Here is a 115,091-nt window from a genome sequence, read left to right as displayed (position 1 = left end):
CAGAGTCGGTTCATTTTCCGGCTAACCTGCGGATCAGCGGTCGCAGACCCCGAGGCAGCTTCGCGAATCCCGCGCGTGTCAAGCGGAAGAAAAGATATTCGCCCAGCACGGACATCATCGTTCGATTGAGCGGCGCTGTGTTCATCGAGGTCTTTGGAAAGACGTCATACTCCGAGGGCTGTCCGAATCCGAGGAACATCGACGTTCGTTCGTTGACTTCCGAAATAAATTCCGTGTTCACGATGATGGGCTCGGACTTCTGTATTTCACTGTCAACCTGGAAGAACACGCTTTTCCTGACGAAGTTCCTGTCGGTTACGGGTCTCGCTCGATGAATGCCGTAGGTGTTGTAAATGACGAGCGATCCGCGCGGCATCTTGAAGCTCTTGACGTCCGACGCGAGGTTATCAGCGATGAACTCATCCGTGTAGTCGCTATACGCCTTTTCTCCGGACCAGAGATGCGAGCCCTCGATGTACTGGAACTCGCCGTCGTCGACATCGGAGACATAGAAGATAAAGATGATTCCGGGAATATGAGCGAAGGCTTTGTCGGTCTTGTTGTCGGTATGCCACTGCATGTGGTGCCCGCCGTACGTTTCGTAGTATCTCAGCGCCTTGAGTCTGAACTTGTCGCCCAGATATCCTTCGCAGACCCTGAAAACAAATGATGAGGTCGCGAAGTCGTAGAAGGTCTTCGACACGGCGAGCAGGTTCGTCAGATAGTATTGCTTCTCCCAGAATACACCGGCGACCTTGTTGACGTTCAGGCCCAGCTTCGTTGCAGTCGAATCCTGTTCTATGCGTTCGATGGCCGCTGGTGCAAGGGCGGAAGGAAACGCAAAGTATCCTTTTTGATTCAGCTCTGCGACTACCTGTTCGGGATTGACAGAAAGGAATTCGCGAGTGAAGAGCGCCTTCTCCGTCTGGCTCCACGATAAGCCAGCTCGAACGGAAATGTCAGGCGACGAGTGCTCGATCGCCTCTTCATTGAGACCTGGTTCTGCGGCGTCGAAAGGCAAGCTTGCCATTTGATTCTCCGGTCGTAAGTCGCGTGTCAAGCCGACACGGCACGCGGTGGATCGTCAACAGGCCATACTAGTCGCGCACAGCTCATTGACCGATGCAAGGCGGATGTCGGCAAGGAATTGGCCGAGACAGGGCGAGGTGTGAGCGCTCTCCCGACACATCGACCCGATTCGGCCAACCTCATGGCATATTCCGTCAACTCCGTCATCGGCCAGACGTGCGCTCCTATGCTTCGTGCACGTGCGAAGGTGGTTCACGGGTCGACATGTGCCGCGAGCAGCCAATTTCCGCAGGATCGCGTCGGGCGTGAAACCACCGGGGAGAGGCATGGACGTGACGAAGATCGAATGCGTGCTTGCGATGCTCGACAGAGCCTGAGCGATGCCACCACCTTTGGCCGCCTCGCGCCGTGCCCTCTTCGCGATGTCCTCGCGTCTGTTCGAAATGTTGCCATTCGGCGTCGGCAGATCGGAAGGACGCGACAGGGATCGATATCGGCGAGCTGCGCTTACGATCGCGTGCAACGTCTGCAGTTCCGGCCTGGCGTTCATTGTCCTGATTGCATCCGTCTCGTGGACGCTGCCGTATCTGGGCCAACAACGTTTCGGCGTATGGATGACGTTCTCGAGTCTCGCCGCAACGCTCGCCATGCTCGACTTCGGCATAGGCAATGCGCTTCTCAATCTCGTTGCAGGGGCGCGAGCGAATGAAGATGCTCGGCGCATTCGTGAGCTGATCACACATGGGGTATGGCTGCTCGGCACTGTCGGCGCGATTTGCGGAATCTGTTTGTACGCTGCGCTCCACATATTCGACTTGCGCCTCGTCTTCGGCCATAGCCCTGACGCCGCTGATGAAACGCTGGTGGCCGCGACGCTCTTTCTCGTTCTAACCTGCCTGAACATTCCTCTCGGTGGAGTGAAGCGTGTATGTCATGGCCTTCAAAGAGGCTGGGAACAGCATATCGTCAGCTCGATCGGTTATCTGATATCGCTGCCGCTCTTGTATTGGTGTTGTCTGCGTCAAGCATCAATTCCGTGGCTCTTGTTCGTCACCTATGGCATTCAGATCTGCATGTCGTCGTGTCTCGTTGTGCGATTGAATCGACAAGGATTGCTCGGCTTGATTTCGGGTGGGGTGCACTCGACGATGTGGACTGATTCGAAGAAGATCCTCAGCATGGGATCGTTGTTTTTCGGACTGCAGGTCGGCGTCATGTGCGCAAGCGGCTTCGACGCGCTCATCGTCGCAAAGTTATTGGGCGTGACGGAAGTCGCGAAGCTCGCCGTCGCACAGCGTCTGTTCCAGTTCCTTACTGTCGGGATCTCGATGCTGACGGTGCCGCTGTGGGGCCTCTATGCCGATGCGAAGGCGAGGGGCGACACGAATTTCCTGTCGATGACGTTAAAGCTGTCGATGCTCGGCACCGGTGCTATCGCCATCGTGACCAGCGGATCGATATTCGCCGCCTCCTCGTGGCTTCTGAGCAAGTGGGTCGGCAACCACCTTAGTATTCCCGTCGCGCTGCTCTGCGCGGTTGCGGTCATGTCGGTAGTCGATGCGTTCGGCAATGCGTTCGGCATCTTTCTAAACGGCGTCGGCGAGCTGAAATCACAACTGGTCGCGGTGTGTGTGAGTTGTGCGCTCGCCTTGTCGCTCAAATTCTGGCTCGTGTCCACATTCCATGAAGTCGCCTGGGTGGTGTGGTCGACGGTGATCGCAAGCCTGGTGTCTGACTACTGCGTGTACCTGTTCCTGTTCAGAAAGCGCATATTCGCGCATCTGAGCGTGTTCGACGACAAAGGTGCGACTTCCGCATAAGCGAACGACCGGCAGGAAAGCGCAGTAACGTCTTCAACCACGATGCCGTTCGCGCCAATGTCTTGCCACATTCGGTCAAGCAAGCCGGCGCAGCGGCGGGCTGGCTACATTCAAGGCTGTCGGAGCGGGTGGAGTATTGGATCGGCTATACGAGCATTCTTTTCTGACGATTGCCGGAGCGCTACAGATGACTAAGGACTTCGCAGACGACGTTGCCTTGCCACGTGGCGATAGCGCGGAAACGGTCACGGAATCGTATATACGGTTTCTGAAGCGCAACTATAAGGTTATCGTCGGGACGACCGTAATCGTTGGCAGCGTCGCGTGCGAGTACGCGATCCTCGCAACGCCGATCTATCAAACAAGCATATTGCTGCAGGTTCAGGAGCCTCCCGAATCGTCGGGCAGAAGCTCGCTCGAAGATGTGTCGTCACTGTTCGCGGTGAAGCCTCGCGCTGCAGCCGAAGTCCAGAAGATCACGTCGCGCAGCGTGCTGGAATCAGCTATCGCACCGATGCATTTGGACATCTCGCTCACTCCGCGTCGCGATATCTGGACTCGCGCGCAATCGAAGTTAGGCGCGGCGTGGCGCAGAATCACCGGCGAGGCCGAGGTAGGCGGCGTTCAACCGGGTTCGGCTTCGATTGCAGAAGTGCCCGAAAGCCTGCGCAAGAAGGCACTGGAAGTAGTGTCGGAAGGCAACGGACACTATCGTCTTTTAACCCCCGACGGAGAGACTTTTCGGGGCAACGTATCGACATTGGAAAACTTCGAGACGAAGCGCGGTGCGATCGCGTTGAAGATCGATGCGCTTCCCGGAGGTGCCGGTCAGGTTTTCGATCTTCGGCGGTTATCGCGATCGGCAGTGGTCGAAAAGCTTCAGGAAAGACTGAGCGTCACGGAGCGAGGGAAAGAATCGAATATCGTTAGCGCATCCCTGGAAGGCACCGATCCGGTTTTCATTCGAAACATACTTCATGCAATCGGCACGACCTATGTCGCGAGTGAAGAGGCGAGAAGAAGCGCCGACGCACAGAAATCGATGGAGGCGTTGAGCACGGAACTGCCGATACTGAAGGGTCAGATAGAGAAATCGGAGGACCGGTTCAGCCGGTTCAAGAACGAGACGGGCTCAGTCAATCTTAGCGAGCAAGCGAACGTCGTCATCAGACAGCTGGCCGACGTGCAGGCCAAGATGACGGATCTCCAAGTGCAACGGCAGGAACTTCTGCGAAGGTTCACGAAAGACGACAGCACGGTGCTTGCGGTGGATCGGCAAATCACTACACTGAGCGCGCGTGCCACGCAATTGGAAGCCGAAGCGCGAATGTTGCCGGAACTCGAGCAACAGGCGCTTCGGCTTTCACGCGATATCAGCGTCAACAATCAACTCTACGCAGGCTTGCTGGCGAACATGCAGCAGTTACGCTTCATCAAGGCCGGCCGGGTAAATGAAGTACGACTGATCGACGACGCCACGCTTCCTGAAGATCCGATAAAGCCACGGCGATTGCTCATTGTTGTGCTCGGAATTGTTGGCGGCGCTTTTCTGGGAATTCTGCTCGCGCTCGCGAGAAAAGCATGGTCGGGCAAAATCGACGGTCCCGATGATATCGAGCGGCGCACGGGTTTGCCTGTGTTTGTGAGTGGCGCGTTCGGAAACGTAGCAGCGGCCGCATCGTATCGCCAAGGTATCGACGTTGCTCGTGCAGGCGCGAATACCACATCCAGAGCGCCGTCGATCGAGAGCCTGCGTCGATTTTCTGCCATCTTCGAGCATAAGATGCTCGAGTCCGGTTCTCGCATTGCGGTTTTTAGCGGGGTCAATGCGTGGACGGGAACATCATTCGTAGCGGAGCAAGTCGCGGCTCAACTTGCTCAGAGCGGCGCGCGCGTGCTCTTGATCGATGCCGACGCGCGCGCGGGACGCTTATCCAAGAGGCGAAACGCCGGATCTGCGCCCGGGCTATCGGATGTTATCTCCGGACGCAGCACGTTCGACGAGGTCGTTCGAATCGGCTCCGCGGGTGACTTCGACTTATTGCCGAGCGGAGTGCGAACGGACGGAGTACCTTCCAGCCTTTCGAGGGATACACTACGAAAATCGCTGACGTCGGTTGGCGAGCGTTACCAGTTCGTCATCCTTGACGCTGCGCCGGTGCTCAGCGCGGCCGAGACGCTCGTCATGGCGCGGCAGGCGGGTTGTGTGTTCATTGTCGCGCGAGCGAATTTATCGAGAATCGCCGATCTGACAGCTTGCGTCGACGCGTTCGAATCGATCGGCGTTCGGGTAACCGGGGCCGTGCTTAATACCCTGGGCCGCAGAAAACATAACGCGCTGACAGCCGCCCCCGTCGTCGGCGCCGAGTCGTCTTCGACGGCCGGCAACTCGCGCGCTTCGCCGAGCGCCTTCGGCGGCGCTTCACTGACCACGCAACGCGAGGCGATTCGCGACGGCATCGCGCCTCGTCCATCGGGACTTCACGAGACATGAACGATCTGCAAATGTGTAGCGTCGGCCGGGCCGCCGCAGCCCGCGGGTGTCATGACGGATCCCGTCGCGCTGTAGCGGTTTTTGCGCTGGCCTCGGTGGTCTCCGTGGCGTCGACTTCGACGCGCGCCGCCGATCTTACCAGCGCCCAATGGACCGCCTTGCAGAAAAACGCACAGTCGATCGTCGATATGGAATCACCGGCATCGGCATTGCCTTTCACGATAAGCACTGCGCTCATAGGAACCGGGCGTCGACCTATTGTATTTGCTCATTACTTCACTCCATTTCCTCTCTCTATCGATAACCTTCCGGCACGTTCCGATTACTATTGCACGGAGTATCTGAATCGCTCCGGTGAAGGAAGCAAATACGCGAGCGTTGGCGGCTATCTGCGCGACCGGCCCTTACCCTTGGCCCGTTACACCACTAACGTCTACAAGCAGCGCGCCCTGGCCGTGGAGATACTGCGCGCGAGAAAGATTGACATAGACGGCTTCGGCGTAGACCTTCTGCAAATAAACAGCGGCTCGCTATGGGACGACGTGATGCGGGTCTATTCCGTTGCACAGCATGTCGCGCCCGACTTCAAGATTCTGGCCGAACCGGATATGGCGGCGCTCGATGGTGTCAGTGTGTCGGATATGGTCGCGGCCATACGTGTCATTGCAGGACAGAAGAACGCGTATCGAATGGCCGACGGAAGCCTTGCAATTGCGCCGTTCTACGCGGAGAACGTCAGCCAGAATTTCTGGTCGGATGTGATTCGCGGAGCTGCGGCTGCAGGCGTGAACGTCACGTTGATTCCCATTCTCCTCGATCCCGCCAAATCCGCCGACTTTCGCACAATCACGAATTCCTTTTCGTTCTGGGGCGTTCGAACGGTGCCGGAATCGACCGATAAAGGCGGTTGGGAAGATCAGGCGCTTACAAATCTCGAATCGTTCGGTGCAGATATCATGACGCCCGTCGCGCCTCAGGATTCACGGCCAAAAGACTCGGTGTTCTGGGAAGCGCAGAATTCCGCACTCTTTCGGGCGCAGTGGTCTCAGGTGACGTCGCGAGATCCAGCCTACGTGCAGCTCGTCACCTGGAACGACTACTCGGAATCGACTCACGTCTCGCCCTCTGTCGGTACGCAGTATGCCTTCTATGATCTCGCGGCTTACTACATCGAATGGGCCAAGACCGGAAATCCGCCGCCGATCGTTCGGGATAGCATTCTCTACTTTCATCGCAGGCAGATCTTTACGCCGGGCCGGTCTTCGACGCCGGAGACCGCGATGGTCGAAGAAGGCGTGGGCTCAGTCGTCAACGACATCGAAATGGTCGCCTTCCTGACCGCGCCCGCTGTCTTGCGGATAACCTCCGGCGGAACGGACCACACGTCGAATGGCGTGGCGGGCTTGAACGTATTCCGTGTTCCGGCGGTCTCCGGCGTACCGAGCTTCGCCATTATCCGCAATGGAGCCACAGTCGCACAGGTAACGTCGACCACATCGATCGTCTCGGTAGGCGCGGCGCAGGACCCGTTATACATCGGCGGAGGATCGGCGCGCTCGCCCGTAAGTCTGGTATGCAGCCAGTAGCGCGCTCAACAAACGACATGGCGGCCACATGAAAAGCCCGGCGAACGTGGTTTCATATCTTGCATTGGGTATCTTCCTGTTCGCGGCCGAGTTCTATACCCTGGGGATGAGTCCCGGGCATAGCCCGCTGATGCTCGTGTCTCACGTTCTCTTGCTTGGCGTGGTCCTCTTTCACCTCGGCATGCACTTGTTCGACAGCAAGCCGTCGTTTGCGGACGCATCTGTCGTGGTGTTCGAGATAACTTTCCTGATACTCGCACCGGCTCTTCAGTTGGCGCATGACGCGCAAGTGCTCGTGAATACGATGCCCTTCGACGACACTTCGGCGCTGCATGCGAATCTCATATTTATCGTTTTCATTGTCACTTACCTTGGCGCGCGACATCTTCTTCCGCGCACGATTCAAGCGTCGACGGCCCGCGCTTCGGAACCATTGACGATCCGTTATGCGGCGCTTATTCCGGCCCTGGCGATCTGCGTCGTGGCTGCGATGAGCGCATTCAATTTTGCCAGCCAACTGCAGGCCGGCGATCTGGATGGAATCGACGTCACCCCTTTGGACATGATTCGCGCGAAGGTGCTTTTCTTTCTAATCGTGCCCGTGTTCATTCTTATCGTGTTGCATCGTCCTCGTCGAATCGGACTGGTGTGGATTGCGCTCGCGCTTTTCGCGTTCGTCTTGCTACTCATTTGCCAGAATCCGCTGACGGAAAAGCGAAACGCACTCGGTCCCATCTATCTGACGCTGCTCGCATTGGCGTTTCAGCGCCACCTCAAGAGTCCATCCCGAGTGTTCTGGGCAATCTTTGTTTTGAGCGGACTGTTCTTTCCCTTTTCCGAGCTGTTCACGAACAGCAGAATCGATAAGTGGCCGCTTTCTTGGGCCACGATAGAGAGCTTCTTCGAGGAGCACTTCGCATCCACGACCTATGACGCGTGGGCCAATACGGAAGCCATTGTGGAAATGGTGAGTCGGGAAGGAATCAATGCGGGCAGGCAGCTCGCGGGCTCGCTGTTGTTTTTCGTTCCACACACTGTCTGGCCCGACAAGCCTCTGGCGACCGCGATTCTGGTGGGCGAATATCTGCAGCGAAATTACAGCATGTGGTTTCTAAACCTTTCCGCGCCGTTGCCTGCCGAAGGCTATTTCGATTTTTCGTGGGCGGGCGTCGTAGCTTATGGTTTCTTGCTGGGTCATTTCTCGCGCCGCGCAGACGCGTTGGTCGAATCGCCGATACCGCTTCGGCGAGCGCTGGGATGCTATCTGTCGTTCTACGTTGTGTTCGTACTGCGCGGGTCATTGATGGTCGCGGTCGCTTACGTGGTGCCCGTTCTCGTCACGTTTCAACTCGTGTCCGTGCTCCTCACATCGCGAGAGAACAGATGCGCCGAGCCGCGCACGGCGAGGCCGCTCTATAGCGGCATGGCACGTCGAAAGTAACCTCTCGCCGGTTTAGAGAACGGTGAGTGCTTCAGGCGGGGACGCCGCTCATGTTCTGCTCTTGCCCAATCCAGATCTGACTGTCGGGAAACCAGAACTCTCTGGATTTTGGCGGCGCAGCCAATGTCACTGGCAAGTCAGGATTGAATATTTTTGACCAGGCCGACAGATAGGACGGCATCTTCACAAGATGGCCGCAGTTCGAAAGCAGCAGACTCGATACCAGCGCTTCTCGTCCGATCTCCAGCCCGGGATGACCGCTGAAGTGCACTGGCTTATCGCCGTTGGATAACAGTTTCGCGGGCGCGACATTGATCGGACGCTCGAACGGCCACGCGCTGAAGAATTCGATGAAAGCCGGCTCGTCGCTGGAAACAAATATGTTGGTCAATTGCGGGTTGAGCATGAGCGTCTTATCGACAAGCCGGCAGAAATCGACCCACGGAAGCGTCACCGCTTCAAATTTCTTGTCAGTGCCTCTGAAGTGCACGCCCAACGTGGAGGCGCTGATCCCGAGTCTTGCGCAAGTCGATTCGACTTCTTCGCGGATGTGCGCCGCGGGCCGGTAATACGAGCGGAACAGATCGCTCGCGCTTCGCAGACGAAGCGCTGCGTCATACCGTTGCCGGAAACCCAGTTGAACCGGATCGCGCACGGTGGATGTCCGAACCTTATGCGACGTGGCGTGCCCGTTCTCCGGCCGGACGCTTTCGAAGAGCGCCGAAAACCAGTCGATCGTTCCTTTCACATCGCCGTACAGGCCGCCTCGGGCCGAAATTCGCGGAGTCAGGCGGTTCTCTTCACAGTGCATAAGGATGAAGAGAACCATTTGCATGATCGCGAAGAAGCCGCAGTTTTCCCTGATCTCGATCGAAAACACACCGTGATTCTGCCGCTGCCGTGCAAACAACATCGCGCGGCTGGGCGCGGCAAGCGAGTACTTGAATGTTTCACTACGACGGAGTTTCCTCAATTGATCCACCACCATGCGAAACATGTTCGATTCCTGTTGATTATGTTCGCGTGAATACCAGCGTCACGCGTCGACGTACCCGGTGCGCTGTGCGTTCTTCGTGAAGTCGGCATAAGTGGCCGCGATGCCTTCTCTGAGCGAGATCGTGGGCGTCCAGCCCAAAGCGGATAGCCTGGATACATCCAGCAATTTCCTCGGCGTGCCATCCGGTTTCGAGCTATCGAATTCCAGTGAGCCCTGAAAGCCTACGACGTCGCAGACGAGGCGGGCGAGGTCCGCGATTGCTATGTCGCGTCCACATCCGATATTGAACATGCCCTCGGCGTTATGGCTGTCGAGCAACGCGAAAACCGCCGACGCCAGATCGTCGACGTGCAGGAATTCCCGTTTCGGCGAGCCCGATCCCCAGACCGAGATCGATTGGAGTCCGTTCAGCTTCGCTTCGTGTGCCTTTCGGATCAGCGCGGCCAGAACGTGCCCGTTCTGCAGATCATAGTTATCGTTCGGACCGTACAAGTTCGTAGGCATCACCGAGATATACCGCATCCCATGCTGGCGGTTATATGCCTCACACAGCTTGAGCCCCGCAATCTTGGCGATTGCATATGCCTCGTTGGTCTGCTCGAAGGCGCTCGTCAGCAGATATTCTTCCTTGATGGGTTGAGGGCAATACTTCGGGTAGATGCACGACGAACCGAAGAAGACCAGCTCGGGCGTGCGCTTCTTGAAGGCCGCGTGGATCACATTCGTTTCGATGACGAGATTCTCATAGAGAAACGAGGCCGGTTGAGTGGAGTTGGCGTGTATGCCGCCGACCTTCGCAGCGGCGAGCAGCACGACATCGATGCGCTCGTGCGCAAAGAAATCGGCCACAGCGCGCTGATCGAGCAAGTCGAGTTCCTGTCTGGAACGGGTAACCAAATGGTGATAGCCGCGACTGGCGAGATGCCGGAGAAGGGCCGAGCCGACCATGCCCTTATGCCCGGCAATAAATATCCGAGAGCCTTTATTCATGTTGGTGCTCAATCGTCCATTGATGTGCGTTGATCGGAACGTGAGGCCCGATGTGCGATTGCCAGATTAGCGAGGCATTCGGTCAATCATCAGCTTGTGGCGGACGTTGGCAAGGTATTGTCGCGACCGGGCTTTCTCGTCATCGATGACGCGGCCGCCATCTATGCGCCATGGACGGCTCATTACTCGCGAGACCCGCCTCAGCCAACGTCATGGCAGATTCGGCCACCCCGCCTGGCGCGGCTTTCCCCAATCCTATGCTGCGTGAACGCATGCAGGCCGTTACGGGATCGATTCGTCCTTGAACGGACCGGCTCAGACGAGCCATCGAGCATCGATCTTGACACCAGGAGAGGGACCTGATGATTCCAGTAAACGAACCCCTGCTCGAGGGAAACGAGAGGACATACCTGAACGAATGCATCGAAAGCGGCTGGATCTCGTCGGACGGCGTATTCGTCGAGCGCTTCGAACGCGCAATGGCTGCATATGTAGGCCGCAAGCATGCGATCGCCGTCGCAAACGGAAGCGCGGCGCTCGACGTCGCCGCCGCTGCACTGAGTTTCGAGCCGGACGATGAAGTCATCATCCCCACGCACACGATCATCTCCTGTGCATCGGCGATCGTTCGAACCGGCGCGCGACTGCGGCTCGTCGATTCGAATGCGGATACATGGAACATGGACGTAGCGAAAATCGAAGCGGCCATCACGAGCCGCACGCGCGCGATCATGGCCGTACATACCTTCGGCTTGCCGGTCGACATGAAGCCGGTGCTGGACGTCGCGAAGAAGTACGGCCTGGCTGTGATCGAAGACGCGGCGCAGGCTATCGGGCTCACCTATGAAGGAAAGCAATGCGGCAGCTTCGGCGATATCTCCTGCTTCAGCTTCTACGCGAACAAGCACATCACGACGGGCGAAGGCGGCATGATTCTCTGCGACGACGATGCACTGGCGGCGCGCGCAAGGAGTTTGCGAAATCTTTGCTTCAAGCCCGAGAGGCGGTTCGTGCATGAGGAGCTAGGCTGGAATTATCGTATGAGCAGTCTTCAGGCTGCGGTCGGGCTTGCGCAGTTCGAGAAGCTCGATGAACGCATAGCGAGAAAGCGCACACTGGGGCGGCGTTACGAAGCGCTTTTGCATGATGTAAGGGGCCTGGAACTTGCTCCTGTTGCGTGTTCCTATGCCGAGAACATCTATTGGGTGTTCGGCGTGGTGCTGGATGATCGCCTGCCCATCGGCGCGGACGAAGCACGCGCAATACTCGCCGATGCCGGCGTTAGCGCGCGGCCATTCTTCTGGCCCATGCACGAGCAGCCTGTATTTCGCAAGCAAGGGTTATTCGAGGGCGAAAGTTATCCGGTCGCCGAGCGCATGAGCCGGCGCGGTTTCTATTTGCCGAGCGGACTTGCACTAACCGAAGCGCAGCAGGATCAAGCGGTGGCCGCGGTCCGGAACATGATGGCTGAGTATGTCTAGAAACTCCGCAAGCCATGCTCGCGGACATTGCCTGCTTCATATGACCGTCATCAGTCACATCGATGATGGGTCGTAACACCACGGAGTGCAGCCATGGAGAATGCAATGCGTTCGACCGACTCGATGTCGATGGCCAACGCGCTAGCGCCGCATATGCAGTCTTGCCGTCGCATTGTGCCGGTCATACTCGCGGGAGGATCGGGCACGCGCCTCTGGCCGATGTCGCGCGAGCAGTTTCCGAAGCAACTGATTGGCGTGGTCGGACGTGACTCGCTGCTTCAGGCTACGGTGTTACGAATGGACGGATTCTCCGGCGACTTCGACGTCGATATGCATCCGATCATCGTGTGTGGCGAAGAGCATCGTTTCACGACCGAGGAACAAGTGCGGTTATGCGGCGTCGATGCGCGGATCATTGTCGAGCCCGCGCGTCGTGATACTGCGCCCGCACTGACGCTCGCGGCGCTTGCGGCCATCGAAAGAAACGAAGACGCGATTCTCGTCGCGATGCCTTCCGATCATTCGATCGCCGATCTTGGCGCGCTGCATGAAGCGATATCGATCGCCGCGGACTACGCCGATAGCGGAATGATCGTGACGTTAGGGGTTCCGCCGACGCGTCCCGATACCGGCTTCGGCTATATTCGTCTCGGCGAAGCGCTGGAGAAGGGTGCTCATCTTATCGACCGCTTCGTAGAAAAGCCTGCCGCCGAACTCGCCGCGCAATACCTCGCTGCACAAACATACTGGTGGAACAGCGGCATCTTTGTCGTTCGCGCGAGCGTGTGGCTCGATGCCCTGGCGCATCTCAATGCCGATATGCATGCGACATGCACGGCGGCACTGAAAGACGGCAAAGCCGATGGCCATTTCTTTCGTCCGTGTCCGAATCAGTTCGGCCGTGTGCCTTCCGATTCGATCGATTACGCGGTGATGGAGCATATCGGCGACGCTGGCTCGCCTTGCAACGGCGTAGTCGTGCCGCTGTCGGCGGGATGGTCAGACCTGGGATCGTGGGACGCAGTATGGGAGGCCATGGAAAAGGACGGCTTGGGCAATGTCGGAAGCGGCCGCGTGGTCTTCGAAGGCGCGACGTCGAGCTACGCGCGCTCCGATGGCGGACGGCTCGTCGCGTGCGTCGGCACGTCGAACGTCGTTGTCGTCGATACCGACGATGCCGTGCTGGTCGCCGATCGCTCGCACGCGCAGGACATCAAGCGCCTTGTCGCGCGCATCCGCGAACAGCATGCGCCCGAGGCCGAAACGCATCGCAAGGTTCGTCGTCCGTGGGGCTTTTACGATTCGATCGAACATGGCGAGCGTTTCCAGGTCAAGCGCATCGTCGTGGCGCCTGGCGCACGACTTTCGCTCCAGATGCACCATCATCGTGCGGAGCATTGGGTCGTCGTGCGCGGCACCGCGCTCGTCACGCGCGGGGACGATCAGTTTCTGTTGTCGGAAAATGAATCGACCTACATTCCGCTCGGCGTCCGGCATAGGCTGGAAAATCCGGGCAAGGTGCAGCTCGAGATCATCGAAGTTCAATCGGGTTCGTATCTCGGCGAAGACGATATCGTGCGGCTGGATGACTGCTATGGCCGTATCTGATGTTATCGACAAAGCTCACGAAGGCGGGGCATGACATGCGCGATATTCAAGGATTGCTGGCAAGGCTCTTCGATGTCGCGATGGTCGTCGGAGGGGCCACCGTTGCATCGCGGATCAGGTTCGACAACATCGCCGAACCGGGCTATTACGTGCCGTTCGTGGCCTTTGCTGCGGCGTTTTCGCTCGTATTGTTCCCGGGCTTCGGCGTATACGAGTCGTGGCGCGGGCGCAGCAAGCTCGTGCTGACGAGCCGCGTGTCGCTCTCATGGCTCGTGGTGCAGGCGTGCGTCCTCGTGCTGATGTTCTCGCTGCATCGGCTCGATGATGTCTCGCGCCTCTGGTTCGCGTACTGGACTGCGATCTCGGGCGCGCTGATGATCGTGGGCCGTCTCGTCACGCATGCGGTGCTCGCGCGCATGCGTCACGCCGGGATGAACTTTCATGACGTGGCGGTCGTCGGTTGCGGGCGGCATTGCGAGTCGATCATGAAAAGAATCGAGCGCGCGAGCCACTCGGGTTTTCGTACGGTCGCGGTATTCAACGCATCGCCCGAATTGCCGATAACTTCAACAGTGCCGGTCTTCGAAGATTTTGACACCTTCGTGCGCCACGCTCGCGAGCAGCATGTGCATGAAGTCTGGCTTGCATTGCCGCTATCGCAGGAGAAAGCCATTCTGCGGTTCGTGAATGAGTTTCGCGACGATCTCGTCAACGTGCGATTCATTCCCGACGTGCGCAGCCTGGCCCTCTTCGAAAGCGGGGTGAGCGATTTGCTCGGGGTGGCGGCGATCAATCTCGTCGCTTCGCCGCTTTCGCAAAGAGCGCTATTGCAGAAGGATGTTTTCGACCGGCTGTTCGCGCTCGCGGCGCTCATCGCGGTCGCGCCGCTTCTGATCGTTATCGCAATCGCGGTCAAGCTTAGTTCGCCCGGGCCCGTATTCTTCAGACAGCGGCGCAAGGGCGCGGACGGACGCGAATTCACCATCTACAAGTTCAGGTCGATGCGCCTGCATATCGAACAGTCCGGCATGCTGAAACAGGCTACGCGCAATGATCCGCGCGTGACGCGTGTCGGTGCGTTTCTCCGGCGCACGAGTCTCGACGAGCTGCCGCAATTCTTCAACGTCCTGCTCGGCGACATGTCGGTCGTGGGACCGCGTCCACATGCGCTCGAACATGACGATCTCTACCAGAAAGTCGTTCAAGGATATATCCATCGTTACCGCATCAAACCGGGCATCACCGGATGGGCGCAGGTCAATGGCTTTCGTGGGGAAACGGACCGGATCGAAAAGATGGAGGCGCGCGTGGCCCATGATTTGTACTATTTGGGAAATTGGACTTTCGCACTCGATATGCGGATCATTGCCGCGACGGTGTTCAAGGGTCTGCGCGGGGCCAACGCTTACTGAAGCGTAAGCATCGCGCCCGGCGTGCGCGATGCAGGCATCATCTCTTTCTCGCGACGAAGGTCGCCGACAGATCGGCGGCGCTAAGTTCGCCGCCCATCCATCTCACGCTGTCGAGCACTTCGAAGCCGCTGAGATCCAGCATCAACTCGACTTCAGGCTTGAACATATAACGCATGACGTGCGTCTCGAGAACGGTTTCGACGCATTGCGTCTTTCCGTCCGTCATCATGATGGTGTAGTTGACGGTGACGGTATTCTCATGAGGACGCATCAGCGGTTCGGCGATGCGGATTACCGCCGTTTCATCGCTCGTGGCGCGCTTGATGCGAACCTTGGGCGGGTCGGCCAGCACGGCGGGACCGTACCAGCAATCGAACAGAAAGAGTCCTGAGCGCGGCAGATGAGTCGCTGCGGTGTGGCACATCGCCATGAAATCGGCGTTCGTCGTCTGATAGCTTGCGACATGAAACAGCGAGACGACCGCGTCATATAGCTCTTCGGTGCGGACGCTTCGCGCATCGCCCTGCTGAAACTTCAGTCTCTTCGCCACCGTGCCCGGCAGTGAAGTCCGTCTCGCATCGGCGCGTGCGAGCATGTCGAAACTCATGTCGATGCCGGAAACCGAAAAGCCGGTGGCCGCAAGCTCCGCCGCGTGGCGTCCTGTCCCGCAACCGAGATCCATAAGATGGCCGCTGACTATTCCATATCGACCGAGCAGGTCGGTGACGAACGCGGCCTCCGCCTTGTAGTTCTTCTCGTGATAGAAAAGATCATAGTATTGCGAGTATCGCGTGCTGAAACTCATGTGAGCCACTCCGAATTAGAGTTGGTGCCCAACGCATGTCCGCGCAATGGCGCATTCGTCCAGGTGACCGAAGCGCCGCTCGATAACAAGTCTCACTTGACGTTCCGGTTCAAGACAGAGCGTAGCCTTCGAACGAATCGCGACTTCATGCGTGACGGAATTCGGCAAGATGTTGGCCGGGCCGCCTGTGCAGGCCGCGAGGCCGGTTTTGACAAGGCGATGACGGAAATAGAAGTTATGTTTCGGAGATCATCGAGTATTCGATCCCGGAGATGAAGGTGATCCGAATAGGTCATTCCGCAGCACAGTCTTTTGTTTAGGCGCCGCGAAACGACATAGTTCGAACTCCGTATTAAGCGCCTTTCCATAACTTTCATGCACTTATTTTCAAACAGCCGAAGAGATCGAACAGTCGTGTTGTTATCGCGGCCGAACGCGCCGATCTCGGCCAAAACCATGCTTTTCGCCGCCATGGCGGAAAGAACGGATGCAATAGGAAACTACGCTCCCGAAATAGTACGGAATCGACGGCATTGGTACGGCTTGCGATCCGCAGACCTGCAACCGAAACATAGGAAGATAACGCCATGTCGAACGTTACAGCCTTCGGCGATGCAGAGTCGAGCGGTCTCTATCATGCAGCGGAAGAGAGAAGCACAAAGCTCATAGGAATCATGTTGTATGACGGATTTTCTCTTCTGGGCGCTGGAACGCTTGCCGAGGCGCTTCATATCGCCAACGAGTTGCAATCCGCTATCCTGAGCAATGGCGTGACCTATAGCGTTCGTCTCGTCTCCGCCCGCGGTGGCGCGATAGCTTGTTCATCGTCGGTCTGTGTGTGGACCGAGCGCTTGGGTGGCCAGCGCTTTCAGGGCTTCGACGCGCTATACATTGCAGGCGGCGCTGGCGTGACGCGCGCAGCTGCGGATGAAAGTCTCCTCGAGTCATTGAGGATCGCGTGTTCGCAAAGCGGCGCGGTCGGTTCGCTCGGCAATGGCGACGCGCTGCTCGCCGCCGCGGGCGTCGCCCGGCGCGACTGGGCTTCGATGGGACGCGGCGTATGGGGCGGCGGAACATTGAAAAGCACGACGTCGACCGAACGCGGCGATGCGCTCGTCAACTCGCTGGCGCTGGTGAAGCGCGATCTCGGCTATGACATCGCAACGGCTTTGGCAGACCGGCTGGCCTCGTCCAACGATCAGCATCTGCCAATCATGCTGAGTACCATCGGCACGACGACGCTCGCAGAGAAAGCGCAGGAATCCGCGCGCTGGCTGGAGCGCAATTGCGGCCGTCCCATCTCCGTCGGCGACGCGGCTCGCACCGTTGCGATGAGCGAGCGCAACTTTCTGCGGCTGTTCAAGCGTGAGATCGGTCTGACGCCTTCGCAATATCTTTTGCGTGCGCGCCTCGATTTGAGTTGCGAATTGCTTATTAAGAGCGACTTGCCGATCGACAAGATTGCGCGCCGGACCGGTTTGACCAATGGTGAAAGATTTTCGAAGGTATTCAGAAAGCAATTTCTGATGTCGCCAACGGAATACCGGTCTCGAAAGAAGAGCGGTGACGCAGTGTGATCGCACGTTTCGCGCTTCACAGGCGCAGCCGGAATGACTTCCTCCAACTCGATAGCGCAGGCATATCCACGTCGGGCGGAAAGCGCATCCTAACCATGGCAATGTCCCCCTAATCTGCCAACAGCACTTTCACGCCCTCGGCGGCTTCGTGTCGCAGGGCGTCGAGATCGAGGCCCGGGATCACGCCGTCATCCACGACCACGCGGCCGTTCACGATGTTGTAGCGAACGCGCGCCGGCTCGCCCGATGCCACGGGCGCCACGGCGAGATCGTGATAGCCATAGAAGCGCGGATCGTCGATGTCATAGAGAACGAGGTCCGCCGCCTTGCCGACTTCGAGCGTGCCTACTGCATCGAGACCGAGCACGCTTGCGCCGCCCGCGCTGCCCCAGTGAATCGTCTCCTCGATCGTCGTCGCCGATGCGCCCTGCGCCGCGCGATGCACGAGCCACGCGAAATGCGCCTCGTTGATCATGCTGCCCGATTCGTTCGACGCGACGCCATCGACCCCGAGCGATAACGGCACGCCTGCCGCGGACATTTGCGGTGCGGGGGCGATGCCGCTGCCAAGCCGCGCGTTGCTCACCGGGCAATGCGAGCAGCCGCTGCCGGTCTCCGCGAGCATCGCGATCTCGCTCGCTTCGAGATGCACGAGATGCGCGAACCACACATCGGGTCCGAGCCATTCGTGATCGGCGACGAATTCGACCGGCAACTTGTCGAAGCGCTCGCGGCAGAAATCGACATAACGTTGCGTCTCCGAAAGATGCGTGTGCATGCGCAAGCCCATGCCGCGTGCCGCGCGTGCGATCTCAGGCAGAAGATCGGGCGGCAGAGAGAAGGTCGGCGTCGTCGGCGCAACGACGACGCGGCGCATCGATGTCGCGCGGGCATCGTGATAGCGCGCCTTCAGGCGTTCGATATCGGCAAGCATCTGATCGAGCGTCTCGGGCTTTAACGCGACCTTCGAGAAGCCCGGATGATCGCCTGCCGCCTGCAACGCGCCGCCACGGCACAACACGAAGCGCAGGCCGAACGACGCCGCTTCGTCGAAGAGCAGATCGCCTGTTTCCGTGGTGCCTTCGGCGTGATAGAGATAGTGATGATCCGCGCACGTCGTCGCGCCCGACAAAAGTAGTTCGGCCATGCCGAGGCGTGCAGCGACACGCGCGAGGTCCGGCGTGAAGCGCGCGAGTCGCGGATACGGCACCGCGGCGAGCCATTCCTGCAGATCTGCGTTGATGCCTGAAGGCACCGCTTTCAGCAGGTTCTGGAACAGGTGATGATGCGTGTTCACCCAGCCTGGATAGGCGACGCACGAGCGCGCATCGATGACGCGTTCGTCGTCGCGCGCGTCGAGATTCGGCGCGATGGCGCGGATGACGCCATCGCGGATGCGAATATCGACGTTGCCGAGCCGTGCGGCGTCGCCACACAATCCGCTCATCACCGCGACGGGATGTTTGATTAGTAATGCTTCGTTTGAGATGTTCATGAACGCTTGTCCTTTCAACACGTTTTACTCGCGCACCATGCTGGGCGCAGGTACGACGTCTTCCTCATGTGCGCCGTTGAGCACGGCGTTCAGCACGACCGACACGAGACACGCGAGCACGACGCCGCTGTGCACGAAGGGCTGCGTCCAGTCGGGCATCTGCTTGAACACTTGCGGCGCCATCACCGGGATGAGCGCGGTCGCGATCGTGAAGCCGACGATCAGCACGTTGTAGCGGTTGCGCTCGAAGTCCACTTTGGAGAGCGTCTGCACCCCCGCCGCGACCACGACGCCGAACATCGCGATGCCCGCGCCGCCGAGCGCAGCGGCAGGCGTCGATGCGACGACCGCGCCGATCTTGGGCACCAGCGCGACGACGCACATCAGCACGCCGCTCACCGCCACGACCCATCGGCTGCGCACGCCTGTCAGGATCACGAGTCCCACGTTCTCCATGAATGCGATGAACGGGAACGCAGCGAACATTCCGGCTATCGCGCTCGCGAGACCATTCGCGCGCATGCCGCGCACCGCGTCTTCCTCGCTGATGTTCTTGTCGACGATATCGCCGATCGCGACGAAGAGACCCATCGATTCGATCATCTGCACGACCATTACGACGATCATCGTCAGAACGGGCACCACGGAGAACACGGGCATGCCGAAGTGAAACGGCAACGGCATCGTGAACCACGGCGCGTTGGCGACGTTGGCGAAGTCGCCCATGCCGAGCGAGCAGGCAAGCACGCTGCCCGCGACAAGTCCGATCAGCACCGACAGATTGCGCAGGAACGCATTGGCAAAGCGGTTGACGGCGAGAATCACGAGCGCGACGAACAACGCGACGCAAAGGAACGGCAACGCGCCGAAGTGCCGCGCGTTCTCACCGCCGCCCGCCCATTGATACGCGACCGGAAAGAGCTGCAGTCCGATCACGGTGACGATGCAGCCGGTCACGACAGGCGGAAAGAAACGCCGCAAACGTCCGACGAGCGGCGCGGCGAACATCGTGAACACGCCCGCGCCGATCACCGCGCCGCACACGCCCGCGAAGCCGACGCCGGGGCTCAGGCCGATCGCGATGACCGGTCCCACGCTGCTGAACGCGACGCCTTGCAGAATAGGCAGACGCACGCCGAACTTCCATACGCCGACGGTTTGCAGCACCGTCGAGATGCCCGAGCAGAAAAGCGCCGTGCTGATGAGCACGGTGGTGTCAGCGGGCGACATCTTCAATGCGGATGCGACGATCAACGGCACGGCAATCGCGCCGATGTAAGCGACGAGCATATGTTGCAGGCCGAGCGTGATCATCTGCCGCTTGGGCAGGATGCGATCGACGGGATGTTGGTCGGTGTTCATCAACGTGTCTCCTGATTATCGTTATCGGCGGCTGCGTTCGTCAGGCCGCGACAGGCACCGCAAGGCAGGCATGAAAGCGCTCGGTCAGCGCGGCGCGGTCGAGTTCGCGTCCGATGAACACGATTCGGCTCGAACGCGGCTCATAGCCCCACGCCTGCGCCGCGCGCAATTCGATGATGTCGTGCACGCCTTGCAGCACGTAGCGATACGGCTGTCCTTTCACGGCGAAGATACCCTTCATGCGAAAGAGGTTCGTCGCATCCGATGCGCGCAGTTCGGCGAGCCACGCTTGCAGCGCGTCGAGTTCGATATCGGCATCGACTTCGATGCCTACCGAGCTCACGCTTTCGTCGTGATGATGATCGTCGTGGTGGTCATCGTGATCGTCGTCCGCTTCGACGAGCTGCTGCGCGAACTCGTTCGCGCCCACGCCGAGAATCGTGTGCAGGTCGATCTGCGCAAAACTCGATTCGACGATTTCAGCCGTTGCATTGAGCCCGCGCAGCCGCTCTTTCAATGAAGCGATGTCCTGCGCCGTCACCAGATCGACCTTGTTGACGACGATGCGGTCCGCGCACACGATCTGATCGACCGCCTGGTTGTCGCGGCCGTCGAGCACGAGATCGTCCAGATGCGCGGCGATATGCTTTGCATCGACCATCGTCACGACGGCATCGAGGGTCACGCGTTGCGCAATCGGATCGTCGATGAAGAAGGTCTGCGCGACAGGATACGGATCGGCGAGCCCGCTCGTCTCGACGATGATGTGATCGAGCCGCTCGGGCCGCTCCACCAGCATCCTCACGATGCGCACGAGGTCTTCGCGCACTGCGCCGACGCAGCATACGCATCCGTTCGTCATCTCGTAGATCTCTTCGGTCGATTCGAGCACGAGCCCGCCGTCTATGCCGACTTCGCCGAACTCGTTCTCGATCACCGCGATCTTGTGTCCATGCTTTTCGCGGAGGATGTAGTTGAGCAGCGTGGTTTTGCCCGCGCCGAGAAAGCCGGTCAGCACCGTGACCGGAATCTTCTGGAACGCGTTATGAGTCGTATGGATGTGAGTCATTGCTTGTCTCCTTTGAGTCAGTCAGCTTTATGTTCTTTCCAGCGTCGAACCACGTTGCAATCGAGGCCGAAGAGATCCAGCACGCGGCCGAGCGTGTGATCGATCATCTCGTCGAGCGAAGCAGGGCGCGCGTAGAACGCGGGCACCGGCGGCGCGACGATGCCGCCCATTTCGGTGACGGCGATCATGTTGCGCAGATGGGCCAGCGTGTACGGCGTTTCGCGTGCCAGCAGCACGAGCGGGCGTCGCTCCTTGAGCGTGACGTCGGCGGCGCGCGAGATGAGGCTCGATGAAAGTCCGCCGGCGATTTCGGCGAGCGTCTTCATCGAGCACGGCGCGACGATCATGCCGAGCGTGCTGAACGAACCGCTCGAAATGGCGGCGGCCATGTCATCGCATCGATAGGTGAAGCTCGCGAGCGCGTTGACATCGGCGAGCTTGTGTTCGGTCTCTTGCTGCATCGTCAGAAGCGCGCTGCGCGAGATCGTCACATGCGTTTCGATGTCGAGTTCGCGCAGCAATTCCAGAAGGCGCACGCCGTACGTGAAGCCCGATGCGCCGCTGATACCGACCGCGATGCGCCGCGTGCTCATCGTGCGGCTCCTTTCAGAATGGCGGCTGCACGTTGCATCGCATCTTCGCCGATGCGCGCACGTATGCCGTCGAATTGCGAGCCGCGCGTCGCGTCGATGCCCATGCGCGATGTGGTGCCTTCGACGGACGACGAAGGATCGAGCGGGCTGCCCGGCAATCCGCCGACGATGAACACATCGTCATGCGGTTGCGCATGTGCCGCGATCGCCCAGAGCACTTGCGAGTCGTCGGTTATGTCGATATCGCCATCGACGGCGACGACATGCTTGAGATACGGATCCCAGCCCAGCAACGCGAGCATGATCTGACGCGCTTCGCCATCGCGCGTCTGGTTCAGCGCCACATAGCAATGAAAATGCGTGCCGGAGTTCGGGTAATGCAGCGCAGTGACCGCTGGAAAACGCGCCTTCAGCTTCTCGCTCATTTCCGCTTCGCGCGGCAGACGAGCGAGCGTGAGATGCTCGGCATACGGACCACCGACGACATCGACGAGCCATGCATCGCGGCGGCGCATCATCGTATCGACGCGCATAACGTTGTTGGTCGAACGGTCCGACGAATAGCCGGTGAACTCGCCGAACGGACCTTCATCGGCGCGCGCATCGGGATCGATCGTGCCTTCGAGCACGAACTCCGCGGCCGCCGGCACGCCAATGCCATAACGCGGCGTGCGTACCAGTTCGAGCGGTGCGCCGAACAGTCCGCCGGCGATGGCGCGCTCGTCTGTGCCGAACGGCACGCGCGATGCCGCCGCGAGCATGAACATCGGATGCGCGCCGATGACCATCGCAACCTTGAGCGTGTCGCCGCGCGCCTTCGCCGTCTGCAACATGCGCCACAGATGACCGCGCGAATGCAGGCTCGTTGCGAGCGCGTTCCTCGCATGAAGCATCGAACGGTGATAGCTCATGTTCGCGATGCCGGTCACCGGATCTTCGGCGACGATTACCGCGTTCGTGATGTACGCGCCGCGATCGGTGGCGAAGTGGCGAATCATCGGCACATGCGCGAGATCGACCGCGTCGGCTTCGACGACTTCATCGAGCACGGGACCGCGCGCGACATACAGCGGCGCGATCGGTGCATTCGCGCGTTGCTGATAGGCGTCGAAGAGGCCGCGCGCATCGACATCGAACAGACGGGCGATACGCTCGCGCGATGCGAAGAAGTTGGTCGCCAAAGGCGTTGCGATACCTTCGACGTGCTCGCATACGAGCATCGGATGCTGCCCGCGCGCGGCAAGCGCGGCGACGATCGCGGTGACGTCCTGATCGGCGGACAACTGTTGCGTGAGCGTCAGCACATCGTGGGGATATTGCTCGCGATAGGCGTGCGCAAAGCAATGAAAGTCCTGCGTGGCGCGAAAGAGGTTATCGGCCATCGTGAGCTCCGTCGAGAGAAAGAAGGGCGCGTGAGCGACCGCGCCCGCATGACATCAGGCCGTCTGCGCGACTTCGTCGTTCTTTACATACGTGGCCTTCAATCGTTTCTCCGCTTCGGCAAGGTCCTTCGGCGGTTTGGTCGGCTCGATGCCCACCAGTCGCGCGATGTTATTGCCCATGTAGTCTTCGAGACCGTCCTCATCGAGGTCCATGCCTTGCGGCGCGGGACCGCACAGCATCTCCAGTTCGCGCAGCCACATGCCCGGCTCGTTCGGCGGCGAATCGGTGCCGAACACGATCTTGTTGCGCGGCAACTCGCGTGCGAACTCGACGATGCGCGACTGATAGCACCAGCCCGATTCGCAATACACGTTGGGCGTATCCATCGCCATCCAGAAGGCTTCGAACGAGTAATTGCCGCCCGTCTGGATCCCGAAGTGACCGATGATGAAATTCACCATCGGGAATTCGCGGATGATCGGATAGAACTGCGTGGGAATCGTGTACGGTCCATCGCCTGTGTGAATCAGCACGACGACGCCCAACTCGGCGCATTTCTTCATCGCAGGGCGCAGCCAGTCGAGCGCGCGATCCGGCCGATAGCCATGCATGTTCGCGTGCAGCTTGAGCATCTTGAAGCCGTATTCCTTGACGTGAAATTCGAGTTCCGCCGCGCCGTTTTCCGGACCCCAGCGCGGGTTATACGTGAAGTTGCCGATGAAACGATCGGGATACTTCTGCGTCAGCTCCGCGATATACGACATGTAATCGCGAATGCCTTCGCGCCCGCGCCGGTTGCCGTCGCGATAGCCGGTGTTTCCCGGCGGCGGCTGGATGAAACCCATGTCGATGCGGCGCGGCTTGCCGTTGATGATGTACGGACCGTCCATCATCTTGAGAAGGCGTTCGCCGGTGAACGGCTCGCCCGTGTGCCGCCAGGCTTCGTCGACGAGATTGGTCGGATGCAGATGGGTATCGATGATCATCAGCGCGCTCCTGCGTAGTCAGCTTCTTTGTATTGGTCGAGATTGGCTTGCGCTTCTTCGACGCTTTTGGGCGGCGCGCTCGGTTCGATGCCGAGCATGCGCGCGAGGTTGTTGCCGAGATAATCCTCGAGCGTGTCTTCGTCGAGATTGAGGCCTTGCGGCGGTTCGTGACACAGCACTTCGAGCAGGCGCAGCCACATGCCCGGTTCGTTGGGCGGCGTGTCGGAGCCATAGAGAATCTTGTGCGTCGGCAATACCTTCGCGAATTCGACGATGCGCGATTGCAGGCACCAACTCGATTCGCAATAGACGTTCGGCGTATCGAGCGCCATCTGATAAGGCTCGAAGCAATACACGCCGCCGGTCTGCACGCCGAAGTGCGCCATGATGAACGGCACCGACGGAAACTCGCGGATCAGCGGATACCATTCGCTCGGAATGCTGTACGGTCCGTCGCCGGTGTGCAGCTTGACGATAAGCCCGAGGTCCGCGCATTTGCGCAACGCGGGACGCAGCCAGTCGAGCGCGCGGTCCGGCCGATACGCGTGCATGTTGGCCTGCAACTGCACCATCCTGAAGCCGTGTTCCTTCGCGTAGAACTCGATTGCGTCGGCGCCGTTCTCGGGGCCGCAGCGCGGGTTATAGACGAAGCAGCCGAGCAGGCGGTCGGGATACTTCTGCGTCATCTCGACGGTGTACGCCATGTAGTCGTCGATCGACTCGCGGCCGCTTCTCACGCCATCGGTCCACGTATAGATGGTGTTGCCTTGCGGCGGTTGGATGAATGCCTTGTCGATGCGACGCGGCTTGCCGTTGATGATGTACGGGCCGTCCATCACCTCGATCAGACGCTCGCCCGAAAAGGGTTCGCCGTCATGGCGCCAGGCGAGGTCGACGAGATTGGTCGGATAACAGCTTGTGTCGATGATCATGGGTCTCGATCTCCTTGAGGGGAACTGGCGTGTCCAGTTGCCGGATCGCGGGCAGGCGCGTCGATGGAACAAGAGCTCTTGCGAGCTTGCCCATGCGGCCTTTTGCAAGACGCGTTGATGCGCCTTCCCCTCGCCGGCATCGAGTGTCACACTGACGTGCACTGCTGCTTGCGATGCAGTCTCACAAGTTATGCGCGCTCTGTACAATATTTTTTGACCACGATCTTGATACGTTAGCGATATGGACATGCGGCTTTTGCGGTACTTCGCGGTGCTCGCCGATGAACTCCATTTCGGCCGCGCAGCCGCGCGCCTGCACATTTCGCAGCCGCCCCTGAGTCAGCAGATCCGCATCCTTGAAGAGGAGATGGGCACTGCGCTTTTCTTGCGCTCGCAACATCGCGTCGAACTCACCGAGGCAGGGAAAACACTGAAAGAACAGGCGCCGCTGATCTTCGCGCAGTTCGAGCGCGCGATCGATCTCACGCGTTGCGCGGGACGTGGCGAAGTGGGAAGTCTCGAGATCGGCGTCATCAGCTCGGCGATGGTCGAGCCGATTCCACGCGCGCTCGGCGAGTTCGCGCGCAAGCATCCGCAAGTCAGATGGACGCTTCACGAGATGACGCCCGCCGCGCAGATTCAGGCGCTGAAAGAGCGGCGGCTCGACGTGTGCTTCTTTCGCGTGTCGCACGAAGATCCGGAGATCGTCAGCGAAGTCGTGTTGCGCGAGTCTGCCGTGGTCGCATTGCCGCTCGCGCATCCGCTCGCTTCACGCGCGGATATCGCGCTGCGTGAGCTTGAAGCCGAGCGCTTTCTGTCGTTTGGTCTGCTGCAATCGCAACTCGCGCGGTTTCTGCGCGACTGTTGCGTCGAAGCGGGATTCACGCCGCGCATCGAGCAGGAAGTCGTCGAACTGCATACGCTGCTATGTCTGTTGCGCGAAGGGCTCGGCATTGCGCTGCTGCCGGCATCGGCGCAACAGCTGTCGGGCGGCGGCGTGGCATTCGTGCCGCTCGCAGCGCCCGCGCCCGAAGTCTCGCTGCATGCGCGTTATCGCGCGGACACGCCGTCGCCGGTGCTGGCGCGGTTTCTCGATACCGTGCGCGAAGTCGTCAGTCCGGATCGCGTGCGTTGACCGTTTGCGCGACGAGCTCGCGTATCGCATCGACGAGCGGCGCAACGCGTGCCGACTTCTCGCGCGGCCACACGGCGTAGAGGTTGTAGTGCGTCGGAATCTCGACGCGTGTGAGCTCGACGAGCTTGCCGTCGCGTTGCGCGTCGGCGGCGAGCAGGCCGCGCGCAAGTCCCACGCCGACGCCCGCGCTCGCGGCGGCGATCAGCCCCGCAGCGTTGTCAAAGACGGCGACTGCGTGCGGCTCCGCTTCCGGCAGGCCCGCCGCGGCGAGCCACGGAATCCACGAGCGCTTGGTGTAGCCGAGCAAGGGCAGCGCGAGCACTTGTTCCGGCGCGAGCGGCACGCTGAGTCCGCGCGCGCTTAACAATGCGGGCGAGCCCATGACCGTCAGACGGTCGCCGCAGATGAGCGCGTTCTCGAAGCCGTCCCATTCGCCATAGCCGTAACGCAGCGCGAGATCGACGCGTTCGAACGCGCTGCGGTCATGACGTGGCGCGGAAAGCATCGTCAGCGACGTGCCCGTCAATGCCCCGAGCAACGCGGGCAGGCGCGCGACGAGCCAGCTTTGCGCAAGCTCCGGATCGACGTCGAGCGTAATCGACTGCTTCACCGCGCGCTCCTTCACCGACGACAACGCGCGATCGATCTGCTCGAAGCCATCGCCTAGCTGATTCGCGAAGAGCGCGCCGGCATCGGTGAGCACGACGCGCGCGCCTTCGCGCACGAACAGCGGCTGGCCGACGAACTCTTCGAGCGTGCGGATCTGCTGGCTGATCGCGCTATGCGTGAGCGACAACTGACGCGCCGCGCTCGAAAAGCTGCCGGCGCGCGCCGCCTGCAAGAAGGCCTGCATCGACTGGATCGAAGGGTAGCGCTTCAACATGGGTGTTAGCCAGGCTTACGGGTGATCAAAGAAATCGTCGCTGGCGTTCTTGCATGACGGCTTCCGATAATGGCCGCAAGCTCGAACGACATTCGGGAGACAGCGCATGATCGAAATCGTCGTCAATGACGCGCGGCACTCGCTCGACAATGTACCGGAAGACATGCCGCTGTTGTGGGTTCTGCGCGATCGCATCGGTTTGACGGGCACGAAATTCGGCTGCGGCGGGGGCTTTTGCGGCGCATGCACGGTGCATCTCGATGGCGAGGCCGTGCGTTCGTGCCTGCTGCCGATAGCGGCCGTGGCGGGCAGGCGCATCACGACCATCGAAGGAGTTTCCAGGGACGGCACGCATCCGTTGCAGCGCGCGTGGGTTGCGGAAGACGTGCCGCAATGCGGCTATTGTCAGTCGGGACAGTTGATGCAGGCAGCGGCGTTTCTGAAGGGCAAACCGTCCGTGAGCGATGACGCCATCGCCGCTGCGATGTCCGGCAACATCTGCCGCTGCGGAACGTATGCGCGCATCCGCAAGGCCATCAAGCGCGCGGCGGCGGAGGTCTGAATGCGTATCGAACATCACGCAGCGCGCCGTCGTTTCATCAAGCAGAGTTCGGCGCTGCTGGCAGCGGGACTATCCGTTGGATTTCGATTGCCCGATGCGTTGGCGAAGAACGGCGATGCTCTTCCGCGTGACGGCGAATTCGAGCCGAACGCATGGGTGCGCGTGCTGCCCGACGACACGATCAAGCTCGTCGTCCACAAGCACGATTCGGGCACGGGCACGCGCACCGCGCTCGCCGCGCTCGTCGCCGAAGAGCTGGATGTCGATCCGTTTCGCATCGACGTCATCACGCCCGAGAATCCTTTCTATGCCGATTACATTCATCCCTTGTGGAAGGTGTTTTCCACGGGCGGAAGCACGAGCGTCTCGCTGGAATACGATCGCTTGCGGCGCGCGGGCGCGACTGCGCGTGCCATGCTGATCGAAGCCGCCGCGAAACAATGGAAGGTATCGCCGTCAACGTGCTCGACCGATAACGGCTTCGTGATCGACAACGCGAGCGGCGCGCGTGCCAGCTATGGATCGCTTGCCGTCATCGCCGCGAGCTTGCCCGCGCCAAAAGACGTGCCGTTGAAAGACGCATCGCAATTCAGGTACATCGGCAAGCTGAGCAAGAAGCGCGACGCGGCGCAGAAGGTATGCGGCGCGTTCGCGTATGGCATCGACGTGCGTTTGCCCGGCATGCTCGTCGCGGTCGTGACGCGTGCGCCCGTCATCGACGCGCGCGTGCGCAGCGTCGATGCGAAAGAGGCGCTCGCCGTGCCCGGCGTGCGGCAAGTGCTGCCGATACCCGGACGTCCCGATGTGCTTGGCGGCAATCAGGCGGGCGTCGCCATTCTCGCCGACGACTACTGGTCCGCGCGCAAGGGACAAGCCGCATTGCGCGTCGAATGGGAAGACAGTCCGTTCGAAAACTTCGATAGCCGCGATATGCCTGCGCGCCAGGCTGCATGGCTCGACGATCCCGCTGCGCGCGTCGTGCCGACCATCACGAACGGCGACGCCGATGCCATTCTCAAGCATGGCGCGCGCGTGATTCAGGCGTCTTATTCGATGCCGTACAAGGCCGCGAATCCGCTCGAACCCATCAACGTGACGGCGTGGTCGAAGGAGGGCGGCATTGCGTATTGGGGCGGCTTGCAAGTGCCGTCGACGGCGCAGGAGGCGGCGCAAGTCATCGGCGGCATTCCGGCCGATCGTGTCGTGCTGCATGAACTGGTTTCGGGCGGCAGCTTCGGTGCGCGCGAATCGAAGTACTGGCTCTTCGAAGTCACATGGCTCGCGTTGCAAACCGGCAAGCCCGTCAAGCTGATGAACAGCCGCGAGGACGAAATGCGCGCGCTCTTCTATCACTCGGCGAGTCATCATCGCGCAAAGGCCACGCTCGATGCACGCGGCAATCTTTCGGCGCTGCAACTGCGCGCGGTGATGCCGGCATCGCCGGAACAATGGGAGCCGGGCTATTTCGATCGTCCCGATCGCATGGACTACAGCACCACGGAAGCAATCAGCAAGTTCGAGTTCGCGTATGGCGCGCCGAATGTGGATATCGGCTGGGTGCGTCATGAAACGGGCGTGCCAACGGGCTGGTATCGCGCGGTGAGTTATATCCCGAACGTGTTCGCGGTCGAATCGTTCATGGATGAAGCCGCGCATAAGGGACATCGCGATGCGGTGGACTTTCGCATCGCGCATATGAAGGACGCGCGCCATGTCGCGGTATTGCGCGAGGCCGCGATGCGGGCCGGTTGGGGCAAGCCGTTGCCGCGCGGCACCGCGCTCGGCGTTGCGACGAATCGCGCGTACGGCAGTTATGTCGCGGTGATCGCGCGCGTCTCGCGCAAGGATGACGGTATCGTGATCGAGAAGCTCACGTGCGTGGCCGACTGCGGGCTCGCGGTGTCGCCCGGCGGTGTGGAAGAGCAGCTATACGGCGGCTTGATGTGGGGACTCGGACACGCACTCGCCGACCGCATCGACATTCGGCACGGCCAGGTTCAGCAGACCAATTTCGATGCGTATCGCGTGATGCGTATGAGCGACATGCCCGACATCGACATACGCATCGTGCAGGGTGATCCGGCGAAGCCTGGCGGCGTAGGCGAGTTGTCGAGCCCGTCGGTTGCGCCGGCCGTTGCCAATGCCGTGTTCACGCTGACCGGCAAGCGCCTGCGCGAGACGCCGTTCGATTTGCGACGGCTCGCGTGAAGAAGTAACCGCTCAGGCGGCCAGCACTTCGTTGGCCGCCTCGACATTCGCGACAGCCGCCGCATGCTCGCGGATCAGGCGATAAACCGTCTCGCCCGGCACGGTTTCCGATTCGAGCAATTCATCGGCGATCGCGCGCAACACCGGCTCGTTGGCTTGCAGCAGGGCGAAGCATTCGTCGCTCAGATCGTGCAGCAACGCGTTCGCATGACCGATCGAATTCTTGAGCTGCAAGCCCGCATACTGCTGCGGCAACGCCGCGAGGCTGAACAGATTGCCTTCCTCGTTGAAGCCGAACTTCGACACCATATCGAGGCTGATGCGCGACGCCTCCTGAAGATCCGATGCCGCGCCGCTCGATGCTTCCTTGAACATGAGCAGTTCCGCGTTGCGCCCGCCGAGCAGCACCTGAATCTCGTTGCGCAATTCGGTTTCGCGATACAGATGCTTGTCCTGCATCTTTGTGATGAGCGCGACGCCCAGAGCGCCGCCGCGCGGCAGGATCGTCACTTCTTCGAGCACGCCGGTGCCGAGCAGCGCCGCAACGAGGCCGTGACCCGCTTCATGCACCGCGATGCGCGTGCGTTCGTCATCCGATAGCGCGCGTTCCGCGCCGTTCACATCGCCGATGCGCGCGATCTTGATCGCTTCGAGGAAATGCGCCGCCGATACTTCACGTTCGCCCGCCTTGCGCGCGACGAGTCCTGCCTGATTGACGATCATCGACAGCGTGGCGGGCGAGAGGCCCGTCGTCAGACGTGCGAGCTGATCGAAGTCGATGTCGTCGCGCTTCGTCTTCAAGCTGTCCGCGTAGAAACGCAGGATGTCCGCGCGATCTTCGACGCCCGGCAAACGCACCTGCACCGTGCGATCGAAACGGCCGGGACGACGCAGCGCTTCATCGAGATTGTCGGGATGATTCGTCGCCGCGACGATGATGACGCCTTCGTTCGATGCGAAGCCGTCCATCTCCGCGAGCAGTTGATTGATGATGCGATTGCTTTCCGCTTCGACCGGGCCGCCGCCGGTATCGGTGCGCTTGCCGAGGCCATCGGCTTCGTCGATGAAGATGACGGTCGGCGCATTCTTGCGCGCGAGCTCGAACAGATGCTTCACCTTCTGAATGCCGACGCCGTAGTACTTCGCGCTGAAATAACTGCCCGTGATCGCGATGAAGTTCGCGCCGCATTCGCCCGCGAGCGCCTGCGCGAGCCGCGTCTTGCCGACGCCCGGTCCGCCCGTCATCAGGATGCCGCACGGCGCGCGCACGCCCATGCCGGTGAATTGCGCGGGCTCGGTGAGCCACGCGCGCACGTCGTTGAGCGCGGCTTTCGCTTCGCCCGCGCCGATGACGTCATCGAAACGCAGCGTCGGCGATTCGCCGAGCAATTGCGCGCCGCCGCGCATTTCGCGGCGCATGAACCAGAGAAGGCCGCCGATCATCAGGAGCGGCAGCAAGAGACTCAGCGCGTCGCGCGAACGGTCGAACATCTCGCTCCAGCGCGCAATGCCCGTGCGCACGTTGGCGTCGGGCAGCCATACGAGTTGATACGGCGAGGCCGCGTCGGGCTTCATATCGCCGAGCAGCAATGCGTTGGAGAACGCGCCGTTATGATCGGCCACATAATACTTCTCGCCCTTCGTCGTGGAGACGAGAATCGCGTCGGGACTCACACCGATCGTCGCGACATTCTTCGCGCGAATATCGGTCAGCATTTCCGATGCGTCTTTCTCGCGATGCGTCCACGGCGATGCGTCATGGCGCATCTGATTGGCGACGCCCGTCAGCGCCGCCGTCTGCGATTGCGCGGCCCGCACTTCATGGCGCCAATGCAGAAAGCCCGCGCCCGTCACGAGCGCGGCCGCGATCACACCATAAGCGATATATCGGCCAACGCGTGACCGCAGCGAATTCCTTGCCGGTTTCATCAATTCTGTCCAATGGGCCCGCACGCGCGGCGCCCTAAAGCAATCGTCGGAGGAATGGCATCCGAACGTGTGTCTCTTATCGTGCTTCGGTGGTGGGATGCCCGCGCGCATGTCTTGATGCTCAAGATGGCGAAGCGATCGACCTTGAACCGCAGATCGTCAACCATGCGAGCATGGCCCTGTTTACAGGGATTGCTTCGCTGGAATGGTGCCCGTAATGCATGACCATTCGATAACGCGAAGCAGCGCGCGAACGAGCGTTCGACACGCCGTTTCAAATACACGTCCCCTTTTTTTTGATTAACGGCAGGTAACGGGTCTTCTTGACGGCAATGTAAAAAACGCGTGATCCGCGCTCGCAGCGTGATGCGGGTTTGATGGCGTATGCAGGACGAGGCCAAGGATAGCACGGCAGAAAACGATGCTCCATCCGGTAAGGAATACTGCTTGCTTACGCTAGAGAACTCCGCGCACATGGGGCGCGCGGCGTACTCGGACGAGAGGGAGATAACATCATGTTGTATTACGCGTTGGTCTTTTTCATCATCGCGATCATCGCTGCCGCGCTCGGATTCGGCGGTATCGCGGCGGGCGCGGCGGGCATCGCGAAGATCCTGTTCTTCATATTCCTCGTGATTTTCCTCGTGACGCTGGTAATGGGCCTCATGCGACGTTGACGGCTCTCAAGCAAAGGCGTCGTGCCGAGGCTGGTCGGCACGACGCATTTTTTTTTGTTCCTCGTTTAACGTAGCCGCCTGGACGAAAGATCGGTATCGTCGCAAATGACAACTTCTGGGTCATTTGCGCCATGCACATCGCGATACTCGCTCTCGATGGTCTCTTCGATACCGGCCTCGCCGTGACGCTCGACACGCTCAGAGCCGCGAACGGGTTGGCCGCGCGCACGATGGGCGGATCCCCGCGCTTCGATGTATCCACTGTTGGCGTGCGCAAGCGCGTGCGTTCGGGTCACGGCTTCGCGATTCCGGTGGAGCCCGTCACGCCCGATTTGAAGCCGGACTGGGTCATCGTTCCGGCGCTCGCCGCGACGACGCCGGAACTGCTACTGCCCGCACTGGAACGCGCCGACGTCAAGGACGCCGTGCGGCAATTGCAGAAGTGGCGCGCGCAAGGCGTATCGATCGGGGCGTCCTGCATCGGGACGTTTCTGCTCGCGGAAGCAGGATTGCTCGATCATCGGCAGGCGACATCGACGTGGTCGCTCGCGCCGCTTTTCAGGCAACGCTATCCGCATGTTCTGCTCGACGAATCGCGGATGCTCGTGCCGACCGATATCGGCGTGACGGCCGGCGCCGCGATGGGGCATCTCGATCTCGCGCTGTGGCTCGTGCGCAAGTCGAGCCCCGAGCTGGCCGCGCTCGTGTCGCGCTTTCTGCTCGCCGATATCCGCACGTCGCAGGCGCCGTACATCATCCCGAACCATCTCGCGCAGGCAGATCCGCTGATCCAGCGTTTCGAGCGCTGGGCGCGCGACCATCTGAAGGAAGGATTTTCGCTGCAGCACGCGGCGAACGCGCTGGCGACGAGCACGCGCTCGCTTCAGCGCCGATGCCAGGAAGTGCTCGGCAAATCGCCGCTGGCGTACTTTCAGGACTTGCGCGTCGAACGCGCGCAATCGCTTCTGCACGGCAGCGGACTCGATCTCGAAGCGATCGCCGCCGAAGTCGGCTACGAAGACGGCGCGACTTTGCGAACGCTTTTACGTCAGCGCTTGGGACGCGGCGTGCGCGATCTGCGCGCCGGCCTGCGCTGACGATGCCTACAACGAACGCTCGATAGCCTTGCCGAGCAGATCGAGCCCGAGGTCGATCTCTTCCGCGCTCACGGTCAGCGGCGGCGCGATGCGGAACACGCCCCCCATGCCCGGCAATTGCACGATGTTCATGCTCAGGCCGAGATTCATGCATTCGCGCGTGATCTTCGCGCCGAGACCATCGGCGGGTTCCTTCGTGCGGCGATCCTTGACGATCTCCACGCCGAGCAGCAAGCCGCGGCCGCGCACGTCGCCGATGCAGTCGAAGCGCTCCATCAGATCGAGCAGGCCGCGTTGCAGGCGCGCGCTCATCACGTTCGCGCGCGCGACGAGGCCATCGCGTTCGACCACATCCAGCACGCGCAGGCCGACGGCGGCGGGCAGCGGATCGGATACGTGCGTCGTGTAGAACAGATAGCCGAGCGCATGCGCCTTCTCTTCGATTTCCGCCGATGTGACGACGGCCGCGAGCGGCAAGCCCGCGCCGAGCGTCTTCGATAGCGTGAGGATGTCGGGCGTGACGCCGTCGCGCTGGCACGCGAACATGGTGCCCGTCCGGCCGATGCCGGTTTGCGCTTCGTCGAGAATCAGCAGCATGCCGCGCTCTTCGCACTTGCGCTTTAGCGCCGCCATGTAGCCTTCCGGCAATTCGATGATGCCGCCGGAGCTCAGAATCGGTTCCGCGATGAACGCGGCGAGATTGCCGCTCGACTGCCGGTCGATGAGATCGAATGCGTAGTCGAGTTCCGCGAGCCAGTCGTATCGGCCGTTGTGCTCGAAGCGCGCGCGATATGGGAACGGCGCGGGAATCGCGAATGACCCGACCGCCGCGGGACCGACGCCCTTGCGCCCCGCGCTGTACGTTGCCGACGCCGCGTGACCCGTCATGCCGTGCCACGACTGCGCAAAGCCGACGACTTCGTATTTTCCGGTGACGAGCTTCGCCATGCGGATCGCGGCCTCGTTCGATTCGGCGCCGGTGCTCAGCAAGAGCGCGCGATCGAGACCGGCGGGCGTGATATCGGCGAGACGCGTCGCGAGATCGACGACGGGACGCGACAGCATCCCGCTGAAGAGATGATCCAGCTTGCCCGCATATTCGCCGATCACCGACACGATCTCGGGATGGCTGTGGCCAAGCACGGCGCTCATTTGTCCGGAGGTGAAATCGAGAATCGCGCGGCCATCGGCATCGTAGACGAAGCTGCCTTGCGCGCGCTCGATGATCATCGGCTCGAACGTGCCGCCGTAGCGGATGAGGTGCTGTCTGGCGTTGCGCCAGAAAGTTGCGTCGTTGTTCAGGGACACCGTGCTTCTCCTGGCGGGATAGGAAACAATCTGCAGTGTAGACAACGCTCAGGTTTTATAGAATCGAATAGTTCTAATGCGAGATAGAAGAGGCGCTAATACCTTGAGCCTGTCATTGGAAATCGAGTTGTTGCGCTCGTTTGCCGTCATCGCGGAAGTGCGCGCGCTGAGTCGCGCGGCCGAGCGCATCGGACGGACGCAATCGGCGCTGAGCCAGCAGATGAAGCGGCTCGAGGATATCGTCGATCAGCCGCTTTTTCAGCGCACCGGACGCGGCGTCGTGCTGACGAATCCCGGCGAGCGCCTGCTGGTTCACGCACAGCGCATCCTGCGTCTGCACGACGAGGCGATGGCCGATCTGTGCGGAAAAGGCTTGTCGGGCAGCATCCGCTTCGGCTGTCCGGACGATTACGCCGCCGTGTTCCTGCCGAGCCTGCTGCGGCAATTTTCGAGTCAGCATCCGCACGCGCTGGTGGAAGTCGTGTGCGGGCCGACGCCCCGGCTCGCCGAGCAACTGAAAAAGCGCGCGCTCGATCTCGCGATGCTCTCGCTTCCCGAAGACAAACCCGGCGGCGAGGTCATCCGGCGCCAGCAACTGGTCTGGATCGGCTGTCCGGGGATGGATTCCGCGCATTACGATCCGTTGCCGCTCGCGCTCTCCGATCCGGACACGCTCGATCACATCGCCGCATGCGAAGCCTTGCAGCGCGCGGGCAGGGCGTATCGCATCGCGTACGCGAGCAGCAGTCTCGCGGGGCTCACGGCGCTGGTGCGCTCGGGGCAGGCGTTCGCGGTCATCACGCAGACCGCCGTGCCCGCCGATCTGTGCGTGCTGAACGCGGATGCCGGGCTGCCGGCGTTGCCGGGCGTCGGCATATCGCTGAAGTTCGCGCGCGAGCGTCCTTCGATGTTGACATCGGCGTTCGCGGAACACATCCGTCTCACGCTGCCGTTGTTGTGATGCAAGACCGATTGCGCGAATTGGGCCGCAAAACGGCCGCTTTCCGGCACATCGCGCATCGGGGACGCGGGCTAAGATACTTTCCATCTCCTCTAGCTCTTTCTTCTCAGGGAATGAGCGACTTTTGCGTCGTGCGGATAGCCTCTGCACGACGTTTTTCTTTGTGCGCGCCGGGCTACACTAGCCGCTCGTTTTCCGCACCCCGAACGCCATGCCGACTCGCAAACCCGCCACCGCCGATGCGTTGCAAGATCCGGCATTGTTGCGGCGTCTGTTGCGCGCCAAAGATCGCATGGACGCGTGTTCGCACGAGGACTGGCCGGTCAGCCGTCTGGCCGAAGTCAGCGGGGTCTCCGAAGCGCATTTCGCGCGATCGTTCAAGCGCGCGTTCGGCGTTCCGCCGCATCGCTATCTGCTGACGCGGCGCATCGAGCAGGCCGTCACGCTGTTGCGCGACACCGAGCTCGCCATCACGGATATTGCCTTCGTCACCGGCTGGGAAAGTCTCGGAACGTTCGGCCGCATCTTTCGCGATATCACCGGCCACAGTCCGAGCGCGATGCGCGTGCAAGCGCGCGCCGGCGTCGACGCGCTCGATCGCGTGCCCGCGTGCGTGCTGAAGGCCGCGCAACGACCCGATCTCACGATCGCAGTTTTGGAGAAGCGGCGGCGCGGTGCGAAAGGTACAGTGCGGCCATCTTCAACGAAGGAGGTCACATGAATCAGGGCATCGGCGTGGTGGGCATCTATGTCGACGATCAGGACGAAGCGCTTGCGTTTTACGTCGACAAGCTCGGTTTTCGCGTTCATACCGACGTGCGCAACGGCACGTATCGATGGCTCACGGTGCAGCATCCGGATCAGCCGTCGTTTCAGCTCGGCCTGTTCGCGCCGGGCGCGCCGATCCACGACGATGCGACCGCGCAAACGCTGCGCGCGATGGTCGCAAAGGGCGCGATGCCGCCGCTCGTGCTGTCCGTCGCGGACTGCCGCGCGACTTACGAGCGGCTGAAGGCGAGCGGTGTGGAGTTCACGCAGGAACCGGTCGATCGCTACGGCAGCGTCGATGCCGGTTTTCGCGATCCCGCGGGCAATGGCTGGAAGATGATTCAAGCGCCATCGGGACGGTAAATGTCCTGATTAGCCGGGAGGATGAAGTCTGTTCGTAGAGTGCTTAGAACATGACCGAAACCTCATATCAACCGCCCCGAGACATGTCGACGCTCGTGCTGGCCTGGATCCGGCGCGCGCGCGAATCGCAGATTCGTCATTACACGATGGCCGACCGGCTGACGCGCTGCGGCAGACGGCTCGGGCTTGCGGTCATCGGCATCACGGCGGCGACGGGCACGTCCGCGTTTTTATCGCTCGTAACGACGGCGGTGTCGCCGGATGTGCACGTCCTGATCGGGATGACGAGTCTGAGCGCCGCCGTGCTCGCCTCGTTGCAGACGTTTTTGCGCTATAGCGAGCGTGCGGAATTGCATCGCCGTGCGGGTGCGCAGTACGGCGCCGTGCGGCGGCGTCTCGAAGCGATTCATGCGGCAGATGTTTCTCTGCGTGATGCGTGTGTCGTCGATGCGGTGCGCGATGAACTCGACCAGATCGCACAGACGGCGCCGCATTTGCCACGCGCATGATTAATCATTAGTAAAGTTCCGTTGTTGATTAGTAATTTATTAGACGTAGCGAAGCGAAAGCCGCGATTCGACTGACAAATGGCCCTGTTCAAAAGGGGTTGTTTGTGCTTCCGAAACAATGCCCGGTGTGCTACGGTAATTCGTACGTATTACTTGCGACCGGACGATCGCTGATTGTCGATCGGCCTTCCGAAATGATTCGGATGGAGTGTGACAATGGAACAGCGAGGCGATGGCTCGCTTTATTTCGTCATCTGCCCCCGATGTGAAACCCTTTCATCAGTAGAAGAAAGCGTGTGCCCGTTTTGCGGCGCCGACCGCCACGGGGCCGTGCTGACGAGGGGCGCGGAGACAGCTCTGCGGGCAGTCGAGGCGGCGCGAGGCGTGACGCGCCAGTTTGCGCCACAGGGCGAAGTGGCCCGCGTGCGATGGCCGGCGCGTTCGAGAACATACGAAGCGCGTTTACCCGCGCCTGCGCCTGCCTCCATCGCCAATGGCGCTGCCGTGCTTGCGACGGGGCGTCCATCGCATTCGATACTCGCAACGGTCGTCATGGCCGCCGTCGTGCTCGGTGCGTGTTTTCTCGCGCGTGCTTACTTCGAGCAGCACGGATCGACACCGCGCGCGGGAACGCTGCCTGTGGCCGTCGCAGGCACGGTCCGTCCGATCGAGACGAAGGCCGCACCGATCGCCGCCATCAATATCGATTCGGCGGACAGAATCGTGGACGGCCCGCTGCGCTCCGCCGCGCGTCCGTCAGCGGAAGCTGCGTCGCCACTGATTCCTGTCACGGCATCGAGCAAGGACAGCACGCGGCAGAGCGTGATTCCCGAACGCTCTATCGCAAAAAAAACGTCGACGCACGGCGCGAAGCAATCGGTCAAGACATCGAAAGCGAAACCCGTATCGAAGTCGGCTTCTGCATGTTCGCGCAAGTCCGAGCGCGCGTGCGCTGAAGCAGCGAAAGGCCGCGTATCCAGGACCGAGCCGAAGCAGCGTCAGACGCGCGCGGCGCCGCCTGCTGCGCCCGTCGCACGAGCGAAAACCGACACGAAGGAATTTCAGAAGGTCGCGGCCATCGCTCCGGCGGTGAAGCCCGCGATGACCGCCGACGATAGCTGGCGTCCGAGCAAGAAGAAGAACTGAAAACCCGCGCGGATCGGAAAGGAAAGGGAAGCGCTTCGCGCGGGACGCGAAGCGCGCTGACGATCTTATTCGACGGCTTCCCAGTGTTCGTCGACGGTCTTGTCGGTTACGCGTACCTTCGCGACCATCGGCGCATAGCCGCGCAGCTTGATCTCATCGACGGCGAGCCGCTCCGAACGATAACTCTGCTGCGTCATTCTCGTACCGTCAGGGAATTCGAGCGCGTAACCGTCGATCGGTCCCCACTGGCCCTTCGGCATCGGTTCGACATAGACATTCTGCATCGCGTTTCTCCAGCTTGATTGGAAAGCACCGGGCGGTTCGCATTGGCGAACGTGCGCCTCTTGTATAAGAGGTTAGCGAAGAAAGGGACGCGGCCGGCGACGATGCGCGACGTCGCGAAGCAAATAATTATCGAAGTAAATCAATGCTCTAGTTGAGGGTTCCCATGATGAGAAAGCCCATTCTCCGATATGCAACTCGCGGCATGCTGCCATGCAGCGCGCGTTTTCGTGAAACGGACCTTCATTGCATATCGTGGAAGTCAGTGATGCACGGCGCTGCGGCGATCGGCATCGAGATAGTTGTTGATCGTCGGCGCGACGTCCGCCGCGACGGATGCGAAGCGAAAGCCGTTGCGTCCCTTGCGCTTCGCTTCGTACATCGCGCGATCCGCGTCGCCGAGCATCGCTTCGGCGGACGTGTCGAAGCCGCCCGCGCACATCGCGATGCCGACGCTCGTGCCGAGATGCGCTTCGACGCGGCCGAGTTCGAACGGCCGTCCGATCGCGCGGCAAATGTCCTGCGCGATGCGGCTGCATGCACTCGATGACGAAATTCCGCGCGCCAGCAGCACGAATTCATCGCCGGCGAGGCGGCAGACGAGATCGCCCGCGCGCGTCGTCTTTTTCAGGCGCGCGGCTACCTGTATCAACAGCGCGTCGCCGACGTCGTGACCGTGCTGATCGTTGATGCTCTTGAAGCCGTCGAGGTCCATGAAGAAGAGCGCGAAAGGCACGGCGTCATCGCGGGCGGCATCGACCGAAAGCGCGAGTTGCTCGGCGAGCGCGCGCCGGTTCGGCAGGCCCGTGAGCGCGTCCAGCATGACTTCGGAGCGCATCTGATTTTCGCGCCGCTTGGTCTCGGTGATGTCCTGCGACATGATGTAGAAACCGGCAATTTCCTCGCGCTGAAACTCGGGAATATACGTCGCGTTCCAGACGCGGCTCGGCGCGCCTTCATAGACGATGTCCTCGTGCGTCACGCGTTCGCCGGCGAGCACGCGGCGAAAGTAAGGCAGACAGCGCTCGAAGGTCGACGCGCCGATCGTGTCGCGCACAGTCTTGCCACGCAACGCGGAAGGCTCGACGCCGAACACCTCGCGATACACCTGATTGTTGAAGCGATAGCGCAGGTCAGCATCGACGTGTGCGATGAGAACGGGCAGATTGTCCGTGATCGTCTGCAGCGCGGCGCGATTGCTGGTGAGCTCGCGCGTGCGTTCGAGCACGCGGCGCTCCAGTTCCTGCCGATAATCGCGCAACACCTGTTCGCTGTATTTGCGGCTCGAGATGTCGTGCGCGACGCTCACGAAATGCAGCGGCTCGCCGCGTTCGTCGCGAATCAACGCGACGGAAAGCTCGACCCAAACCGGCTCGCCGTTACGGCGGCGATATCGTTTTTCCAGCGTATACGTCTTGCTCGTGCCGTCGAGCAGTTCCGCGACGAGTTGCAGATCGGCCGACAGATCCGCTTCGTCGGTGATCTGCTGAAAGGTCATCGTGACGAGTTCATCGGCGCTATAACCGGTGATTTCGCACAGCTTCGGATTCACTTCGACGAAGCGGCCCTCCAGATCGACGATAGCCTTGCCCGTCGGCGTCTGTTCGAAGATCGTATGAAAGCGCGTCTCGGACAGGCGCAGCTTGCGGCGGTCGGCTTCCTGAATCTCACGCGTTTCGCGCGCGGCTTCGCGCTGCACGATCTCGCGCTCGACGGTCGCCGCGAGATCGCACAGCGCGGCCTGCGAGCTTGCCGTGAGTTTGCGCGGCTTCGTGTCGATCGCGCAAAGCGTGCCGAGCACGAGACCTCTGGACGAGCGCAACGGCACGCCCGCATAGAAGCGGATGTGTGGCGCGCCCCTGACGAGCGGATTGCCGGCGAAGCGCGCATCCGCGTGAGCGTCCTCGACGAGCAGCAGACGTTCGGAGTGAAGCGCGTGCGCGCAGAACGACACGTCGCGCGCGGTTTCGCATACATCGAGTCCGACACGCGACTTGAACCATTGCCGATGTTCATCGACGAGCGATACCAGCGCGATCGGCACCTGCAACAGCTCGGCGACGACGCGCGTTACGCGGTCGAACACTTCTTCCTGTGGCGTGTCGAGCAGGTCGAGACTGTGCAGCAACTGGAGCCGCTTCGCTTCGTCGGCGGGCAGAGGCGCCGTGTGCCATTCGTGTACGGGTTGCAAGGTTCTTCTCGATTCGGTATTCGCCATCGGGCCCAATGCCACGATGAGCAATTTATCGAACCTTCCGCAATCCCGATTCGCCGATCAAAGGCCGGCTTTTCCCTCAGTTCGCGAGATGTGCCTTACGGACGAAATGACGCAGAGCGGTCAGAGCCCCAGGCAAACCGCCCCGACCGCGACCACCACGCAGGCGAGCCAGCGCCTCGCGCTGACGGCTTCCTGAAGGAACACGCGCCCGATGAGCGCCGCGAACACGACGCTCGTTTCGCGCAACGCGGAGACCGTGCCCATCGCGCCGGATTGCATCGCCCAGATCACGATGCCGTAAGCCGCGATCGACACGAGGCCGCCCGCGAGCGACGAACCCACGGCCATCGGCGCTCGCTTCACGGGCGTCCATAGCGCCGCGGGCCCGCGTTTCGCGACGAAAATCATCGGCATGAACCAATAGAACATGAACATCCACGCAGTGTAGGTGAGCGCTTCGCCATCGGACAGACGCACGCCGATGCCGTCGATCACCGTGTAGATCGCGATGGTCACGCCCGTCGTCAACGCGGCGAGCACCCCCGCGCGCGATACGCGGCCGCCCTGCAATGCAAGCGCGATGATGCCGCCCGAGATCAGCACGATCCCGAGCGCATGCAGCGGGCCGATCGCCTCGTGCGCGAAGATGGCCGCGCCGAGCGTGACGAGCATCGGCGACGATCCGCGCGCGATCGGATAAGCCTGCGCGAGATCGCCGCGCCGATACGAGCGCACGAGGCTCACGTTGTAGACGATATGCACGAGCCCCGACGCGACGATGTAGGGCCACGCGGCTTTCGCGGGCATCGGCAGATAGAAGACGACGATCGCGGACACGGCGCCGATCGCGATGCTCATCCACGTCATCGAGAGGAACCGGTCGCGGTTGCCATGGAGCATCGCGTTCCAGCTTGCGTGGAGCACGGCTGCCAAGAGAACGACACCGCCGGTGTAGGTGAACATGCTTTCTTATGTCGGTTATATGACGGATAGTTACTAGAATAACTATCTTGTGAGCCGCCCACAAACCATATAAATTGCATCGTCGCGTTAGAAAAGCTCTTGCGAATGAGACCGGCATTGCCTTCACTCAATGCGTTGCGCGCTTTCGAAGCCGCTGGGCGACTCGGTAGCTTCAAGGAAGCCGCCGCCGAGCTGCATGTCACGCACGGGGCGATCAGCCAGCAAGTGCGTTTGCTCGAAGCGTGGCTCGGCGCACCCCTGTTCGAGCGTCATAACCGGCGTGTGGTGTTGACCCCGGCGGCGCGCGTTTATCTCGCGCAAATCGGTCCGCTCTTCGATCGGCTCTCGCAGGCCACGGCGCGCTATGGCGTGTCCGAGGCCCTGTCGCGCACGCTCACCGTGAATGCGCCCGCTACGTTCACGTTGCGCTGGCTCGTGCCGAGGCTCGAACAATTTCGCGCGCGTCATCCCGATGTGGAAGTCAGGATAGAGACATCGAACGAACCGGTAGAAAGCCTGAAGGACACATACGACATCGTGATTCGCGGCGGCCCCGACACGTTTTACGGTTACGTGATGCGGCGCTTTCTCGAAGAGGAACGTCTGCCGGTGTGCAGCCCCACGCTGTCCAAACGTCTTCCTTTGCAGACGCCTGAAGACTTGCGGCGGCACACGCTGCTGCACACGTCGAGCTTGCCGCGCGTCTGGCCGGATTGGCTCGCGCAGGCGGGCATCGCGGCGCTCACGCCAGCGGCGGTGCTCACCTTCGATCACTTCTATCTGACCTTGCAGGCCGCTGTCGATGGCATGGGCATCGCGATGGGCCCGACCGCGCTCGTCGCCGACGATCTCGCGTCAGGCCGTCTCGTCGCGCCATTCGACGGGCCGCGTTTGCCGTCGCGAAGCTATTGCACGTATGTCGCCGATGAGAAAGCGGGGCACGATCTGATCGTGCTGTTTCGCGCATGGCTCGAACAAGAAGGACAAGCGTTCGCGACCGAGCACGACGTGTGAGCCTGCGCCGTGCTGCATTCGTGCGAACTATGCAGAAATTTAACTATCTGGTTAGAATGCACGGGTTTACGCTAATGCCCCGGCCGGTCTGACTGATCGCGCGGGACATGCGATCCAGCCGCGCACATCGGCGCACGCGTTCATGCGTCGCCGCTTCTCGCGTGTCGCGGTATCGACTTCACGGAACGCTTTCATCGCGCGGTGCGATACGGCCGCGGCATTCCTGTCGTCGCCGAAGCGGATCGCATGGCAGATTCCTGGAGAAGATTTCGATGTCTACGAGTAAAGCCCGTCTTTCAGCCGCGCTGAGAGCAGGGTGTGTTGTGCTGGGCCTCGCGCTGTTGGCCACTGGTCTGATTTTCGTCGTCGGCGGCGCAAAGCTCGCGCTTCTGCACGGCAGCGCGTATTTCGTGATCGCGGGAGCGGTTATCGTCGTATCCGCGGTGCAGTTCATGCGGGCGAAGTCGTCGGCTGTGCTCGCCTTCGGCGCGGTATTTATCGGCACGCTCGTGTGGGCGCCCATCGACGGCGGTTTCGATTTCTGGCCGCTCGTGTCGCGGCTGATGCTGCCGGCCGGCTTCATGATGCTCGCGCTGCTTACATGGCCATCGTTGCGCACGCATGAGACGGGCAAGCCCGCGTCGAAGCGCGCGTATGCGTTCGCTGGCGTCATCGCGCTTTGCATGCTCGTTACCTTCGTGCAGATGTTCGAGCCGCATCCGACCGTCGCATCCGATGGCAATGAAACGCCGCTCGTGCCCGTCGCGAAGGAGCACGCGCAGAAGGACTGGAGCAACTACGGCAACACGGCCGGCGGCAGCCGCTTCGTGGCGCTCGATCAGATCACGCGCGATAACGTGAAGGATCTGCGTGTCGCGTGGACCTTCCATACGGGCGATGTCCCCGAAAGCCCGACCGGCAACGGCGCGGAAGATCAGGAGACGCCACTGCAGATCGGCGACCGCATCTACCTGTGCACGCCGCACAACAACGTGATCGCCGTCGATGCCGACAGCGGCAAGCAGATCTGGAAGCGCGAGATCAACGCGCGGGCGCAGGTCTGGAACCGCTGTCGCGGCCTCGCGTATTTCGATGCGACGAAACCTGTGGCGCAACCGACGATAAACGGTTCGACGCCTGTGACCCCCGTTTCCATCGCGGCGGGCGCAAGCTGCCAGCGCCGCTTGCTGATGAACACGATCGATGCGCGTCTCGTCGCCATCGATGCCGACACCGGCGCGCTGTGCGAAGGCTTCGGCGAACACGGCTTCGTGAACCTGAAAGCGGGTCTCGGCGCGGCCGACGATCCGAAGTATCAGCTCACGTCGGCGCCGACGCTCGCGGGCACGACCGTCGTCGTGGGCGGACGCGTGGCCGACAACGTGCAGACCGACATGCCGGGCGGCGTATTGCGCGGCTTCGACGTCATTACCGGCGAGATGCGCTGGGCGTTCGATCCGGGCCGCGACGACCCCAACGCGCGCCTGCAACAGGGTCGGACTTACGCGCGCAGCACGCCGAACTCGTGGGCGCCGATGTCCTACGACGCCGCGATGAACACTGTCTTCATCCCGATGGGCAGCTCGTCGGTGGACTTGTGGGGCGGCAATCGCACGCCGCTGGATCACAAGTACGCGACGTCGATCCTCGCGCTCGATGCGACCACCGGCAAAGAAAAGTGGGTGTACCAGACGGTCCACAACGATCTGTGGGACTTCGACGTTCCGATGCAGCCGAGCCTCGTCGACTTTCCCGAGAAGGATGGATCGACGAAGCCCGCGGTCGTGTTCGGCACGAAATCCGGTCAGATCTTCGTGCTCGACCGCATGACGGGCAAGCCGCTTACGCGCGTCGAAGAACGCAAGGTGAAGACGGGCACGATCGCGCAGGAACAGTACTCTTCGACGCAGCCGTTCTCGGCCGGCATGCCGACGATCGGCGCGGACACGCTGAAGGAATCGGACATGTGGGGCGCGACGCCGTTCGATCAGTTGATGTGCCGCATCAGCTTCAAGTCGATGCGCTATGACGGCCTCTTCACCGCCCCCGACACCGATGTTTCGCTGAGCTTCCCGGGATCGCTCGGCGGCATGAACTGGGGCAGCTTGTCGACGGATCCGAATCATCACGTCGTCTTCGTGAACGACATGCGCCTCGGTCTCTGGGTGCAGATGATTCCGCAAAAGACCGACAGCGCGCCCGCGAGCAACGGCGGCGAAGCCGTGAACACGGGCATGGGCGCGGTGCCGCTGAAGGGCACGCCGTATGCCGTGAACAAGAACCGCTTCATGTCGCCGCTCGGCATTCCGTGCCAGAAGCCGCCGTTCGGCACGCTCTCGGCGGTCGATCTGAAGACGCAAAAGATCGTGTGGCAAGTGCCCGTCGGCACCGTGCAGGACACGGGTCCGTTCGGCATCAAGATGCGCGTGAAGATGCCCATCGGCATGCCGACGCTCGGCGGCACGCTCGCGACGCAAGGCGGCCTCGTGTTCATCGCGGGCACGCAGGACTATTATCTGCGTGCGTTCGACAGCGCCACCGGCAAGGAAGTGTGGAAGGCGCGCTTGCCGGTCGGAAGCCAGGGCGGTCCGATGAGCTATGTGTCGCCGAAGACGGGCAAGCAATACGTGCTGATTTCGGCGGGCGGCGCGCGGCAATCGCCGGATCGTGGCGATTACGTCATCGCGTATGCATTGAACCACTGATCGTACGAACCGAAGATTTCATGCGTCTGACCAACACTTTCATTTGCCTGCTGGCTGTATCGATGCTGTGCGGCATCGGTGCAACGTCCGCGCATGCGCAGAGCGCCGTGACCTTGTACGGCAGCATCGATACGAGCATCGAAGTGACGAACCCGGGCTCGTCGTGGACGCCGCGCATGGATTCGGGCGCGTATCGCGGCTCGCGCTTCGGCTTGCGCGGCTACGAGCAATTGAGCGGCGATACGCGTCTGCTCTTCGATCTGGAAAGCGGCTTCAGTTCCGCCGACGGCACCTTCGCGACGGCCAACACGATCTTCAATCGACAGGCGTGGATCGGGCTCGGCGCGCCGTGGGGCGAGTTGCGCTTCGGCCGGCAGTATTCGCCGATCTACATTCCGTTCAAGGGCGGACTCGATGCATTCGGTGCGGGCACGATCGCGTCGGGGCTCAACAATCTGTCGAAGATCACGCCTTACACGAATAACGGCATCACGTATCTGTCGCCCGATTTTCACGGCTTCACGACGACGCTCATGGTCGCATTGCGCGATAGCGGCAACGGCAACGGGCTATCGGGGAACTACGAGACGTTCGCGTATCACAGCGGGCCGTTTCGCATTTCGTACGCGCATCAGGACACGCAAGGCGACACCGGCTTGCGTGCGAATCTCGGCGGCGTGTCGTATCGCTTCGGCAAGACGACGGCCTTCCTCTCGCACTTCAACGGCGATGGCGGGTCGCCGCGCTATCACAACGACGGTCTTTCGGTCTCGATGCGCTACGCGGTGACGCCGCGCCTGCGCGCATCGCTCGGCTATGCGTATGCACGCGATCGCTCGGGCAGCGATAACGACGCTGACCAGTTCAGCGTTGCGTGCGAATACGATCTCTCGCCGAAGGTGCTGCTTTACGCGAGCGGCGCGATGCTGCGCAATCATGGCGACGCGACCTTCACGCTGCGCGGCGTGAACGTAGTCGGGATTCCGGCGGCTTATCCCGGCGCGCCGGTGCGCGGCGTGCAGGTTGGCATGATCGACCGGTTCTGATTCTCAGCGTCTCTTCTTCGCCTCATCGAGGCACGCCGCGAGCTTCTCGAAGTAATCCAGTGCTTTTCGCGTCGGCACGACGGTCTTGATGCGCAGATCGTCGCTGCTTTCATCGACGGATACGAGGCCTTGCTTTCTGAGGTTCGTCAGCTTGCGATGCACCGTCGCCGGCGCGCCCGCGATAGACAGCGCCATCGTCTCCGTGACCGTCAGCGCATGGCCCGCGTGCCACGACGCCGTGAGCGCTTCGAGCAAGCGTTCTTCGGCAGCATCGAGCTTCGGCACCGAAGGCAATGCCTGCACTGCCTGAGCCAGATTCAGGAAGCGGAAATAGGCATCGAACACGCTCTTTTTGGCCATGAAGAAATCGCTTTTAGGGAACGAACCGATCATAGCATTCGCGATATACGGCAAACCACAATCGACGATCTATTTATCAAGTTGATAAGTAAGTGCTAAGATAGTGCGTCGAGCAAGGGCGCAATACAAGGGCGCAATACAAGGTCGCAATACGAAGAGCGGACGAGTGAGCGCGTTTCGCTATTGCCCGAGCGATTTCCCGGGAGGGCAGGGGCGTGGTTCAGGAACGCGATAACAACTACATCACGGCGCATTTCATCGAGCAGGAGATCGAACATCTCGCGAGGATGATCCGCTCGCGCCACTGGCATCGCAGCGCGGCGTGGCCCGTTTCGTACTGGCGCGAGCGCATCGAGGAATTGCAGCATGCGCCCGCCATCGCGCCGCTTCAGCGCATGGAGCTCGAATCGCTTCTGAACGAACTGGAGCGCATCGCGGCCAAACTCGAATCGTCGGCGAATTACGGCGGAAGAGCGCAAGGCCAGACGCGCACGATGCGCGACGCATGAATTCGCGCGGTGCTGCGATAAGATGTGCGTCCTTACCGCCGCTCACTGGCACGCCGCCAATGTCTTCCCTTCAACTTCGCTTATGTTCCGTCGTCGGAACGGCGCTCGTCTTTATCACCTCGCTCTGGGCCAATCAGGAAATCTTTACTCATTCCGAGTTCGTGCGAGGCGTGAACTGGATTTATCTTCCGGCCGGCATTCGGCTGCTCAGCACGCTGTTGTTCGGCGCGGACGGCGCACTCGGGCTGCTTTTCGCAAGCTGGCTCGTCGATTTCTTTTATTTCTTTCCAAATGATCCGGTGAGATCTTTCGTCGGCGGCATCATTGCGACCGTCGCGCCTTATGCCGTGTATCGACTCGCGCGCGAGATCTATGGACTCGATGTCGCTATCGAATCTGACGGCGGGCAGATTGGTGATGCTCACCCTCGCTTATGCGCTTGCCGGTCCGCTGCTGCATAACATCTGGTTTTATCTTCAGGGCGATACGGAGCATATCGTCGCGCGATTCTTCGCGATGTTCATCGGCGATCTTGCCGGGACCATGATCGTCATCTATACGCTCAAAGCCTTGCTGCATTTCCTGCCCGTTCCGCGCGCGCCGAACCGCTAATCGTGCGACGCGCGCGCCGCATGCACGTCAGCCGAACCACTTCATCATCAGCGTGGCGAACACGACCATGCCCGCGCCGCCGATGCGCGTCGAAATCTGCGCGAAGGGCATGAGTCCCATGCGATTCGACGACGACAGAATCGCGACATCGCCGGTGCCGCCGAGACCGCTATGGCAAGCGGTGATGATCGCCGCTTCGACTGGATACATCTTCAGCCACGCGCCGACGAAGAATCCCGATACGACCATCGCCGCGACCGTCGACGCGCAGATCACGAAGTACGCGGGCGAGAATGCGCCGACGAGCTTGTCCCACGACACGAAGAGCGTGCCCAGTCCGACGAGGATCGCGAAGGTGAGATTCGTCGACATGAACTTGTAGATCTGATACGCGCCGATCTCCATGCGTTCGGGAATCGCGCGCACGACCTTCAGCACGGCGGCTGCGACGATCATCAGCACGGGTCCGGGAATGCCGGTGACGGGCGCGAGCAGCATGCCGAGAATGAACAGCGTGCAGCCGAGCAGCAGCCCGAAACCCATCAGGCGCAGATCGAGCGCGGCCTCGGCTTTCTGTTCCTTCAGCAGCGCCTGATCGTCGCCGCTCTTCACGAGCATGCCGTCGCCGCTATATGCGCGATGTTTCTCACCGAAGCGCTTGAGCAAGCCGCTCGCGAGAATCGCGACGACGTTGCCGATGAGCGCGGCGGGCACCATCATCGCGATCAGATGACCTTGCGCCGCGCCGGTGATTTCCGCATAACCGATCGACAAGGGCAGAATGCCTTCGCCGATGCCCCCGCCCAGAATCGGCATGACGATATAGAAGAACGTGTGCTTCGGGTCATAGCCGAACATCAGTCCGACTAGCACGCCCGCCGCGATCGCGGTCACCGTGCCGACCAGCAATGGCACGAACATCTTCAGAAAGCCTTGAATCAGGATCTTGCGATTCATGCCGAGAATGCTGCCCGCGACGAGACACGCGATATAGAGGTATTGCAGGTTCGCGGTCTTCATCGTCGTGGTGATGGCCTTGAGCGCGGCATCGTCCATCAGCTTGTAGCCGAGCAGCGCCGAAGGCACGAAGAGACAGAGAATCGCGGGCCCGCCGATATGCCTGAACACCGGAATGCGTTTGCCGACTTCGCCGAGCAACAGGCCCGATAACATCAGCACGGCGAAGCCGCCGATCATGTCGTTCGGCAATTTGCCGGTGATGGCGGCGAGTATCGTCACCAGTGCGAGCGCGACGAACATCGCGACCGGCATGCCGCCGATGGTCATCAACGAGAAGCGCGCGCGCAGTCCGAGCGGCATCGCGCCCGTGCGCAACGAAGGGCTTTCCATATCGTGTCTCCTGATTGAGAAGTGATGCGGCGATGGACGCTCGTGCGTCTCTTTTTCGCCTTACGCTGCTTGCTTGTTGCGTAGCGCGGGCAAATCGATCTTCATCCACGGACGCAGCGCCTCGTGCTTCGCTTCGAATGCGCGGATCGCGTCGCTGTCGGCGAGCGTCATGCCGATCATGTCCAGTCCTTCGATGAACATGCGCTTCTGTCGCTGCGGAAGATCGAACGCGTAGTGCGTGCCGTCGCTCGTGCTCACGCGTTGATTCGCGACGTCGATGGTCAACCGATTCGTCTTTGCATCGCTCGCGAGCGCGCTCAATGCAGCGACGACGGCTTCATCGAGCGCGATCAGCAGCAAGCGATTGTTCTGCGCGTTGAAGTAGAAGATTTCGCCGAAGCTCGGCGCGATAACGGCATCGATTCCCGCTTGCTGCAAGCCCCATACGGCGTGCTCGCGGCTCGATCCGCAGCCGAAGTTCGCGCCCGCAATGAGAATGCGCGCGCCCGCATAGTCGGGCCTGTTCAGCACGAAGTCTTTGCGTGCGTTGCCCGATGCATCGAAGCGCAAGTCATACAGAACGCCGCGCGCGAGACCGGACTTGTCGATGCCGAACAGAAACTGCTTCGGCATGATCTGGTCGGTGTCGAGATTGTTCAGCGGCAACGGCGCGGCGATGCCGGTCAATGTTGCGTGTTCAGACATGCTCCAGCTCCTTGCGTACGTCGACGATACGGCCCGCGAGCGCGGCGGCGGCAGCCATCGCGGGACTCATCAGATGGGTGCGGGCGCCGCGTCCCTGGCGGCCCTCGAAATTGCGGTTGGTCGTGGACGCGCAGCGCTGGCCGGGTTGCAGGATGTCGTCGTTCATCGCGAGGCACATCGAGCAGCCAGGCTGACGCCATTCGAAGCCCGCCTCGATCAGCGCGCTGGCGATGCCTTCGCGTTCCGCCTGCTCGCGGACCATGCCGGAACCGGGCACGACCATCGCACGCACGGAAGGCGCGACCTTGCGGCCGCGCACGATATCGGCGACGGCGCGCAAGTCTTCGATGCGCGCGTTCGTGCATGAACCGATGAATACGTGATCGATCGCGAGGCCGTCGATCGCCTGATTGGCATCGAGTCCCATGTAGTCCAGCGCCTTCGATGCATTGCGTTGCGCGACCGGTTCATCGGCGAGGCGGGGAATGCGCGCATCGATCGCGATGGCCTGATCCGGGCTCGTGCCCCATGTGACGAACGGCGCGACATCGCGCGCATCGAAGCGATGCGTGATGTCGAACGATGCGTCGGCGTCGGACGCGAACTGCTTCCATTGCGCGACGAATGCATCGGTTCCGATGCGCTCGGCGACATAGCGAATCGTCGTCTCGTCGGGGGGGATCAACGCACCGCGCGCACCTGCTTCGACGGTCATGTTGCACAAGGTCATGCGCGCCTCGGCGGAGAGCGCATCGATCGCGCTGCCCGCATACTCGACGACGTAACCGCGCGCGCCCTGCGCACCGATCTTCGCGATGATGTAGAGCACGAGATCCTTCGATGTCGTGCCGCGAGGCAGCGCGCCATCCACGACGATGCGCATGTCCTTCGCGACGCGATAGACGAGCGTCTGCGTCGCGAGCACATGTTCCACTTCCGATGTGCCGATGCCGAAGCCCAGCGCACCGAGTGCGCCATACGTCGTGGTGTGACTGTCGCCGCACAGCACGACCATGCCGGGGCGAATCAGGCCGATCTCCGGCGCGACCACATGCTCGATGCCTTGCGCATGGTCGCGCACATCGAACAGATGGATGCCGTGCTCCGCGCAGTTGCGCGTGAAGTTCGCGGCCTGCTGCGCGGCGGCGTCGATCATGATCGTGCGCTTGTCGACCGCGACGGGATGCGTCGGAATCACATGATCGACGACACCCATCTGCTTTTCCGGGCAACGCACCGGCAGGTTTTTTTGCGCGAGTCCCGCGAATGCTTGCGGGCTCGTGTACTCGTTCATGATGTGCAGGTCGGCGTAAAGCGCGACGTGTTCATCGTCGACGTGAAAAACCGTGTGGCTGTCCACGATCTTCCGATAAAGCGTCTGTCCCATGCTGTCTCCGTTCTTGCTTCTCCGATCAGTCGAAGCCAGTGTAATTCGATAACGGAGACCGTAAAATGCAGCTTGTCTTAACCCATTGTTAAGCCAAATTTAAAAATGGACTCGATCGCCGACCTGGAGTTTTTCGCGCGGCTCGTCACGCAAGGCAGCTTGTCGGCGCTCGCGCGCGAGCTCGGCGTGACGCCGCCCGCCGTGAGCGCGCGCCTCAGCCAGCTCGAACGGCGTCTCGGCGTGAAGCTGCTGAACCGCACGACGCGGCGGCTCGCGATGACGCAGGAAGGCGAGCTCTATCTCGGCACCGGCTCGCGCCTGCTCGAACAGGTGCAGGAACTGGAGCGCATGGTGTCGAGCAGCCGCGATCTGCCGCGCGGCCTGTTGAAAGTGAACGCGACGTTCGGCTTCGGGCGGCGTCATATCGCGCCGGCGCTGTCGGAGTTTCGTCGGCAATATCCGGATGTCGAAGTACAGCTCGATCTCACCGATCGTCCGATGAATCTCGCCGAATTCGCGTTCGATGTCGGCATTCGCTTCGGTGAATTGCCGGACATGCGCGTGGTCGGCAGAAAGATCGCGGCGAACCGGCGCTTCGTATGCGCAGCGCCGGCGTATCTGAAAGCGCATGGCACGCCGAAGGAGCCGGACGATCTGCGCGGTCATCGCTGCATCGTGCTGCGCGAGAACGACACGGCGTACGGCACCTGGCATTTCACGAAGGGCAAGCGGCACGAAACGGTGAAAGTCCACGGCACGATGAGCAGCAACGATGGCGAAGCGACGCTGCGCTGGGCGCTCGACGGTCACGGCGTGCTGACGCGTTCCGAATGGGACGCGCAGTCGTTTATCGATTCCGGCGCGCTCGAACGCGTGCTCACCGACTGGTCGATGCCGCCCGCCGATATCTATGCGATCTATCCCGAGCGGCTGAATTTGTCGGCGAAAGTGCGCGTATTCATCGAGTTCCTTGAGCGGTATCTGAAGCGGGTGTGATGCTTGCTGAATCGCGGGCATGACATCGCCGACGACGGAGGCAACTCATGACCGCGCAGCACCACGATGACGACGCCGCGACTTACGGCACCTTCAAGGATCTCGTCAACATGACGCCCGCTCAACTCGAAAAGTGGCTCGCGACCGACGAGTCGCGCGAAGTCGGCCAGAAGAACGGCGGCGGCGAATCGGTGGGGCACAAGTCGGGTCGGCATATCATCGACATTCTCGGCAAGAAGAAGGCCGATCTCGGCGAAGACGACTACGCGCACATGCGCAAGGTCGTCGGTTACATCAAGCGGCACCTCGCGCAGCGCCCGCACGAAGTCGAGCATTCGCACTGGCGATACTCGCTGATGAACTGGGGCCACGATCCGCTGAAGTAGGCTGCCGTCATTCGTGCCGCGCATTCGGCAGCATCAGCCGCTATGCTTGTCGAAAACGGAGCGAGACATGAATCAGACGAACTGGTACGCCGAAAGCGATTGCTCACTCGATGAATTCGCGAGCCTGCTCGAGCGCGATGCGCGACCGAAGCTGACATTCGCGTCGCACATTCAGCGCGGCATTCCGTTATATGACTGCGGCGCGCTCGCCCCCGCGCTGGACGATTCATCGACATGCATGGCGTTGCAGGCGGAATGGGCCACGGTCCTGCGCGATGGCGCAGGCGTGTTCGTGCTCAAGCATGCGTATGCGGATGTCGATCCTATCGACGAGGCCGCCGCGATCTTCGAATCGATCATCCGGCAAGAGCGGGAACGCGGTGCGAGTGCCGCCGATCACTTCGCGAAGGCGGGCGCGAACGATCGTATCTGGAATGCGCAGGAAAAGCTCTGTCTGCACGCGCCGCGCGTGTTCGCGCGTTACTTTGCGAACCGGTTCATCGAATGCGCGGCGCTTGCATGGCTCGGCCCCGGTTTCCAGATGACATCGCAAGTCAATGTCGTGCGTCCGGGCGGCGACGCGCAGCAGGCGCATCGCGACTATCACCTCGGTTTCCAGACTGCCGATGAAGTGCGGCGCTATCCGGCGCATGTTCACGCGATCTCGCCGTATCTCACGCTGCAAGGCGCGGTCGCACATAGCGACATGCCTGTGGAAAGCGGTCCGACGAAGCTGCTGCCGTTTTCGCAGCGCTATGCGCAAGGGTATCTCGCGTGGCGGCGCGCGGACTTCCGCGAATACTTCGAAGCGCATCACGTTCAATTGCCGCTCGAAAAGGGCGATGCACTTTTCTTAAGCCCCGCGCTCTTTCATGCCGCGGGCGCGAACCGCACGCGCGACGTGCAGCGCATGGCGAATCTGCTGCAGGTGTCATCGGCATATGGACGCGCGATGGAAACGCTCGATCGCGCGCGCATGTGCGAATCCGTCTATCCGGTACTGCTCGATTTCAAGTCGACGGAAAGCATGAGCGATGCGGAGATCGATGCGGTCATCGCTGCGTGCGCGGAAGGCTACGCGTTCCCGACGAACCTCGATCGCGATCCGCCCATCGGCGGTCTTGCGCCGAAGAGTCAGCAGGCGCTATTGCGTCAGGCGCTCGATGAAACATGGTCTGTCGATGCGCTCGCGAACGCGCTGAAGGACAACGCGTGGCGGCGCAATACTTGAAGCCTTACTCCTGATAAACCGCCGTCAACACGCTTTGGGCATCGGCGAGCGCATTGTCGAGTTGCACGAGACTCGCGTGACGCGCGCCGAGCGGATCGCGATTCGCGATCGCGGTGAGTATTGCCTTGTGGCGCGGCAAGGACAGCGCGTGCGTATCCGGATGACGGCTCGTCAGCTTGATCGACTCCGACAGCGCGAGCGATAACATGTGCCCGATATACATCAGCATGTCGTTGTGCGTCGCCGTCATGATCGCGCGATGAAACTCCAGATCGGGCGTAAGCAGTGCCTCGGGCGTCGGCGCATGCGACATGCGCTCGTACGCATCGCGGATGCGCGTGACATCTTCCTCTGTCGCATTCGATGCGGCGAGCGCGGCCGCCGCCGGCTCGACGATCCTGCGCACCACGAGCAGCGACTGAAAGAACGCGCCTTCATGCACGCTGGTGATCGTCCAGAAGAGGACATCGGGATCGAGCGTGTGCCATTCATCGCGCGGACGCACGACGCTGCCAAGACGCGGCTTCGACAGCACGAGCCCTTTCGCGACCAGCACGCGCGTCGCTTCGCGCAGCACGGGCCGGCTCACGCCATAGGCTTCGCACAGCTTCGCTTCGGCGGGCAGGCGATCGCCGGGACTGAGCTTGCCGCTCACGATGTCGATGCCGAGCTCCTGCACGATGCGCGCGTGCATGCTCTTGCGAGGTTGTGGGTGACGATAGTCCATGGCGTCGTCAGCGCTTCGCCGCGGAGCGATCGCCGAACGCGCGCTGCGACAGACAGAACACGAGCAGCAATGCGCCGACCGCGATCTTCGTCCACCATGAACTGAGCGAGCCGTCGAACGAGATCAGCGTCTGAATGATGCCGAGAAGAAGCACGCCGAACAGCGTGCCGATCACATAGCCGACGCCGCCCGTCAAGAGCGTTCCGCCGATGACGACCGAGGCGATCGCATCGAGTTCGAGACCCATCGCGTGCAGGCCGTATCCCGAGAGCATGTAGAACGTGAACAGCACGCCGCCGAGCGCGGAGCAGAAGCCCGATAGCGCGTACGCGCCGATGGTCGCGGCGTTCACCGGCAAGCCCATCAGAAGCGCCGAATGCGGATTGCCGCCGACCGCATAAATGGTGCGGCCGAACGGCGTGTAATGCGCGATGAACACGGCGGCCGCGAGCACGACGAGCGCGATCACCGCACCGAGCGAGAGCGACGCGCCGCTCATGACCGGTATGCGAATCTGCGATACGGCCGCATACCACGGATCGGTGATGCTGATCGAATCGATGCTGATGAGATAGCACAGCCCGCGCGCGAGGAACATGCCCGCCAGCGTGACGATGAACGGCTGCAGGCGAAAGCGCGCGATGAGCCAGCCCATGAGCGTGCCGAATGCGGTGCCCATCGCGAGCACGAGCGGGATCACGACGAGCGGATGCCAGCCCGCTTTTTCGACGAGCGCGGCGGATACCATCGTCGTCAGCGCAATCACCGATCCCACCGAAAGGTCGATGCCGCCCGACAGGATCACGAAGGTCTCGCCTACCGCGACGACGATCAGAAACGCATTGTCGATCAGCAGATTGAGAAAGACCTGCGGCGAGAAGAAGCCGGTGTACATCACCGAGCCGAGTACCGAGATCGCGATGAACAGCGTGATTGTCGCGGCGAGCGGCAGATAGCGGCTCGTCGAGAAGCTGCGCTTCGGTGCAGCGGCGTCGCGAGGATGCGCAAGCGTGACGCCCGGCGGCTTGGGCAAGGGCGAACTCATCGGCGCACCTCGCTGCGGCCAATAGCAGGGCGGCGCGCGAACTTCACGACCGTCGCGCGGAACTCGCCCGATTGCAGCATCATCACCGCGAACACGACGATGGCTTTCACCACGAGATTCACCTCCGGAGGCACGCCGAGCGAATAGATCAGATACGTGAGCGTCTGGATGATGAGCGCGCCGATCACGCTGCCCGCGAGCGTAAAGCGACCGCCCGTGAGCGCGGTGCCGCCGAGCGTGACGGCGAGGATCGCATCGAGTTCGAGCAAGAGGCCCGCGTTGTTGCCGTCGGCGCTCTTGACGTTCGAGCTGATGAGAATGCCCGCCACGCCCGCGCACAAACCGCTGAATGCATACGCGCCGAGCGTGAGCCGTTTCGCCTGCACGCCCGCGACGCGCGCGGCGGTCGGGTTGATGCCGATCGCCTGCAGGAAGAGGCCGAGCGCCGTGCGCGTGATCGCAAGATACAGCAGCACGAACACGAGCGCGACGATCCAGATCGATGTCGGCAATCCGAGCAGATAGCCGCCGCCGAAGAAGAAGTAGGGCGTGTAGTAGATCGTGATGATCTGACCGTTCGTGATGAGCTGCGCGATGCCGCGTCCCGCTACCATCAGGATGAGCGTCGCGATGATCGGCTGCATGCCCGCGCGCGCGACGAGCAGGCCGTTCCACAAGCCGCACAGCAACGCGACGCCGAGCGCCGCCACGATCACGACAGGCAACGGGAAGCGCGTGACGTTGCCCGCGATCGATCCGCCGATCGCCCACGCGGCGACCGCTCCCGCGATGGCGACGACCGCGCCGACGGAGATATCGATGCCGCGCGTGGCGATCACGATGGTCATGCCGAGCGCGACGACCGCGAGCGGCGCGGCGCGATTGAGGATATCGACGAGACTGCCGTAGACGTGACCGTTGCGCCACTCGACATGCAGAAAGCCCGGATTGAACGCAGCGTTCAGCGCGAGCAGCAGCACGAGCGTGACGATCGGCCAGCCGAGCCGATGTTCCATCATCGAACGAAGCGTCATGCGGCGCGCGGTGTCATCCATGTTCGGCTCCGATCATTTCGCATACCGTATCTTCGCTGGTTCCGGCGGGCAACTCGCCGACCTTGCGCCGGTCGCGCAACACGACGATGCGATTCGCGATACGCACCACCTCCGATATCTCCGAAGAAATGAACAGCACGGCCATGCCCGTCGATGCGAGCCGGAGTATTTCGTCCATGATTTCCTGCTTCGCGGCGACGTCGATGCCGCGCGTCGGCTCGTCGAGAATCAGAAGGCGCGGCTCGGTCGCGAGCCACCGCGCGATGAGCGCCTTCTGCTGATTGCCGCCGGACAAGAGACCGATAGGCATGTCGAGCGTCGCGGCCTTGATGCCGAGCGCGCGCACGAAGCGTTCCGCGAGCGCGTTCTGTTCGGCGCGCGTGAGGCAGCGCCGCGCGCCCATGCGTGCCTGCAACGCCAGCGCGATGTTCTCGCGCAGCGACAGCTCCGCGACGATGCCGTCCGCTTTGCGCTCTTCCGGACAGAACGCGATGCCGTGACGGATCGCCTGCGCGGGCGTCGTGAAAGAGACCGGCATGCCATCGATGCGCAGTTCGCCTTCGTCGGGCTTTTCGAGGCCGAAGAGCAGCTTCGCGAGTTCGGTGCGCCCCGAACCGAGCAGGCCCGCGACGCCCACCACTTCGCCCGCGCGCACGCGCAGATCGAGCGGTTGAAGCTGGCCTTTCTGGCCGAGTCGCGTGGCATCGAGCAACGCCGTTTCCTGCGTGGCCGTTTCGATGTCGTCGGGCGGCGACTGACGCGCCTGCGCGGCGGCAAGCTCACGGCCGAGCATCGCCGCGATGAGCGCCTGCGCGCCCAGTTCGCTCGTCGGCCATTCACCGACGCGCCGGCTGTTGCGCAATACGGTGATGCGATCCGAGATCGCATAGACCTGATTCAGAAAGTGCGTGACGAAGAGAATCGCGAGCCCTTGTTCGCGCAAGCGGCGCAGTACATCGAAGAGGCGGCGCACTTCGTCGTCGTCGAGGCTGGAGGTCGGCTCGTCGAGAATCAGCACTTTGGACGATAGCTTGAGCGCGCGCGCGATCGCGACCATCTGCTGCACGGCGACCGAATAGCTCGTCAGCACACGCGTCACGTCGATATCGAGGCCGATGCGCGCAAGCAGCTCACGCGCTTGCCCGTGCGTCTTATCCCAGTCGATGCGATAGCCATGCAGCGCGCCGCGCCGCGGAAAATAGCCTGCGAAGATGTTCTCCGCCACCGACAGGTTCGGGCACAGATTCACTTCCTGATAGACCGTGCTGATGCCGAGCTTCTGCGCGTCGAGCGGCGAATCGGGATGGATCGCGCGGCCCTCGAGCAGAATCTCGCCGGCGTCGAGACTCACGACGCCGGTCAGCACTTTTATGAGCGTCGACTTGCCCGCGCCGTTCTGCCCCATGAGCGCGTGAACCTCGCCCGGATAGAGCGCAAGGTTCACGTCCTGCAGCGCATGAACGCCGGCGAAGCGCTTGTCGATGCCGCGCAACTCCAGTACTGGCGATGTCATCGGCGGTCAGTATTTGCGGTTGGGGAATTCCTTCGCCGCGACCTCCATCGGGAAGATGCTTTCCTGCGTAACGATCCGCTTGGGCACCGACTTGCCCGCCTTGATGTCCTTCACCACGGACATCAGCTGCGGCCCGAGCAGCGGGCTGCATTCCACGGATACGTTGAGCTTGCCCGCCATCATCGCTTCGAACGCGCCCTTCACGCCATCGACGGAAATGATGATGATGTCCTTGCCCGGCTTCATACCCGCTTCCTCGATCGCCTGAATCGCGCCGATCGCCATGTCGTCGTTGTGTGCGTAAAGCACGTTGATCTTCTTGCCTTCGGCCTTGAGAAATGCCTCCATCACTTCCTTGCCCTTCGCGCGCGTGAAGTCGCCGGTCTGCGAGCGAATGATCTTGAACTTCGGATCGGATTTGATGATTTCCTCGAAGCCCTTCTTGCGATCGATCGCGGGCGCGGAGCCCACCGTTCCCTGCAATTCGACGATATTGATCGGCCCCGGATTGCCTTTCTCCTTCTCGACGAGCCAGCGGCCCGCCTTGCGGCCTTCCTCGGTGAAGTCCGAGCCGATGAACGTGACATAGAGCGAGTCGTCCTTGCTGCTGATCGCGCGGTCCGTTAGCACGACGGGAATCTTCGCGTTCTTTGCTTCGACGAGCACGGTCTCCCAGCCAGTCTCCACGACGGGCGAGAACGCGATCACATCGACCTTTTGCGCGATGTACGAGCGGATTGCCTTGATCTGATTCTCCTGCTTCTGCTGCGCGTCGGAGAACTTCAGGTCGATGCCGGCTTCCTTCGCGCTCGACTTGATCGACTCGGTGTTGGCGGTGCGCCATTCGCTTTCGGCGCCCACCTGCGCGAACCCGAGGACGATGGGCTTCTGTGCGAACGCGGAAAGCGGGAGCATTGCGCCGAGTGGCGCGGCGGCCATCGCAACTAACACGGTGCGGCGTTTCATGTCAGTGGTTCCTCCATCCGTTGGCTATGTATCCGTGCTTGTTCGAATGATTATGGAATAACCTGTTAATTCGTTGTTCTATTCATCCCGATGCCATTCCGGTATTTGGGTTTTGCGACGAGCGAGGCAACGGCGCCGAGATAGATTGACTATATGAAGGTATTCCGCCAGTTTTAATTCACGTTAACCCGCTTTTACTACCGAAACAGTCATACCATCTCGCACCGCGCGCTGCGCCGCAACATGCAGATTCGCACGCGAGGAAAGAACTGGTAACGCCTGCGTAATCGCTGCTAATGGCTCGTAAGCACTCGGGGAAACGACGTTTTGCTTGTGTGATCGTGGCTTCGCGCGCTCGACGAAGATTGCTCCTGTTGCAATCCGCAACGTCCCTTATCCGAAAAGGAGCAGCATGAACGTCACCAGCCCTGCCACTCAACATACGACGCAAGCGACGTCGCACACGCTGCCGATCAAGCGCGGCACCGAAACGCCGACCGTCGAAACCGGCACGCCCGCGGCGAAGACGCCCGCGAGCAATCCGGCGCATCTCGGCAATCACGTCGATACGACTGCGTAAATCATGCGGAGGTCTTTTCGTCTTGCCCTTGCGTGCGCGGCGCTTGCGGCGTGCCCGTTCGTGCTCGACGGCTGCGCGCTCGCCGCGTTGCCGTGCCGCGCGACATCGGCGTTGCTGAAGGTCGTGCCGGTCGTGGGTCATGCCGCGTCCACGCCTTTCGACGCCTGCGCTACTGCCATCGACTGATATGAAGCGAACGATTCTTCGTTGCGCGTTTTTCGTTTGCATGGCGATGCCGGCATTCGCCGCGGCGCAGAAGCCTTTCGACTTCCGCGGCCTGCAGCTCGGCATCGCGCTCGACGCATTCCGGCGCGACGAGCCCGCGCGCGCGACGCCGCCCGGCAGCGTCGCCGTATGCGACACGGATATCGACGCGGCATCGCTCGGCATGGTGCTGCGCGATACGCACAGCCTGTCGATCGCCTGCAAGTGGGCGCATCGCACGCAAGGCGGCTGGAGGGAATCGGCGGCCGTTGTCGATGGCACGCTCGCCCGCGATCACGTATTGCGCTTCCTGGCGATGCCGGGCGATCCGTCGCCGCGGCTGTATCGCATGTCGTTCGTGATCGATGCGCGCGTCGCCGACGACTTCGCCGAAGGGTTGTCGTCGAAGTTCGGCCGAAGCCGCGTCGAACGCGCGAACGGTTATCAGACGCGCACCTGGGAGAACGCGACCAGCTCGATCACGCTGGAAGCGAACGGCGCGGCGGCCTCGGCGCGCGTGATTTATCGGCTGAAGGCGTACGAAGCGTGGCTGCGCGACACGACCGACCGGTGGCGTCTTGCCGCGGTGCACGACGCGCCCTGAATCAAAGGAGAGGATTGTTCATGAAATTCGCGACATTGCCCTGCTCGGCGTTCGCACTCGCACTGGCGGCGTGCTCGTCGTCGGGCTCGCACTCGATCGTCGAGATGCCCACTTATGCGCCGGCCGTCGCGCAACCGGTCAACGTCAACACGCTGGGCGCGATCTATCAGGCGGGATCGTCGGTGTCGCTGTACGAGACTTCGCGCGCGCAGAAGGTCGGCGACGTGCTGACGATCCGTCTTGCGGAGTCGTATCAGGGCAGCAATTCCGCCGATGCCAAGGCGAGCCGCGCGAGCAGCATCAGCGCCGAGGCCGCCGACAAGTCCAGCAGCGCGGCGGCGCGGCTTGCGCGTCTTTTCAACGTCGGTTCGGCGGATACGTCGTTCAAGGGCAATGGCAGCACGAGCAATCTGTCGGCGATGAGCGGCACGCTCGCGGTGTCGGTCATCGGCACGTTGCCGGGCGGCAATCTCGTGGTCGCGGGCGACAAGATCATCGCGATGAGCGGCAATCAGGACCGGTTGCGTTTCTCGGGCATCGTCAATCCGAAGGACATCGAGGCAGGCAATTACGTCGCGTCGAACAAGGTGGCGAATGCGCGCATCGAGCAGGCGGGCGTCGGCATGCTCGCGGATTCAACGACGATGGGCTGGCTGCAACGTCTCTTCATGAGCGTGCTGACTTTCTGACGATGAAGCCGCGCGCGCTACAGGGTCGCGCGCGCCGCGATGCGCCCGGCCGCGGTCGGATCGCCGTGCGGCACGAAGATATAGCCCTGGCCCCACACCGTCTGCACGTAACGCGGTTCGGACGGATCGATTTCGAGCAGACGGCGCAGACGCCAGATCGCGACATCGAGACTGCGATCGCGATGCGCGCCGTTGCCGCGCATTTTTTCGTTGAGCTGCGCGCGCGTGAGCACGACCATCGCGTTCTTCACGAGTGTCTTGAGCAGCGCGAATTCGCCGGAGCGCAGCGCGATGCGTTCGCCGTCGCGGCGCAACTCGCGCGCGCCGAAGTCCATTTCGAACGGGCCGAAACGATAGGCCGGGCGAATTTCGGGCGCGCTCGCCGTGTCGGACGACACGGGCTCGCGGCGTCGCAGGATCGAGCGGATGCGCGCCAGAAGCTCGCGCGGATCGAAGGGCTTGCCGAGATAATCGTCTGCGCCGAGCTCCAGCCCGATGACGCGATCGAGCACGTCGGAGCGGGCCGTCAGCAGAATCACGGGGATATCGTCGCGCGCATTGCGCAGTTCGCGCAGCGCGCTGATGCCGTCCTTGCCGGGCATCATCACGTCGAGCACGACCATCGAAGGGCGCTCGGCCTGCACGCGACGGCGCAACTCCGTCCCGTCGTCGAGAACGGAGACGTCGAAGCCGTGCTGCTCCAGATAATCGCGGACGTGATCGCGCACGACGGGGTCGTCGTCGACCATCAGTACATGTGGTGTCATGCCCAAATTCTAAGCGCGACGCCGAGGCCCCCGCGACGCTTGCGAACTTTCCATTTCTTTCCGTTACGGCCTGTTTCGGCGCGCGTTTCGACGGCGCTTTACCGACGCGCGGGGCTTGTCGCGGGAATGGAACGCGCGTGCTGCGAGGCTTCATCGCGCGAAAGACGCGTCCGGTAAGAATCCGTAACGTTGCGCGACGCGCGAGACGCGCTGTAAGGCATTTGTGTACGAATAGAATTTTGGGATGGCTACATCGGTTCTTATCGTCGACGACGATCCCGCGGTGCGCGACCTGCTGCGCCGCTTCTTTCAAGAGCAAGGCATCGACGTTTCCGTGCTGCACGATGGCGCCGGTTTGCGTCGGCGTCTGGAGCTCGAACGTCCGTCCATCGTCGTGCTCGACATCATGATGCCGGTCACGGACGGCTTGCGCGCGTTGCGCGATCTGCGCGCGGCGGGCGAAGACATTCCGGTGATCTTCGTGACCGGTTGCGACAGCGTTCCGCAAAAAATCGCCGGCCTGCAATCGGGTGCGGACGACTATCTCGCCAAGCCGTTCGATCCGCATGAATTGCTCGCGCGGATCGAAGCGGTGCTGCGGCGGCGCACGGCCGCGCCGAGCCGGCCCGAACCCGCGCCGCGCGAACGCTTCGGGCGCTTCGAAGTCGATTTCGTGTCGCGTTCGCTGTTGCGCGGCGACGAGCGCATCGCGTTGCGCGACAGCGAGTTCGCGCTGCTGAAGGTCTTCATCAAGAATCCGTACAAGGTGCTGTCGCGCGTGCTGATCCACGATCTCGTGCATCGCGACGATCTGCCTTTCCGCGATCGCGGCCTCGATGTGCCGATCTGGCGTCTGCGCCGTCTGATCGAAGACGATCCGTCGCATCCGCGTCATGTGCAGACCGTGCGCGGGCAAGGCTATGTCTTCGTTCCCGATGCGGACGATTCGGCATCCGGCTGGATCGAGGCGTAGCCGCGATGCGTTCGGGTTTCTGGCAGTCCGCGCGGACGCTGCGCGGTTTCATCGATTCGCTGTTCGGCCGCATGGCGATCGTGTCGATCGGCGTGCTGGTCACGCTGCAGGTCGGATGGTTCGCGATTCTCCACGTACAAGGGCCGCACAAGGAAGCGGATGGTTACGCGCGCGCGCTGCTGATCGTGCTGGAAGCGGCGCACAACGATGTCGCGCTCGGCGGACGGCTGATGCGCGAGACGCGCGTGCATATCGTGCCGGTGTGGAACATGCCGGAGCCGCTGACGCTGCGCGATCCCGCGAAGACGCGTCACGGGCATCTCGCGCGGCAGCTCGCCAGTCGTTTGCCGCCCGGAACGCAGATCGCGATCGATATCGACGGCCATAACAAATCGCGGCTCTGGGTGCGCTATCCGTCGAGCAATGTGTGGATCGTCGCGCCGATCGATCTGCCGCCGCCCGCGCCCTTCATGACCGAAGGCGTCGTGCTGCTCGCCGGCGCGCTCGTGCTTTCGCTGATTGCGACATGGCAGTTGCAGCGGCCGCTCGCGCGCGTCGCGCAGGCCGCGCGACGCTTCGGCGGCGGCGAGCGGCCGGTGCCCGTCGAGGAAAACGGGCCGCGCGAATTGCGCGAGCTCATCGGCGCGTTCAATCAGATGATGAAAAAGCTCACCGACGCCGACGACGATCGCGCCGTGATGCTGGCTGGCATCGCGCACGATCTGAAGGCGCCGCTCACGCGCCTGTCGCTGCGGGCGAGCGTGCTCGCGAAGGACGAACGCGAGCGCGCGAATTTTCTGCGCGACATCGATTCGATGACGCGCATCGTGCAGCAGTTTCTCGAATTCGCGGGACGGTCGTCGTCGGACGGCGCGACGACCGGCGTCGATGCGTTCATCGCCGAGCAGTTCGCGTCGCCCGAGGATGGCGACGATCCGTTGTTCGCGCTGTCGCTCGAAGCGGGCGATGCGTTTCACTTGCCGCGCACTTTCATCGACCGGCTGATGACCAATCTCGTCGACAACGCGCTCGAACATGGCGAGCCGCCCGTCGAGATTCGCACCGCGCTGCGGGATGGCGACTGGCTGATCGAAGTGCGCGATCACGGACCCGGCATTCCCGACGAGCGCCTGGACGAAGCGCTGCGTCCCTTCGTGCGGCTCGATCCCGCGCGCAGCGGCAACGGGCATTGCGGCCTCGGGCTCACCATCGTCGAACGTCTGGCGCGCGAGCAGCGCGGCCGCTGCGAGATCGCCAATGCCGAGGGCGGCGGGCTGATCGTGCGTATCGTCATTCCCTTTGATCAAACATGATGCTTGCTTCGTCCACGCGTGAGGCGCCTTTGTCGCGCCGCGCTTTCATTCGCGGCGGCGCGCGCGTCGCATTGCTTTCGACCACTTTCGGCGCGGGCGCATTGCTATCGGCGTGCGGCGGCGCGAGCGAAGAGCGCAGCGTGATGGAAACGCCGAGGCTCTCGACGGTCGAAAATTTCCGCGATGTGGCCGGCGTGGGCGACGGCTATCCGACCGTCGATGGCGGCCGCTTGCGTCGTGGCGTGTTCTATCGGTCCGGCGCACTGACACCCGGCGATGCGGACGCGGCGTTGCTTGCGCGCTTGTCGTTGCGCGCGGTGCACGATCTTCGCGTGGTGGCGGAGGCGTCGCTTGCGCCGGACCGCGTGCCGACGGACGCGGTGCGCGAGACCCACGAGATCGCGCCGATCGACGCAGCCGGCGCGACGCCCGTCGATGCGGCCGCCGCGACCGCGTGGATGAACGCGCGACAGCGTCAGCTCGTGACCGATCCGGCCGCGCGCTTGCAATTCGGCGCGCTGCTGACTCGGCTTGCGCGTGTTTCAGGCGCGCAGGTGGTCCACGGCACGGCGGGCAAGGATCGGACGGGCTGGGCGGCGGCGCTGCTGCTCGCCATCGCCGATGTGCCGCTCGATGTGATCATCCAGGACTATCTGCTGACGAACACGGCGGCAGAGACGCAGATCGATGCGCGCGTGAAAGCGCATGCGGCGCGTGCCGGGATGAATGCGCAGGCGGTCGCGCCGCTTTATCGGGCGCAAAGCGCGACGATCGAAGCCGCGTTCGAGGAGATGCACAGCGGGTTCGGGACGTTGAGTAACTATCTCGCGCAGGGGTTGGCGGTGAGTGCCGCCGATGTGGCGATGTTGCGGGCGAAGTTGGTGGGGTAGGGTGGTGGAGGATTCGAGCGCGGCCTTCCGATTCGCCGCGCGCTCCGATGTCTTACCGATTCCGCAATTGAAGCAGTTGCTCAGATAAGCTCGCTCGGTTTCTCGCCGCGCCGGCGTCGCTCCAGTCCTTCGAACGAGGCTCTCTGCCTCGCTTTCCCGCACGGGCCGTCATCGTGGCGATATGCACGCTCCCGTATCGCCTGTCAAAATCAAATCTCCTTCGCGGCGGTGCTAGCATTCCCGCCACGAATCAAGCACGCCCGCCATTCTGAAAAAATAGAACCCTGCGATACATAAAAAAATAGACGAGGCCTCGAATGGAGACACACCAGACCCGCTCACCCCGCTCGATGACCTCGCGGCTCACCTGGTGGATTGCCTCCGTCGTCGCCGCGCTGAGCGTGATGGCGGGCGTCGCCTCGTTTGCCGCCGCGTCTCACGAAGCGAACAAGCTTCAGGACGGTCATCTGCGCGAGATCGGCGCGCTCATCGATGCGAAAAAGCTGGTTCTGGATACGACCGCCGTCGCGTGGCAAGGCAGTCAGGATTCGGACGTGCGGCTCGTCATCTCGCGCCTGGAGCCTGAATGGGAAGCCGCGAACGCATCGGCACCGATCATCGTTCCGGCGACGCTCAAGGACGGCCTGCATGACCTCGAAACGCATGGCAGGCGCTGGCGTGTCGATGTCCGCACGCTGCATTCCGGAGACCGGATCGCGGTCGCGGAGCTGTCCACGATCCGCGATGAAATCGCCAGCGACGGCGCAATGCGTACCCTCTTTCCGATGCTCGCCCTGACGCCCGTGATCGTCGCGCTGGTCTTCTTTCTCGTGCGGCGGATGCTCCTGCCGGTGCGCCGTCTCGCGAGTGTCGTGGACTCGCAGGACGATGCAACGCTCGACACGCTGTCCGAGGAAGACATCCCGGCAGAACTGCTGCCGTTCGTCACGTCGATCAACCGGCTCATCGGCCGCCTGAAGGATGCGATGGCCCAGCAGCGCCGTTTCATCGCCGATGCCGCGCACGAGCTGCGTTCGCCGCTTGCCGCGCTGTCGTTGCAGGCGGAGCATCTCGGCGCCGCGGACTCGGCCATCGTCGCGCGCGAGCGTCTCGTCACGTTTCACGCCGCGATACGGCGCACTGCGCGGCTCGTCGAACAGTTGCTCGCGCTCGCGCGTTCGCAGCATGGATCGTCGATGAAGCCATCGGTCGTATCGCTGCGAGAACTCGCAACCGATATCGTGATCCAGTCGGTGAACATGGCGGAGGACAAGCATGTCGATCTCGGGCTCGAACGCGTCGACGATGTCGACGTGATCGCCGACGCGCCCGCGCTGGCCGTCGTGTTGCGCAATCTCGTCGACAATGCCGTGCGCTACACGCCGGAAGGCGGCAGAGTGGATGTATCCGTCACTGTGAGCGGACAGGACTTGCTGCTGGAGGTGCAAGACTCGGGACCAGGCATTCCCGACGACGAACTGACTCGCGTGCTCGAGCCGTTCTATCGCATCCCCGGCACGCGCACGATGGGCAGCGGCCTCGGCCTTTCGATCGTGTCCGAAACCGCGCGGCGCAGTGGCGCTCGCTTCGTGCTCCAGAACACAGAGACGGGGCTGCGCGTGTGCTATTGGCATCCGCTGCGCGAGCGGACCGCCGGGAGCATGTGATAGAAAAAAGGCGACTCGCCAGAAGAACGATGGCGAGCCGCAAGAGGGATCGGTCAACAACTACTGCGCAGGCAGATTAGCACCGGTTTCACGCGTGAAATCGCATCGGAAAGATGCCGTAAGGAAAGCGACCTTCACTGTGTGCGCGAGACCACCATACGGTCGACCAGCGCATCGAGCTTCTGCCGCGCGCTCGCGAAACGGTCTACGTTCAGACCATTGGTGTCGTAGCGCGCCGTCACGAGAATCTGCCCTTGACGCACGATCGTGAGATCGATCGCCGACAGATACGGCACCGGCTCGCTGCCGAACGCGCGCTTGTTCCAGCTCGTCGTCGCGGCGTAGACGAACATCGCCTCGCAACCGGGCGGCGACGTGCCGGGGTTATAGACCGTCGAAATCACGCCGCGCCGCTGCAACGCGACCTGCAGCGAGGGCACGAAGTCGCCTGTCGCGACGTTCTGGTTCAGTTCGATGCATACGGATTGCAACGAGGCAGGCGAGCCCGTCACCGATGTCGGCGACGAATAGTTCGACGCGACCGTCATGCCCGCCTGCACGAGCGAGCCGGCGGCATCGGCGGCCGTAATCAGCGTCCACGTACAGCCGGAAAGCGCGCTTGCCCCGAAGGCAAGGAGCGCGCGAGCGATGAGCGTGCCGAACATGCTCGGGCCGCCGAATTGAACTTGCATGGCTTGGCGTCGTATCGATGGAAAGAAGGGCGGTGTGTCTGTCGACATCACGCATCGATATCTTCCCGCGACGCGCCGTCATCCGATATGCGGAGCAAGGCGCCAATCCGGCGAGTTATTTCCAGGTATTAATCCGCGAGCGATCAGACGAACAGGGACACGATTCCGCCGATGGTCGCCGCCGCTGCAACCCATTTGCCCGCGGTGTAGAAGCCATTCGTATCGGTCGCCTGCACTTCGGGACGTTCCAGCCCGAGCGCGCCATAAGCGAACGATTTCACCGATGACGGCGGGTTGGTTTGCTGAGGGACGGCGGCATCGTCGGCCGAAGCGTCCTGCTCGACGTCGGTCGTGTCATCGGCAGGCGCGGCGCGGCGGGGAAGAGGCGTATCGGCGCTCGTATAGGCGGCCGTGGTCGCACTGTTGATCTGCATCGCTGGCCTCGTCTTTATGCGCTACTGCAAAGCCGCAATAACGGCCTGTCGCGACGATGCTTGAACACGCCCGCCTTTCGGTTCCTTACCGGTGGCCCGATCACATCGGATGGTTCTGCACGAAGGTCTTGTATGCCCAGTAGGCGGCTTTCTGCGTGAGTCCGTCGCTCTGGATAAGACCGTAATCGCCTTCGCTGTCGTCGTAGAGTTCGAAGGCCTGAATCGACTGGATGTTGTACTTCGACGCGACGCTCGCGAACTGCGCCATCATCAGACTGCCTGTCATGTATGTCGCGATCTGGCTGTACGAGCCGAAGTCTGGGCGCACGCCGAACTCGTTGATCCATACCGGCTTGCCCATATCGTGCAGAAACTGGAGCACGTCATGACATCCCGTGCCGCCACATGCGTGCGTCATGTCGCCCTGACTCGAATACCAGTGCCACGACGTGACATCCCAACTCACCGCCGGATGACCCCAGGTGCCGTCCGGTTGCGAACCGTCGGCGAGCATCTGGAAGAAAGCGGTGTGCAACCAGGTGCCGCCCAGGACGATCTTCGCGGAGCTATCCACGGACTTCACGCCTGCGATCATCCCGCGGATCACGCCGCGCGCGAGCATGAACGACCAGTTGTTGTACTGATACCAGACGGTGCCGTCGACATTGCCGATAAGCGCCTTCGCTTCGAGTTCGTTGCCGACCTCGTAGTACTTGTAGGGGTAGCTGTTGGCCGTCTGCTGGCCGAGCGTGTAGCCCGCCTTGTAGGCGTCGTTCTCGCTGTTGTAGTTGAGGTTCATGAGCATCACCGGATACACGGTGACGCCGCCTTCTTCCATCGTCTTCGCGATGTTCGCAACCATGTTGGCCGATGTCTGGCTGTACACGTCATTGCGATAGATCGTTGCGCCGAGATCCTGCAATTGCGACAACTGCGTCTTCGCGCCCACGACGTCGTATGCGCCGCCGTTGCTGTTGTGGCCGTTCGCGCCGTAAAAGATCGAGCCACTGCCGCTTGCGGCCTTCGCGGTCGACTTCAGCGATGCCGCGCTCGTGCTGGCCGCGGCGGTGTCGGCGGGGTTGTCGCTGCCACCGCAGGCGGCAAGCACCATGCTTGCGGCGAGGGTTGCCGCAATGGATCGGGGCAGGAAGGAGGCAATTCTGTTCTTCATGGCGTTTAGTATGACTAACGGAGATGCGCGCTTTCGCAACGATCAGGGCACACGTTGAGCGCCGGGTCGAGCGATCAACGAGGCGATGCGCAGAATCGGTCGCGCATCCGAAATAGTTGAAAGAGCTTGTTAGTAATCCGAATGACTGGCTCAGGATGAACGCCATTGACGACGCGTATCGGTGCGCCGAAAAAGCCAAGCCAGTGCAGATTCGCTGAAGCAAAGCCGAGCACAAAAACGATGTGCATGCGGAATGGCCAGCGTTCGATGACGATGATCCGCGAACGTGAATTCGCGTCGGTCATCGGTAACATGTGCAGCGATACGACTTCGATGACGTCAAAATTGCTGACGGCGGCGCGATGCAGTTCGCGCCCTGAGCGTGCGTTGCCGGTATTGAGTCAGCGGGGAAAGGTTACTTTGTTCCGACGTAGAAGTAAACCCGATAGCAGAAAAAACATCTTGTGTACGGCAACATTTCGACTGGTCTTTTCTGCCGTTTATCGTTTTCTGCGTAGCCGTTTCTACTGCAGCAAGGGCGCTGATAATCGTTTCGCTTGCCTTGCTTGGATTGCCATGCTTCGGCGCGAACGGCACAGGAACTTCTCGTGGCAGCAGAACTGACTCTGTGCCCGCGTGAGTCAAGGGGGAAGTGCGCGCCGCTGCATCACCGGTAATGATGGAACGACAGCGGCGCGATCGATGCAACTTACGGTGCAGCCACGCCCTGCGTCTTCGGGCTATACGACGTATAGAAGCTCGCGCCAGCCCATGTCGGCGCAGCGTCGTTATACAGCGGCGCACCTTGGCTCCAGTTCGCACCGTCGTGCCAGTCGCCGCTGCCGCTGAACTTCGCCACGGCCGGATAGGGATACACCGGACGCGATGCCGTCACCTTGCTCGTCGTCGCATCGGTCTGATAGGTCATCACCGCATTCGGCGATGTGCCTTGTTCGACCCAGCCCGTGATCTGCGATACGAGATCGATGTTCGGAAAGCCTTCGCCGCCGCCGCAGTGACCCACGCCCGGCACGACATACAAACGCGAGAACTCGTTCGCGCTCGCTTCGCCCATCGTGTCCTTCACGGCCTGGTAATAGCGGATCGTGAAAAGCGGGGAGATGTGCTGATCCGCCCAGCCGTGCCACAGGATCAGCTTGCCGCCCGCGTTCTTGAACGCCGACAGATCGGGGCTCGTTGCATCGTTGAGCGGATGGTTCGCCTGCAGATAGCTCGAATAGAAGCTCGCATCGTGATAGCCGAAGGTGTCGACATTCGGCATCGACGGCGACCCCGTGAAGATCAGGTTATATGCCCCGGTCACGATCATGTAGCTGAAGAGACTGGTGACGGGCACGGCTGCGTCCGTCGAGTTCGTCGTCGGCACTTCGACGCCGATCCAGTTCGCTTCCGAGCCGAACTGCGGCGAGCCGCCCAGCATGGGCATGCCGGTATTCGTATCGGTCGGGCCGCTGTAGATCTTCGAGGCCGTTGCGACTTCGGCGGCCGTCAGACAGTTGCTCGTGCTCGATGCATTGGCCGCGCATTGAATCGATGCGGGATCGAAGTGACAGGTACGCGGATCGGCGAGGAGACCATCGGGTACGTTGGCTTGACCGCCGCATGCAGCCACGACTGCCTTGTGCAGCAGTTGAGCCTTGTCGGCATAGAGCACGGCCTTGCCTGCGCTCGTACCCGTCGTGCTGTTCGATTCGACGTTCCAGCCGTGATAGAGCGAGTTTTGAATCTGGAAATGCGCAGCCGGCGCGCCCGCGACGATGCCGTTGTAATCCGACGGATAACGTTGCGCGGCCATCAGCGCTTCACGGCCGCCATCCGAACAGCCGACGAAGTAAGCGTATTTCTGCTCCTGTCCGTAGTAAGCCTTGATCAACTTCTTCGCGGCGAGCGTCGTGATGTGCTGGCCGCGATACGCAAAGTCGGCCTGCTTTTGCGGATCGGTCGACCATGTCGAATCCTGACCCGAATGACCCATGTCGGTCGCTGCCGTGACAAAGCCGCCTTGTTGAACGAGCGGGCACGTATAGCTGAAACTGAAGGAGCTTTGCTGAGTCGGATCGCTCAGATTGCCGCACAAGCCGCCGCAGCCGAGTTCGGCGAAGCGCTGTGTCCACGAGTCGACGGGCAGTGCGACCTCGAACGTATTCGAAGGCGCGAGCGTGCCTTTGACCGTGCAGAAGTTGACGGTGGCGCCGTTAACGGTCGCGGCCGTGACCGTCGCCGATGTGATCGTGCTGCCGGTGCCGCCGATATCGCTCAAATCGACCGATGCCAGCTTCGAGCAATCGACCGTAGGTTTCACCACGGCCAAGGGTGTTTGCGCGGCGTTGCCGCTACCGCTATTGTTGCCACTGCCTCCGCATGCCGTGACGACGACGGTCACGAGGCAGGCGGTTATCAGCGCCATTAATCGCTTGGGATCCAGAGCTCTCATAGTTATCTCCTAGACTTCGTTTTGATGGCGTACGGACGAACGTCGCCAGCACGCCGAAGCGTGCGGACGATATGAAACGATCGTGGTGCTACGCGCGTTCGATCAGAAGCGATGGATGATGCCGACGCCCGCCGCGAACATGCTGCGCGATGCCGACGGCGCGCTCTGGAAGCCGTCGCCGATCGTTGCGTTGGCGGCCGTCTGACGGTTCGTAGCGGTGCCCGAGGGCGCCGCCAGCGTGTTGCCGTTCGCACGCTGGAACGCTTCCAGTGCGTACAGTCCCGTGCGCTTCGACAGCGAGTAGTACTGCGAGAGATTGAACTGGTGGTACGACGCGGCGTCGTTGATGCCGTTCGCCTTGCTGGCCCATGTATAGCTGTAGCCCGCTGCGAAGTCCCATGCCGACGTCGCCTTCCAGTGCAACACCGAGCCGACCGTGTTGAACACGGCTTCGTCGGTGAATTGCGAATTCACGCCCGGGATGTATTGAACGTTCGTGTACGTGACCGAGATGTCCCACGCGCTGTTGAACTGATAACCGCCTGCAACCGCGAAGCGCTGTTGCGCTTGTGCGCGTTGATAACCGGCCGTCACCGCCGACACGCCCGGCTGGCCCGAACCATCGGTCGCTGCCGTGCTGTTGATGGTCGTCGAGCTGCTGCTGTAGATGCCGCCGCCATTGGCCGCGTTGTTGATGCGCGAGAACGCGACCGTGCCGCCGATCGGGCCTTGCTGGTATTGCAGCGCAGCCGACCACGTCGACCCCTGATACACGCTGTCAGGCACGCCTGCAAGCGAGTACGAGCCGCTTACGGTGAAGCCATACATCTTCGGCGACGTATAGACGATCGAATTGTTCGCGCGATAGATCGTGTCGAGGCCGTCCAGATCGCCCGGATGCGCGCCGAAGTAACCGGTCAGCCAGTTCGTCGGGCTATACGGCGAGAGCAGCGTGTAGTACGAGGTGTATTGACGACCCAACGTCAACGTACCGTACGCCGGATTCGTGAGACCGACCCATGCCTGACGGCCGAACATCGCATTGGTGAACTGTGCTTGTCCGCTATTGATGTCGAAGCCCGATTCCAACTGGAAGATGGCCTTGTTGCCGCCGCCGAGATCTTCGGCGCCCTTCAAACCGAAGCGGCTACCGGCCCAGATGCCCGATCCGGTCTTGACGTTCGAGCGGCCCGGGTTCGTCTTTGCGAGATTGGTCTGGCTGCTCTGATAGACGATCGAATCGTCGACGATACCGTACAGCGTGACGCTGCTTTGCGCTAACGCCGGCGTTGCGATCGCCGCCGCATAGAACAACACGCCCGCGCTCAATGGCTTCAGTTGATGTCTCACTCTCATACACCCTCATCGTTGTCGTTGGATTGGTGAGCGATAGCATCGCGCGTAGTGCGACGATTGCCCGCCGGTGCGAACGTACGCCGATGACAGGGCATGAAAAGAAAGGGTTAACCATTGATCCGATACCGAAAGTGAAATGCAAGGTCGCGTCCGGAAATGAGGCGAGCCTTGCAGGCACAGTGTCGGAATGCCGCTTTCAAGCGACAATCGAACGCCTCACACCGAAAACCGCGATAAACAAAACTGATGGCGGCGTTAAGTCTTTGAATTGACCTTTCGACGCTTCATTTTCAGCGCCGGGTGCTTTCGGTTTGCGTCGGCATATTCGCGGATCATGTCCGTCAATGCGCGCAAGCCCGCCGGCACATGACGACGGCCGGGATAGTAGAGGCATAGTCCGTCGAGCGGCGGCGTCCAGTCTTCGAGCACGCGCACGAGGGCGCCTGCTTCGAGATCCGCGGCGACATTCCATTCGGTCAGGTAAGCGAGACCGATCCCCGCGCGCGCGGCGGTCAGCATCATGCCCGGTTCGTCGAGCGTCAGCGCGCCGTCGCCATCGATGCGTATGGATTCGCCATGCCGCTCGAATTCCCATTGATAGATCGACCCGCTCGGCATGCGGCTGCGAATGCAGCGATGCGTCGCGAGGTCGGCAGGCGCGCGTGGCGGCTTGTGCTGTTCGAAGTACGCGGGACTGCCGACGACGGCGAAGCGCTGGCGATCGCCGAACGGCACCGCGATCATGTCTTGCGGTACGGTTTCCAGCAGACGAATGCCCGCATCGAAACCTTCGACGACGATATCGATGAGCCGGCCTTCGGTGACGATATCGAGCTTCATGTCCGGATAGCGCTTCAGGAACGCGACGAAAAGCGGCATCGCCTGATGCGCCGCGCCCACCGATGTATTGATACGCAACGTACCCGATGGCGTGTCGCGAAAGCTGCCGGCCTGTTCGAGCGCGTCGCGAATCGTCGAAAGCGCGGGCGCGATGTTCTGCACGAATTGCGCGCCGGCCTCGGAAAGCGACACGCTTCGGGTCGTGCGATTGAAGAGCCGCACGCCGATGCGAGCCTCCAGCGCGGCGATCGCATGACTCAGCGCGGACGTCGATACGCTCAGTTCATTCGCCGCCGCGCGAAAGCTGCGATGCCGCGCGACGGAAAGAACCGCTTCGAGTTCGGTGAGCCCCGATGTTTTCATTATGCTAAATCGTTCAATAGGTCATGCCGGATTGTACGTCTAGTCGAATCAATGCAAACGCCTTATCTTTTGCTCAATACATCGACCGAGCGAATTCATCATGCATGACATCGACCAGATTTATATCGGGGGCGCGTTTGTCACGCCGCACGGCAACGAGCTTTTCGAACTCTTCAATCCCGCGACAGAAAAAGTTATCGGCCGCGTGCGCCTCGCAGACAAGGACGATGCGCGCAAGGCGATTGCGGCGGCGAAGCGCGCATTTCCCGCATTCTCGCGGACGGACAAGCGCGAACGTATCGACATGCTGAAGCGCATGCACGCCGCCGTCATCGCGAAAGAGGATGAGCTTTTCGAGGCCATCGTCGAAGAATACGGCGCACCGGTTTCGCGCGGGCGCTGGATGGCGCGACACGCGAGCAACGTGCTGCTGGAAGCGGCGAAGGTGCTCGAAGACTATGCGTTCCTGCGTGACGCGGGTACGGCAAAAGTGGTGATGCAACCGCTCGGCGTTGCCGGGCTGATCACGCCGTGGAATAGCGACGCCGGCTTTATCTGCGGCAAGCTGGCGGCGGCGCTCGCGGCGGGTTGCACGGCGGTCATCAAACCGAGCGAAATGAGCGCGATGCAAACGCGCGTCGTCACCGAAGCGCTGCATGAGGCGGGACTTCCGGCAGGCGTGTTCAACATCGTCACGGGCCGAGGCGATATTGTGGGCGCGGAGATCAGCGCGCATCCCGATGTCGCGAAGCTGTCGTTCACGGGATCGACGGTCGTCGGCAAGACGATCCTGCGCACAGCCGCCGATACGCTCAAGCGCGTGACGCTCGAACTCGGCGGCAAGTCGCCGACGATCGTGCTCGACGATGCGAACTTCGACGAAGCCGTGCCGCTCGCGCTCGATGCTGGCTTCATGAACAGCGGTCAGGCATGCATCGCGGGCACGCGCGTTCTCGTGCCGCGTGCGCGGCTCGCGGAGTTCGAAGAGAAAATCGTGAGCGCCATCGAGAAGATTCTCTCGGGCGATCCGCGCGATCCGCATACGAGCATCGGCCCGATGGTGAGCCGCAAGCAATGGGAGCGCGTGCAGCGTTATATTCGTATTGGCATCGATGAGGGCGCGCGACTGATCGCGGGTGGCGAGGGGCGTCCGGATCACGTCGGCGCGGGCTGGTTCGTGCGTCCGACGCTCTTCAGCGACGTGACCAACGACATGACCATTGCGCGAGAGGAAATCTTCGGGCCGGTGCTGTCGATCATCGCGTACGGCGATATCGAAGATGCCATCGCGATCGCCAACGATACGCCTTATGGTTTGCAGGCGTACATCGCTTCATCGGACGCCGCGCGCGCGAACGCGGTGGCGTCGCGCATCGACGCGGGGCGCGTGCTCGTCAACACGCTCGCGCATGAACCTGCTGCCCCGTTCGGCGGATTCAAGCAATCGGGCATCGGACGCGAATACGGCACGTTCGGCATCGAAGCGTTCCTCGAACCGAAGGCACTGCTGGGCGTCCGTCAAGCCCGCGACTCGAGGCCGCCCGATTCCGCGTGCTGATTGCGCCGCACCGCTGTGGCAGGCCCGAAATAACGCGCGATGCAGAGCGCGTAGGTGATCAGCGCCGAGATCGTGTACATCGCGGATCGCTCCATGAAGAACAGCAAGAGCACGGCAATCGCGAGAAGCAGCATCTCGATGCGAGGCGAGATCGCGGACAGTTGCAGATCGCGGCGCTCGATTGCCGTGCCGAGCAGAATCACGAGCGGAATCAGCGCGACGACCATGTGGATCGGCTCAAGGATCGGCGCGGCAAGCAGCATCGTCATGCATGCGAGCGCGTAGTCCATGCGTTTGTCGCGGCTGCGGAAGAAGACGAGGTAACACGCGAACACGCAGATGATCGCGGCGAAGATCGTCGATGTCGCGTGAAGCGTCGCTTCGGATGCGGGCGTGCCGAGCTTTTCGGATATGGTCTGCAATGCGCCGCGCACCGAACTGTTGCCGGGCAAGCCACCCGCACCGAGGATGTACGTCTGCGCTCGCCCGATCTCGACGGTCAGATATTCCCAGATCACGCGAAAGCCGAGCTTGCTCGCGGTGAAGAGCGTGATCGCGATGGCGCAGACGCCCGTCGAGATTACCGTGCGCCATTCGCGTCGCAAGAGAAGCAAGCCGACGATGGCGAGCGGTGTCACCTTGAAGACGACGGCGAACGCGAGAAAGACTCCCGCGAGCCAGCGATTGCCGCGCTCGATCAAGAAGAACGACGTCACGAGAAGAAAGAAAAGAAGCTGGTTCGATTGCGCGAGATAGGCGTCATGCAGAACCGGAAAGCTCAGCATGGTCACGCCGATGAGCAGCGCGGTCACGCGCCTGTCTCCGCCGCGATAGGCCATCTTCGCGAGAAGCACTGCGCCGATGATGGACAGCACGACCGACATCGCGACCCAGGCGAGCTTCGCGGTGAACGACGGCAATAACGCGAACGGCGCAAAGATCAGCGCGAATTGCGGCGGATAACAATAGATCAGGATATCGTCGAGATTGGCGCCGAGCGTCGTCAGATAGGCGACGAGCCGCTCGTTGTTATAGATGAGCGACGGATCGTGCGGCGAATTCAGCACGCTGCTGAAGGCGTAATAGTAGAAATTGAAATCGCTGAAGGCCTTCGGATGATCGGCCGAATAACTCAGCGTGTAGTGATAGATAATGACCATGCGAATCGCGAGAAAACCCGCCGCGACCAGCATGAGCAAAGCCGCGATGATCCGGACGTTATCCGCAGATCTGGCGCCAACCCGAGCGTTCAACATGGACGTTCTCCCGTGTGCCGGCCATCACGTTGTAAGGGCGCTGTAATGAATCCTTTGCGATTGATCCGCTATTCGTCGCATGAAATCGGGCGAGAGAACCGTTAGCGGATCGTATGGCCTACGAATCGTGACAGCATCACAGGGGCCGCGTCAATCTGGTATTTGCGCAGTGCAATGAAGAAACTGCTTTTTGAAAAATGGATGACGCTCGTGCGTTTTTATGCATGCCGCGTGTTGAACGAAAATATTAGGCTTATCGTCACGCGGCTCGCAGTCGTCACTTCTCCGCGGCGATCTTGTCCTGCGTGCGCGTATCGAAATCGGATGCGTCATGGCGCTCATGCAACTGGCTCGACGGCTCGCCGAAAGTACGGTTCACCATGCGGCCGCGTTTAACGGCGAGACGTGCGCCGATCAATTCGGCCCAGCGGCGCACATGCTTGTATTCATGCACGGAGAGGAACTCGGCGGCGTTGTATAGCCAGCCGTTCACGAGGCCGCCGTACCACGGAAAAATCGCGATATCCGCAATGGTGTAATCGTCCCCGGCAATATAAGTGCTCTGCGCGAGACGCTTGTCGAGCACGTCGAGTTGACGCTTCACTTCCATGGCGAAGCGATCGATCGGATATTCCATCTTGCTCGGCGCATAAGCATAGAAGTGCCCGAATCCACCGCCCAGATAGGGCGCGCTTCCCATCTGCCAAAAAAGCCACGACAAGCACTCGGCGCGCTTTGCCGGTTCCGTCGGCACGAATGCGCCGAACTTCTCCGCGAGATAAAGCAGGATCGCGCCGGATTCGAAAACTCGCACGGGCGTTGCGCCGCTGCGATCCACGAGCGCCGGAATCTTCGAATTCGGATTGATATCGACGAAGCCGCTGCCGAACTGATCGCCATCGCCGATGCGAATGAGCCACGCATCGTATTCCGCATCGCGATGACCAAGCGCCAGCAACTCTTCGAGCATCACGGTGACTTTCACGCCGTTGGGCGTGGCGAGCGAATAGAGCTGTAACGGATGACGGCCAACGGGCAACGCCTTTTCATGTGTGGGACCGGAGACCGGCCGATTGATATTGGCGAATTGTCCGCCGCTTTCCTTGGTCCAGGTCCATACCGCCGGCGGCACATATTCGTTCGATGCGCTCATGCTTCAGGCTCCTTTGCAATATGAATTCGGACGAGGTTATCAGGTCGTCCGAAAACATGCTTGACCGGGCTTTGTACAATCGGCTCCGCAATCCACGAGAGGAAACGAATGAGCCAGCGTCCATCGCACAAACCGTATCGCCCGCGAAAAGCGCCCGCGCAATCGCGCTCCGAAGCCACGGTGGCATCCATCGTCGAAGCAGCGGCGCAAGTGCTCGAAAGCGAGGGCTTCGAAGGATTCAACACGAACGCGGTCGCGCGTCGCGCGGGCGTCAGCATCGGTTCGCTCTATCAATACTTTCCGGGCAAGGATGCGCTCATCGTCGCGCTGATTCGTCGTGAAAGCGCGCGCTTTTATGAGGATGCATCGGTCGCGCTCACCAAACGTAGCGGCAAGGCGGCGCTCGAATATCTGATCGGCGCGTCCGTGCGTCAGCAACTACAGCGTCCGATGCTCGCGCGTCTGCTCGATATCGCGGAAGGACGGCCGGCATTGCGCGGCGAAGTGGCGAAAGGGGAAATGGACGCGCTGGTCGAGACGATCGTCGGTCGTGCCGCACCACGTTATCCGAATCCGGAAGTGGCGGCGGCCGATCTGCTCGCCATCGTCAAAGGCATGGTCGATGCCGCGGGCGAACGCGGCGAGCGCGATCTCGACGACCTCGAACGCCGCGTTCGGGCCGCTGTTTTCGGCTATCTGTCGAGAAGCGGCGGCGCGTAAATGCGAGCAATGGAAGCGACGCGACGGTGCAAGCCGCATCGCTGCGGGCTTTCGGCGGCTGTTCGCAATGCGAGTAGTCGAATGTGAGCTTTTGCTTATATTCTGAAGTCTCTATCAACCCAGTAGAGACCGAGCCAAGACATGAAGCTCAATCACCTCAGTTTCCCTTCCGCCGACACACCCGCGACCGCTCGATTCTTCGAGCAGTATCTCGGCTTCACGATATCCGGAACGTGGGACCAGTCGTACATACTCAAGCGTCCCGGTTTCGATGTCGTGATCGATCACGCGCGCGACGATGCACTGGAATGGCCGCGCGCGTTTCATGTCGGCTTCGAATTGCCGAGCCTCGATGATGTGCGCGATCTTTACGAACGCTTCGAGTCGGAAGGCGTGGAGATGGAGACGGACATCTTCAACAACGGGCGCGGCTCGCGCTTTTTCTGCCGCGCCCCGGGCGGCGTGATGTTCGAAATGAATACGCGCTCCGATGCCGCGCCCGAGTATCAGGGCACATTCGACAACTGAAGCGATCGCGACGAAACGTTATTCGCCCGCCGCGATGGACACGGACGCTTCGCTCGTCAGCATCAGGAACGTGAGCGTTTCGCGCAGATAGAGCTGCACGGTCGTGTCGGTATGACTCGTATAGCCGATCGACAAGTCCTGGCCGAGATGCAGCTCGTAATCGCCGCCACGCGTCGAGAGCACACAGCCGCCCTGAAGCGCGGGCGCCCACACGAGATCGCCGCTCACGATGCGCTTGATGTGCTGAATGACCGGATAGCCCTGATCGCTCGCTTCGGCGAGCGCGGTATAAGCATCCGCGCCGAGCAGCACGGAATAGGGTCCGTCTACGCCGGCAAGGCGCAGCTTCTCGAGCGCCTGACTGATCGCGGCGGGATAATCGGCGACGTCCGCGGGGAGATACGTCGGCGCATTGGAGCTGCCCTCGCGGATGCCGGTGATGCCGGCGGCCGCGAAGCCGTCGAAGATCGCGCTGTCTTCCGCGAGCGCCAGTTCGTTCGCGGCGGTCTTCGCGGGTTGCCAGTCGCCATCGTTGGAGCCGCGTTCGACGCTGTCGATCGCTTCGCGCTGCAACGTGAACGGCACGGTGAGTTGCACGAGTTGCTTCACGTCGTATAACTTCGCCGCGACGCCTTGCTTCGGTGAAGCGATGTTCGTCTGATGCCCCGTACCGATGCCCGATAGCGCCGTGCCGCCGGGACTCTTCACGTCGACGACGCGGCGGCCCGCGAGCGCGCGCTTGAACGTGCGCGCGACTTCGGCTTCGATCTGCGACCATGCGGCGCCGGAGATCGGCGCGAGCTCTCGATGCAAGTTATTCATCTTGTGAAGTTCCTTTGAGTGAGCCGATGTTCAATGTTCCTGCGCGGCTATCTTCAGGCGCGTTATCGCTGGCGGAAGAAGTCGCGGCATCCGGGTTGCGGTCGGGAAGTTCGTCGAGCAGATCGTTGGACGGCACGAAGAACAGGCCGCCCGTCACCGCGCGGCTGTAATCGAGCAGGCGGTCGTAATTGCCCGGCGGCCTGCCGACGAACATGTTCTCGAGCATCTGTTCGATCGGCGCGGGCGTGCGCGCATAGCCGATGAAATACGTGCCGAACTCCTTCGCTCCCGGACGTCCGAACGCCATGTTATGCCGAAGGATCTTCACTTCCTTGCCGTTCTCTTCGATCGTCGTGAGCGAGCTATGCGAGCACGACGGCTTGATCGAATCGTCCAGTTCGACATCGGATAACTTTTCGCGTCCGATGATCAGTTCCTGTTGCTCGACGGTGAGGCCATTCCACGCATCCAGGTTATGCAGATACTTCTGCACGATCACATAACTGCCGCCGGCGAAATCGGGATCTTCTTCATCGATGATCGTGTAATGCGCGGCGCTCTTTCCTGTCGGGTTCTCGGTGCCATCGACGAAGCCCACCATGTCGCGCAGATCGAAGTAGCGAAAGCCATGCACTTCATCGACGACCGTCACTGCATCGCCGAGCTTGTTGAGCATCTGCGCGGCGAGCTCGAAACAAAGGTCCATGTGATCCGCGCGGATATGCATGAGGATGTCGCCGGGCGTCGCGATCGCGCGGCGCTCGCCCGAGCCGAACTCGCGAAACGGATGCAGCGACGCGGGGCGCGGCGCGCCGAAGAGCATGTCCCACGCATCGGCGCTGAAGCCGCATACGCAGGACAAATTCGCGGTCGGCGCGCGCGTGCCGACCGCGCGGACCAGCGCCGCGATGTCGCCGCACCATGAGCGCACGACATCGGCCTTGCCTTCGCCGCGCGCCACGGTGGCGACGATGAAGATCGCGCTTCGGGAAATAGGATCACAGACGGCTTGTGGTTCGGGTGTGTTGTTTGGCATCTGAAAAGATAACCTGAAGTTTCATAGGATCATAAGCTGGCGTATCACTGCTGCGAACCGACGATACACCAAGTTCATGTGATCAATACCCGAAATCGCACGGTTATGTAACATCACGGAGCGCCAAACTTCGTGATCCAATCATCTTCATCGACCGACAGGAGCGACTGTGAAACTGACTGACTTCGATACGCTGACCTTCGACTGCTACGGCACGCTGATCGACTGGGAAACCGGTATCTTCGAAGCGCTGCGTCCGCTGCTGGATCGCGTTCAGCCCGCGCTGACTCGCGATCAGGTGCTCGAGGCCCATGCGCGTCACGAGTCGTCGCAACAGAAGTACACGCCGGGCAAGCGCTATCAGGAGTTACTGGCTATCGTGTACAAGCGGCTCGCGGAAGAGTGGGGCGTTTCTTTCACTCAGGAAGATTGCATGGTCTATGGCCGCTCGATTCGCGACTGGCCCGCATTCCCCGATTCCGCCGATGCCCTTCGATATCTGAAGCAGCATTACAAGCTCGTGATTCTGTCGAATGTCGACAATGAGAGCTTTGCCCATAGCAATGCAAGGCTACAGGTGGAGTTCGACGCAATCATTACGGCGGAAGATATCGGATCTTATAAGCCTTCGCCGCGCAATTTCGAATACATGCTGGAAAAGCTGGGCGAGCGCGGAATCCGCAAGGAAAAGATCCTGCATACGGCCGAAAGCCTTTTCCACGATCACAAGCCTGCGAATGGTTTTGGCCTTGCATCGTGCTGGATTTATCGCCGTCATTCGCAGCCCGGCTTCGGCGCGACGATGGACCCGGGCGTTCAGCCGAAGATCGACTTCCGCTTCAACAGCATGGCCGATCTGGTCGAAGCCCATCAGAATTCGCTTTAGTCGAAGTCGACTTCGCCGCCGCGTCGCAGCCCGTCCAGACGCCGGATCTGCGCGGGCATGATGCGGCCCAGCGACAGCGGCGGAAGGTCGTCGAGACTGAAGAACTCGACGGCATCGGTTTCCACGCCGATCACATTGCCGGTTCCCACGATCTCGCCGAGAAAGACGAGCTTCCAGATGTGAAAGACCGACGGCGGATGCGGGTGCTTCGCCGTATCCCACGCGGCCAGCAGCCGCACGATGTCGACCGTATAGCCGCTTTCCTCACGCACTTCCTTCGCGGCATTCTCCGCAGGCGACAGGCCGACATCCGCCCAGCCGCCGGGAAGCGACCACAATCCATCGGCTGCTTCGCGCACGAGCAGGATGTGCCCGGACTCGTTGAACACGGCGCATCTGACGTCGAGCTTCGGGTTCGCATAACCCGACTCGAATGCGAAAAGCTCCGCCACTTCGCCCGCTTTCATCGATGCGATCTCGGCAAGCTGTTCATGCGCGATCGTCGCTATTTCTTCGTAGCGTTCCTTGTCGAATGCGCCGTTCGTATAGTGCAGTCCCGTTTGTGCGAGGGCCAACAGGCGTCGCGCTTGTTCGAGTCGTCGATTCGAGGACATGTTCATTCCTGCGTTTCCATGTATGACTGTGCGGTCGTGAGCAGCGGGTGCTCTAAGGTTCGAAAGAGCGGTGAGTTTTGCTTGCGCCTCGTCGCAAAATCGATGCATGCGACGCTTTACCGCAAGCATCTTGCGCCGGACCGTTTTCTGGATTACGGCGCAGGGAGGCGGCCGCCTGCCGCGGCGAGAGTCAAGCTGGACTGACGGTTTCCTATGGTTTCTCATCGATTCGACGATATCGCTAGCGTTTCATTTTTTCGTCGTCAAGGCGGCAAGATTACTTATACTCGGATCTATGCTCTGGCCCATTACGGTCGGCATAATGTCATCTATCAAAATGACAATCGTAATTCGATCCGTAGCCGCAAAGATATGAGCGAACAACGAACAAAACGAGACCCCGAGGGGACGCGGCGGCGCATTCTGGAAGCCGCCACGGAGCAATTCACGAAGTTCGGCCTCGCGGGCGCGAGAGTCGACGCCATCGCCACGGCCGCGGGCACGAACGAGCGCATGCTCTACTACTACTTCGCGAGCAAGGAAGGGCTCTACGTCGCCGTGCTCGAAGCGATGTACATGCAGTTTTCGCAACGCGAGCAAGGCCTCAATCTGTCCGGCCTGCAACCAGCGGAAGCGGTCCGCGAACTGGCTCATTCGATCTGGACGCATCTGCGGGAAAACCCTCAGTGGCTGAGTCTCATCAACAACGAGAATCTGCACGAAGGCCGTTATCTGGAGCGTTCGAGCCATTTGCGCGAGACCATTTCGCCAGTGGTCGATCTGCTGCGCGCGACGCTCGAACGTGGCGCCGCCGCCGGACACTTTCGTCAGGGCGTCGATCCGCTCGATTTTTACGTGACGCTCGTCGGCATGGGCTATTACATCGTGTCGAACCGCTTCACCATCGACATGTTCACCGGCCGCAATTACGCCGAGCCCGAACGTCAGCACGCGATCGCGGAGATGCATCTCGACATGTTGCTCACCTACCTGCGTCCAACCAACTGACCAACGCGGGTCTGGACGTCATGCAAAAGTTGCATAGCCGTATGCGACAGTAGCATTCACGTTTTTTCTGCCTTCCCTAAGATTCCAACCTGACACAAGAAAGCGGCGCATCGACTTCGATGCGCCTGCCATTCCCGAGCGCGCGCGCCGGTTATGACCGATCGTTCGTGCGTCATCCCAAGTCAGGACGGAAATTCATGCTCGCGCCCATCGAACGTATCGAACACGATCTGCTCGGCGATCTCGCCGTGCCCGCCAACGCGTACTACGGCGTGCACACGCTGCGCGCGCTGCAGAACTTTCCGATCACCGGCATCGCCATTTCCGCTTACCCGAATCTCGTCGATGCACTGGCGAGCGTGAAGGAGGCGGCCGCGCTCGCCAACCACGAACTCGGCGTGCTGAGCGAAGTGAAAATGCAGGCCATCGTGCACGCATGCAGGCAAGTGCGCTCGGGCACGGCGCGCGAGCATTTCGTCGTCGATGTGATTCAGGGCGGCGCGGGCACGTCGACGAACATGAACGCGAACGAAGTCATCGCCAATCTCGCGCTCGAACATCTCGGGCATCGACGCGGCGAATACGGCGTGTTGCACCCGAACGAGGACGTGAACCTCGGCCAGAGCACCAACGACGTCTATCCGACCGCACTGAAGATCGCCACGTACGCGGGCATCATGCAACTGATCGAAGCGATGGGCGTGCTGCGCGCATCGTTCGAACGCAAGGCGCTCGAGTTCCGCGACGATCTGAAAATGGGCCGCACGCAGCTTCAGGACGCGGTGCCGATGACGCTCGGCCAGGAGTTCAGCACCTTCGCCGTGATGCTCGGCGAGGACGAAGCGCGCTTGAAGGAAGCGGCGAAACTGATCTGCGAAATCAATCTCGGCGCCACCGCGATCGGCACGGGCATCAACACGCATCCGCGCTACGCGCAGCTCGCGTGCAGGCATTTGAGCGACGTGACCGGCATCGCGCTGACGACATCGCCGAATCTCGTCGAAGCGACGCAGGACGTCGGCGCATTCGTGCAGCTTTCCGGTGTGCTGAAGCGCGTCGCGGTCAAGCTCTCGAAGACCTGCAACGATCTTCGTCTGCTGTCGAGCGGACCGCGCGCGGGACTCGGCGAAATCAACCTGCCGCCGGTGCAGGCCGGGTCGAGCATCATGCCGGGCAAGGTGAATCCGGTGATTCCGGAAGTTGTCAATCAGATCGCGTTCGAAGTCATCGGCAACGATGTGACCGTGAGCTTCGCCGCCGAGGCGGGCCAGCTTCAGCTCAATGCGTTCGAGCCGATCATCGCGCACAGTCTCTTCAAGAGCATCGCGCATTTGCGCGCGGGATGCCTCACGCTCGCGTCGAAATGCGTCGACGGCATCAGCGCGAATCGCGACCGCTTGCGCGCGATCCTCGAAAGCTCGATCGGCATCGTGACGGCGCTCAATCCGTATATCGGCTACACGCATTCGACGGAAGTCGCGAAGGAAGCGCTCGTGTCCGGCAAGAGCGTGGCGCAGATCGTCATCGAAAAAGGGCTGTTGAGCCCGTTGCAACTCGACGAAATCCTGCAGCCCGCGATGCTGACGCAGCCGCGCGGCATCGCGTCGGCGGCTTGAGACGCCGTTTCGCGCCAGCCGGAGTAGACTGTTTTTGCGGTGTGCCTGCCGCGAAAGGAGGTTGCGATGAGATTCGCCGATATGTTCAAGCGCCCGAAACGCGGCGCGACGGCTGCTCCCGGGGACGCGGAGCCTCACCACGAGGAACACGCGAAATCGGTGCAGAAAGAGGCGCGCAAGCTGTGGGACGTCATTGGCCGAAATCGCCATAAGAGCGCGAAGTGGCACTAGCGAAGTGGCGTAGGAAGCGGGCCCGGGAACGAAAGTCCCGGGCCCGCAACTTTTTCAGGTCGTGATCCAGTTGGTGTGCGCCGGGAAGAGCGTGCCGAGCACGGCGGGCGAGTACGTGTTGGGAACCGGCACCGGCTTGCCCGCCACCATCACGAGGCCCAAACGCTGCGCGACCGACACATGCGCGCCAATGTCCTGCGGAAACGCGAACGGGCCGCGCGGCCCGAATGGACGCAGCGAGAAGGGCGGCTCCGTCCACGGCGAATGCGACTTGCCGAGAAAATCCGGCTGCAGGGACCAGGGCGGCGTCTTCAGACGCATGCCGATGGCCGGATCGGCGAGGCGCTTCAGCATCCATTCGCAGGCGATATCCGAAAGCCCCGATTCGGCATTCGGATAACCGCCGCCGACATCCGCGTGAGCGCCCGCGAACAGCACCTGCGTGATGCCCTCGCGTGAATCCCACAGCGTCGGCGTGAAATCGCCGCGCTGCTCGTCGAGACTGATCGCGTGAATGCCGAACTTGACCTTCGGGCTGAGCGCGGTATCGGCGAAGCGGAACAGATCGACCGTCGAATCCTTGCTGTCGAGATAAATCGGAATGCCGAGCGCGCCGACCGTATCCCAGACGCCGATGGCGCGAATTTCATCGACGGGCAGCGTGTCGTCCGGCTGCAGTCTCGCTAACGCGAGCTTCGGATCGAAATTGACGATCTTTTCGAGCAACCCCCGCAGTCCGCCCGCGTTGCGCGCCGGCGGTCTCGCCTCGCGATACTTGCGCCACGCGAGTATGCCCATGCGATACGCGAGCGCCTTGTCGTTCACGTCGTAGCGGCTCGTGTCGAGCACGCCGACGCTCGCGATCATTCCGCCGAGCGCGCGCGCCGTGTACGCGCCGCGGCTGAAGCCCATCAGGATGATGCGGTCGCCCGGCCGGTAGTGACGCGATATGAACGTATAGCCCCGCACGATGCGCGCGATGATGCCATCGCCGAATGCTCCGCCCACGAGTTTCGCGATGACGTTGCGCGAATCGCCGACGCCATGCAGATATTTCGCGACCTGTCCGTCCGGCCCCGCTTCGGCGATTTCCTGTTCGGAGGCGAGCAGCGTGGACGCGGGGTCCGGTTCGCCGGACAGCAGCATGAACGCCTTGAATACGTTCGTGGGATCCGGCGTGCCGTCGTTGTCGTGATCGGTGTCGGGACCGTTCCAGGTTCCATCCGCGCAGAAAATGATGTTCTTGCTCATGATGCACCTTCCTTTCCATCGTGACGCCGCAAGCACTCGCTCAGTATGTCTTAGTGTCTCGGCGATCGATCGGCAAGCCGCACGTCTTCTGCGAACGACGCTTTGGCCGAAAGAGCCTAACCGAGATCGAATGGCGGCTTTACTTTTGCAAAAGGACGGGTTTATAAAGGAGCCATCCTTGAAAAAAACTCAATTATGAAAGTCACGCTCGACGAGCTTCAGACCTTCGCGACGGTCGTCGATACAGGCTCCATCACGGCGGCTGCGGAGCAACTGGATCAGACGGTTTCGGGCGCGAGCCGCACGCTCGGCCGCCTCGAAGAGAAACTGCAGACGACGCTCCTGCGCAGGACCACGCGCCGCCTCGAACTGACGGAAGAGGGCAGGAGCTTCCTGCAGCATGCGCGCGAGATCATCGACGCGGTGGAGAGCGCCGAAGAGCAGGTCGCCGCGCGCCGCGAACGGCCGTCGGGCCTGTTGCGCGTCGATGCCGCGACGCCCTTCATGCTGCATGTCATCGTGCCGCTCGTCGCGGGTTATCGCGAGCGCTATCCGCATGTGGAGCTGGAGCTGAACAGCAACGAAGGCGTGATCGATCTGCTGGAACGCCGCACCGATGTCGCGATCCGCATCGGCAAGCTGAAGGATTCGACGCTGCATAGCCGTCCGATCGGCAGCAGCCGCATTCGCGTGCTGGCGACGCCGCATTATCTGGAAACGCACGGGCATCCGAAGCGCGTCGACGAGCTCGCCAATCACGCGCTGCTCGGCTTCACGCAGCCGGAATCGCTCAACGTCTGGCCGCTCGCGGGGCGCGATGACGAGCCGTATCGCATCAAGCCGAGCATCGCTTCGTCGAGCGGCGAGACGCTGCGGCATCTCGCGCTGGAGAGTGCGGGCATCGTGTGCCTGTCGGACTTCATGACGCTGCGCGACCGGCGCGAAGGGCGGCTCGTGCAGATTCTCGCGCGTCATACGCAGGAAGTGCGGCAGCCGATCAGCGCCGTCTACTATCGCAACACGGCGATCTCCGCGCGCATCGCTTCGTTCGTCGACTATCTCGCGCAAGCCGTGAAGACCACGGAGTTCGCGCTGACCGGCAATCGCTGACACTCAGCCCGCCGACTCGACCGCGAGCAGATTGAGCACGAGCAGAATCGCGGCCTGATTGTCGGCGCTGATCGCGATGCCGAGCGTGCCGCCGATCCATCTGCCGATCTTCGTCGCGGCGAAATCCGCGCTTTGCGCCGACTTCTTGAGCGTCACGCCGAGCCTCACGGCCCGATAGTGGTACGAAGGGATGTGATGCCGCGTCGCGAGCGCGAACAGGCCGCCTTTGTCCTCCGAGCACCATCCGAGCGTGCCCGCGAGAACCAGTTGCTCGTACCGGTCCAGGCCGTCGATGAACGCGCGCGCGAGACGCCGCACGCGCGCTTCGTCGAGGCCGTACTGCATCAGCACCGAGGCGACAGGATCGTCGGGCGCGTGCGCGTGCTCGTCTATCTGCGCGGCGACGCCGTCGAGTTCCATCGACACATCGCGCTGATTGCTCGCGCTGCGCAGACAATCGATCAGAAAGCGCCTGAAATACGTGCATACGGCGTAGCCGCTCGACGGCGCGCTGTGCTCGCTCGCGTGCGATTCGCCGTGGCCCGGTTCGAGCCGCAGCACTTTCGCGTAGATGAACTGCGCGACGAGTTCTTCCTTGTCCTCCTTGAGCGATTGCAGCTCGGGCGGATGATAGCCGCGCAACGCGCCTTTCACGAGGTTGTAGATCGAAACCATTTCGTCCTGCGACAGATGCGTGCGCCGGCGCCAAAGGTCGGTGAGCATCGAGGGCGCACCCGTCTCCTGGACGGGATTCATTGTCAAGGTCTCCACGTTGTCAATCCCCTCAAATCGGTGGCAACGTGATGAGTATGGTTTTCTCCTATTAAACGACCAATATGAAGTTAGTCATATCCGTCGACTAGAACTTTCGGGTAAACCGGGCGGATCAACGCAGCAAGGGGATGACAGATGCAAGGCGATCGTGAGCACGGCGAGACCGACGAGGACGTCGCCAGTGCGCTCTACGCGGCGGACCCCGCATCCTTCATCGCGCATTGCTGCGCGATCGCGCTCTTCTATCCGGCATTGCTGTCACGCCCGCACGCCGGATGGCTCGTCTTCGGCTGCGTGCTCTTCCACGCGGGCGCGAATGGTCTCGCGATCGGTCTTTGGGCCTGGCGGCGTCACGATCCGCTTCGTTTCGGCGCGCGTCGATGGATCGGCCTGCATGCGCTGCGAAACGTGCTGCTTCACGCGGCGCCGGGCATCGCGATCTGTTTCGCGTTCCAGAACGAATCCGCCGGATCGGTCGCCGCGCAGGCCGTTCTGCTCGTCACGCTGGCCGCGCTTGCCTACGGTTCGAACGGATTGAGCGTGCGCAACCTGTCGGGCGCGGTGCTGACGCTGCTTCTGCCCGTCACGATTGCGAGCCTGATGCAGCCCGCCGATGGCCGTTTCGGATTGGGCGTCGTGCTTGCCGTGTTCGTCGTCGCGATCCATCTTTTCGGCTCGCAGTATCGGCGTCTTTTTCGCGGCATCGTGAAGGCGCGCGTCGAGCAGGAGCGGCTCGCGCAAACCATCGCGCTGCAGAAAAGCGTGATCGAGGAAGCGAGCCTTGCGAAGACGCGTTTTTTCGCGGCCGCCAGTCACGATCTGCGCCAGCCGCTTCACGCGATCGGCCTGCTCGCGCAGGCACTCACCGACGGCCGCGCGAGCGCGCAGGAGCGCGATGACTCCGCGCAGCACATCATCGCCAACGTCGACGCGCTGAATCAGCTCTTCAATCAGGTGCTCGACCTCGCGCGCATCGAAAGCGGCGTCACGCAGGTGATTCCGCAGCATTTCCTGATGTCGGAGCTGCTCGCGCGCATCGAGCGGCAGTTCCGGCCCGCCGCCGCCGCGAAGGGGCTGGCGTTGCGCATCGCGCCGACGTCGAGCGTCGCCTTCACCGATCCGGTGCTGCTCGAACGCGTGATCGGCAATCTCGTGTCGAACGCCGTGCGCTACACCGAGCGCGGCTCGATATGGATCGGCGTGCGTCACGGCGGCGATCCGGAGCAAGGTCATATCGAAGTGCGCGATTCGGGCATCGGCATCGCGCCCGACGAACACGCGCTCGTCTTCGAGGACTTCTATCAGGCGCCGCTCGCGCATCACGGCGCGCGCGAGGGACACGGCCTCGGTCTCGCGACGGTGCGCCGTCTGACGCGGCTGCTCGGCGGCGAGCCGACGCTGCGCTCGGAGCCGGGACGCGGCACGACGATCCGCGTGCCCGTGCGCTTCGGCGATGCGAATCTCGTTACGTCGAGTCTGTGCGCGCCGCTGCCGGTCATCGGATGCATCGAAGGACGCCATGTGCTGTGCGTCGACGACGATCCCGCGAATCTCGATGCGCTCAGCGCCTTGCTCACGCGCTGGGGATGCAGCGTGCGCGGCTGTCGCGACGAGCTGGCGGCGGTGCGCGCCATTTCCGAGGGCTTCGTGCCGGACGTGCTGCTGTGCGATTACCAGATCGACCGCCACGAGACCGGCGCGGAAGTGCTTCAGGCCGTGCGCGAGGCGTTGCGGCGGCGCGGCCACGGCGAGCCGGCGAGCGTGGTGATTACGGGCGACATGGCGTCGCCCGGCCTCGCGGCGCTCGTCGCCGCCGGTTTGCCGGTCCTGCACAAGCCCGTTACGCCGACGCGCCTGCGCCGCACGCTCGACATGCTGCTTCAGCCGCGCGGACAGGACGAAGCGGCCTGAGCGCGGCGCGCCGCTCAGAGCGTGCGCCCGCCTTGCAGCCAGCCGTTGATGAGCGCGATCGCCGAAGAACGGTTGTGCACGCCGAGCGCACGAAAAATCACGGAGAGATGAACCTTGACCGTGCCTTCGGCGACCTGCAATTCGCGCGCGATCATCTTGTTCGTGCAGCCGCGATGCACGAGCCGCATGATTTCGCGCTGACGCGGCGACAGGTTTTCCATCAGATGCAGATGATGCGGCGCGAGCGCGGGCGCCGCCGTGTTCGTCATCGGGCGCGGACGTTCGGCGGCGCTCTGGCGCGCGAGCCGCGACGGCGACGGATCGATCAGGCTCAGCGCCTCGATCGGCACATACGCGCCGCCGGACAGCACGAGCTCGATCGCCTTGACCATCACGTTGGCGGGCTCGCGCTTGGGCACGAAGCCGAGCGCGCCCGCGGCGAGCACCGCGCGCATCTCGTCGACGGATTCTTCCGCCGACAGCACCACGAGCGGCAGCGCCGGATTCGCCTTCAGCAGCGCCGAGAGCGACGCCGCGCTTTCCATGCCCGACATGTGCAGATCGACGATCGCGAGATCGTGATTCGCTTCCGGACGCGCGGCGGCGGCGAGCGTCTCCCAGTTGTCGGCTTCGTCGAACTGCGCGTCCGGATCGATGCCGCGCAAAAGCGCCTTGACGGCCTGGCGGATCAGTTCGTGGTCATCGGCGACGAGAAACCTCATGCGCTTCCCCGATAGGTTCCGTCATTGCGTATCGTCGACGCACAGGTCGGGATCGCTGACGACGCAATCCGCGCTCGGCATCGCGGGCCCGCCGCGCACGCGCACGCCGGTCTCCTTCGCGGAGATGCGCAAGCCCTTCGGCAAGAGCACCCACATTTGCGTCGGCTGCTTCATGCGGCTCGCCTGCTGCTGGGCCTGCGGTCCGGTGCCGAAGAAATAATCGGCGCGCACGGCCCCGCGAATCGCGCCGCCCGCGTCCTGCGCCATGAGCAGGCGCGTGATGGATGCGCCCGCCGGCCCGCCTTCGCTCGCGTTGACGAAGACGGGCGCGCCGAGCGGCGTCGTGCGCGGATCGATCGCGGCCGAGCGCCCGGCGGAAAGCGGCACGCCCAATGCGCCGATGGGTCCGGCGGGCGAATCGGGGATCGTGCGGAAAAAGACGTAGCTCGGGTCCGATGCCGCGAAGGCATAGCCGATCGGCGCGCTCTTCGCGAGCGATGGCGTCGCGGTCTTGTCCGTGGCGCGGTCGGATGGCGCGGCCGGCGCGCTCACCCGCGCCGGACGCGCGGCGGGAACGGCGGCGCTCTTCGCGAGCGTGAAGCCGCGCAGCAGCGGCGATTGCGGCGGACCGTCGGCGTCGCCATGCACGGCGGGCGATGCGCCGTCCGCGTCCGCGTCCTGAGCGCCGCGCAGGAGCGAGGACTGAGGCACATCGTCGGAAGCCGCGCCGCCGACATCGTTTTTTGCGTTCTGCGTGCTCACGCTGCCTTCTTCCAGATCGATCTCCACGCCGCGCACCAGAATCTTGCGACCCTTGCTTCCCGCGCTCGCGACGGGCGGATTGAACGCGAAGCCGTTCTGTTCCGCATAGGCGAGACGGATGACGCTCTTGCCGTCGGGCAGCACGATCTTTCCCGCGCCCTGTAATTGCATAGAGTAGAGCATCGCGGGGTCTTCCACATAGGCGAGCACGGGCGCGCGGCTCATGCCGCGCTCGATATCGGCGCGCGCGTAGTAGGGCACGATATCCGCGCCTTCGCGGCGCAGCCGCAGCTTCTTGTCGCGGATGTCCGGCACGCTGTCGCCGACGCGCAGCGTGTACGTCTTGCCGCTCATCGATACGGTCGACAGCGGAACGACGTTGCGTCCTTCGATGCGCGCCGGAACCGGCGTGCCGCGCGCGCCGGGCGGCAGGCGGCGGGCGTCGAGGAACAGCATGTCGGTCGGCACGCCGTAGACCGGATAGACATACGGCGCGCGGCGCTCGCGGCTGCCCTTCAGGATCGGCTCGTAATAGCCGGTCAGGACGCCGCGCGCGCTTCTGTCGACATTGAGGATCTGATAGACCGTGAAGTTGTCCTCGAAGAAGCGGCGCACCGCGGCGGCGTTGCGCGCATCCACGCCGCGCGAGGCCGCGCAGGGCGCCGCCCACGCCGGCTTGCCGCTCAGCACGCCGCAACTGCGCCGGAACGCGTCCCAGGATTCGGCGACGTTGTCGGTCGCCCAGCCGGGCAGGCTCGCGAAGGCGACGGGCGTATAGAGTGCGTTCTTCGTCGCGAAAGGCGTGGCGTTCATGCCGACCGACGCCGACGGACTCGCCGGCGACGGATTCGCGATGCCCGGCTCCGCGCCTGTCGCGCTGACCATGCGCGCGTCGTCGCCTGGCGCGGAGGGCGGCGCGGCCTCATCGGCGCGCACGGCGGGCGAGGGCGGCGCGCCCGCGCATCCGGCGAGCGTGGCCGCGGTCAACGCAAGGGCGGCGAAGGCGGCGAGCGGATGCGCCGTTCCGGATGAAGCGCCCGGCGCGATGCCCGGCTGCGCGGCGACGCCGCTCGTTCGTGATGCCATGGTGCCCTCGTCTCGCGGCCGAAGCGCTTCGCTTTCGATTCGAATTTCTCTATTTAGACGAACGGACGACATCGATTTTGAAGGTCGCCGCGCCATACGCGACGGGACACGACGGCGCGTTGCCGCCGCACGCCGGCACGCCCGCGAACGGCGATGCGCTGAGCGTCCGCTGCGCGGCCGCCGCGTTCTGTGCCTCGGGCGAGAGACTGGCGAAGACGGCGTCGTGCGCGAGACCGAGCGCCGGGAACTCGCGCGGCGCGGCGGAAACGATCGCGACGAAATGATTCGCGCCGACGGGCTCGCCCGCCTGCATCGGCCAGCTCGGACGCGGCAGCACGAGACGCTTCTTCCTGCCGATGCGATTGTCGCTATCGAGCGCGTTCGGAAACAGTTGCAGATATTGATTCGCCGGATCGACGACGAACACATACACATAGCCGTCGCGATTGCTCGTGATCGCGAAGCGCAACAAGTCGCGGTCGACGACGGCGCGCGCGACGGGCACGTCCACCTTGACATCGAACGACGGATCGGCGAGCGAAACGATGCGCGCGAATTCGCCATCGGGCGTGAAAGGCGGCAGCGCGGCGGGCGGCGGAGGCGGCGGCGCTTCGGGCGCGACCTCCGGCGCAGGCGCCGAAGCCGGGACGACCGCCGAAGCAGCGACGCGCTCGGCCGAAGGCGCATGATGCGACGTCAAGCGCGGCACGAACCATCCGAGCGTCGCCGCCGCGCCGAGCAGACACGCGGCGCCGGCCGCCCAGCCGATACGCCTGCGCGCCGCGCTTTTCGCCGTGCGCGGCGCGGGCGCGTCGTCGAGCGAAATGCCGAGCTCGGCGGCGAACTGCCGGTCGGTCTGCGGCCGATGCGCGGGCGCAACCGCGAGCGCATGATCGATCGCCTTCAGGAATCGGTCGGAGTAACGGCCCGCCGCCAGTTTCGCGAGCGGCTGATAACTGTCCTTGACCACGCGCCCGACCGAAGGCGGCGGCGTTCGCCCGGTGATCGCGAAATACACGAGCGCGGCGAGCGCGTAGTGATCGGTCCACGGTCCTTGCCGCATCGACGGCACTTCGGCGTACTGTTCGATCGGCGCGTAGCCCGGCTTGAGAATCACCGTGAGCGCCTGCGTCATGTCGCCGATCACGCGCCGCGCCGCGCCGAAATCGAGCAGCACCGGCCGATGGCTTTCCTCCAGCAGGATGATGTTGTCCGGCGCGATATCGCGATGAAAACAGTCGGACGCGTGCAGCACGGCGAGCGCGTCGATGAGCGGCGTGAGCAGCGCGCGCAGCCAGGCTTCGTCGGGCGGCTTTTTCATCGCCCGGAGCGTTTCCTTGAGCGTCACGCCCTTGTAGTAGGGCATCGCCATGTAGGCGGTGCCGTTGGCCTCCCAGAAGCGGTACACCTTCACGAGCGACTGATGATCGAAGCGCGCGAGCAGCCGCGCCTCGTCGTTGATGAAGCTCTTGAGACCGGCGCGGAACATCGGCTCGTAGCGGCCGGACTTGACCTGAACCTGCGTCACGCCGACGCGCGAGGCGAGCGCCGCCGGCATGTATTCCTTCACCGCGACGTAGCGGTCGAGCGAAGTATCGAAGGCCAGATAGACGATGCCGAAGCCGCCCTCGCCGATGAGCCGCACGATCTCGAACTCGCCGAGCCGCGTGCCGGGCGGCAGGATGCTGTGCGCGGGCGGCGCGTCGGACGTCGATGAAGGCGCGCCCGCGCCCGCCACGTCGGACCGACGCACGCGCGCGCCGCTGACGATCACCGTCTTGTCGTCGCCCGCGTCGCCCGGATTGGTTTCGGTCTTGCCGGCGTTGCCGGTCGTGCCGCCGCCTTCTTCCGGTAGCCTGCCCGTCGCATTCATGATCCGCAGTCCCGCAGCAGGGTGATGAAAAGCGCCGTGTCGGGCAGGCCGTACGCCGGCCAGATCGTGATCGGGCGCGGCGCGCGATCGTCGCGATCGTCGGGCTCGTCGGGCTCGTCGGGCTCGTCGGGAGCGGGCGCCGTCTGCGCGGCGGTCCACAGGCTCATCCGTTGGATCTCGGTTTGCCAGAGCGGCGCGAGCGTGCGCGCGAGTGAATCGGGCAGCGTCGCGGCCGATTGCGCGATCCACGGTTCGTCGAGCATGGCGGCGCGCGTGCCGGCGTTCGCCGGCTGCGGCACCGGCAGCGCGGCGAGCTGTTCGTCGAGCCGCTCGATGCTGTGATCGAAATCGAGCGCGGCGAGCGCGACATTCTCGATCGCCGAAAGCCATTGCCAGAGCGCGGCGACTTCGCCGCCCGTCGATGGCGCCGCCTGCAGCGACGCCGCGATCGTCAACGGAAAATGCCGCCCGACGCGGTCCACCGACGCCATCACCACGCCCGTCCAGCATGCGCCCAGCGTCGGCGCGATGGCGCCGGGCATCGCGAAAAAGCGCCACACCGGGCACGTCAGATAGATCGAGAGCCACGCGTCGCCGAGCGCGAGCTGCGTTTCGCCGACGCGCTCGGCGAGCCATGCGTCCCACGGCGCGACAAACGCGTCCGACAGCCGCCGCGCCGCGAAATCGCCGAGCGACGGCAGCTTGCCGTACCAGCCTGCGATCGCCGCGCCGTCGTCCGCGAGCGTGCCGCCGAGCGCGTCGTTCATAGCCGCTCCGGACAGGAGAACTTGCGCAGATCGGCGAGCCGGAACGGATTCTCCACGCTGTTCGCCGTCACTTCGAAGCGCGTCTTGCGCCCTTCGACATCGAACGTGACGATGAAGCGCTCCGGCTGATCGGTCGGCTGCACGTCGAGCCGGTCGAACATGCGAAACAGCGCCCACGGCCCCTCGAACACCAGATTGCTCGCGCCGCTCGTCGGCGGCGGCGTGAGTTGCAGGCTCACGCGTCCCGAGCCGCGCGTGCCGGGCCACTGAATCGCGGTCGCGATCTGCGGGCCGTGCGCGTAGGTGAGCACTTGCCCGTCGACGTCGAGCGTGAAGGAGAGGATCGACGGGTCCATGTCGAGCGGCTTGAACTGCAGCGCGAGCGCGGGCGACTTGCCGCCGCCGCGGAAGAACACGCCGCGGATCGTCGCGGCGCGCTCGAACTGCGCCAGACCGGCCGGACTGATCTGCGACGCCGACGAATCCGACTTCTTGAACGCCCACGGCTTCGCGGAAACATCGACGTCGGGCGCGAGGTTCTTCTGGAAGAAATCGTCGAACCTGCCGCCCGGCGCGAACAGCGTGCCGAAGTCTTCAGGCAGCACGTCGCGCGCGGAATTCGGGTTGAACGGATAACGCCCGCCGACCGCGCGAACGCAGAACGCCGCGATCGACTCCTTCAGGTCCGCCGACAGATTCACGCGCCGCGCCTCCTGCGACTGCGCCGCGCCCTGGTTGCCGAGATCGAGCAGCGCGGTGCGGATCGGCTCGGGCATGCGCGCGGCCTGCGTGCGCAGCTTCGCCGGCGCGTCCGATGGCGGCGGCGCGGTCTTCTGCTGCAGGGCTTCGTCGGTGGCGCTGAGATACGTGTAGACATCGTTGATGACGGCGAGCGTCTGCGCGATCGGCGCGGGCTGCCCCGCGCCCGGGCTCGTCACGAGCGCGCGCAGGCCGGTGAACCGGTCATCGACGATGCTTTCCAGTTGAGCGCCCGGCGCGACCGGCGCGATCTGCGTCGGATCGGCCCCGCGAATCACCTTCAGCAGCTTTTCGCGCGCCGCGCCGAGCTTGTCGCCCGCGCGATCGACGACGGTCGTTTCGCTTTCGGGCTTCGCGCCGAGCGTCGTTTCGCGCGACGCCGCCTTCGCGAGCGCGGCGAGCGGCGAATCGGGCGCGGAGAGAATGCGCGCGATCTGCGTCGATTGCGACAGCGTGTCGGCGCGCACGATGCGGACATCGTTCAGGAACTCGGTCCAGATCCGCGCGTAATCCTGAAGATAGAGCAGCCGCACGTCCTCGGTGATGCGCTGCATCGCCGCCGGATCGCCGCGCGGCAGGCCGCCCTGATCGCGGATGCCGAGCACCCACGGCTCTTCGGCGGCGAGCTGGGCGGCGGTTTCATCGACGGCTTTCAGGAACGCCTTGTGATAGCCGTCGAACGAATAAAGCCCCGCCACGCCGCGCGTGAGCGGCGCGCCGCTCGAACGCGTGAACACGAGCGACGCGTTCGGCCCGCCCGCGTGCGCGATCGTGAACTCCGGATAATCCGCGCCGACGCCTTGCTGCTTCACGCGCCCGTACACGCGCTGCGCGAGCGTGTTGGCGGCGAGCATGGCGCGCAGATGCGCGACGAGACGCTCGTCGAACGGCAGATTCGGATGCACGAGGCCGCGCGCCAGCAACGCATCGAGATGCCCGGCGAGCGCCGCGCGCTCCTCGTTGCCGACCTCGCGCGGCAGCGAGCGGTCCCAGTCGGTGAGAATCCACGCCTTGAGCGCATCGGCATCCTGATGATCGGGCTGATTCAGCATCAGATACGCCTTGAGCGCTTCGTACGCGTAGCCGGGATTCGCGGGCGTCGCGCCGCGCGCCTGTTCCTCGATGCGCGCCGCGAGCTTCGGCAGGAACAGATCGGTCAGAAGGCGCTCGTACGCGAGCGTCGCGGCGGCGTCGAGTTTCGCGCCTTGCCAGAGGCCCCATTGCATCGCGATCGGCGGATGCGCGGCATCGACCTGAGGCGTCGATGCGAGGCCGCGCACCGCCGACAGCAACGGCAGCAGCGCGACGAGATTCGTGCCCGCCGCCGATGTCCCCGCCACGGCTTCCTTCGCCGCGCGCGCGGTGTGATCGACGTTCGCGACATAGCTGCGATTGCGCACATAGCTCGTGCCCCAGAGCGCGAGCACGCCAGCCGTTACGGCCGCGATGACCGCATACGCGCCGAGCCGCCACAGATGCCGCTTGCGCGCCCATTGCAGATTCGATCCGGCGAGTCCCTGTTCGGCGAACACGACCTGCGTCAGAAGCCGCTCCAGAAAGAAGCTGCGCCCGCTCGACGGACGCGGCGGCTGCACGCCCCGCTCGATGCCGAACGCGCGCGCGAGCGAGCCGAGCACGCGATCGATCGGCGTGCCTTCCTGCGTGCCGCTGGTGAAATAGACGCCGCGCAAAAGCGGTGCATCGTCGTGTTTCGACTGGACGAAGGTCGCGCGCAGCGCATCGGCGACGAGCGGCTTCAACGCGGCGAACTGCTGCGGAAAACTCATGATCGCGGCGCGTTGCGCGAGTCCGCTTTCCGCGTTCAGGCGCTCCGGCAGACGCGCGACGAGCCGGGCTTCGAGCGCGTCCAGCTCGGCATCGATCCGTTCGCCGAATGCGGCCTGCGTGAGCGTGCGTTTCGGCTCGTAGGCAAACGTGAAGCCGAACACCTGCGCGCGCTCTTCCTTCGACATATCCGCGAAAAACTCCGTGAAGCCCGCGAGCAGATCCGTCTTGGTGACGAGCACGTAGACCGGAAAGCGCGTGCCGAACGCCTGCATCAGTTCGCGCATGCGCGCGCGCAAGGTCGATGCGGTTTCGTCGGTGCTCGCGGGCGTCGCGGCGAGCAGATCGGGGACGGCGAGCGTCAGCAGCACGCCGTTGATCGGCTGGCGCGGACGCGTCTTTTTCAGGAGCGCGAGGAAGCCTTGCCACGCGGTCTGGTCGGCGTCGCGGTCGCTTTCGTGGGTCGTGTAGCGCCCGGCCGTGTCGATGAGCACGGCGTCGTCGGTGAACCACCAGTCGCAATTGCGCGTGCCGCCGACGCCGCGAATCTTGTCGGTGCCGAAGCGCTCGGCGAGCGGAAAGCGCAGCCCCGAATGCACCAGCGCCGTGGTTTTGCCCGCGCCCGGCGCGCCGATGAACATGTACCACGGCAATTGATACAGATATTGCCGGCCGGAGAGCGTGACCCAGTCGCGCCAGCCGGGTTTTCTGCCGGACGCGGTAATGCGCGCCTCGCGCAGCACGGCGAGCGCTTCGTCGAAACGCTTGCCGAGCGTCGCGACTTCCGCTTCGCCGGCGCTCGGTGCGGCAGCCTCGCGGCGCGGACTTTCGCTCTGCGCGGCGAGTCCCGCCGACAGCGCCGCCTGCGTGCGCCGCGCGCGCCACGCGGCCCAGAGCCGCCGCAGCACGAAGAGCAGCACGACGCAGCCGATCGCGATGTAACGCGACATCGCCGATTCGAGCGGATAGCTGTGCGCGAACGACAGGAGCGGCCCGGCGATCCAGATCGCAGCCGCAACGAGCAGCAGCCCGACGATCAGCAGCAGCACCGGATGAAACAGGCTCGAGAGGATTTTTTTCATGTCAGGACCCGGGCTTCGCGAACAGCGTCACTTCGACGCGCCGGTTGCGCGCGCGGCCGGCGGGCGAATCGTTCGGCGCGACGGGATCGGCGTCGCCCTTGCCTTCCGCTTTGAGACGCGAAGGCGCGATTGTCGCCGCGAGCAGGTCGCGCACGTTCGCCGCGCGTTCCTGCGACAGCTCCCAGTTCGAAGGAAAGCGCGCCGAGCGGATCGGCCGGTCGTCGGTGTGGCCCGTCACGAGCACGTTGCCGGGCACCGCCTTCAGCGCCGCCGCGATCCGTTCGATGAGCGGCCGCGTCTGCCCCGACACTTCGGCGCTGCCGGGTTTGAAGACGTTGTCGCCGTGCAGCGTGACGACTGAACGGTCGACGCGGTCATCGACGGCGACGAGGCCATCGCGGATTTCCTGCGCGAGGAATTCCGCGAGACGGGGTTTCGCCGCCTGCGTCACGACGAGAGGACGCTGCGCGCCCGCGCGGATCGAGGCGAGCGTGCCGAACGCGGGATCGGAGAGGCGTCCGAGCTGGAAGCTCATCGCGAGCCACGCCAGCGCGAGCACGAGCAGCGCGAACGCGCCGACGACCCAAACCGGCAGCACGTCGGTCGTGCGCCGCCGCGCCGTCGGCACGCCTTGCCAGTGCGGCGACAGCGCGCGCTCCGGTTCGCCGCGCTCCTTGCGGATCAGTTGATACAGCCGCGCGCGGATCGCGTCGAGCGTCTGCCGGCCTTGCGCCGCCACGCGGTAACGTCCCTCGAAGCCGAGCGCGAGCACCATGCTCGCCAGTTCCAGCAGATGCAGATGTTGCGCGGGCTTCTGCGCGAGCCGCGCGAGCAGTTGAAAGACCTTCTCGCCGCCCCACGCCTCGTTGTGAAACGTCACGAGCAGGCTTTGCCGCGCCCAGACGCCCGCGCCCCACGGCGTGCCCGACGCGGCTTCGTCGAGCATCGTGCAGACGATGTAGCGCGCCGCCGTCACCTGTTCCGCCGGGATGCCGTTGGTGCGCGCCTCGTCCTCGAAGCGGCGCACGCCCGCGGCGAGCGCGTCGCGCAGCGCGGCGGGATCGGCGCACGCGCTCATCGTGCGGATGCGCGCGGCGAGCTGCAACAGCGGCGCGCACGCGGCGACCAGCGGATTCACCGCGCCGCCCGTCGCGAAGGCGGCGTCGAACGCGCGCTGCCCGGAGGCCGCCGCGCCGCTCGCCGAGAACGGTCCCTGCGTGCTTCCGCCGCCCGCGCGGCGCCGCCGCGCGCCGGGGTTGGGCTTGATCATCGTCTGATCGGATTCGAATCCGGCGAAGGGATCGTCGTCGTTCGTCATGTTCGTCGATGACCTCGCTCAATGACGGATCGCCCAGAATTCGAGTTCGAGCGCCGGAAACTCGCCAGCGATGTACATCGCCAGGTTGCCGGTCTGCTCCAGCTCCTTCCACAGCTCGCCGCCGCGATCCAGCTCGAAATAGGAAAAGCCCGCGTGAAACGGAATCTGCCGCGGCGCGACCGGCATCGCGCGCAGGCCGATGCCCGGCAGCGCGAGATTGACGAGATCGCGCAGCTTTTCAGCGGGCGCGATCTTCACCTGCGTCGGAAAGCGCGTGCGCAGCGCTTCGCCCGGCATTTGCGCGTTCGCGGCGAGCACGAAGCCGGCGCTCTTCACGAGCTCCAGATCGTTGATGAGCGCGACGCGCACGCCGGGCTTGCGGCTTTGCAGCTCGATCGCGACGGCGTCGGGTTCGCGCACGATGCCGATCAGTTGCCGCACGTCGCGCATGAGCGGCTCGAACGACGTCGCGACATCGTCATGGCGATACGGCGGATACGCGAGCACGCGGCGGCGCTCGTCGAACGCGGCGAGATCGCCGGCGAGCGCGAGCGTCGTCTGATACAGGCGTTCGGGATGCAGCAGCGGCACTTGCAACAGATGCGCGTACTGCGGCTCGAAGCGATTGAGCGTTTGCAGCAGCAGAAAATCGGCGATCTCCGCGACGCCGCCGCGCCCCGGATTCGCGAGGCGGCTCGCCAGGCGGTCCGCATGTTGATGCACGAGGCCGGCGAGTTCCTGCGCATAGCCGAAGAGACGCGGGTCGGCGTGCGCGTGGAGCATCGGCGGGATGTAGCCGGGATCGAGCACGACGCGGTTGTCGGCGCGCCGTTCCAGCACGCGCGCAAGCCCGATGGTCGCGAAGGCGTCGGTCGCGTCGCGCGCGAGCATGAGCCGCACGTTCGGCGCGCCGACGCGAATCTGCGCGACGCGGTCCGTGCTCGTCGTTATATCGGCGACGGAAGTATCCGTCGTGCGAAAGCGCAATCCGTCGATGCGGCCATCGGCAGCGCCATCGGCGTCGAATTCCTTTGCGCCCGCGCGCGCGAGCGGCAGCGCAAGCAACACGAGCTCGTCGCGCGTGCCGGCGGGAATGTCGAGCGGCGGCGGCGCGGGGAAGTCGTCGGGAAAGGAGAACGCGGTGCCGTCGGGCAGCACGCCGAACGCCGACGCAAGCGCGATCTTGCCGAGCCCGAGCGCGATTTCGTCGAGCATCACGGCGGCCCAGCCCCACGACCACGCCTCGGTCGCGCGCGCGTGCGAGCGCACGAGATGCTCGATGAAGCGGTCGTGCTGCTGGAAGTGCTGGGGTTCGAGGAACAGGCCCTCGGACCAGATCATGCGTTGGTGCCAGGTCATGGTGCCTCGTATGGGCTTGGGCTCGATGCTGAAAGAACGATTCAGCGCGGCGGATTTGCAAACCGGCGCGCGCTGTCACTTCTTCTTGCCCGATGGCGGCGGCGCGGGCTGCGCGGCGATCGATACGTCGGCGGCGTCGATACGCACGTTCATCAGCGTCGTCTGGTTCGGCGGCACCGGCGCGCTCGCCCGCCAGCGCGATCGCTCGATGTCGCGATACGCCGCCACGACCGCGACGAACTTCGTGCCGGGCTGCACCGTCTGCTCGACGCTGCGGCTGTCGCCGGGCCGCAGCACGTATTCGTTCTTCGCGTTGAGATCGCCGCCGAGCGTCGCCTGGTCTTTGCCGTAGAGCGTGAAGAAGTCGGCGCTGTCGAAGGCGGCCGTCGTCTTCAGCTCGTACACGCGCACGACGACCGGCGACGGGCGGCCCGCGTGATCGGGATTCGCGCCATCCAGCGCGCTCACGCTGATACGCACGACCGTCGGCGCGGGCGGCGGCGGCGGCGACTTGCAGGCGCTCGCCGCGAGCGCGCAAAAGAGCAGTGCGCAAAGACGCGGACGCGGGTTCTCCATCATTGGGATCGTGTGACTTCGCAAGTGGCTTCGGACACCACAACAGACGAACGAAAACGCCGCGCTTTTCAAATCGCTCGCGGTGTTTCGTCTAGTGAGGGCACCGCGCTGGCGCTTCGCCGGTAGCGCCAGTGCGAAGCGGCGGTCATCGAGGAGGGCGTTCGTGAAACCGATCGGGCGGACATGCGCGGGGCTCGCGCTCTTTGCAATGCTTAACGTCTGCGCGCAGACGGCGCAGAAGGCGCATGCGGCCACGGCGGATCAGGCGCTCACGCCGGCCGCGCGTCAGGCCGAAGCCCGCGTGCGCGACGCGGAAACCATCGCGACGCTGTCGCATGAAGGGCGGCTCCTGCTCGCGCGGGATCAGGTGAAGCTCGACGGCTACGCGTATTGCAGCATGTCGGTGGCGGCGGCCGAGCGCGGCGATTTCCGCGAGAGCATCGAGGCGGCGTCGCGGGCGCTCGTCGTCGCGCGGGAGACGGACAACGCCCATCTCGCCGCGCTGTCGCGGCGCGATCTCGCCATCGCGTACAGCTATGCGGGCGATCTCGACGATGCCGAACGCTACGCGAAGGAAGCCATCGCGGCGGGCGGGAAGAATCCGGAGCAGGTGCTCGCGCCCGCGCACAAGATCCTCGGCGATATCGCGGCGCGGCGCGGCGATCCGTCGGCGGCGCTCGGGGAATATCGCGCGGCGCTCGCGACGGCGTCGGCGCGCTACCGGCCGATGGTGCTCCTCTCGATCACCAACGCGCAGATCGCGACCGGCGACGCGGCCGGCGCGCGCGCCACGTTCGAAGAAACGTCCGGCGTGAAGGACACGTTGCTTGCGCCGTTGCGCAGGCGCATCGAAGGCAATCTGCTGCTCGCGGAGCACAAGCCGCAGGCGGCGCTCGAAGCGTTTTCCGCAAGCGCCACAAAAGGCGGCTCGGACGCGAGCTACGACAACCTGTGGGCGCACGAGGGCATGGGCCGCGCGTATCTCGCGCTCGGCGACCGCGGCAAGGCGCGCGAAGCCTGGCTCGCCGCGCTCGACGATTCGGAAACGATCCGCGCGCGCTTTCGCAGCGACGAGTTCAAGACCGGCCTGTTCTCCGATACGCAGACGGTCTTCGAGGAAACGATCGCGCTCGTCGTCGAGGACGGCGACTACAAGCAGGCGTGGGCGCTTTCCGAGAGAAGCCGCAGTCGCGCGCTGCTCGATGTCGTGCGCAACCGGCTCGCGACGAACGTCGATGAAACGCAACTGAACGGCCGCGCGCTCTCGCTCGACGACGTGACGAGCGCGCTGAATCCCGGCGAGGCGATCGTCGAATATCACGGCCTGCCCGACAAGCTGATCGCGTGGGTCGTGCGCCGCGACGGCATTCAGGGCTTCACGCTGCCGGTTCCGCGAAAGGACATGACGCTCGCCGTCGGAGATTTCCGCACGTCGATCATCCGCGGACGTCCGCAGGCGCTGACCTACGGCGCGAAGCTCGATGCGCTCCTGATCCAGCCGCTCGGCTTGCGGCCGAACGAACGGATCGTCATCGTGCCGAACGGCTCGCTGCATTACATGCCGTTTCAGGCGCTGAGGAACGCGCAAGGGTTTCTGATCCAGCGGCATGCGCTTGCGCTCGCGCCATCGGCGAGCATCGCGGTGCAGCTCGTGCGGCGGCAGCAGCGCATCGCGAGCAATCTCGTCGCGTTCGGCAATCCGCGCATCTCGCCGGAATTCGATCTGCCCGGCGCGGAAGCCGAAGTCCGCGCGATCGGACCGCTCTTCGCGCAGCGCGAGACCTTTCTGCAAGGCGACGTCACGCGCAAGACCTTCAGCGACAACGCGCCCGAGGGCCGCATCGTGCATGTGGCGACGCATGCGCAGGCCGACACCATCGATCCGCTGCATTCGCGCGTGCTGCTCGCGCCCGCGAAACAGCCCGCCGACGGCCCCGACCCGATGCTCGCGCAGGACATCTACAACCTGAAGTTCGATTCCGTCGCGCTCGTCACGTTGTCGGCGTGCGAGACGGCGCTCGGGCGCATCGAGCGCGGCGACGAAATCATGGGCTTCACGCGGGCGTTCTTCTATGCGGGCGCGTCGGCATTGCTCGTGTCGATGTGGCCCGTTTCGGACGAATCGACCGCGCTCACCATGCGCACGTTCTACGGCGCGCTCACGAAGGGCGAGGAAGCCATCGACGCGATGCGCGACGCGCAGCTCGCCGTGCTCGCCGACGGCAAGTTCGCTCATCCGTTCTACTGGGCGCCTTTCGATCTGATGGGCAACTGGCGGCTCTCGGTCGCGCGCTGAAAGACGTTTTCCGATCACCGGTGAGGATTGCAGAAGTGAACCACGCCACGAAATCCCCATGCTTTTCCTCACGTTCGAAAGCGCGTGCGGCGGGCGTCGGCATCGTCTGTGCAAGCGCGTTCTCCGCGTGGGCGCAGCAGGTGCCGATGCCGGGCACGGCGCAAGTGCCGAGCGCGGGCACGCTGCTCAACGAGCAGCCGCGTCCGTCGACGTCCGCGCCGCCGCCGGGCGGTTCGAGCGCGCTGCCCGCGCCGCCGGCCGCCGCGCCGGAAGTGCCGGACGGCAAGAAGTTCACGCTGAAGAGCATTCGTTTCGCGGGCAACGAAACGCTGCCCTCGGACACGCTGCTCGCGCTCGTTTCCGACAGGATCGGCCAGGAAGTGTCGATCAACGATCTGAACGCCATGAGCACGAAGGTCGCGCAGGCGTATCGCGAGCGCGGCTATCCGCTCGCGCAGGTCGTGATTCCGCCGCAGGACGTGACGAACGGCGACGTCACGTTCACCGTGCTCGAAGGCAAGATCGGCCGCGTGCGGCTGACGATGGCGCCCGGCGCGCCCGTCAAGGAATCGATGGTGCGCGCGCGGCTCGCCGCGATCGAGCCCGGCAAGCCGCTGCGGCAAACCGAACTCGAACGCACGATGCTCCTGCTGTCGGACCTGCCCGGCATTCGCGTGAGCTCGGCGCTGGAAACGGGCAGCGCGCCCGGCACCGTCGATCTGAACGTGACGGTCGAGCCGACGCGCCGCTGGAACTTCGCGGTTTCCGTCGACGACTACGGCGCGGCGCCCGCCGGGCGCTGGCGGCTCGGCGCGGTGGGACGGCTCGCGTCGCCGTTCGGCATCGGCGACAACCTGGACATCAACCTGCTCGCGGCCGAGCGCGCCGATACCGTCTACGGACGCATCGGCTACGACGCGCCCGTCGATGCGAGCGGCACGCGCGTCGGCATCGCGTATTCGCATCTGTATTACTACCTCGGCGAGCAGTTCTCCTCGCTGAACGCGCATGGCGATGCGGATGTCGTCACCGCGTCGGTGTCGCATCCGCTGATCCGCTCGCGCAGCCAGAACCTGCTGTTGCGCGGCGCGCTCGAATACCGCTCGCTCACCGACAAGATCGACAGCGTCAGCTTCGACAATCCGCAGAAGCTGTATGTGGCGAGCGTCGGGCTGTCGTACGAGAGCCGCGACAGCTTTCTCGGCGGCGGCTTCAACAGCGCGGACGTGCAACTGGCGTTCGCGCATCTGAACATCGATTCGGCGCTCGCCGAGGCCATCGATCAGGGACCGTTCGGGCGCAACACGCAAGGCAACAGCGTGCGCCTCACGATGCAGGCCAATCGCCTGAACGCGATCACGCGCAATACGAGCTTTTTCGTCGGCGTGTCGGGGCAATGGGCGAACCAGAACCTCGACAGCTCGTCGCGCATCACGCTCGGCGGGCCGCGTGCGGTGCGCGCGTATTCGCCGTCGGAATCCGTCGTCGATGAAGGGCTGATCGCCACGGCCCAGCTTCGCTATGCGGTGATTCCGTCGCTCACGCTGTCGACGTTTTTCGATATCGGCGTGGGCCGCTACAACGCGCGCTCGATTCCCGGACAGGGCGCGAACACCGTGACGCGCAGCGGCGTGGGTCTCGGCGCGTTCTGGAGCGGGCCGTACGGAATCACCGTGGATGCGAGCGTGGCCTGGCGCACGACCCGCGCCGACACCACCGGCGACGACAAGGTGCCGCGCGTCTACGTGCAGGTATCCAAATCGTTCTAGCGCGGAAACAGGAAACGAGGAGTTCGACATGAGCGACATCACCTGCCTACGGACCCGCAGGCATCGCCGGGAATGGGAGCGCGCGATCAGGCGTTTCGCCAGACGCGCCGCCCGTCACATGGGCGCCGATGTGAGGGTATCCGCGCTGTTGCCGCTCCTCGTGGTCGTCGCGGCGCCGGGCGCGTTCGCGTTGCCGGTCGGCGAGCAGGTTCAGGCGGGCAGCGTGACGGTCAACCGGCCAAACGCGACGTCGATGACGATCACGCAAGGCTCGCAGAAGGGCATCGTGAACTGGAACGGGTTTTCGATCGCGGGCAACGAGCGCGTCGATATTTCGCAGCCGTCGGCGCAGGCGGTGCTGCTCAATCGCGTCGTCGGCAATGAAGTCAGCCGCATCGCGGGGCAGCTCAACGCGAACGGGCAAGTGTTTCTCGTGAATCCGGCGGGCGTCGTGTTCGCGCGCGGGGCATCGGTGAATGTGGGATCGCTCGTCGCATCGACGCTCGGCATTTCGAACGACGCGTTTCTCGCGGGCACATATCACTTCGCGCAGGGCGGCGCGGCGGCCGGCAAGGTGTCGAACCAAGGATCGATCACGGCCGCGACCGGCGGCGCGGTCGCGTTGCTCGGCGCGCAGGTCGACAACAGCGGACTCGTCAGCGCGACGCTCGGCAAGATCGCGATCGGCGCGGGCAGCGACATCACGCTCGATTTCGCGGGCGACGGCCTCACGATGCTGAAGGTGAACGACAAGGTCGCGAACGCGCTCATCGGCAATTCGGGGACGCTGCAGGCGGACGGCGGACAGATCGTGATGTCGGCGCGCGCCGCCGACGACGCCGCGGCGAGCGTGCTCAACCAGACGGGCACGGTGCGCGCGAGGAGCGTCGAGTCGCGCAACGGGCGCATCGTGCTCGATGGCGGATCGGCGGGCGAGACGGATATCGGCGGCAGCGTCGATGTCAGCGCGCCCGATTCGGGCAAGGGCGGACAGATCGACGTGACCGGCTACCACGTCGCGGTGAGCGACGGTGCGCGTGTCGACGCGAGCGGCGCGGGCGGCGGCGGCCGCGTGCGTGTGGGCGGCGGCGCGGCGGGCAAGGCGCCGGACATCGTCAACGCCGATGCGCTCTGGATGAGCCCGAACGCGCACGTCATGGCCGATGCGCTCGTCGCGGGCGACGGCGGCAACATCGTCATGTTCGGGACGGAAGCGGCGCGCGTGTACGGCGAGCTTTCCGCGAAGGGCGGGCCGGGCGGCGGCAACGGCGGGCTCGTCGAGACGTCGGGCAAGTATCTGGCGACGGACGGTGCGCGGATTCACGTCGAGGCGCTGCGCGGGCACGGCGGGCAATGGCTGCTCGATCCGTCGAGCATCGAAATCGTCAATACGGCGCCGTCGAGCGTGAGCACGGGCACCACCGACAGCACGTCATGCTGCTCGCTTCAGGCGCTCAGCACGAGCCTGGGTCCGGCTCTTTCCACGACGACGAATCCGGTGACGTTCACGCCGGGCGCGGGCGACAGCTACGTGCTCGCGTCGGACATCACGTCGCAACTGAACCGGGGCGCGTCGGTGACGATCTCGACCAGCAAGGACGGCGGAGGCGAATACAACGGCGACATCACGATGCTGAAAGGGACGAGCATCACAAAGACCGCCGCCGACAACGAAGGCACGCTCACGCTGAGCGCCAACGGCTCCATCACCGTGCTCGGAACCATCGGCGGCGCGGCGGGCGACCAGCGGCCGGCGGGCAAGCTGAACGTCGTGCTCGACGCGAACACGGGCGCCTCGGGGCAAAGCAACATTCTGCTTTCCGGCGCGTCGATCAGCACGAATGGCGGTTATCTGGCCATCGGCGTGCCGCAAAGCGTTGCCGGGACGCCCGCGGCCGCGAAGCGCTTCGACGGCGCGGCGGTCGGCATCATCGACTCCAGGATCGAGACGACCGTGCCGCAAGGCCCGACCGGTCTCGCGAGCGGCTCGGTGACGATCAACGGGCAAGGCACGCTCAAGGTTCCGGACACGATTTTCGGGATCAGCGACACGGACGTGGGCCTAACGAAGAACCAGGCCTATGCGCCCGTCACCATCAGCAGTTCGAGCATCGCCACTTCGGTCAGCGACATTTCCGTGTCGGGGCAGGCCGGCGGCGACTTCGGGGCGCCGGCGGGCGTCGCCATCGGCGGGACATCGAGCCTGCGCACGTCGTCGGGCAACATCAGCATCACAGGCAGCGCGCCGACCACCAAGGAGCGCGTGCAGACGTTCACCGACATCTACGGCGTCGCGCTTCGTCCGGCATCGCTCGGTCCGTCGACGGCGCTATTGAGTACCACGACGGGCAACATTTCCATCACCGGTACGGGACCGGCGATGGATAGCGCGGTCAGCTCGGTGAGCGGCGGCGGCGTTCTGATCGCGCCGACGGCACGCCTCGACCAGAGCACCACGGTCATACGGACCGGGTCGGGAAACGTGAACATCATCGGCAACGGGATGTCGATCGGCACTGCGTTCGGTGGCGTGAGCGGCGCGGGCGTGATGTTGCGGCCGGAATTCCTCGGCTCGGGCGTCGGTCCGCTCGTGCATACCGGCTCGGGCAACGTCTCGATTTCGGCCTCCGCGACCACGATCGCGAACCTGACCGGGGGAACGCTGTCCGGCTCGGGCGTGAGCATCGCGGCGGACGGGGGCCAAGGCTTTCCCTTCAGCCCGTCCGTCGTTTCGGACGCCGGCAATATCTTCGTTACGGGCAACGGGGCGAGCGTCACGGGAACCGTGAGCGGCGGAACGGTCGGCGGCTCGGGCATCGCCATCGGCGGATCGTCGGTTGCGCTGAGCACAGGCGGCGCGGGCAGCATCACGCTCAACGGCAACGGGCCGAAGGTGCAGGCGCTCAACACCGGATCGGTGTCGGGTTCCGGCGTGAGCATGGTGGCGGCGTCCGTCTCCACGAACATCAACTCGATCAGCACGGCGAACGCACCGCTCGTGCAGACGCAGACGGGCCGCATTTCAATCGACGGCAAGGGGCCCGCCGTGCAGACCGTGGCCTCGCTTTCGACTTCGACCTCGGTGTCGACCGGCATCGGCAGCGTGACCGGCGACGGCGTGAGCCTGCTGCGGGCTTCGCTCAGCACGAGCGCTGGCGGGATCGTTCCGGTGATTTTGTCCGCGAGCGGCGACGTCGATGTTCACGGCACCGGGGCGGTCGTGCAGCGTTCGCCCGGGCGTGTCGGGGGCAACGGCGTGCGGATCATCGGCACGTCGCTCGGCACCGGCGGCGCGATGAGCATTACGGGAACGGGCGCGACGGCCGGCGGCGGCAGCGCCGCGGTCGCGGGCGCGGGTGTGTACGCGCAGAACGCGCGGATCTCATCGACCGGCGCGGACGTGTCGATCACCGGCGCGTCGGCGAACGGCAAGCGGCGCTACGTTCCGGCGATCGAGGGCAACGAAGAACCGGTTCATTTCGACGGCGTGCATCTCGAAGCATCGGATGTCGCGGCAAGCGGCGGCAGGCTGTCGATTCGCGGCACCGCGCCCGATGGCATCGCCGCCTACGGCGTGTTCGTGGCGGGCATGAGCCCGGCGCTCGGCTTGCACGCCGACGGCGCGGTCACGATCTACGGTCTGGGCAGCGGCGCGGACGGCGTGGCGCTGGCAGGCACGTCGTCGTCGAATCGCGGCGTCGTCGGCTCGGCGAACGGTTCGATCGATATTCGCGGCGGCACCAACGGCCAGCTCGACGCGAACGGCGCGCATGGCAAAGGCGTATCGCTCGCCGATGTGACGCTTCAGGCCAACGCGCCCGCGCAGACGGTGTCGGTCACGGCATCGACACCCGCCGACGCCGCCACCGCGCTGTATATGAACCGGGCGACGCTCTCGGCGGGCGACTACGGCACGATCGTCGTGCGGGCGTCGAACTCGGGCAAATACGGCTTCGTGTTCGACGATTCGGGCAGCACGTTCTCGTCGCGCTTCGGCACGGTCGTGTTCGTGCCCGGCAAGGTCGGCGCGGACTTCGACATCGTCGGCGACAACGCGCAGGCGATCAACGTGCTCGGCGCAAGCAGCGGCCTCAGCATCGGACCGTCGATGCTCGGCGCGATCGCGTCGAACATCGCGACGGTCGTCATCGGCTCGTCGACCCAGGCCGGGAAGATCACGGTCAGCCTGCCGCAAGGCTTCGCGCACGACCTCACGCTGCAGAACACGGGCGCGGGCAGCCAGGGCATCGATCTGCCATCGGGCGCCGCGATGCCGGACAGGACGCTCGCGCTCGATTCGTCCGGTCGCGTCACCGATCCGGGCGGCATAAAAGCGCAGACGCTTTTGCTCGCGGGCGGCGGCGACTTCGATCTCGCCGACGCGGGCAACGACGTCAAAGTGCTCGCGCTGTCGGGCGCGCATGACGTGCGGTTTGCGACGGCGGGTGGCTTCACGATCGGCACGGCGAGCGCCAATGGTTTCGACGGCGCGACGGGCAACCTCGCCAGAATCGGCGGATCGCAGCCGAACGTCACCGGCGACCTCACCGCGATTTCCGATGGCGGCGCGATCGCGATCGGAACACCCGGCACGCCCGGCGCGCCGACGCACCTGAGCGCGGGCGGCAGCATCGACCTCGTGATGGAGCGCGGCGTCTTCGACAACGCGTCGGGCGGCACGATCGGCGCGGGCAACGCGTGGCGCATCTGGGCGGCGACGCGCAACGGCGAGAACCGCAACGGCGTCGATCCGGGCGGCGCGCTGCCGAACTTCTACGGCTGCGTCTACGGCGGATTCTGTAGCTGGAACGGGCAGCCGTCGCAGAGCGTCGTGCCGGCGGACGGCAACCACTTCGTCTACGCCGACCGGCCGACGGTCACCGTCACCATCGGCAGTCAAACGCGCGAGCAAGGCGGAGCGAACGGCGCGTTCGGTTTCGACGTCAGCGGTCTGCTGGCCGGCGATCGGCGCAGCACGTCCGTCGTCGCGGGGCGGCTCGGCTCGTCCGCGACGACGATATCGGCGGCGGGCGTGTATGGCATCGACGGCACGTTTTCGTCGCCGGTTGGCTACAACGTCGTCGTGGAGCCGGGCACGCTGACCGTCACGCCGATGCAGCTTCAGGGCGCCGTTTTCAACACCAGCGGACTTCAGCCGCTTTTCACGGCGCAGGAACAGACCTTCGTCTACGAGAGCAATCTGGGCGCGGTCAACATCTGCGTCGGCACGAACGAGCCGATCCTCGCGCTGCAACAGCCCGAAGGCGACGCCGACGCGCTCGCGGCGGAATGGAAGCGCGTGCGCTCGCGGCCGAATCTGAACAACTGTCTGGTCGTGAACGGACAGCACGGCTGCGGCGAGTTTTGAGGAGCCGCGATGATCGACATCGAACCGCTCCTCGCGCCGACAGAAACGATGCCGCCCGCAGGCATCGATCTGGAATACGACGCGGCGTTTCTCGAATTCGAAGCGCTCGCGCGCGGCATGCCGCAGCGTCAGTTCGACGTGCTCGTCGAGCCGCCGCCGTGGAACGACGTGCTGGAGCAGGGCGACGCGCTGCTCGCGCGCTCGAAGGATGTGCGCGTGGCGATTGCGTGGACGCGCGCGGCGGCGCATGTCCACGGACTCGCGGGCTTTCATGCGGGTTTGCGCCTGCTGACGGGCCTCGTCGAGCGCTATTGGGACGGCCTCTTCCCGCCGCTCGATCACGATGACGACAACGATGCCGTATTGCGCATCAACGCGCTTGCGCCGCTCGCCGATGCCTACACGCCGTTCGCGGAAGCCGAGACCTTGCTGCACGATCTGCGCGAATGCGAAGTGTGTCGCGTGCATGGCGAGCGGCTCGCCGTGCGCGACATTCTGGTGGCGCAGGGCAGGCTCGCGCCGGAGGAAGGCGCGAACGGCGCGACGCCGGCGCGCGTGGAAGGCATGCTCGCCGATGCCGTGGCGCAGGATGCCGAGCTTCTCGCGAATGGGCTCGATCTGCCGCGCGCCGTGCAGACGCTGTGCGCTTGCCTGACGGAGAAGCTCGGCGCGGAACGCGCGCCTTCGATGACCGCGCTGACGATCGCGACGCGTCACGTCGCCGCGCAGTTTCGCGCGTTCGCTTCGACGGACGCGCCCGAAGCATCCGCCGACATCACGAAGATGAAAGAAGCGCCGACGCTTCGTCGCGCGATTGCCCGCCCCGGCGAGATCGCGACGCGCGACGATGCGCTCGCCGCGCTCGACGCGGTGTGCGCGTTTCTCGAACGCACCGAGCCGACCAATCCCGCGCCGCTGTTGATCCGCCGCGCGCGTGGATTGATGGGCAAGGATTTTCTCGCGGTGATGCAGGATCTCGCGCCCGACAGCCTCGCGCAGATTCATCTGATCGCGGGGACGAGGCCGCAGTGAGCGCGGGTTCTCGAATCGAGTCTTCAATCCGGCCACAACTCGTTCGTTTTAATTGCGTGGCTCATGCCCACTCGAAGGAGACGTCATGGCAACCAGCAGTCAGAAATTCATCGGGCGCAATCGTGCGCCGCGCGTGCAGATCGAATACGACGTCGAAACTTATGGGAGCGAGAAGAAGATTCAGCTTCCGTTCGTGATGGGCGTGATGGCCGATCTCTCCGGCAAGCCCGCCGAAGCGCTGCCGCCCGTCGATCAGCGCAAGTTCCAGGAGATCGACATCGACAACTTCGACAGCCGCATGAAGGCGATGCATCCGCGCGTCGCGTTTCAGGTGCCGAACAAGCTGACGGGCGAGGGCAACATCAGCGTCGATATCACGTTCGAGAACATGGACGATTTTTCGCCCGCGGCCGTCGCGCGCAAGGTCGATGCGCTCGCGAAGTTGCTCGAAGCGCGCACGCAGCTCGCGAATCTCGTCATCTTCATGGACGGCAAGAACGGCGCGGAAGAACTGATCGCGCGCGTGCTCGACGATCCCGCGCTGCTCAAGACGCTCGCCACGGCTGCGCCATCCGCGGCTGCTGCAGCCGAATGAGACCCGAGAGCCTTGAAAGGAAACGACCATGTCCGACATTCCGCAATCCGCCGAACCGCAAGCCGAAGCGCCTTCCGCGTTGCAGGGCGCGCTGCTCGAAGGCGACGATCTCGCCGCGCTGCTCAACCGTGAGTTCCGTCCGAAGAGCGACGAAGCCAAGAGCGCCGTGCAGACGGCCGTGCAGACGCTCGCGCAGCAGGCGCTTTCGCAGACGAAGCTCGTTTCCGGCGATGCGATCCGCTCGATTCAGGCGATGATCGCCGAGATCGACGCGAAGCTCACCGAGCAGGTCAACGAAGTCATGCATCACGCGGACTTCCAGAAGCTCGAGGGTTCGTGGCGCGGGCTGCACTATCTCATCAACAACACCGAAACCGACGAGATGCTCAAGATTCGCGTGATGAACATCTCGAAGAAGGATCTAGGCAAGACGCTCAAGCGCTTCAAGGGCGTCGCGTGGGATCAGAGTCCGCTTTTCAAGCAGATTTACGAGCACGAGTACGGGCAGTTGGGCGGCGAGCCGTTCGGCGCGCTGATCGGCGATTACTACTTCAACCAGACGCCGCCCGATGTCGAGATGCTCGGCGAAGTGTCGAAGATCGCGGCATCGGCGCATGCGCCGTTCATCGCCGCCGCCGATCCGAGTCTCTTGCAGATGGACTCGTGGCAGGAGCTGGCCAATCCGCGCGATCTCACCAAGATATTCGGGACACCGGAATATGCGAGCTGGAGATCGCTGCGCGCATCCGAGGATTCGCGTTACATCGGTCTCGCGATGCCGCGTTTTCTGGCGC

General features: G+C 63.1%; 98 protein-coding genes (1 of these 98 only partly in view). 48 read left to right on the top strand and 50 right to left on the bottom strand.

The annotated features are described in order from the left end of the window. Positions 1–10: 10 nt before the first annotated feature. Positions 11–1,030, bottom strand: coding sequence for a phytanoyl-CoA dioxygenase family protein (locus QCE58_RS17375; protein WP_250507908.1), 1,020 nt, complete (start codon positions 1,028–1,030; stop codon positions 11–13). A 379-nt stretch (positions 1,031–1,409) separates the two neighbouring features. Between QCE58_RS17375 and QCE58_RS17370 the strand changes: the two genes are divergently transcribed. The 4 genes from QCE58_RS17370 (at position 1,410) to QCE58_RS17355 (ending at position 8,370) form a co-directional block, all read left to right on the top strand. Continuing rightward, entirely contained in the window at positions 1,410–2,849 is a 1,440-nt protein-coding gene (locus QCE58_RS17370; protein ID WP_250522437.1) for a lipopolysaccharide biosynthesis protein, read from the top strand. Positions 2,850–3,036: 187 nt separating this feature from the next. Then, the gene (locus tag QCE58_RS17365; RefSeq protein ID WP_250522438.1) at positions 3,037–5,343 is read left to right on the top strand and encodes a GNVR domain-containing protein; all 2,307 of its coding nucleotides are present in this window, start codon (positions 3,037–3,039) and stop codon (positions 5,341–5,343) included. Further along, on the top strand, positions 5,340–6,929 hold the full coding sequence (locus tag QCE58_RS17360) for an endo-1,3-alpha-glucanase family glycosylhydrolase (RefSeq protein ID WP_250522439.1): 1,590 nt from the start codon (positions 5,340–5,342) through the stop codon (positions 6,927–6,929). Before QCE58_RS17365 ends, QCE58_RS17360 begins: the two co-directional genes overlap by 4 nt. 28 nt (positions 6,930–6,957) lie before the next feature. Beyond that, on the top strand, positions 6,958–8,370 hold the full coding sequence (locus QCE58_RS17355) for a hypothetical protein (protein WP_250522440.1): 1,413 nt from the start codon (positions 6,958–6,960) through the stop codon (positions 8,368–8,370). Between the two features lie 31 nt (positions 8,371–8,401). Here QCE58_RS17355 and QCE58_RS17350 read toward each other — a convergent pair whose 3' ends face one another. Both QCE58_RS17350 and QCE58_RS17345 read right to left on the bottom strand, forming a co-directional pair. Next, positions 8,402–9,367, bottom strand: a complete 966-nt coding sequence (locus tag QCE58_RS17350; RefSeq protein WP_250441348.1) for a hypothetical protein — start codon at positions 9,365–9,367, stop codon at positions 8,402–8,404. 39 nt (positions 9,368–9,406) lie between these two features. Then, positions 9,407–10,357 (bottom strand): GDP-L-fucose synthase, encoded by a 951-nt coding sequence (locus QCE58_RS17345; protein WP_250441349.1) that lies wholly within the window; start codon positions 10,355–10,357, stop codon positions 9,407–9,409. A 362-nt stretch (positions 10,358–10,719) separates the two neighbouring features. Here QCE58_RS17345 and QCE58_RS17340 point away from each other — a divergent pair, with 362 nt between their 5' ends. The 3 genes from QCE58_RS17340 to QCE58_RS17330 all read left to right on the top strand — a co-directional run bounded on the left by QCE58_RS17340 (position 10,720) and on the right by QCE58_RS17330 (position 14,858). Continuing rightward, positions 10,720–11,838: a DegT/DnrJ/EryC1/StrS aminotransferase family protein gene (locus QCE58_RS17340; RefSeq protein WP_250522441.1), complete on the top strand. Its 1,119-nt coding sequence runs from the start codon at positions 10,720–10,722 to the stop codon at positions 11,836–11,838. A 105-nt stretch (positions 11,839–11,943) separates the two neighbouring features. After that, entirely contained in the window at positions 11,944–13,446 is a 1,503-nt protein-coding gene (locus QCE58_RS17335) for a mannose-1-phosphate guanylyltransferase/mannose-6-phosphate isomerase (protein WP_409014129.1), read from the top strand. A gap of 35 nt (positions 13,447–13,481) precedes the next feature. Then, complete coding sequence (locus tag QCE58_RS17330) at positions 13,482–14,858, top strand: undecaprenyl-phosphate glucose phosphotransferase (RefSeq protein ID WP_250522442.1); 1,377 nt, start codon at positions 13,482–13,484, stop codon at positions 14,856–14,858. Between the two features lie 37 nt (positions 14,859–14,895). Here QCE58_RS17330 and QCE58_RS17325 read toward each other — a convergent pair whose 3' ends face one another. Beyond that, complete coding sequence (locus tag QCE58_RS17325; RefSeq protein ID WP_175980251.1) at positions 14,896–15,663, bottom strand: class I SAM-dependent methyltransferase; 768 nt, start codon at positions 15,661–15,663, stop codon at positions 14,896–14,898. Positions 15,664–16,250: 587 nt separating this feature from the next. Between QCE58_RS17325 and QCE58_RS17320 the strand changes: the two genes are divergently transcribed. Then, entirely contained in the window at positions 16,251–17,240 is a 990-nt protein-coding gene (locus QCE58_RS17320) for a GlxA family transcriptional regulator (protein WP_175980250.1), read from the top strand. 109 nt (positions 17,241–17,349) lie between these two features. Here the strand turns inward: QCE58_RS17320 and QCE58_RS17315 are convergent, their stop codons facing one another. The 7 genes from QCE58_RS17315 to QCE58_RS17285 are packed head-to-tail and all read right to left on the bottom strand — an operon-like array spanning position 17,350 to position 25,060. Next, positions 17,350–18,735 carry an amidohydrolase family protein gene (locus QCE58_RS17315; RefSeq protein ID WP_250522443.1) on the bottom strand — a complete coding sequence of 462 codons (1,386 nt, stop codon included), beginning with the start codon at positions 18,733–18,735 and terminating at the stop codon, positions 17,350–17,352. 24 nt (positions 18,736–18,759) lie between these two features. Further along, the gene (locus QCE58_RS17310) at positions 18,760–20,097 is read right to left on the bottom strand and encodes a nucleobase:cation symporter-2 family protein (RefSeq protein WP_175980248.1); all 1,338 of its coding nucleotides are present in this window, start codon (positions 20,095–20,097) and stop codon (positions 18,760–18,762) included. 40 nt (positions 20,098–20,137) lie between these two features. After that, positions 20,138–21,166: a GTP-binding protein gene (locus QCE58_RS17305; RefSeq protein WP_008346316.1), complete on the bottom strand. Its 1,029-nt coding sequence runs from the start codon at positions 21,164–21,166 to the stop codon at positions 20,138–20,140. A 17-nt stretch (positions 21,167–21,183) separates the two neighbouring features. Further along, a complete protein-coding gene (locus tag QCE58_RS17300; protein ID WP_175980246.1) occupies positions 21,184–21,759 on the bottom strand; it encodes a UbiX family flavin prenyltransferase in 576 nt (191 codons plus the stop codon). Then, the gene (locus QCE58_RS17295) at positions 21,756–23,141 is read right to left on the bottom strand and encodes a UbiD family decarboxylase (protein ID WP_008346318.1); all 1,386 of its coding nucleotides are present in this window, start codon (positions 23,139–23,141) and stop codon (positions 21,756–21,758) included. Before QCE58_RS17295 ends, QCE58_RS17300 begins: the two co-directional genes overlap by 4 nt. A 54-nt stretch (positions 23,142–23,195) precedes the next feature. Beyond that, positions 23,196–24,128 (bottom strand): amidohydrolase family protein, encoded by a 933-nt coding sequence (locus tag QCE58_RS17290; RefSeq protein WP_175980244.1) that lies wholly within the window; start codon positions 24,126–24,128, stop codon positions 23,196–23,198. Further along, positions 24,128–25,060, bottom strand: a complete 933-nt coding sequence (locus QCE58_RS17285; protein WP_175980243.1) for an amidohydrolase family protein — start codon at positions 25,058–25,060, stop codon at positions 24,128–24,130. Before QCE58_RS17285 ends, QCE58_RS17290 begins: the two co-directional genes overlap by 1 nt. A gap of 241 nt (positions 25,061–25,301) precedes the next feature. Here QCE58_RS17285 and QCE58_RS17280 point away from each other — a divergent pair, with 241 nt between their 5' ends. Then, positions 25,302–26,195, top strand: coding sequence for a LysR substrate-binding domain-containing protein (locus QCE58_RS17280; protein WP_250503845.1), 894 nt, complete (start codon positions 25,302–25,304; stop codon positions 26,193–26,195). Here the strand turns inward: QCE58_RS17280 and QCE58_RS17275 are convergent. Next, entirely contained in the window at positions 26,173–27,078 is a 906-nt protein-coding gene (locus QCE58_RS17275) for a LysR substrate-binding domain-containing protein (RefSeq protein WP_034470129.1), read from the bottom strand. The genes QCE58_RS17280 and QCE58_RS17275 overlap by 23 nt on opposite strands. Positions 27,079–27,184: 106 nt before the next feature. Between QCE58_RS17275 and QCE58_RS17270 the strand changes: the two genes are divergently transcribed. Both QCE58_RS17270 and QCE58_RS17265 read left to right on the top strand, forming a co-directional pair. Next, positions 27,185–27,640, top strand: coding sequence for a (2Fe-2S)-binding protein (locus QCE58_RS17270; protein WP_250503846.1), 456 nt, complete (start codon positions 27,185–27,187; stop codon positions 27,638–27,640). Beyond that, positions 27,641–29,848 carry a xanthine dehydrogenase family protein molybdopterin-binding subunit gene (locus QCE58_RS17265; RefSeq protein ID WP_250522444.1) on the top strand — a complete coding sequence of 736 codons (2,208 nt, stop codon included), beginning with the start codon at positions 27,641–27,643 and terminating at the stop codon, positions 29,846–29,848. It abuts the gene before it with no gap. Positions 29,849–29,860: 12 nt separating this feature from the next. Here QCE58_RS17265 and QCE58_RS17260 read toward each other — a convergent pair whose 3' ends face one another. Beyond that, positions 29,861–31,777: an AAA family ATPase gene (locus QCE58_RS17260; RefSeq protein ID WP_033536019.1), complete on the bottom strand. Its 1,917-nt coding sequence runs from the start codon at positions 31,775–31,777 to the stop codon at positions 29,861–29,863. A 515-nt stretch (positions 31,778–32,292) separates the two neighbouring features. On the opposite strand from QCE58_RS17260, the gene QCE58_RS17255 reads away from it, so the two are divergent. Then, entirely contained in the window at positions 32,293–32,454 is a 162-nt protein-coding gene (locus QCE58_RS17255) for a DUF1328 family protein (RefSeq protein ID WP_008346326.1), read from the top strand. 131 nt (positions 32,455–32,585) lie between these two features. Continuing rightward, positions 32,586–33,551, top strand: a complete 966-nt coding sequence (locus tag QCE58_RS17250) for a GlxA family transcriptional regulator (protein ID WP_175980239.1) — start codon at positions 32,586–32,588, stop codon at positions 33,549–33,551. A 6-nt stretch (positions 33,552–33,557) separates the two neighbouring features. Here the strand turns inward: QCE58_RS17250 and QCE58_RS17245 are convergent, their stop codons facing one another. Continuing rightward, positions 33,558–34,859 carry an aspartate aminotransferase family protein gene (locus tag QCE58_RS17245; protein ID WP_250503848.1) on the bottom strand — a complete coding sequence of 434 codons (1,302 nt, stop codon included), beginning with the start codon at positions 34,857–34,859 and terminating at the stop codon, positions 33,558–33,560. A gap of 76 nt (positions 34,860–34,935) precedes the next feature. Between QCE58_RS17245 and QCE58_RS17240 the strand changes: the two genes are divergently transcribed. From QCE58_RS17240 to QCE58_RS17220, 5 genes are all read left to right on the top strand, one after another. Next, positions 34,936–35,820, top strand: coding sequence for a LysR family transcriptional regulator (locus tag QCE58_RS17240; RefSeq protein ID WP_250437588.1), 885 nt, complete (start codon positions 34,936–34,938; stop codon positions 35,818–35,820). Positions 35,821–36,031: 211 nt separating this feature from the next. Continuing rightward, on the top strand, positions 36,032–36,541 hold the full coding sequence (locus tag QCE58_RS17235; protein WP_008346330.1) for a helix-turn-helix domain-containing protein: 510 nt from the start codon (positions 36,032–36,034) through the stop codon (positions 36,539–36,541). Next, entirely contained in the window at positions 36,538–36,951 is a 414-nt protein-coding gene (locus QCE58_RS17230; protein ID WP_008346331.1) for a VOC family protein, read from the top strand. Before QCE58_RS17235 ends, QCE58_RS17230 begins: the two co-directional genes overlap by 4 nt. Positions 36,952–37,001: 50 nt before the next feature. Continuing rightward, positions 37,002–37,460, top strand: a complete 459-nt coding sequence (locus tag QCE58_RS17225) for an SLATT domain-containing protein (RefSeq protein WP_250522445.1) — start codon at positions 37,002–37,004, stop codon at positions 37,458–37,460. A gap of 384 nt (positions 37,461–37,844) precedes the next feature. Next, complete coding sequence (locus tag QCE58_RS17220) at positions 37,845–38,606, top strand: hypothetical protein (protein ID WP_309779926.1); 762 nt, start codon at positions 37,845–37,847, stop codon at positions 38,604–38,606. A 65-nt stretch (positions 38,607–38,671) separates the two neighbouring features. On the opposite strand, the gene QCE58_RS17215 is transcribed toward QCE58_RS17220, so the two are convergent. From QCE58_RS17215 to QCE58_RS17205, 3 genes are all read right to left on the bottom strand, one after another. Next, positions 38,672–38,890: a hypothetical protein gene (locus QCE58_RS17215; RefSeq protein WP_008346335.1), complete on the bottom strand. Its 219-nt coding sequence runs from the start codon at positions 38,888–38,890 to the stop codon at positions 38,672–38,674. Positions 38,891–39,150: 260 nt separating this feature from the next. Beyond that, positions 39,151–41,079, bottom strand: coding sequence for a diguanylate cyclase domain-containing protein (locus QCE58_RS17210; protein WP_008346336.1), 1,929 nt, complete (start codon positions 41,077–41,079; stop codon positions 39,151–39,153). A gap of 147 nt (positions 41,080–41,226) precedes the next feature. After that, positions 41,227–42,069 (bottom strand): EamA family transporter, encoded by an 843-nt coding sequence (locus QCE58_RS17205; RefSeq protein WP_008346337.1) that lies wholly within the window; start codon positions 42,067–42,069, stop codon positions 41,227–41,229. A 105-nt stretch (positions 42,070–42,174) separates the two neighbouring features. On the opposite strand from QCE58_RS17205, the gene gcvA reads away from it, so the two are divergent. From gcvA to QCE58_RS17190, 3 genes are all read left to right on the top strand, one after another. Continuing rightward, positions 42,175–43,083 carry a transcriptional regulator GcvA gene (gene gcvA / locus QCE58_RS17200; RefSeq protein ID WP_175980234.1) on the top strand — a complete coding sequence of 303 codons (909 nt, stop codon included), beginning with the start codon at positions 42,175–42,177 and terminating at the stop codon, positions 43,081–43,083. 272 nt (positions 43,084–43,355) lie between these two features. Next, on the top strand, positions 43,356–45,788 hold the full coding sequence (locus tag QCE58_RS17195; RefSeq protein ID WP_250522447.1) for a glucose/quinate/shikimate family membrane-bound PQQ-dependent dehydrogenase: 2,433 nt from the start codon (positions 43,356–43,358) through the stop codon (positions 45,786–45,788). A 62-nt stretch (positions 45,789–45,850) separates the two neighbouring features. Then, entirely contained in the window at positions 45,851–46,834 is a 984-nt protein-coding gene (locus tag QCE58_RS17190; protein WP_235366192.1) for a porin, read from the top strand. 3 nt (positions 46,835–46,837) lie between these two features. Here the strand turns inward: QCE58_RS17190 and QCE58_RS17185 are convergent, their stop codons facing one another. After that, complete coding sequence (locus QCE58_RS17185; protein WP_033536044.1) at positions 46,838–47,194, bottom strand: MarR family transcriptional regulator; 357 nt, start codon at positions 47,192–47,194, stop codon at positions 46,838–46,840. 215 nt (positions 47,195–47,409) lie between these two features. Here QCE58_RS17185 and QCE58_RS17180 point away from each other — a divergent pair, with 215 nt between their 5' ends. Next, positions 47,410–47,703 carry a hypothetical protein gene (locus QCE58_RS17180; protein ID WP_008346348.1) on the top strand — a complete coding sequence of 98 codons (294 nt, stop codon included), beginning with the start codon at positions 47,410–47,412 and terminating at the stop codon, positions 47,701–47,703. 80 nt (positions 47,704–47,783) lie between these two features. Here the strand turns inward: QCE58_RS17180 and QCE58_RS17175 are convergent, their stop codons facing one another. Further along, positions 47,784–48,128 (bottom strand): hypothetical protein, encoded by a 345-nt coding sequence (locus tag QCE58_RS17175; protein WP_309779923.1) that lies wholly within the window; start codon positions 48,126–48,128, stop codon positions 47,784–47,786. On the opposite strand from QCE58_RS17175, the gene QCE58_RS17170 reads away from it, so the two are divergent. Further along, complete coding sequence (locus tag QCE58_RS17170; protein WP_309779921.1) at positions 48,118–48,315, top strand: hypothetical protein; 198 nt, start codon at positions 48,118–48,120, stop codon at positions 48,313–48,315. The genes QCE58_RS17175 and QCE58_RS17170 overlap by 11 nt on opposite strands. A 27-nt stretch (positions 48,316–48,342) precedes the next feature. Here QCE58_RS17170 and QCE58_RS17165 read toward each other — a convergent pair whose 3' ends face one another. Genes QCE58_RS17165 through leuC form a run of 3 tightly spaced genes read right to left on the bottom strand, consistent with a single transcriptional unit; the run spans position 48,343 to position 51,757 of the window. Further along, positions 48,343–49,665 (bottom strand): 2-hydroxycarboxylate transporter family protein, encoded by a 1,323-nt coding sequence (locus QCE58_RS17165; protein WP_250522450.1) that lies wholly within the window; start codon positions 49,663–49,665, stop codon positions 48,343–48,345. Between the two features lie 60 nt (positions 49,666–49,725). Next, a complete protein-coding gene (gene leuD, locus QCE58_RS17160; protein WP_250437595.1) occupies positions 49,726–50,370 on the bottom strand; it encodes a 3-isopropylmalate dehydratase small subunit in 645 nt (214 codons plus the stop codon). Then, the gene (gene leuC / locus QCE58_RS17155) at positions 50,363–51,757 is read right to left on the bottom strand and encodes a 3-isopropylmalate dehydratase large subunit (protein ID WP_250522451.1); all 1,395 of its coding nucleotides are present in this window, start codon (positions 51,755–51,757) and stop codon (positions 50,363–50,365) included. The genes leuD and leuC overlap by 8 nt, the downstream gene beginning before the upstream one ends. Positions 51,758–51,862: 105 nt before the next feature. Between leuC and QCE58_RS17150 the strand changes: the two genes are divergently transcribed. From QCE58_RS17150 to QCE58_RS17140, 3 genes are all read left to right on the top strand, one after another. After that, a complete protein-coding gene (locus tag QCE58_RS17150) occupies positions 51,863–52,753 on the top strand; it encodes a LysR substrate-binding domain-containing protein (RefSeq protein WP_250479485.1) in 891 nt (296 codons plus the stop codon). A 47-nt stretch (positions 52,754–52,800) separates the two neighbouring features. Further along, positions 52,801–53,139 (top strand): DUF3140 domain-containing protein, encoded by a 339-nt coding sequence (locus tag QCE58_RS17145; protein WP_008346360.1) that lies wholly within the window; start codon positions 52,801–52,803, stop codon positions 53,137–53,139. Positions 53,140–53,206: 67 nt separating this feature from the next. Continuing rightward, a complete protein-coding gene (locus tag QCE58_RS17140; RefSeq protein ID WP_250522452.1) occupies positions 53,207–54,370 on the top strand; it encodes a phytanoyl-CoA dioxygenase family protein in 1,164 nt (387 codons plus the stop codon). Between the two features lie 4 nt (positions 54,371–54,374). Here the strand turns inward: QCE58_RS17140 and QCE58_RS17135 are convergent, their stop codons facing one another. The 5 genes from QCE58_RS17135 to QCE58_RS17115 are packed head-to-tail and all read right to left on the bottom strand — an operon-like array spanning position 54,375 to position 59,676. Further along, on the bottom strand, positions 54,375–55,097 hold the full coding sequence (locus QCE58_RS17135; protein WP_033536016.1) for a FadR/GntR family transcriptional regulator: 723 nt from the start codon (positions 55,095–55,097) through the stop codon (positions 54,375–54,377). 7 nt (positions 55,098–55,104) lie between these two features. Then, positions 55,105–56,142 carry a galactofuranose ABC transporter, permease protein YjfF gene (gene yjfF / locus QCE58_RS17130; protein WP_008346364.1) on the bottom strand — a complete coding sequence of 346 codons (1,038 nt, stop codon included), beginning with the start codon at positions 56,140–56,142 and terminating at the stop codon, positions 55,105–55,107. Beyond that, positions 56,139–57,197 carry an ABC transporter permease gene (locus QCE58_RS17125; protein WP_008346365.1) on the bottom strand — a complete coding sequence of 353 codons (1,059 nt, stop codon included), beginning with the start codon at positions 57,195–57,197 and terminating at the stop codon, positions 56,139–56,141. The genes yjfF and QCE58_RS17125 overlap by 4 nt, the downstream gene beginning before the upstream one ends. Continuing rightward, positions 57,190–58,710: a sugar ABC transporter ATP-binding protein gene (locus tag QCE58_RS17120; protein ID WP_034470137.1), complete on the bottom strand. Its 1,521-nt coding sequence runs from the start codon at positions 58,708–58,710 to the stop codon at positions 57,190–57,192. Before QCE58_RS17120 ends, QCE58_RS17125 begins: the two co-directional genes overlap by 8 nt. A 6-nt stretch (positions 58,711–58,716) precedes the next feature. After that, complete coding sequence (locus QCE58_RS17115; protein ID WP_008346369.1) at positions 58,717–59,676, bottom strand: ABC transporter substrate-binding protein; 960 nt, start codon at positions 59,674–59,676, stop codon at positions 58,717–58,719. A gap of 412 nt (positions 59,677–60,088) precedes the next feature. Here QCE58_RS17115 and QCE58_RS17110 point away from each other — a divergent pair, with 412 nt between their 5' ends. From QCE58_RS17110 to QCE58_RS17095, 4 genes are read left to right on the top strand one after another with little or no spacing between them, the layout of a single operon-like run. Beyond that, positions 60,089–60,256 (top strand): hypothetical protein, encoded by a 168-nt coding sequence (locus QCE58_RS17110; RefSeq protein WP_160172871.1) that lies wholly within the window; start codon positions 60,089–60,091, stop codon positions 60,254–60,256. Between the two features lie 3 nt (positions 60,257–60,259). Beyond that, complete coding sequence (locus QCE58_RS17105; RefSeq protein ID WP_033536015.1) at positions 60,260–60,442, top strand: DUF6726 family protein; 183 nt, start codon at positions 60,260–60,262, stop codon at positions 60,440–60,442. Between the two features lie 46 nt (positions 60,443–60,488). After that, on the top strand, positions 60,489–61,064 hold the full coding sequence (locus QCE58_RS17100; protein ID WP_235366186.1) for a hypothetical protein: 576 nt from the start codon (positions 60,489–60,491) through the stop codon (positions 61,062–61,064). A 20-nt stretch (positions 61,065–61,084) separates the two neighbouring features. Then, a complete protein-coding gene (locus QCE58_RS17095; protein ID WP_008346373.1) occupies positions 61,085–61,753 on the top strand; it encodes a flagellar basal body L-ring protein FlgH in 669 nt (222 codons plus the stop codon). Positions 61,754–61,770: 17 nt separating this feature from the next. On the opposite strand, the gene QCE58_RS17090 is transcribed toward QCE58_RS17095, so the two are convergent. After that, on the bottom strand, positions 61,771–62,520 hold the full coding sequence (locus tag QCE58_RS17090; protein ID WP_033536014.1) for a response regulator: 750 nt from the start codon (positions 62,518–62,520) through the stop codon (positions 61,771–61,773). Positions 62,521–62,764: 244 nt separating this feature from the next. Here QCE58_RS17090 and QCE58_RS17085 point away from each other — a divergent pair, with 244 nt between their 5' ends. The 4 genes from QCE58_RS17085 (at position 62,765) to QCE58_RS17070 (ending at position 67,363) form a co-directional block, all read left to right on the top strand. Continuing rightward, entirely contained in the window at positions 62,765–63,493 is a 729-nt protein-coding gene (locus QCE58_RS17085) for a response regulator (protein ID WP_008346377.1), read from the top strand. A gap of 5 nt (positions 63,494–63,498) precedes the next feature. Then, positions 63,499–64,806, top strand: coding sequence for an ATP-binding protein (locus QCE58_RS17080; RefSeq protein WP_250437599.1), 1,308 nt, complete (start codon positions 63,499–63,501; stop codon positions 64,804–64,806). Beyond that, entirely contained in the window at positions 64,803–65,696 is an 894-nt protein-coding gene (locus QCE58_RS17075) for a tyrosine-protein phosphatase (protein ID WP_250441373.1), read from the top strand. Before QCE58_RS17080 ends, QCE58_RS17075 begins: the two co-directional genes overlap by 4 nt. 317 nt (positions 65,697–66,013) lie before the next feature. Continuing rightward, a complete protein-coding gene (locus QCE58_RS17070; RefSeq protein WP_175980220.1) occupies positions 66,014–67,363 on the top strand; it encodes an ATP-binding protein in 1,350 nt (449 codons plus the stop codon). 134 nt (positions 67,364–67,497) lie between these two features. Here the strand turns inward: QCE58_RS17070 and QCE58_RS17065 are convergent, their stop codons facing one another. From QCE58_RS17065 to QCE58_RS17035, 7 genes are all read right to left on the bottom strand, one after another. Continuing rightward, the gene (locus QCE58_RS17065; RefSeq protein ID WP_008346383.1) at positions 67,498–68,055 is read right to left on the bottom strand and encodes a hypothetical protein; all 558 of its coding nucleotides are present in this window, start codon (positions 68,053–68,055) and stop codon (positions 67,498–67,500) included. A 143-nt stretch (positions 68,056–68,198) separates the two neighbouring features. Further along, complete coding sequence (locus tag QCE58_RS17060; protein WP_250522453.1) at positions 68,199–68,489, bottom strand: hypothetical protein; 291 nt, start codon at positions 68,487–68,489, stop codon at positions 68,199–68,201. 100 nt (positions 68,490–68,589) lie between these two features. Further along, the gene (locus QCE58_RS17055; protein WP_008346388.1) at positions 68,590–69,600 is read right to left on the bottom strand and encodes a hypothetical protein; all 1,011 of its coding nucleotides are present in this window, start codon (positions 69,598–69,600) and stop codon (positions 68,590–68,592) included. A gap of 134 nt (positions 69,601–69,734) precedes the next feature. Beyond that, complete coding sequence (locus tag QCE58_RS17050) at positions 69,735–69,965, bottom strand: hypothetical protein (RefSeq protein WP_250522454.1); 231 nt, start codon at positions 69,963–69,965, stop codon at positions 69,735–69,737. 404 nt (positions 69,966–70,369) lie between these two features. Continuing rightward, a complete protein-coding gene (locus QCE58_RS17045; RefSeq protein ID WP_144403633.1) occupies positions 70,370–72,115 on the bottom strand; it encodes a tannase/feruloyl esterase family alpha/beta hydrolase in 1,746 nt (581 codons plus the stop codon). A gap of 102 nt (positions 72,116–72,217) precedes the next feature. Next, positions 72,218–73,471: a porin gene (locus QCE58_RS17040; protein WP_175980217.1), complete on the bottom strand. Its 1,254-nt coding sequence runs from the start codon at positions 73,469–73,471 to the stop codon at positions 72,218–72,220. 255 nt (positions 73,472–73,726) lie between these two features. Continuing rightward, the gene (locus tag QCE58_RS17035; RefSeq protein WP_250522455.1) at positions 73,727–74,674 is read right to left on the bottom strand and encodes a LysR family transcriptional regulator; all 948 of its coding nucleotides are present in this window, start codon (positions 74,672–74,674) and stop codon (positions 73,727–73,729) included. 100 nt (positions 74,675–74,774) lie between these two features. Between QCE58_RS17035 and QCE58_RS17030 the strand changes: the two genes are divergently transcribed. After that, a complete protein-coding gene (locus QCE58_RS17030; RefSeq protein ID WP_250522456.1) occupies positions 74,775–76,232 on the top strand; it encodes an aldehyde dehydrogenase family protein in 1,458 nt (485 codons plus the stop codon). Here QCE58_RS17030 and QCE58_RS17025 read toward each other — a convergent pair. Continuing rightward, positions 76,193–77,488 (bottom strand): glycosyltransferase family 87 protein, encoded by a 1,296-nt coding sequence (locus tag QCE58_RS17025; protein ID WP_250522457.1) that lies wholly within the window; start codon positions 77,486–77,488, stop codon positions 76,193–76,195. The genes QCE58_RS17030 and QCE58_RS17025 overlap by 40 nt on opposite strands. 277 nt (positions 77,489–77,765) lie before the next feature. Then, a complete protein-coding gene (yghU, locus tag QCE58_RS17020; protein WP_250522458.1) occupies positions 77,766–78,641 on the bottom strand; it encodes a glutathione-dependent disulfide-bond oxidoreductase in 876 nt (291 codons plus the stop codon). A gap of 108 nt (positions 78,642–78,749) precedes the next feature. Between yghU and QCE58_RS17015 the strand changes: the two genes are divergently transcribed. Both QCE58_RS17015 and QCE58_RS17010 read left to right on the top strand, forming a co-directional pair. Further along, positions 78,750–79,361, top strand: coding sequence for a TetR/AcrR family transcriptional regulator (locus tag QCE58_RS17015; RefSeq protein WP_250458830.1), 612 nt, complete (start codon positions 78,750–78,752; stop codon positions 79,359–79,361). 141 nt (positions 79,362–79,502) lie between these two features. Further along, positions 79,503–79,889 carry a VOC family protein gene (locus tag QCE58_RS17010; protein ID WP_250522459.1) on the top strand — a complete coding sequence of 129 codons (387 nt, stop codon included), beginning with the start codon at positions 79,503–79,505 and terminating at the stop codon, positions 79,887–79,889. 18 nt (positions 79,890–79,907) lie between these two features. Here QCE58_RS17010 and QCE58_RS17005 read toward each other — a convergent pair whose 3' ends face one another. Together QCE58_RS17005 and QCE58_RS17000 are read right to left on the bottom strand one after the other, a co-directional pair. Next, positions 79,908–80,711, bottom strand: coding sequence for a family 1 encapsulin nanocompartment shell protein (locus QCE58_RS17005; RefSeq protein ID WP_008346410.1), 804 nt, complete (start codon positions 80,709–80,711; stop codon positions 79,908–79,910). Next, positions 80,704–81,747, bottom strand: coding sequence for a Dyp-type peroxidase (locus tag QCE58_RS17000; protein ID WP_033536009.1), 1,044 nt, complete (start codon positions 81,745–81,747; stop codon positions 80,704–80,706). Before QCE58_RS17000 ends, QCE58_RS17005 begins: the two co-directional genes overlap by 8 nt. A 169-nt stretch (positions 81,748–81,916) precedes the next feature. Here QCE58_RS17000 and QCE58_RS16995 point away from each other — a divergent pair, with 169 nt between their 5' ends. Further along, a complete protein-coding gene (locus tag QCE58_RS16995; RefSeq protein ID WP_008346414.1) occupies positions 81,917–82,633 on the top strand; it encodes a haloacid dehalogenase type II in 717 nt (238 codons plus the stop codon). Here QCE58_RS16995 and QCE58_RS16990 read toward each other — a convergent pair. Further along, a complete protein-coding gene (locus QCE58_RS16990) occupies positions 82,630–83,247 on the bottom strand; it encodes an NUDIX hydrolase (protein ID WP_250522460.1) in 618 nt (205 codons plus the stop codon). The genes QCE58_RS16995 and QCE58_RS16990 overlap by 4 nt on opposite strands. A gap of 372 nt (positions 83,248–83,619) precedes the next feature. Here QCE58_RS16990 and QCE58_RS16985 point away from each other — a divergent pair, with 372 nt between their 5' ends. Then, the gene (locus tag QCE58_RS16985) at positions 83,620–84,255 is read left to right on the top strand and encodes a TetR/AcrR family transcriptional regulator (protein WP_008346417.1); all 636 of its coding nucleotides are present in this window, start codon (positions 83,620–83,622) and stop codon (positions 84,253–84,255) included. A 197-nt stretch (positions 84,256–84,452) separates the two neighbouring features. After that, on the top strand, positions 84,453–85,871 hold the full coding sequence (gene aspA, locus QCE58_RS16980) for an aspartate ammonia-lyase (protein ID WP_250482058.1): 1,419 nt from the start codon (positions 84,453–84,455) through the stop codon (positions 85,869–85,871). Positions 85,872–86,156: 285 nt separating this feature from the next. On the opposite strand, the gene QCE58_RS16975 is transcribed toward aspA, so the two are convergent. Continuing rightward, positions 86,157–87,353: a DUF2235 domain-containing protein gene (locus QCE58_RS16975; RefSeq protein WP_250522461.1), complete on the bottom strand. Its 1,197-nt coding sequence runs from the start codon at positions 87,351–87,353 to the stop codon at positions 86,157–86,159. Between the two features lie 195 nt (positions 87,354–87,548). Here QCE58_RS16975 and QCE58_RS16970 point away from each other — a divergent pair, with 195 nt between their 5' ends. Next, a complete protein-coding gene (locus tag QCE58_RS16970; protein ID WP_175980210.1) occupies positions 87,549–88,463 on the top strand; it encodes a LysR family transcriptional regulator in 915 nt (304 codons plus the stop codon). A gap of 3 nt (positions 88,464–88,466) precedes the next feature. On the opposite strand, the gene QCE58_RS16965 is transcribed toward QCE58_RS16970, so the two are convergent. Continuing rightward, positions 88,467–89,219, bottom strand: coding sequence for a hypothetical protein (locus tag QCE58_RS16965; RefSeq protein WP_008346426.1), 753 nt, complete (start codon positions 89,217–89,219; stop codon positions 88,467–88,469). Positions 89,220–89,372: 153 nt separating this feature from the next. Here QCE58_RS16965 and QCE58_RS16960 point away from each other — a divergent pair, with 153 nt between their 5' ends. Further along, complete coding sequence (locus QCE58_RS16960; RefSeq protein WP_034470142.1) at positions 89,373–91,148, top strand: hybrid sensor histidine kinase/response regulator; 1,776 nt, start codon at positions 89,373–89,375, stop codon at positions 91,146–91,148. Between the two features lie 14 nt (positions 91,149–91,162). Here the strand turns inward: QCE58_RS16960 and QCE58_RS16955 are convergent, their stop codons facing one another. From QCE58_RS16955 to tssJ, 8 genes are all read right to left on the bottom strand, one after another. After that, the gene (locus QCE58_RS16955) at positions 91,163–91,870 is read right to left on the bottom strand and encodes a response regulator transcription factor (RefSeq protein WP_008346429.1); all 708 of its coding nucleotides are present in this window, start codon (positions 91,868–91,870) and stop codon (positions 91,163–91,165) included. Positions 91,871–91,891: 21 nt separating this feature from the next. Continuing rightward, positions 91,892–93,718 (bottom strand): murein transglycosylase A, encoded by a 1,827-nt coding sequence (locus QCE58_RS16950; RefSeq protein ID WP_250522462.1) that lies wholly within the window; start codon positions 93,716–93,718, stop codon positions 91,892–91,894. Between the two features lie 49 nt (positions 93,719–93,767). Then, positions 93,768–95,591 (bottom strand): serine/threonine-protein kinase, encoded by a 1,824-nt coding sequence (locus QCE58_RS16945; protein ID WP_250522463.1) that lies wholly within the window; start codon positions 95,589–95,591, stop codon positions 93,768–93,770. Then, the gene (gene tagF, locus QCE58_RS16940) at positions 95,588–96,358 is read right to left on the bottom strand and encodes a type VI secretion system-associated protein TagF (RefSeq protein WP_250522464.1); all 771 of its coding nucleotides are present in this window, start codon (positions 96,356–96,358) and stop codon (positions 95,588–95,590) included. The genes QCE58_RS16945 and tagF overlap by 4 nt, the downstream gene beginning before the upstream one ends. Then, the gene (gene tssM, locus QCE58_RS16935) at positions 96,355–99,984 is read right to left on the bottom strand and encodes a type VI secretion system membrane subunit TssM (protein ID WP_250522465.1); all 3,630 of its coding nucleotides are present in this window, start codon (positions 99,982–99,984) and stop codon (positions 96,355–96,357) included. Before tssM ends, tagF begins: the two co-directional genes overlap by 4 nt. A gap of 1 nt (position 99,985) precedes the next feature. Beyond that, positions 99,986–101,302, bottom strand: a complete 1,317-nt coding sequence (locus tag QCE58_RS16930) for a DotU family type VI secretion system protein (protein ID WP_008346439.1) — start codon at positions 101,300–101,302, stop codon at positions 99,986–99,988. A gap of 18 nt (positions 101,303–101,320) precedes the next feature. Further along, on the bottom strand, positions 101,321–102,661 hold the full coding sequence (gene tssK / locus QCE58_RS16925) for a type VI secretion system baseplate subunit TssK (protein WP_008346440.1): 1,341 nt from the start codon (positions 102,659–102,661) through the stop codon (positions 101,321–101,323). 75 nt (positions 102,662–102,736) lie between these two features. Continuing rightward, positions 102,737–103,237, bottom strand: coding sequence for a type VI secretion system lipoprotein TssJ (tssJ, locus tag QCE58_RS16920; RefSeq protein ID WP_250522466.1), 501 nt, complete (start codon positions 103,235–103,237; stop codon positions 102,737–102,739). 163 nt (positions 103,238–103,400) lie between these two features. Between tssJ and QCE58_RS16915 the strand changes: the two genes are divergently transcribed. From QCE58_RS16915 to tssC, 6 genes are all read left to right on the top strand, one after another. Then, the gene (locus tag QCE58_RS16915; RefSeq protein ID WP_250522467.1) at positions 103,401–105,533 is read left to right on the top strand and encodes a CHAT domain-containing protein; all 2,133 of its coding nucleotides are present in this window, start codon (positions 103,401–103,403) and stop codon (positions 105,531–105,533) included. Positions 105,534–105,568: 35 nt separating this feature from the next. Next, the gene (locus QCE58_RS16910; RefSeq protein ID WP_250522468.1) at positions 105,569–107,302 is read left to right on the top strand and encodes a ShlB/FhaC/HecB family hemolysin secretion/activation protein; all 1,734 of its coding nucleotides are present in this window, start codon (positions 105,569–105,571) and stop codon (positions 107,300–107,302) included. Between the two features lie 28 nt (positions 107,303–107,330). Next, positions 107,331–112,670 (top strand): S-layer family protein, encoded by a 5,340-nt coding sequence (locus QCE58_RS16905; protein ID WP_250522469.1) that lies wholly within the window; start codon positions 107,331–107,333, stop codon positions 112,668–112,670. A 9-nt stretch (positions 112,671–112,679) separates the two neighbouring features. Next, positions 112,680–113,702: a type VI secretion system protein TssA gene (gene tssA / locus QCE58_RS16900; RefSeq protein WP_250522470.1), complete on the top strand. Its 1,023-nt coding sequence runs from the start codon at positions 112,680–112,682 to the stop codon at positions 113,700–113,702. 85 nt (positions 113,703–113,787) lie between these two features. Next, the gene (gene tssB, locus QCE58_RS16895) at positions 113,788–114,297 is read left to right on the top strand and encodes a type VI secretion system contractile sheath small subunit (RefSeq protein ID WP_008346450.1); all 510 of its coding nucleotides are present in this window, start codon (positions 113,788–113,790) and stop codon (positions 114,295–114,297) included. Between the two features lie 28 nt (positions 114,298–114,325). Beyond that, a protein-coding gene (tssC, locus tag QCE58_RS16890) for a type VI secretion system contractile sheath large subunit (RefSeq protein WP_008346451.1) crosses the window boundary here: on the top strand, positions 114,326–115,091 show its 5' portion. 752 nt of this gene lie beyond the right edge of the window; only the first 766 of its 1,518 coding nucleotides appear in the window; the start codon lies at positions 114,326–114,328; its stop codon lies off the right edge, out of view.

Source organism: Caballeronia sp. LZ028, from assembly GCF_031451415.1.
Classification (GTDB): Bacteria; Pseudomonadota; Gammaproteobacteria; order Burkholderiales; family Burkholderiaceae; genus Caballeronia; species Caballeronia zhejiangensis.
The sequence above is the reverse complement of the archived record's forward strand: the minus strand, read 5'-3'. Positions and strand labels throughout refer to the sequence as shown.

Excerpts from the sequence above, each read along its gene's own strand:
- QCE58_RS17375 (WP_250507908.1), bottom strand. The coding sequence starts at position 1,030 with ATGGCAAGCTTGCCTTTCGACGCCGCAGAACCAGGTCTCAATGAAGAG.
- QCE58_RS17370 (WP_250522437.1), top strand. The coding sequence starts at position 1,410 with ATGCCACCACCTTTGGCCGCCTCGCGCCGTGCCCTCTTCGCGATGTCC.
- QCE58_RS17365 (WP_250522438.1), top strand. The coding sequence starts at position 3,037 with ATGACTAAGGACTTCGCAGACGACGTTGCCTTGCCACGTGGCGATAGC.
- QCE58_RS17360 (WP_250522439.1), top strand. The coding sequence starts at position 5,340 with ATGAACGATCTGCAAATGTGTAGCGTCGGCCGGGCCGCCGCAGCCCGC.
- QCE58_RS17355 (WP_250522440.1), top strand. The coding sequence starts at position 6,958 with ATGAAAAGCCCGGCGAACGTGGTTTCATATCTTGCATTGGGTATCTTC.
- QCE58_RS17350 (WP_250441348.1), bottom strand. The coding sequence starts at position 9,367 with ATGTTTCGCATGGTGGTGGATCAATTGAGGAAACTCCGTCGTAGTGAA.
- QCE58_RS17345 (WP_250441349.1), bottom strand. The coding sequence starts at position 10,357 with ATGAATAAAGGCTCTCGGATATTTATTGCCGGGCATAAGGGCATGGTC.
- QCE58_RS17340 (WP_250522441.1), top strand. The coding sequence starts at position 10,720 with ATGATTCCAGTAAACGAACCCCTGCTCGAGGGAAACGAGAGGACATAC.
- QCE58_RS17335 (WP_409014129.1), top strand. The coding sequence starts at position 11,944 with ATGCGTTCGACCGACTCGATGTCGATGGCCAACGCGCTAGCGCCGCAT.
- QCE58_RS17330 (WP_250522442.1), top strand. The coding sequence starts at position 13,482 with ATGCGCGATATTCAAGGATTGCTGGCAAGGCTCTTCGATGTCGCGATG.
- QCE58_RS17325 (WP_175980251.1), bottom strand. The coding sequence starts at position 15,663 with ATGAGTTTCAGCACGCGATACTCGCAATACTATGATCTTTTCTATCAC.
- QCE58_RS17320 (WP_175980250.1), top strand. The coding sequence starts at position 16,251 with ATGTCGAACGTTACAGCCTTCGGCGATGCAGAGTCGAGCGGTCTCTAT.
- QCE58_RS17315 (WP_250522443.1), bottom strand. The coding sequence starts at position 18,735 with ATGAACATCTCAAACGAAGCATTACTAATCAAACATCCCGTCGCGGTG.
- QCE58_RS17310 (WP_175980248.1), bottom strand. The coding sequence starts at position 20,097 with ATGAACACCGACCAACATCCCGTCGATCGCATCCTGCCCAAGCGGCAG.
- QCE58_RS17305 (WP_008346316.1), bottom strand. The coding sequence starts at position 21,166 with ATGACTCACATCCATACGACTCATAACGCGTTCCAGAAGATTCCGGTC.
- QCE58_RS17300 (WP_175980246.1), bottom strand. The coding sequence starts at position 21,759 with ATGAGCACGCGGCGCATCGCGGTCGGTATCAGCGGCGCATCGGGCTTC.
- QCE58_RS17295 (WP_008346318.1), bottom strand. The coding sequence starts at position 23,141 with ATGGCCGATAACCTCTTTCGCGCCACGCAGGACTTTCATTGCTTTGCG.
- QCE58_RS17290 (WP_175980244.1), bottom strand. The coding sequence starts at position 24,128 with ATGATCATCGATACCCATCTGCATCCGACCAATCTCGTCGACGAAGCC.
- QCE58_RS17285 (WP_175980243.1), bottom strand. The coding sequence starts at position 25,060 with ATGATCATCGACACAAGCTGTTATCCGACCAATCTCGTCGACCTCGCC.
- QCE58_RS17280 (WP_250503845.1), top strand. The coding sequence starts at position 25,302 with ATGGACATGCGGCTTTTGCGGTACTTCGCGGTGCTCGCCGATGAACTC.
- QCE58_RS17275 (WP_034470129.1), bottom strand. The coding sequence starts at position 27,078 with ATGTTGAAGCGCTACCCTTCGATCCAGTCGATGCAGGCCTTCTTGCAG.
- QCE58_RS17270 (WP_250503846.1), top strand. The coding sequence starts at position 27,185 with ATGATCGAAATCGTCGTCAATGACGCGCGGCACTCGCTCGACAATGTA.
- QCE58_RS17265 (WP_250522444.1), top strand. The coding sequence starts at position 27,641 with ATGCGTATCGAACATCACGCAGCGCGCCGTCGTTTCATCAAGCAGAGT.
- QCE58_RS17260 (WP_033536019.1), bottom strand. The coding sequence starts at position 31,777 with ATGAAACCGGCAAGGAATTCGCTGCGGTCACGCGTTGGCCGATATATC.
- QCE58_RS17255 (WP_008346326.1), top strand. The coding sequence starts at position 32,293 with ATGTTGTATTACGCGTTGGTCTTTTTCATCATCGCGATCATCGCTGCC.
- QCE58_RS17250 (WP_175980239.1), top strand. The coding sequence starts at position 32,586 with ATGCACATCGCGATACTCGCTCTCGATGGTCTCTTCGATACCGGCCTC.
- QCE58_RS17240 (WP_250437588.1), top strand. The coding sequence starts at position 34,936 with ATGCGAGATAGAAGAGGCGCTAATACCTTGAGCCTGTCATTGGAAATC.
- QCE58_RS17235 (WP_008346330.1), top strand. The coding sequence starts at position 36,032 with ATGCCGACTCGCAAACCCGCCACCGCCGATGCGTTGCAAGATCCGGCA.
- QCE58_RS17230 (WP_008346331.1), top strand. The coding sequence starts at position 36,538 with ATGAATCAGGGCATCGGCGTGGTGGGCATCTATGTCGACGATCAGGAC.
- QCE58_RS17225 (WP_250522445.1), top strand. The coding sequence starts at position 37,002 with ATGACCGAAACCTCATATCAACCGCCCCGAGACATGTCGACGCTCGTG.
- QCE58_RS17215 (WP_008346335.1), bottom strand. The coding sequence starts at position 38,890 with ATGCAGAATGTCTATGTCGAACCGATGCCGAAGGGCCAGTGGGGACCG.
- QCE58_RS17205 (WP_008346337.1), bottom strand. The coding sequence starts at position 42,069 with ATGTTCACCTACACCGGCGGTGTCGTTCTCTTGGCAGCCGTGCTCCAC.
- gcvA (WP_175980234.1), top strand. The coding sequence starts at position 42,175 with ATGAGACCGGCATTGCCTTCACTCAATGCGTTGCGCGCTTTCGAAGCC.
- QCE58_RS17195 (WP_250522447.1), top strand. The coding sequence starts at position 43,356 with ATGTCTACGAGTAAAGCCCGTCTTTCAGCCGCGCTGAGAGCAGGGTGT.
- QCE58_RS17190 (WP_235366192.1), top strand. The coding sequence starts at position 45,851 with ATGCTGTGCGGCATCGGTGCAACGTCCGCGCATGCGCAGAGCGCCGTG.
- QCE58_RS17185 (WP_033536044.1), bottom strand. The coding sequence starts at position 47,194 with ATGGCCAAAAAGAGCGTGTTCGATGCCTATTTCCGCTTCCTGAATCTG.
- QCE58_RS17165 (WP_250522450.1), bottom strand. The coding sequence starts at position 49,665 with ATGGAAAGCCCTTCGTTGCGCACGGGCGCGATGCCGCTCGGACTGCGC.
- leuD (WP_250437595.1), bottom strand. The coding sequence starts at position 50,370 with ATGTCTGAACACGCAACATTGACCGGCATCGCCGCGCCGTTGCCGCTG.
- leuC (WP_250522451.1), bottom strand. The coding sequence starts at position 51,757 with ATGGGACAGACGCTTTATCGGAAGATCGTGGACAGCCACACGGTTTTT.
- QCE58_RS17150 (WP_250479485.1), top strand. The coding sequence starts at position 51,863 with ATGGACTCGATCGCCGACCTGGAGTTTTTCGCGCGGCTCGTCACGCAA.
- QCE58_RS17145 (WP_008346360.1), top strand. The coding sequence starts at position 52,801 with ATGACCGCGCAGCACCACGATGACGACGCCGCGACTTACGGCACCTTC.
- QCE58_RS17140 (WP_250522452.1), top strand. The coding sequence starts at position 53,207 with ATGAATCAGACGAACTGGTACGCCGAAAGCGATTGCTCACTCGATGAA.
- QCE58_RS17135 (WP_033536016.1), bottom strand. The coding sequence starts at position 55,097 with ATGGACTATCGTCACCCACAACCTCGCAAGAGCATGCACGCGCGCATC.
- yjfF (WP_008346364.1), bottom strand. The coding sequence starts at position 56,142 with ATGAGTTCGCCCTTGCCCAAGCCGCCGGGCGTCACGCTTGCGCATCCT.
- QCE58_RS17125 (WP_008346365.1), bottom strand. The coding sequence starts at position 57,197 with ATGGATGACACCGCGCGCCGCATGACGCTTCGTTCGATGATGGAACAT.
- QCE58_RS17120 (WP_034470137.1), bottom strand. The coding sequence starts at position 58,710 with ATGACATCGCCAGTACTGGAGTTGCGCGGCATCGACAAGCGCTTCGCC.
- QCE58_RS17115 (WP_008346369.1), bottom strand. The coding sequence starts at position 59,676 with ATGAAACGCCGCACCGTGTTAGTTGCGATGGCCGCCGCGCCACTCGGC.
- QCE58_RS17110 (WP_160172871.1), top strand. The coding sequence starts at position 60,089 with ATGAACGTCACCAGCCCTGCCACTCAACATACGACGCAAGCGACGTCG.
- QCE58_RS17105 (WP_033536015.1), top strand. The coding sequence starts at position 60,260 with ATGCGGAGGTCTTTTCGTCTTGCCCTTGCGTGCGCGGCGCTTGCGGCG.
- QCE58_RS17100 (WP_235366186.1), top strand. The coding sequence starts at position 60,489 with ATGCCGGCATTCGCCGCGGCGCAGAAGCCTTTCGACTTCCGCGGCCTG.
- QCE58_RS17095 (WP_008346373.1), top strand. The coding sequence starts at position 61,085 with ATGAAATTCGCGACATTGCCCTGCTCGGCGTTCGCACTCGCACTGGCG.
- QCE58_RS17090 (WP_033536014.1), bottom strand. The coding sequence starts at position 62,520 with ATGACACCACATGTACTGATGGTCGACGACGACCCCGTCGTGCGCGAT.
- QCE58_RS17085 (WP_008346377.1), top strand. The coding sequence starts at position 62,765 with ATGGCTACATCGGTTCTTATCGTCGACGACGATCCCGCGGTGCGCGAC.
- QCE58_RS17080 (WP_250437599.1), top strand. The coding sequence starts at position 63,499 with ATGCGTTCGGGTTTCTGGCAGTCCGCGCGGACGCTGCGCGGTTTCATC.
- QCE58_RS17075 (WP_250441373.1), top strand. The coding sequence starts at position 64,803 with ATGATGCTTGCTTCGTCCACGCGTGAGGCGCCTTTGTCGCGCCGCGCT.
- QCE58_RS17070 (WP_175980220.1), top strand. The coding sequence starts at position 66,014 with ATGGAGACACACCAGACCCGCTCACCCCGCTCGATGACCTCGCGGCTC.
- QCE58_RS17065 (WP_008346383.1), bottom strand. The coding sequence starts at position 68,055 with ATGCAAGTTCAATTCGGCGGCCCGAGCATGTTCGGCACGCTCATCGCT.
- QCE58_RS17060 (WP_250522453.1), bottom strand. The coding sequence starts at position 68,489 with ATGCAGATCAACAGTGCGACCACGGCCGCCTATACGAGCGCCGATACG.
- QCE58_RS17055 (WP_008346388.1), bottom strand. The coding sequence starts at position 69,600 with ATGGTGCTTGCCGCCTGCGGTGGCAGCGACAACCCCGCCGACACCGCC.
- QCE58_RS17050 (WP_250522454.1), bottom strand. The coding sequence starts at position 69,965 with ATGACCGACGCGAATTCACGTTCGCGGATCATCGTCATCGAACGCTGG.
- QCE58_RS17045 (WP_144403633.1), bottom strand. The coding sequence starts at position 72,115 with ATGAGAGCTCTGGATCCCAAGCGATTAATGGCGCTGATAACCGCCTGC.
- QCE58_RS17040 (WP_175980217.1), bottom strand. The coding sequence starts at position 73,471 with ATGAGAGTGAGACATCAACTGAAGCCATTGAGCGCGGGCGTGTTGTTC.
- QCE58_RS17035 (WP_250522455.1), bottom strand. The coding sequence starts at position 74,674 with ATGAAAACATCGGGGCTCACCGAACTCGAAGCGGTTCTTTCCGTCGCG.
- QCE58_RS17030 (WP_250522456.1), top strand. The coding sequence starts at position 74,775 with ATGCATGACATCGACCAGATTTATATCGGGGGCGCGTTTGTCACGCCG.
- QCE58_RS17025 (WP_250522457.1), bottom strand. The coding sequence starts at position 77,488 with ATGTTGAACGCTCGGGTTGGCGCCAGATCTGCGGATAACGTCCGGATC.
- yghU (WP_250522458.1), bottom strand. The coding sequence starts at position 78,641 with ATGAGCGCATCGAACGAATATGTGCCGCCGGCGGTATGGACCTGGACC.
- QCE58_RS17015 (WP_250458830.1), top strand. The coding sequence starts at position 78,750 with ATGAGCCAGCGTCCATCGCACAAACCGTATCGCCCGCGAAAAGCGCCC.
- QCE58_RS17010 (WP_250522459.1), top strand. The coding sequence starts at position 79,503 with ATGAAGCTCAATCACCTCAGTTTCCCTTCCGCCGACACACCCGCGACC.
- QCE58_RS17005 (WP_008346410.1), bottom strand. The coding sequence starts at position 80,711 with ATGAATAACTTGCATCGAGAGCTCGCGCCGATCTCCGGCGCCGCATGG.
- QCE58_RS17000 (WP_033536009.1), bottom strand. The coding sequence starts at position 81,747 with ATGCCAAACAACACACCCGAACCACAAGCCGTCTGTGATCCTATTTCC.
- QCE58_RS16990 (WP_250522460.1), bottom strand. The coding sequence starts at position 83,247 with ATGTCCTCGAATCGACGACTCGAACAAGCGCGACGCCTGTTGGCCCTC.
- QCE58_RS16985 (WP_008346417.1), top strand. The coding sequence starts at position 83,620 with ATGAGCGAACAACGAACAAAACGAGACCCCGAGGGGACGCGGCGGCGC.
- aspA (WP_250482058.1), top strand. The coding sequence starts at position 84,453 with ATGCTCGCGCCCATCGAACGTATCGAACACGATCTGCTCGGCGATCTC.
- QCE58_RS16975 (WP_250522461.1), bottom strand. The coding sequence starts at position 87,353 with ATGAGCAAGAACATCATTTTCTGCGCGGATGGAACCTGGAACGGTCCC.
- QCE58_RS16970 (WP_175980210.1), top strand. The coding sequence starts at position 87,549 with ATGAAAGTCACGCTCGACGAGCTTCAGACCTTCGCGACGGTCGTCGAT.
- QCE58_RS16965 (WP_008346426.1), bottom strand. The coding sequence starts at position 89,219 with ATGAATCCCGTCCAGGAGACGGGTGCGCCCTCGATGCTCACCGACCTT.
- QCE58_RS16960 (WP_034470142.1), top strand. The coding sequence starts at position 89,373 with ATGCAAGGCGATCGTGAGCACGGCGAGACCGACGAGGACGTCGCCAGT.
- QCE58_RS16955 (WP_008346429.1), bottom strand. The coding sequence starts at position 91,870 with ATGAGGTTTCTCGTCGCCGATGACCACGAACTGATCCGCCAGGCCGTC.
- QCE58_RS16950 (WP_250522462.1), bottom strand. The coding sequence starts at position 93,718 with ATGGCATCACGAACGAGCGGCGTCGCCGCGCAGCCGGGCATCGCGCCG.
- QCE58_RS16945 (WP_250522463.1), bottom strand. The coding sequence starts at position 95,591 with ATGAATGCGACGGGCAGGCTACCGGAAGAAGGCGGCGGCACGACCGGC.
- tagF (WP_250522464.1), bottom strand. The coding sequence starts at position 96,358 with ATGAACGACGCGCTCGGCGGCACGCTCGCGGACGACGGCGCGGCGATC.
- tssM (WP_250522465.1), bottom strand. The coding sequence starts at position 99,984 with ATGAAAAAAATCCTCTCGAGCCTGTTTCATCCGGTGCTGCTGCTGATC.
- QCE58_RS16930 (WP_008346439.1), bottom strand. The coding sequence starts at position 101,302 with ATGACGAACGACGACGATCCCTTCGCCGGATTCGAATCCGATCAGACG.
- tssK (WP_008346440.1), bottom strand. The coding sequence starts at position 102,661 with ATGACCTGGCACCAACGCATGATCTGGTCCGAGGGCCTGTTCCTCGAA.
- tssJ (WP_250522466.1), bottom strand. The coding sequence starts at position 103,237 with ATGGAGAACCCGCGTCCGCGTCTTTGCGCACTGCTCTTTTGCGCGCTC.
- QCE58_RS16905 (WP_250522469.1), top strand. The coding sequence starts at position 107,331 with ATGAGCGACATCACCTGCCTACGGACCCGCAGGCATCGCCGGGAATGG.
- tssA (WP_250522470.1), top strand. The coding sequence starts at position 112,680 with ATGATCGACATCGAACCGCTCCTCGCGCCGACAGAAACGATGCCGCCC.
- tssB (WP_008346450.1), top strand. The coding sequence starts at position 113,788 with ATGGCAACCAGCAGTCAGAAATTCATCGGGCGCAATCGTGCGCCGCGC.